The sequence below is a fragment of the Streptomyces sp. NPDC091387 genome (genome assembly GCF_044756945.1).
In the GTDB taxonomy this organism is placed as follows: domain Bacteria; phylum Actinomycetota; class Actinomycetes; order Streptomycetales; family Streptomycetaceae; genus Streptomyces.
On sequence record NZ_JBIVTZ010000008.1, the window covers coordinates 57319 to 172661 of the forward strand.

A 115343-nucleotide genomic window follows, 5' to 3' on the forward strand; every position below is an offset into this window, starting at 1 on the left:
CGGACACCGAGCCCGGCGAGACCGGGCAGGAGAGCGCCACCCCGGCCGGCGCGGACAGCCCCGATGCCGATGCCGATGCCGATGCCGGATCGGACGGGAAGCCGGAGCAGGCGGAGCCGGGATCCGGGCGGCCGCCGCGTCTCCGGGTCTCGCTGCCCGCCGTCCTGTGCGTGCTGACCGTGCTCCTCGGCTCCTTCGCCGCCTGGGCGTTCACCTCGGCGGGCAGTCTGCGCGACGACCCGAGCCGGCAGAACACCGCCCTCACCGACATCAGCCGCACCAGTGAGGTGAAGGGGCAGATCACCGAGGCGGTGGGCGCGGTGTTCTCGTACAACTACGCCTCGCCGGCCAAGGCCGACACCGCGGTGAAGACCTACCTGGTGGGCAAGGCCGTCCAGCAGCACGAGGACATGCTCGCCGACGTACGGGCGCAGGCGCCCAAGCAGAAACTCGTCCTCACCACGACCGTCACCGAGAGCGGTGTGCAGGTGCTCGAGGGCGACCGGGCCCGGCTGCTGATCTTCGCCGACCAGAGCAACACCCGTACCGGCAAGTCGGAGGAGACGACGTACGCCGCGGCGATGTTCGCCGTGGACGCGGTGCGCCGGGGCGGCACCTGGCGGATATCGGCCATCGACACGTTCTCCCGGTGACCCCGGGGGAGAGGAGAGCACGCATGAGGTTCAACGGCACCATGCGTCGCGGACTCGGTGGCACCGCAGCCGCCGTCGCCGCGATGGCAGCGCTCACCGCCTCCCAGGGGCCGGGGCTCGTGGCGCACGAGGAGACGCAGAAACAGCGCCAGGAGACCGACGAGGTCAGGTGGTCGGAGGCACCCAACGACGACTCGTACCACACCGAACTGCCGCCGCTGAAGAGCCCGGAGCCCCCGAAACCGGGCGTCAAGCAGAGCCGGGCCGTCACCGCCTCGTGGGCCGAGGCGGGTATTCCGGCCACGGTGCTCGCCGCCTACCGCAAGGCGGAGGGCTCGCTGCGACGCAGCGACCCGGGCTGCGGGCTGCCGTGGCAGCTGCTGGCGGCCATCGGCAAGGTCGAGTCCGGACACGCGGGCGGCGGCAGGGTCGACGCCCGGGGCACGACGCTCTCGCCGATCCTCGGACCGGTGCTCAACGGCGCGGGATTCGCCAACATCCCGGACACCGACGGCGGGGCGTACGACGGGGACAAGACCTTCGACCGGGCGGTCGGCCCGATGCAGTTCATCCCCTCGACCTGGGCGCACTGGGGGAGGGACGGCAACGGTGACGGGCGCAGCGATCCGAGCAACGTCTACGACGCGGCCCTGGCCGCCGGGGCCTACCTCTGCGCCGGGCCGCGCGATCTGAGGGTACGGGCGGACCTCGACCGGGCGATCCTGAGCTACAACCACTCGGACACGTATCTGCGTACGGTGCTGTCCTGGCTGGAGTTCTACCGCAAGGGCACCCATCCGGTCACCGACGGCCAGGGTCCGGTGCCCAGGAGCCCCGGCGCCGGGAGCCCGAACGAACCCAAGCGCCCCGTGGACGGATCGGGTGACGGCAACGGCGGCGGCATCGAGGTCGGCCCGCAGCCCAGCCACACCAGGACCCCGACGTCCCCGGCGCCCTCGCCCGGCGATTCGGGCACCCCGGACCCGGGCGGCTCCACCGACCCGGGCCCGTCGCCCCATCCGACCGACAGCGGATCCGCCACCCCCGATCCGGGCACCAGCCCCGACCCGTCCACCACTCCGGACCCCGGCCCGAGCACCACCAAGCCCGCTCCGGGCTGCGAGACGGACTCCCCGTCGCCGGACCCGGACGACACCACCGGGGCCACGGAGTCGCCGTCACCCGATCCGAGCACGACCCCCGAGCCCTGCACGACGCCCTCGGTGCCGCCGGCCGCCGACTGACACCGGCCCGTCCGGCCCGGCCGGTCACCCGGCTCAGCCGCCGGCCGACAGCACCGCGGCCAGGTCGTACCGCACCACCTCTTCCAGCTGCGCGTACGTGCAGCTGGCGGGGGTGCGGTCCGGCCGCCACCGGCGGAACTGGGCCGTGTGCCGGAACCGGTCACCCTCCATGTGGTCGTACGCCACCTCACAGACCCGCTCCGGGCGCACCGGCACCCACGACTGGTCCTTCTTGCCGGACCACCGGCTCGGGTTGCCGGGCAGCCGGGCGTGCTCGTGCGCCCCGGCGTCCTGCCAGGCCCCCCACGGGTGGTCGGAGAAGTCCGTGAGCAGCGGCTCCAGTTCGGTGACCAGCTCCGCGCGGCGCTTCATCGGGAAGGCCGCGCAGACCCCCACGTGCTGGAGGGCACCCGCCTCGTCGTACAGGCCGAGCAGCAGCGACCCGACGACCGGGCCGCTCTTGTGGTGGCGGTAGCCCGCCACCACGCAGTCGGCGGTCCGCTCGTGCTTGATCTTGTACATCACCCGGGTGTCCGGCCGGTAGGGCAGATCGAGCGGTTTGGCGACGACCCCGTCGAGCCCGGCACCCTCGTACTGTTCGAACCACTCCTGGGCGACGGCCCGGTCGGTGGTCGCCGGGGCGAGGTGGACGGGCGCCGAGGCGCCGGACAGCGCGGCCTCCAGCACCGTTCTCCGTTCCGACTGCCGCGCGCTCAGGAGCGAGTCGTCGCCCACCGCGAGGATGTCGAAGGCCACCAGGGCGGCCGGGGTCTGCTCGGCGAGCAGCCGTACCCGGGAGTCGGCGGGGTGGATGCGCTCGCTCAGCCGCTCGAAGTCGAGCCGTCCCTCGTGCGCGACCACGATCTCGCCGTCGATCACACAGCGGGCCGGCAGGTTGTCCCGGACCGCGGTCACCAGCTCCGGGAAGTAGCGGGTGAGCGGCTTTCCGGTGCGGCTGCCGATCACCACCTCGTCGCCGTCCCGGTGCACGATCGCCCGGAAGCCGTCCCACTTGGCCTCGTACTGCATGTCCGGCGGGATCCGGGACACGGACTTGGCGAGCATCGGCTTCACGGGCGGCATCACCGGCAGGTCCATGCCCCGATTGTGGACCGTCCGACGATCGGAGTCTCCCGATGTGCGGCATATGTGTGCCCGGCCTACCGTGGCCGACATGGCAGCAGCGGGCAAAGCGGTGGAGCTGGACGCGGGCGGTCGGCCCGTCCGGCTGTCCAGTCCGGACAAGGTCTACTTCCCGGACAAGGGCTACACCAAGAGGGACGTGGCCGAGTACTTCCTGGCCGTGGGTCCCGGCATCACCCGCGCCCTGCGCAACCGGCCGACCACCCTCCAGCGCTTCGTGGACGGGGTCGAGGGTGAGTTCTTCTACCAGAAGCGGGCCCCGAAGAACCTTCCCGAATGGATCCCCACCGCCCGTATCGCCTTCCCCAGCGGCCGTCCCGCCGACGAGATCTGCCCCACAGAGGTGGCCGCCGTCATCTGGGCCGCCAACCTGGGAACGCTCACCTTCCACCCGTGGCCGGTCCGGGGCGGTGACACCGACCATCCCGACGAACTGCGCATCGACCTCGACCCCCAGCCGGGCACCGACTACGCCGACGCGGTGCGGGCCGCCCACGAGCTGCGCTCCGTACTGGACGACCACGGACTGCGCGGCTGGCCCAAGACCTCCGGCGGCCGCGGTATCCACGTCTTCGTCCCCCTCGCGGCCCGCTGGACGTTCACCGAGGTCAGGCGGGCGACCATCGCGGCGGGCCGCGAACTGGAACGCCGGATGCCGGACCGGGTGACCACCGCCTGGTGGAAGGAGGAGCGCGGCGAGCGGATCTTCGTCGACTTCAACCAGACCGCCAGGGACCGCACGATCGCCTCCGCCTACTCCGTCCGCCCCCGCCCGCACGCCCCGGTCTCCGCGCCCCTGCGCTGGGAGGAGATCGACGACGCGGAACCGCGCGACTTCGACATCCGGACCATGCCGGTGCGGTACGCGGAAGCGGGCGATGTGCACGCGGACATGGACGAGCACGCCTTCCGGCTCGACCGGCTGCTGGAGCTCGCCGACCGCGACGAGCGGGAGCGCGGGCTGGGCGACCTGCCGTACCCGCCGGAGTACCCGAAGATGCCCGGCGAACCGAAACGGGTGCAGCCGAGCCGCGCCCGCCACGACGAGGACGGCGAAGGATGAGCGAGCCCGATCCGGCAACGCCGGGTCCCGACCCCGAACCCACCACTCCCGATCCGGCCACTTCCGACCCCGGCGCGACCGGGTCAGGATCTCGGCCCGCCCCGCCGCACGGAGCACACGGCCGGCCGCCGGGTGCCGCCCGGAGATGGGCGGCGTACAAGAAGTCGCCCTACCTCCCGGCGACGGTGATCATGCTCATCTGCGCGGCCGCCGCAGGGCTCTTCGCCGGCTCCTACACGTACGCGATGGCCAACCCGACCCCGCACCGGATCCCGGCCGCCGTGGTCAGTCAGCCGGACACGGCCCGCGGTGAGGAGTTCGTCGCCGCGATGGACAAGGCCCTGGACGCCTCGCTGGTCATCCATGCCTTCGCGACCCCCGCCGAGGCACGCGCGGCGCTGGAGGACCAGCAGGTCTTCGCGATCGTGCGGGCCGACAGCCGGGGGGCGTCACTCGACCTGGCCGGCGCCTCCGGGGCCGCCGTCGCCCAGGTGCTCGCGCAGTCCGCCGTGAAGGTGGGGCACACGCTCGGCATCCCCGTCTCCGTCACGGACGTCAAACCGCTCCAAAAGGGCGATCCGCGCGGACTCGCGCTCTTCTACATCTCGCTCGCCGCCGTCATCATCGGTTTCGTCGGCTCCATCCAGCTGAACGTGCACGCCAGTGGCCTGCGGCCGTTCGAACGGATCGCGTTCACGATCGCCTACGCGCTGCTCGGCGGGTTCTGCATCACCGCCGTGGTGGACTGGCTGCTGGACTCCGTCGATCTGCCGTTCTTCGAGTCCTTGCTGATCCTGGCGTTCACGATGTTCACCACGGGCATGGTCTTCCTCATGTTCAACACGCTGTTCGGGCGCTGGGCCATGATCCCGACCTGGGGCCTGCTGGTGCTCCTGGGCAACCCGTCCTCCGGCGGGGCCGTGTCCTGGCCGCTGCTGCCCTCGGCGCTCGGGCACATCGGACGCTGGCTGCCGCCCGGCGCGTCCGTCAATGCCCAGCACACCGCCGTCTACTACCAGGGGCATCAGCGGATCTTCCCGTTCCTGGTGCTCGCGGGCTGGGCCCTGGTCTCCGGCACGGTCTTCTGGGTGGGAGCCCACCGGAAACAGCAAGGCCGCGACCACATGCCTCAGCATGCGGCCGCGGCCACCTGAACCGCTCCCGGCCGTGGTGCCTAGAGCTCCTGGATCCGGATGTCCCGGTAGGAGATCACGTCCGAGGTGCTGTGGACCTGGAGCCCGATGTAACCGGAGGCGTACCGCCGGCCGTCGGTGCCCGGGTCGTCGTCCCGCGGCGGCTCGAAGGACTGACCGCCGTTGTTGTCGAACTCGTTGAGCAGGACACCGTTGCGGTAGATCGAGTAGTGCTGGTCCACCACCCGGATCTCGTAGTCGTTCCAGGTGCCCTTGGGGGTGACCCCGGCGCCGCCGAGACCGACCCGGTCGAATCCGTAGACGGAACCGGTCTTGTACATGTCGCCGTCCGGCCGGTCGTTGATCTGGATCTCATGGCCGTACTTGATGGCGACCCACTCCGGATTCGACTCCTCCGGGTTGTCGTGGACGTTCGGGAACCGCACGAAGACACCGCCGTTGGCGTTGCCCGTGCCGGGGGCGTCGTCCCGCCACTGGAGCTTCAGCGAGAAGTCCCCGTACTGCCGGCCCGGGAACCAGAGCATGCCCATGCCGTCCACCGTGGTGGAGCTGTTGAGCGAGCCGTCCTCCTCGTTCAGCGAGAACTGCCCGCCGCCGACCTGCTGCCACTTGGCGAAGGAGGCCGCCGTGCCGTCGAAGAGCTTGTGGTAGCCCTCGTCCTGGCCCGGCTTGCCGATCCCCGACTGCTTGGCCGCCTTGTAGATCTTCTTCTGCTCGCGGGCGTCGACCACTCCGGCGGTGAGCAGCTTGTCGAGAACCTTGTCGACGTGCTTGAGGAACAGCGCGTGCGACGACCAGTCCTTCTCGTCCTCGATCAGCTCATTGATCGTGCAGCGGTTGCCGGTGATGCGGTTGGGCACCCCGGTGTCGACGGTGCCCACGATGACGGTGAGCCGTTCGTCGAACTCCGGGCAGTTCGGCGCCGGTACGCCGCCGCTCTGCGCGACGGTGAACGACGTCTGCCTCGCCTCCGAGGTGTTGCCCGCCTTGTCCGTGGCCCGGTGGGCGACGGTGTGGTAGCCGACGCGGTCGACGATGACCGTGGCGGAGTAGGCGAGGTAGGGGCCGCCGTCGAGGGAGTACTCGACCTTGTCCACCCCGCTGTCGGCGTCGGTCGCGGTGACCGTCACCTTGGCGCTGGTGAGGTAGGCGCCGTCCGAGTTCTTGTCGCCCGTGACCTTCGCGGAGGTCTCCGGCGGTGTGGTGTCCTCGGTAGGCGGCTCGACGACGGTGAACTCCACCGTCTTCTCGGCGGCTGCGTTGCCCGCCTTGTCCGTGGCGCGGTAGCGGACCGTCTGCGCCCCCACCTCGTGCACCATCACGGGGCCGGTGTACGGCTGCCAGGCGCCGTCGGCGCCCACCGCGTACTCGATGGTGTTGACGCCGGACCCGGTGTCGGAGGCGGTCACGGTGACCGTCGCCATGCCCAGGTACCGCCCCTGGTCGTCCTTCTCACCGGAGACGGTCGCCGAGGTCTCCGGCGCCGTCGTGTCGTCGGTCGGCGGTGCGGCGACGGTGAACTCCGCCGTCTTCTCGGCGGCTGCGTTGCCCGCCTTGTCGGTGGCGCGGTAGCGGATGGTGTGCGCGCCGACCTCGTTCACGACGACGGGCGCGGTGTACGGCTGCCAGGCGCCGTCGGCCCCGACCGCGTACTCGACGGTGTCGACGCCCGAGCCCTCGTCGGTGGCGGCGACGGTGACCGTCGCCTGACCGATGTAGGCGCCGTCGGCGTTCTTGTCGCCGTCGACCTTCGCGGAGGTCTCGGGCGCGGTGGTGTCCTCACCGCCGCCCCCGTCGGTCACGGTCAGGATGCCCTGCATCGCCTCGTGCCCCGGCATCGTGCAGTGGTAGAAGTACCGGCCGGGCGTGAGCGTGACCTCCGCGGTCTGCTTGCCGCCCTGGTCGTCGCCCGGGTTGGCCAGCAGGTTCAGGGGGACGTCGTTGTTGAACTCGGGGTCCGACACGCTGAAGGTCAGCGTGTGCGGCATCCCGCTGGTGTTCCCGGTCCCCTCGCTGTTCTCGAAGACGATGGTCGCCTTGCCGGCGACCGCCGTCTTCGGCGCGGACAGATAGTGGTCGATGGGGTTGCCGGCCGTCCAGGTCAGCACCTGGTCGGCCGCCGCCGCGCCGGCCGGGGCGACGGTACGCCCGTAGGCCGCCGTCGAGGTCAGTCCCAGCACCATCAGGAAGGACCCCAGCAGGGCGAGCCACAGCCGGGCCGGCCGCGACCGCCTCCGGAAGAAGATCGAACGGTGTCTCACTGCGCTGCCGCCTTCCTGGCCAGATCCTTGACGGCCGGGGTCGGTGCGCCGCCCTTGTACGCCACGCGCCACAGCGCGGACTTGGAGTCGGAGGTGAAGAAGCCGCGCCCGTAGTCCAGGACGTACAGCGAACCGTCCGGGGCGAACTTCCAGTCCATCAGGTTGCGGATGCCGTCCGCGCCGACCGGGATGATCTCCTTGAGGGACTCGGCGTGCGTGGGCAGTCCGCCCTTGCCGACCGTCTTCGGGTCGGTGAGCACGGCGTGCCGCGGCTGGGTGTCGTCGTAGAAGTCGCCGACGAACCACTTGCCGTCCCAGTAGGAGGGCCACTTCTCGGCGCTGGTGCTCGCCGCGTCGTACCGGTAGACCGGGCCGTTCATCGTGGCCTGGCCGCCGCCCTTGAGCCAGGGCAGGAGTTCCTTCTGGTCCTCCACCTTGTAGCTCGGGATGCCGTTCGCGTCGCGCGGGTAGTCCACGCCGCCGCCCTGCGGCGAGTACCAGATGGTGTTGGACGTGATCGGCGGCAGGTTCACCAGACCGTTGTTGTTCGGCGACTCGTTCTTGGGGTGGTCGCAGTCGTACCAGCCGAGCGGCTTGCTCGGGTCGGGCAGATTGCGGTCCCGGTAGGGCTGCTTGTTGCCCATGCAGTACGGCCAGCCGTGGTTGCCCGCCTTGGTGATCGCGGCGAACGTGTCGTACTTGGCCGGACCCCAGGTGGTGCTCGGCTCGCCCGCGTCGGGGCCGACCCAGCCCGCGTACAGCGTGTCGGTCGACTTGTCGATCGAGATCCTCGCCGGGTTGCGCACACCCATCACGTAGATCTCGCCGCGGGTCTTGCCGCCGCCCTCGTCCGGCTCCTTGCCGGTGAAGAGATTGCCCTCGGGCAGGGTGTAGGTGCCGTCGTCCTCGGGGTGGATCCGCAGGATCTTGCCGTTGAGGTTGTTCGTGTTGCCCGCGGTGCGCCGGGCATCGGCGAACGAGACGCCCTTGTAGTTCGGCTCGGGGTTGTTGCCCGAGTAACCGTCGCTGAACTGCGAGGAGTTGTTGTCACCGGCCGCGATGTACAGGTTGCCCTTGGAGTCCCAGGCCAGGCCGCCGCCCGCGTGGCAGCAGCTGTGGATCTGGACCGGCCAGTGCAGCAGCACCTTCTCGGAGGAGAGGTCCAGCTTGTTCGTGGCCAGGTCCATGGTGAACCTGGAGACCTGGCGGACCGCCATCTGCTTGTCGCGGTCGATCTTGTCGTGGGGGGTGTAGTGCAGGTACACCCAGCCGTTCTTCTCGAAGTCCGGGTCGAGCTCGATCCCGAGCAGCCCCTCCTCGACCTTGACCAGTTCGTCGCCGCCGCCCTTGTTGCCGAAGACCGTCAGCTCGCCCGCGAGGGTGACCTTCTTGGTCTTCGGGTCGTAGACGTGGATCTGGCCCAGGCCCTTGCCGACGTTCGGGTCCTTCCAGTCGGTGACGACCGGCACGCTGCTGTCGGCGCCGCCGCGGCCGATGTACAGCACACGTCCGTCGGGGGCGGTCACCAGCCCGTGCGGTTCGCCGATCTGGTCGTTCTTGCCGGGCTGGTTGGGCTGGGTGACCCGCTCCGCCTTGTAGTTGGAGGTGATCGTCGCCTTGCAGTCGGCCTGCGAGATCCGGGTCGTCCAGTCGAGCGCGCCGCGCAGGTGGTCACGGAAGTCGGCCTCCGCGAAGCTGTCGACCGTACCGCCCATCGCGGTGTAGAAGGACCGGCCGCCGTCGTAGTCACGGCACCAGGAGACCGGGTGGTCCCAGCCGTTGGCGCTCGCCCCGGGCTTGTAGGTGATCTCCCGGACACGCGCCACGGTGTGCACGTCGCCGGACGGGTTCTCCTTCCAGTTCAGCCACTTGTCGGGACGCTTCCACTCCAGCGGGAGGTTCTTGGTGGCCGGGTGCTGCCGGTCGCCGATCTCCACCGTCGCACGCTGTACGGAGGTGGGGCTGCCGGCCGCCGGGCGGGCACCGACGAGTCCGGTGAACCAGTCCGAGTACGGCTCGGTGCGCGCCGCGTCATGGATGCCGAGGAAGCCGCCGCCGGCCTCCATGTACGCCTCCAGACCGGCCTCCTGCTCCGGGTCCAGGACGTCGCCGCCGCCCGTCAGGAAGACGACGGCGTTGAACGTGCCGAGCTTCTTGCCGTTGGTGAAGACGGCCGGGTCGTCACTGGCCACGGTCTTGAAGCGGCCCGCCTCCGGACCGGTGAGCCCGATCTTCTCGATCGCCGCGATACCGGCGTCGACCGTCGGGGTCTCCTCGGACGCGGAGGCATGGAAGACCAGTACCTTCACGTTCGCGCCGCCGGGCGGCGACGGAAGGGACAACGTTGTCGCCATGGACTCGTGCGGTCCGGGATACGGCCTGGCACTGGCGGCATTGCCGCCGAGCAGGGATGCGGTCAGTGCGCCGGCCGCTACGGCCGCCGCAAGTCCGCGTCGCGATCTGGACCTGTGATGTGGTGTGCGCTGCATGTGGTCACCCACCCCTCTTTGGTCACTGCAACAGCGCATGAAGCTAGACCTCTTTTCGCGACTCGCCAATAGCTATGGCAGCAATCGCACGAACTTTGTCCTTAGTGTGGATAAACGAAGATCCCCGGGCTACGGTATGGCCCGTCCCCGAGGTCACCCGTGCCCGACGGCGTCGACTGCCATGACCTGCGTACCTCTGCGCCGCGCACCGTAGTTGCCTTGGTTGTCTCCGCAACACCCGTCTGAAAGTGGGGAGTTCGACATGGATCGACGCAGCTTCAACCGGCGGATTCTGATGGGCGGCGGGGTGGCGGCAGCAACCGGCGTGACATCGTTGTCCCTTGGCGCGATCGAGGCGACCTCGGCCGAGAACCCGCCCCGCACGGCACCGGCGGGCGGAGTGGTCCGCCACCTCAAGATGTACGCGGAGAAGCTGCCGGACGGACAGATGGGGTACGGGTTCGAGAAGGGCAAGGCGTCGATCCCCGGCCCGCTCATCGAGATCAACGAGGGCGACACCCTGCACATCGAGTTCGAGAACACGATGGACGTGGCGGCCAGTCTCCACGCGCACGGCGTCGACTACGACATCGCGAGCGACGGCACGCGGATGAACAAGAGCATCGTCGAACCGGGCGAGACCCGCACCTACACCTGGCGCACCCATGCCCCGGGCCGGCGCAAGGACGGCACCTGGCAGGCGGGCAGCGCCGGTTACTGGCACTACCACGACCATGTCGTCGGCACCGACCACGGCACGGGCGGCATCCGCAAGGGGCTCTACGGGCCGGTGATCGTCCGGCGCAAGGGGGACATCCTGCCGGACAAGACGATCGCGATCGTCTTCAACGACATGCTGATCAACAACAAGCCCGCCGACAAGAGCCCCGACTTCGAGACGACGGTGGGGGACCGGCTCGAAGTCGTCATGATCACGCACGGCGAGTACTACCACACCTTCCATGTCCACGGTCACCGCTGGGCGGACAACCGCACGGGCCTGCTCACCGGCCCCGACGACCCGACCCGGGTCATCGACACGAAGATCGTCGGACCGGCGGACTCCTTCGGTTTCCAGGTCATCGCGGGTGAACACGTGGGCGCGGGCGCGTGGATGTACCACTGCCATGTGCAGAGCCACTCCGACATGGGCATGGCGGGGATGCTGCTGGTGGCCAAGCCCGACGGGACGGTACCGGGGCACGAGGCGCACTCCATGTCATCGCACGGCACGAAGACGCCGGACGCGAAGACCCCGGACACCAAGACCCCGGACGCGAAGACTTCCGGCTCCAGGGCATCGGAGGAAACCGCGTCGCACGACAGCCACTGACGGGTGAGGGGGCCGTGCCCCGCTGCTCCCGGCCGGGCCGCGGACCGCTCAGGACAGCGCGGTCGGCCTGCGTGGCGGCGGGACGGCCCCGAGCAGCTCCCACAGGGGACGCGAACCGGACGCCCACACCGCGAGGGTCTGCCGGTCGACGACGTGCAGCCGCTGCTGTTCGGCGAAGAGCACAGCCGGGGCGGTGACCCGGCCGTTCGTCACGATCACCGCGATGTCGGCGCCGTGCACCTGACGGGCGGTGCCGTTGAGGACCTGGAGGTCCGGTGTTCCCACCGCGGAGCCGGCCGGGCCGTTGCGCCGGTGCTTGCACTGGATCACCCAGCGGCGTCCGTAGGGGTCGGTGGCCTTCACGTCGGCGCCCAGGTCCCCGCCGCCACCGACACGGAGCGCGTCCCGGCAGCCGTCACGGCGCATCAGGTCCCGCACCGCGTCCTCGAACCGGGTGTGGTGCAGGGCGTCCAGCCGGGGCAGCTCGTACCGCAGGCCCTGCGCGCGGACCGCTTCCCACCGCGCGTTCCGCAGCTTCCGGTGGAGCAGGCCGCCGCCGGTCAGCGCCGCGATCACGCCGAGGACTGTCAGGACCCACCAGTGGGCCAGCAGCCAGTTGACCACGGCCACCACCAGGACGACGGCCATGACCGCGGCCACGACGAATCCGGTCAGCCGGTCGTCCGCGCGCCCGCGCCGCCTGCCGGGCCTGCGGGTACGGCGCCGCGCCGACGGACGCCCGGTCGTCGACCGGCCGCTGCGCGCCCGGGGACTCATCGGCCGCCCCGCGTGAGGCCGCTCGCGGGCCGGGCCCCTGTACACCGGTGGAGGACCGTGACCGCGAGCAGTACAGCCACCTCGATCGTCAACAACTGCCGGACCTCCCACCGAACACGGCCTGTTCCCCGGAGGGCGGCGGACGCCGGTCCGAGCCCCCTCTTGTTTAGCCGGGGCTCAGGAGCGCCGTGACCGGATTGCCGTTGAATGGCAGTAAAACGATCCCCTGGCCGAATCCCGCGCAGGGACGCCCCTGCCCGTCGGCGCCGCGGTCGTCAGGAACCGTCCCCCGGGACCGAGCTCCCGGCTTCCGCCTCCGCACCGGCCTCCACCTCCACCTTTGCGGCCGGCTTCGCCCTCGCCTCCGCGGCGAGGCGTTGCTGTTCCTCCTCGACGATGAGGCGGGCCAGCGACCCGTCCGACACGTCCACGGCGTCCGGCGTCGTCTCGGCGACATCGCTGCGCCGTGCGTACGCGTCGAACAGCCGCTCCTTGCGGGCCAGGATGTCCAGCATGCGCTGGTCGACGCTGTCCGCGGCGAGCAGCCGGTGCACCTGGACCGTGCGTATCTGGCCCATCCGATGGGCGCGGGCCACCGCCTGGTGCTCCATCGTCGGCTTGATCTGCGGCTCGCAGAGAATGACGACCGAGGCGGCCTGCATGTTGAGCCCGATCCCGCCGGCCTGGATCTGGCTCAGCAGGACCGCATGGCCGTCCGCCGCCGTGAAGCCGTCGATCAGCTCCTGGCGCCGGGCGGCCGGCAGGCTCCCCGACAGCGGGCCGAACACGCCCTCGCCCAGGGCCTGCCGGACCGTTTCCAGTACGTCACGGAAGTACGAGAACACCACGACCTTCAGGCCGTTGCCCGCGGCCTCCGCGACCAGCTCGCGCAGCCGGTTCAGCTTGGCGGAGGTGGCCGGACGGGCGTACGCGGCCCGGCGCATCCGCATGAACTGCCCGGCGCCCACCGCCTCGCGGTAGGCCACCAGATCGGCCGGGCTGAACTCCTCCCACTCGTCGACCTGCACCAGCGCCGGGAGTTCGGTGAGGACGTCCCTCTGGTTGCGGCGCAGATAGGCGGGGGCGACGGCCCGGCGGAACGCCTGGGATCCGGCGGCGCCGTGGCTGGTGCTGATCGACGGGGCCAGTTCGGGCTGGAGCTGGCGGACGAGGCTGCGGAACTCCTCCACCCGGTTCTCCATCGGCGTACCGGTCAGGAACAGCACGTGCTCGGTCCGCTGCGACCAGCCGGACACCGCCCGGGAGCGGCGGGTGGCGGGGTTCTTGACGTAGTGGGCCTCGTCCACCACGAGCATGCCGGGCCGTATGCCGCAGTCGCCCGCGAGGGGCAGCGTGTGCAGGGCGTCGAACGTGGTGAGGGCGACCCCGCCGGCCTCGCGCCACTCCGCGAACGCGCCCTGCCGCTCCGGACCGTGCACGGGCAGCGCGCGCAGCGTGGAACGGGCCCGGACCTCCCGCGTCCAGTTGATCAGCACGCTCGCCGGACAGACCACCAGGAAGTGCGTCTCGCCCCGTGCCGCGAGATGGGCCAGCGCGGCGATGGCCTGGACGGTCTTGCCGAGCCCCATCTCGTCGCCGAGGATCACCCGCTTCTGGGCGAGCGCGAAGCGGGCACCGAAGGACTGGTAACCGCGCAGCGACACCCGCAGCCGGGCGTCGTCCAGCCGCAGCCCGCGCACCCGGTCGGCGATCCCGGACGGCAGGAACCCCTCGGCCGCGTCCCGGTCGGGCCCGGTGCCGGACATCTCGGCGAGCAGGCTGTAGTACTCGGCGGAGCGCACCTCGAAGTCGACCCAGGCCGCGATCGCGGAGTCCGGATCGCGCAGCAGATCGACCGACACCTGCCCGAACAGCAGCGGCAGCCCGCGCTCCTCCGCATCGGCCGTCACCGCCTGGGCGGCGGCGAGCGCGGCCAGGGCCCGCGCCCGGTCCGGCCGCCGGGTGAAGAGCATCCGCAGCCGCCCCCTCGCGGGCGCCGCCGCGGCCAGCAGCGGATCCAGCCGCTCGGCCAGAGCACGGGCGCCGTCCACCGCCCGCCGCACATCCGGCCCGGCCTCGACCAGCCGGTACAACGCGGTGACCAGGGCGGTCGTGGCGTCGTCCGGGGAATCCACGGCAATCCGCACCGTGACCGTGTCCCGTACGGCGTGGGCGATCTGGGCCGCCGCGGCGAGTGCCTGGTCGGCGGTCTGCGCGCCGACCCCGGGGATCTGGCGGAGCTCGTAGCGGTTCGCCGCGTGCACCTGCCCGACCGTCGTGAAACCGGCCTGCTCCACCGCGCCGATGCGCAGCCGGCCCTCGGTGACGTCCTTGAGCCGGGACGCCGGGATGGCCGACAGCTCGGTGCGGACGAGCGCGTCGAGCAGCGGGTCCAGGGCGGCACGCACGGCATCGACGGCGCGGCCGTGATCGGCCAGCACTCCGCGTGCGGCGCCCAGCAGTCCCTCGGCCCGTGCGAGCAGCTCGCGGGCCGTCCGCCCGGTCGTCGCCCCGCCCTCCGCGGCTCCGCCCTCAGTCATGTACGTCCTCTGTCCCCGCGGTCTCACCACCGCTCCGCCCGGCACCCGCCCGGAGCGACTCGTATCGTCCCATGTGCCGCTGACAACCCGGACGGACGCGGCGGCTCAGGGGGCGGGCGGCCGCCGTTCCGCCGGTGACAGCAGCAGGACCTCCAGGGCACGGGCGCAGGAGCGTGCCCGCGTCAGGAACCAGTCGGTGCGCCCGTCGGTGATCACCGACGGGGTGGCCCGGACCGCCAGGGCGAAACGGGCGCGCCCGGCGCCGTCCAGCACCGGCACCGCCAGGGTGCGCACCCCGGGGGCCGACTCACCGTCGTTGACCGCGTAGGTGTCGGAGCGCACCCGGGCCAGCTCCGCCTCCAGGGCCTCGGGTTCGACGATCGTGCGGTCGGTGAACGCGGGCAGCGGGGGCAGCGAGGAAGGGCCGCCCTCGCCCGGCCTCGCCCGGGCCAGCAGCACCTTGCCCAGCGCGGTGGAGTGCAGCGGCCGGCGCAGCCCCACCTTGGGAGTCACCGAACCGCCCGCGACGATCACCGCGTGCGGCCCGCTGCGCAGCGCGAGGTAGGCGGCCCGGTGCAAGACTCGGACACATCAGGAAGAACCCTGATGTGTCCGAGAACGGGACCACCGAAGGAGCGCACGATGCTCACCACCCGTTTTGTCGACGGAGCCCCCAACTGGATGGATCTCGGTACCCCGGATCTCGACGGGGCCACGGCCTTCTACACCGCTCTCCTCGGCTGGGGGTACGAGGCCGGAGGCCCCGAGACCGGTGGCTACGGGATGTTCACGCTGGACGGGAAGTCGGTCGGGGGTGCGATGACCGTCACCGAGGAGCAGGCGAAACCGTCATGGTCGGTCTACTTCCGGACGACGGACGCCGACGCCACCGCGCAGCTCGTGGAGAAGTCCGGCGGGACCGTGCCGATCGCGCCGGTGGACGTGCTGGAGTTCGGCCGGATGGGCGGATTCACCGACCGGGGCGGGGCGTACTTCGGCGTCTGGCAGCCGAAGCAGCTCGCGGGACTCGGAGCCGTGGGGGAGACCGGCAGCCTGTGCTGGGCGGAGCTGTACACCCCCGATGTTCCTGCCGCCGCGGCGTTCTACGGTGCCGTCCTCGGCTGGGAGACCAGCCAGGTGCCCTATCCGGGCGGCGGAGGAGCGTACACAATGGTCCGGCCCGCGGGCGGCGGCGACGAGACCGCCTTCGGTGGGCTCGTCCCGCTCGACGCCGTGCCGGTACGGGCGGTCGTGGGCCCGCACTGGCTGCCGTACATCGAGGTCGACGACTGCGACGCCACGGCGGCGGAGGTCGAGCGGCTGGGCGGCAAGCTGACGCTGGAACCGCTGGAGATGGAGGGCGTCGGCAGGTTCGCCAACGTCACCGACCCCTACGGTGCGCCGTTCGCCGTGATCAAGAGCGCGCCGGCGCCCGCCGGCTGACCCGGTCCGGGGGTTGATGGATCGTTGATCAGTCGTTTATCGCGGCACGGCACTGTGTGCCTCATGCTGATCAACACCCCGACCGCCCCCGCTCTCGCCTGGCAGGAGACAGCGCTGTGCGCCCAAGCGGGGCCCGAGTTCTTCTTTCCCGCCCCCGGCAGCTCCACCCGGGAGGCCAAGCAGCTCTGCAACGCCTGCGAAGGGCGTCTGGCCTGCCTGGAGTACGCCCTCGACAACGACGAGCGCTTCGGCGTGTGGGGCGGCCTCTCCGAGAAGGAGCGGGACCGACTGCGCAGAGTCGGGCGCGACCAGGCCTGATCGCGCCCTTCCCGGGTGATCACGGCGCCGGGGCGGACACCCGCACCGGGCGCCGGGCTCAGGACGCGACGCGGAACGTGTCGCCGTACATCTTCCAGGTCAGCGGCGGCTCCAGCGCCAGATTGCCGTCGTAGAGGAACTCGCGCTGCGTCGTGTCGATGCGCGAGGTGTCGTGCTGGTTCTTCTTCGACTTCATCACGGCTCGCGCGGCGTCCAGGAAGGCGTCCAGGTAGACCTTCTCGTCCCCGCCCTCGTCGACCGTGTCGGCCTCGGCCAGCGCCGCCTTCCGGATCCCGTAGAAGGCGTCCGGATCCGTTCCGGGGCCCTGCAGCACCATGGCGTCGAAGTAGATGAACTGGCCCAGGGTGCCGAGCCCGTCCAGTTTGGCCAGGCGTACGGCCGGCTCGAAGAACTGCTTGTCCCTGACCCGGTCCTGCGCGGCGCGGAACACCGGGTCCGCGGCCGACTTCTTCCACGCGGCCGTGAAGCCGGGGTCCAGGCCCTTGTGCGATCCTGTGCCGTCCACCTTGCGCAGGGCCGGGACGTACGGCGCCAGCGGGCTGTCCGGGTGGTCCTTGGTGAACGCCTCGACGAACGTGAGCATGTCGTGCGTTCCGGAACAGAATCCGATGATCCCGGCCGTGTAGCCGGTGCCGTCGCCGTTGTCGTCGATCATGGCGTACTGGCTGCGCCAGTCCAGCGTCGAGCCCTCAGAGGTGGCCAGCACCTTCCAGGCGATCTCGCGCTTCGCCGGTGCGGCCAGTCCGGCCGGCATCGCGGCGACGCGCTCGTCCAGTTGCCGGCGTTCCTCGTCGTTCGCGGCGGCGTACGGGTCAGGACCCACGGAGGAGTCGGCCGGGTCCGCCGCCGCGGGGGAGTCGGCGGCCGGCTCGGAATCGTCGCCACCGCCACCGTTGACGAGGATGGAGGCGGCGATGGCTATCGGCGCGGCGAAGAGAACGATACGCGTCAGAGGTTTCACCGGCACAGAGTACGGTCCGCGGGCCCGCGTTGAGGGGTCACCCCAGCTGCACATCCGTGGGGGGCGGGCCCGCCGGGGCCCGCCCCCCACGGGGGGCACGCGGTGCGGGCCGTCAGGCCTGGGCGCGGGCCGCCATCCGCGCCTTGCGCATGGCCAGCTTCTCGTCGAACTTCGACGCCTCGCTGTCCAGCCCGTTCATGTACAGGCCGAGCTCCTCCTGCGCCTTCAGGCCCTCCGGGCCCAGCCCGTCGATGTCCAGCACCTTCAGGTACCGCAGCACCGGCTGGATGACGTCGTCGTGGTGGATGCGCATGTTGTAGATCTCGCCGATCGCCATCTGCGCGGCGGCCCGCTCGAAGCCGGGCATGCCGTGGCCGGGCATCCGGAAGTTCACGACGACATCACGCACGGACTGCATGGTCAGGTCCGGTGCGAGCTCGAAGGCCGCGCCCAGGAGATTGCGGTAGAACACCATGTGGAGGTTCTCGTCGGTCGCGATGCGCGCCAGCATCCGGTCGCAGACCGGGTCGCCCGACTGGTGGCCGGTGTTGCGGTGGGAGACCCGGGTCGCCAGCTCCTGGAAGGCGACATAGGCCACGGAGTGCAGCATCGAGTGACGGTTGTCGGACTCGAAGCCCTCCGCCATGTGCGCCATCCGGAACTGCTCCAGCTTGTCCGGGTCCACGGCGCGCGACGTGAGCAGGTAGTCGCGCATCACGATGCCGTGGCGGCCCTCCTCGGCCGTCCAGCGGTGCACCCAGGTGCCCCAGGCGCCGTCGCGGCCGAAGAGCGAGGCGATCTCGTGGTGGTAGCTGGGGAGGTTGTCCTCGGTCAGCAGGTTCACGACCAGTGCGATCTTGCCGATGTCGGTGACCTTGGACTGCTCGGACTCCCAGGCCTGGCCGTCCTCGAAGACGCCGGGGAAGTTCCGGCCGTCGGAGAACGGGACGTACTCGTGCGGCATCCAGTCCTTGGCGACCTTGAGATGGCGGTTGAGTTCCTTCTCCACCACCTCTTCCAGCGCGTACAGCAGTTGGGCGTCAGTCCACGCCTGTGAACTGCCGAGGTGGGGAGAGGTGATCGTCACGGGGGCTCCTGGGGACGGGAGAATTACCTACGGCTTCGTAGGTTACGAGACCGTAGGTTAAAGCGGCGGTAAGGCCGGAGCCAAGCCCGTCCGGGCGATATTTGGTCACGCAATGACATATGTGCAGGTCAAGCGTGTATACGGAGGGTCAGGTCGGCTGTGGAAAGGCCCTCGAACGAGGGAAAAAGCCGGGCCCGGCCCCCGGTGGCGTGGGCTCTGAACAGTCGGCGTACTCGGAGCGCAGGCGCACAGGGGGCTCGGTCGGTCGGGGGTCTCAGAGCAGATGGTCCGCCGCGCCGGACTTCACCGCGGAGATCAGTGCCCTCAGCGCCTCCACGGAGTCACTGACGTAGAGGGCGGTGTCGGTGGTGGAGCCGATGTAGGCGTGGCCCTGGTCATCCAGTCCGAAACGGAAGCAGTTCGCCCCCTCGCTGCGCCGTGCCGTGGGCGATCTGCTCATCCGGCACGACCTCGCGGAACTCCGCGACACCGCGGTGCTCGCCACGTCGGAACTGGTCGCCGCCGCCTACCGGTTCACTCCCGACCGGGAGATGCTGCTCCGGGTCCACTGGCAGTTCGACGCGCTGCGGATCGTCCTCTACGACCACCCGTGTCACGGAACACCGGAGAAGTCCGAGGCGTGCCGTGAGCAGCGCAGCGCCGGCATGTGGCTGCTGGCGGCCGCGGTCGACGCACACGGCGGGGACTGGGGGCTCGCCCCCGCGCTGACGGCGTCCGGCGACACCAAGGCCTGGGCGTTACTCCACCCCTAGCCCCCGCAGCCCCCACACCGTCCCCCACACTCATCTCCCCCTGGCTTCCCCGGCTCCGCACCTCACATCCCCGTGCGCACCTCCTCGGCCGTGGTGTTCCGCAGCTCGCCGTCGAGCAGCAGCCAGCGCGTGATGCCGAGTGACTCCAGGAACGGCACGTCGTGGCTCGCCACGATGAGTGCTCCCTCGTACGCGTCGAGTGCCGCCGTCAGCCGACGTACGCTCGCCAGGTCCAGGTTGTTCGTCGGTTCGTCCAGCATCAGCAGCTGAGGTGCCGGTTCGGCCAGCAGCAGAGCGGCCAGAGCCGCCCGGAACCGTTCCCCGCCCGACAGGGTTCCCGCGGGCCGGTCCGCCCTTGCCCCCTTGAACAGAAAGCGTGCCAGCCTCGCCCTGATCGCGTTGTCCGTGGCGTCCGGTGCGAACCGCGCCACGTTCTCCACCACGCTCAGCCCGTCGTCGAGCACGTCCAGCCGCTGCGGCAGAAACCGCGTCGGGAGCTGTACCTCCGCCTCGCCGGACACCGGTGCCAGCTCACCGACGAGCGTCCGCAGCAGCGTGGTCTTGCCCGCTCCGTTACGTCCCACCAGTGCGATGCGCTCCGGACCGCGCACCTCGAACGAGCCCTGGACCCCTGCCCCGTAAGCGAGTTCCAGATCGCGCAGCACCAGCACGCCGCGGCCCGGGTGGACCTTGGTGTGCGGCAGCTCGACGCGGATCTCGTCGTCGTCGCGGACCGCCTCGACTGCGTCGTCCAGGCGCTCCCTCGCCTCGGCCAGCCGCTCGGTGTGCATGATGCGGTGCTTGCCGGCCGACTCCTGCGCGGCGCGCTTGCGGGCACCCATGACGATCTTCGGCTCGCGCTTCTGGTCGTTCATCTTCTGTCCGTAGCGCCTGCGCCGGGCCAGCTTGACCTGGGCGTCGGCGAGCTCGCGCTTCTGCCGGTGCACATCGGCCTCCGCGACCCGCACCATGCGCTCGGCGGCCTCCTGCTCCACGGCGAGCGCCTCCTCGTACGCCGAGAGGTTTCCGCCGTACCAGGTGACCTCTGAGCCCCGCAGATCGGCGATCTGATCGACGCGTTCCAGGAGTTCCCGGTCGTGGCTGACGACCACCAGGACCCCGTTCCACGCGTCGACCGCCGCGTACAGCCGCTGCCGTGCGTGCAGATCCAGGTTGTTCGTCGGCTCGTCGAGCAGCAGCACGTCGGGCCGGGCCAGCAGCAGGGCGGCCAGCCGCAGCAGCACGCACTCCCCGCCGGACATCTCGCCGATGGTCCGGTCGAGCCCGATGTGTCCGAGACCGAGCTGGTCGAGCGTGGCGCGGGCCCGCTCCTCCACGTCCCAGTCGTCACCGACTGCCGTGAACCGCTCCTCGCCGACATCGCCCGCCTCGATGGCGTGCAGCGCCTCACGGGTCGCGGCGATGCCCAGGGCCGCGTCGACCCGCAGCGCGGTGTCCAGGACCAGGTTCTGCGGCAGGTAACCGACCTCGCCCGCGGCCCTGATGTGGCCCGCCGCCGGAACGAGGTCGCCGGCGATCAGCCGCAGCAGGGTCGACTTGCCGGCGCCGTTGATACCGATGAGACCCGTACGGCCGGGCCCCACGGTGAGATGGAAGTCGTCGAAGACCTCGCTGCCGTCGGGCCAGGCGAAGGAGAGCGACGAGCAGGTGAGATGGGCGAGCGGAGCTGACATAAGGGAATCTCCCGGTTGCGAGGAAGGTCAGGGGCAACGGGACGAGACACCGGTCACTGGCGTTCCACGGAAGGATTCCGCAAGGTGTGGAGGAAGGCCCTGGTCACGGAGGACGGCTCGAGAGAGCTGAGGTCACACTCGGGCACGCGGACATGTACAGACATGACACGGCGCGCGACACGGTGTCTCAAGACCTCAGACGAGCAACGTCCTACTCCGATCGACGACGACAAGGACAGCGCAGACGCTACGCCGGACCCGGGAGCGGGACAAACGAATTAACGCGGCACGGTCCCGGACCGCCGGGCCCGGGGGGACCGGTTCAGCGGGAGCCGCCGAGCAGATCCGTCAGGCTCCGGTCCAGGTCCAGGAACCGGTGCTCGCCGCCGACGGGCACCAGCTGCTGGGTCCGCCGCAGGAACCGGCGCAGGTCGGCAGTGCGGACGTGCACCATCGCGATGCCCTCGGCGGCGTGGAACTCCAGAACCGTGCGGTCGTACCCGAAGGGCCTGATCCGTACGTCACCGACGCCCGCCGGTCTGTCCATTCCCGCCGTGAGCAGTTCCCGGGAGAACTCCCAGGCCACCTCGGTGCCCTCCAGCGTCGCGGGCGCGGGGAAGGCCATGCGGATCGCGAAGGGGTCCGTGCGGTCGTACTGGAGGACGGCCGGAAGTGTCTCCATCTGCGGCGCGGACGCCACCATGCGGGCCTGTACGGACTGCTCGATAACGATGGACACGACCTGCTCCCTCTCGCGACCGGATAAACGGGTTCCCGGCACTGATACAGACGACGGAAGCCGCCGATCCGTGCACCCAGGGACCGAGTGAGCTGCGTCACCGCTCACCTGGGCCCCGGTATCTGATCATGTGCCCGCTCCCGGGCGGCGCACCCTGGACGCCGCGCGGTCCGTCGGTTAGCTTCCAGCGCCATGAGCGCCAAGGGAAAGACGCGACGACTGATGTCACTGGGACTGTGCGGGGCGGCGCTGGCCGCCGCGCTGGCCGCACCGGCGGCGCACGCGACACCAGGGGAACGGCACCGGCCTGGCGACCGGCCGGTCTGGACGCCCACCGTCACCGGAACCGACGCACGCTTCCGCGGCCTCGCCGCCGTGAACAGCCGCACCGCCTGGCTCGCCGGCACGAAGGGCACCGTGCTGCGCACCTCCGACGGCGGCCGCCACTGGCGCGACGTCTCACCGCCCGGCGCCGCGGACGAGGGCCTGGAGTTCCGCGACATCGAGGCCTTCGACGCCAGGCGGGCGGTGGCGCTGGCCATCGGAGAGGGCGAGGCGTCCCGGGTGCTGCGCACCGACGACGGGGGAGCGACGTGGACCGAGTCCTTCCGCAACACCGACGCCCGCGCCTTCTACGACTGCCTCACCTTCTTCGACAGCCGGCACGGGCTGGCCATGAGCGACCCGGTGGACGGGCGGTTCCGCATCCTGTCCACCGCGGACGGCGGCCGCAGCTGGAACGTACTGCCCAGTGCGGGCATGCCGCCGGCCCAGGAAGGTGAGGCGGGGTTCGCGGCCAGCGGGCAGTGCCTGGTCAGCTCGGGTCAGAAGGACGTCTGGCTGGCGACCGGCGGTGCGGCCACCGCCCGCGTCCTGCACTCGGGGGACCGCGGACTGACCTGGAGGGCGTCCGAGTCGACGCTCCCGGCCGGTGATCCGGCCCGCGGGGTCTTCGGGCTGGCCTTCCGCGACCGGACCCACGGCATCGCGGTCGGCGGCGACTACCGTCCCGACCAGGAATCGCCCCACGCCTCTGCCGTCACGGACAACGGCGGCCGCGGCTGGCACCGGTCGGCCACCGCACCCGCCGCCTACCGCTCGGGCGTCGCGTGGCTGCCGCACAGCCGCTCTGCCGCACTCGCGGTCGGCCCGGCCGGCACGGACCTGACCACGGACGGCGGCCGCACCTGGCGGACGGTCGGCACCGGCTCCTACGACACGGTCGACTGCACCGCGGACGGCGGCTGCTGGGCAGCGGGGGAGCAGGGGCGCGCGGCCCGGCTGAACACCTTCTGAGGGCTGTCGGCAGTCCCCGGCGTGCGCCCGCCGGGGGACTGCGGGGCAGCCCCAGGGGGCCTGTCGGCGGACTGCTGTCGCCGCCCGGCGGCAGACGGCAGTCCGACGGCAGGTCCTAGGCTGGTCGGCACCATGACAACTCTTCAGATGCCCTCCGACGAGGCCGGTGCCCGCGCCGTCCAGGACTCTCTGCGCGCCCGCGTGGTGCTCGACGAGCCGGGGCCGCCGCCCGGCACCGGCCGGGTGACAGGTGTCGACGTCGCCTACGACGACGAGCGCGACGTCGTCGTGGCGGCGGCCGTCGTGCTCGACGCGGTCACCCTGGACGTGGTGGCCGAGTCGACCGCCGTCGGCCGGGTCACCTTCCCCTACGTCCCCGGACTCCTGGCCTTCCGCGAGATCCCCACCGTGCTGGCCGCGCTGGAGTCCCTGCCGGCCGATCCGGGCCTCGTCGTCTGCGACGGATACGGGCAGGCGCACCCGCGCCGCTTCGGGCTCGCCAGCCATCTGGGAGTGCTCACCGGGCTGCCGGTCATCGGCGTCGCGAAGAACCCGTTCACCTTCTCGTACGAACAGCCCGGCCCGCGTCGCGGTGACTGCTCGCCGCTGCTCGACGGGGACGAGGAGGTGGGCCGGGCGCTGCGTACCCAGGACGGCACCAAACCGGTCTTCGTCTCCGTCGGCCACCGCACCGGCCTCGACAACGCCTGTGCACACACCCTGCTGCTCGCCCGGGACTTCCGTCAGCCCGAGACCACCCGCCGGGCGGACGCGCTCTGCCGGCGGGCGCTGCGCGAGGCGACCGCCTGAGGGCGGTACGGGCGGGGCGGAGGCGTCTGAGTATCCGTACGGATAGCGTTCGCCGATCATGATCGGCACTCTGGACACATGAACGTACCTCGCACACCCGCCCGAACCGCACCTCTTCACCCCGCCCAGCGCCGCGCCGCGGTGGGCATGCTGATCGGGGGTGCGGTGGCCTTCGTCTGGGCCGGGGCGATGCTCTACACGCTGGCCTCGTGGATCTTCTAGGGCGGGACACGCGGAACCCGCCCCGGACGCGCGTCAGCGGACCGCGGCCACCCGGAAGCCCAGCCCGGCCGCCCGCAGCCGTCGTCCCAAGGCATCGCCCATCGCGACGGCCGTGGTGACCTGCCCCGCGACCGTCGGCAGCTCGTCCAGCGCCAGGCACAGCGCGGACTCCGCGAGCATCTTGGCCGTCTCGCCGTAGCCCGGGTCGCCGCCCGACACCTCGGTGAACACCCGGCGGCCGCCGCCCTCACCGACGAACCTGACCGTGAACCAGCTGCGGCTCCTGCGCTCGGCGTCCGGGCCCGAGCCCGGCTCGTACCGGTCCATCAGCCACGCCCGCGCCGCCGGCAGCTGCGCCGCGCCCAGCAGGGCGCCCAGCGCCGCCGTGCCGCCCAGCGCCACCGGCAGGTGCTTGACCGACGCGTAGTGCCGGTAGCGGAAGTCGGGGCCGTAGCGGGGCAGCGCGCGGGCGGAGCGCTCCACGATCTGCGCGTCGAGGGTGGGCAGCGGAAGCGCCCAGGTGCCGGTCTCCGTACTGAAGCGCGGTGCGCCGAGCGGGGCGCGGGCGCGGCGGCCGACGAGGCGCGGCTCGTGCAGCCGGCGCTCCTTCGCGGCGCGCAGCATCTGCGGGCCGCGGCCCATCGCGGTGAGCGCGGAGGCGAACGTACCGCCGGAGAAGGCGGCGTTGCTGCGGACGAAGCCGTCGATGCGCAGGGGCACGTCCTCGGGCAGCTGCTGGACCGTGAAGTACACCCCGAGATCGTGCGGTACGGAGTCGAAGCCGCACGCGTGCACGATCCGGGCGCCGGTCTCGCGCGCCCGTGTGTCGTGCTCCAGATACATCCGGTCCGCGAACTCCGGCTCACCGGAGAGGTCCGCGTAGTCCGTCCCGGCCTCGGCGCAGGCGGCGACCAGCTGCTCCCCGTACCAGACGTACGGGCCGACCGTCGTGGCCACCACATGGGCGGACTCGGCCAGCTCGCGCAGCGAACCGGCGTCGTCCGCGTCGGCGTGCAGCAGGGGGATGTCCGCGCAGCCCGGATCGACGGAGGTGAGGTGGTTGCGCAGCTGTTCCAGTTTGGCGCGATTGCGGCCGGCCAGGGCCCAGCGGCAGCCGTCCGGCGCGTGCGCCGCCAGATACTCGGCGGTGAGGACTCCCACGAAGCCGGTGGCGCCGAAGAGGACTACGTCATAGGGGCGTTGTGCCCCGTTCTGCCTGTTCACGAGTGCCTCCGCAGGGGCCGCGCCGATGTAGCAGGCAGAGGTTAGCGGAGGCGGACGTGGCGGTGTGCGCCCGGGAGGACTTCGTGGGGGAGGATCGGCGGGAAAAGAACTAAGCGCTTGCTCGCCCAAGGGGTTGTGCGGAGCGCGGTACGTTCTTAGCATCGTCGGTGTTACATCGGTTGTGTCATACCGCTGGGGGCTCGATGGCAACAGCAGGGAACGGTGCGAACGGCTCGCGGGGCCCGCTCGCCGGGGTACGGGTGGTCGAACTGGCGGGCATCGGCCCCGGCCCGTTCGCCGCGATGCTCCTGGCCGATCTGGGCGCCGACGTGGTGCGGGTCGACCGGCCAGGCGGCGCCGGGCTCGGCATCGATCCGGCCCACGACCTCACCAACCGCAACAAACGTTCCGTCCTCGTCGACCTCAAGGCCGAGGACGGCCCGGCCACGGTCCTGGAGCTGGCGGAGCGCGCCGACATCCTGATCGAGGGGTACCGGCCGGGCGTCGCCGAACGCCTGGGGGTCGGCCCCGACGCCTGCCTGGAACGTAACCCGCTCCTCGTCTACGGGCGGATGACCGGCTGGGGGCAGGACGGGCCGCTCGCCGCACGGGCCGGGCACGACATCGCCTACATCGCCCTCACCGGCACCCTCTCCATGATCGGGAAGCCGGGCGAGCCGCCCACCGTCCCGGCCAACCTGCTCGGCGACTACGCGGGCGGCTCGCTCTACCTCGTCGTCGGTGTCCTCGCCGCCCTCCAGCACGCCCGTACGCCCGGCGGTTCCGGCCAGGTCGTGGACGCGGCGATCGTCGACGGCGCCGCCCATCTCGCCATGATGATCCACGGGATGCTGGCGGCCGGCGGCTGGCAGGACCGGCGCGGCTCCAACCTGCTGGACGGCGGCTGCCCGTTCTACGGCTCGTACGAGACCGCGGACGGCGAGTACATGGCGGTCGGCCCGCTGGAGCAGCGGTTCTACGCCGAGTTCACCGAGCTCCTCGGCATCGGCGAAACGGCCCCCGACCGGGGCGACATCTCCCGCTGGGACGAACTGCGCGCGGTCGTCGCCGCCCGGTTCCGCACCCGCACCCGCGCCGAGTGGACCGAGGTCTTCACCGGCTCGGACGCCTGTGTGGCACCCGTCCTCTCGCTCCGCGAGGCCCCGCACCACCCGCACCTTGCCGCCCGCGGCACCTTCGTCGAACACGGCGGACTCACCCAGCCCGCGCCCGCACCCCGGTTCTCGGCCACGCCCTCCTCGGTGCACAGCGGCCCGGCGCGGCCGGGCGCGGACACCGACGCCGTCGCCGCCGACTGGGACGTACCGGGCCTGCGGACCACCCGGAAGGACACCACCGACTGATGCAGCGGCCGATCTTCACCGAAGAGCACGACGCGTTCCGCGGGGCCGTCCGCACCTTCCTGTCCAAGGAGGTCCTCCCGCACTACGAGCAGTGGGAGAAGGACGGCATCGTCTCGCGCGAGGCCTGGCTCGCGGCCGGTCGGCAGGGGCTCCTCGGCCTCGCGGTGCCCGAGGAGTACGGGGGCGGCGGCAACGCCGACTTCCGCTACAGCGCCGTCCTCGCCGAGGAGTTCACCCGGGCGGGCGCCGCGGGGCTCGCGCTCGGCCTGCACAACGACATCATCGGCCCCTACCTCACCGGTCTCGGCACCGACGAGCAGAAGCGGCGCTGGCTGCCCGGCTTCTGCAGCGGCGAGATCATCACCGCCATCGCGATGACCGAACCCGGCGCCGGTTCCGACCTCCAGGGCATCCGCACCACGGCCGAGGACAAGGGCGACCACTGGCTGGTCAACGGCTCCAAGACGTTCATCTCCAACGGCATCCTCGCCGACCTGGTCGTCGTCGTGGCGAAGACCACCCCGGACGGCGGTGCGAAGGGACTCTCCCTCATCGTCGTCGAGCGGGGTGCGCAGGGCTTCGAACGCGGCCGCAACCTCGACAAGATCGGCCAGAAGTCCCAGGACACCGCCGAACTGTTCTTCAACGACGTCCGGGTGCCCAAGGAGAACCTCCTCGGTGAGCTCGACGGCGCCTTCATCCACCTGATGACCAACCTCGCCCAGGAACGCATGGGCATAGCCGTCGCCGGGATCGCCGCCGCCGAGCACCTGCTGGAGATCACCACCGCGTACGTCAAGGAGCGCGAGGCCTTCGGGCGGCCGCTCTCCAAGCTCCAGCACATCCGCTTCGAGATCGCGGAGATGGCCACCGAGTGCGCCGTCACCCGCGCCTTCCTCGACCGGTGCATCGTCGACCACTCGGAGGGGACGCTCGACGCCGTGCACGCCTCGATGGCCAAGTGGTGGGCCACCGAACTGCAGAAGCGCGTCGCCGACCGCTGCCTCCAACTGCACGGCGGTTATGGCTACATGACGGAATACCGGGTGGCCAAGGCGTTCACCGACGGCCGCATCCAGACCATCTACGGCGGTACGACCGAGATCATGAAGGAGATCATCGGCCGCTCCCTGCTCGCCTGACCCGAGCCCGGCCACCACCTCTTCCTGTGCCACGTCCCTCGCTCCGCCACACCCCCTGTTGCGCCACCACCCTCGAAAGGCAGCTGTCTTGAGTACCGAAGCGTTCGTCTACGACGCGATCCGCACCCCGCGCGGCCGCGGCAAGGCCAATGGGGCCCTGCACGGCACCAAGCCGATCGATCTCGTCGTCGGCCTGATCCACGAGATCCGCGGCCGGTTCCCGGACCTGGACCCGGCGGCCATCGACGACATCGTCCTCGGCGTGGTCAGCCCGCTCGGAGACCAGGGCTCCGACATCGCGCGCATCGCCGCCATCGCGGCCGGCCTCCCGGACACCGTCGCGGGTGTCCAGGAGAACCGCTTCTGTGCCTCGGGCCTGGAAGCCGTCAACCTGGCGGCCGCCAAGGTCCGTTCGGGGTGGGAGGACCTCATCCTCGCGGGCGGCGTCGAGTCGATGTCCCGGGTGCCGATGGGCTCGGACGGCGGCGCCTGGGCGATGGACCCGATGACCAACTACGAGACGGGCTTCGCCCCGCAGGGCATCGGCGCCGACCTCATCGCGACGATCGAGGGCTTCTCGCGCCGTGACGTCGACGAGTTCGCCGCGCTGTCGCAGGAGCGGGCCGCGGAGGCGTGGAAGGACAACCGCTTCGCGCGCTCCGTCGTCCCCGTGAAGGACCGCAACGGCCTCGTCGTCCTCGACCACGACGAGCACATGCGGCCCGGCACCACGGCCGACTCCCTCGCCGCGCTCAAGCCGTCGTTCGCGGCGATCGGCGAGATGGGCGGCTTCGACGCGGTGGCCCTGCAGAAGTACCACTGGGTGGAGAAGATCGACCATGTCCACCACGCCGGCAACTCCTCCGGCATCGTCGACGGCGCGGCCCTGGTCGCGATCGGCTCGAAGGAGATCGGGGAGCGGTACGGCCTCACGCCGCGCGCCCGGATCGTCTCCGCGGCCGTCTCCGGCTCCGAGCCCACCATCATGCTCACCGGCCCCGCGCCCGCCACCCGCAAGGCGCTCGCCAAGGCCGGGCTCACCATCGACGACATCGACCTCGTCGAGATCAACGAGGCCTTCGCCGGCGTCGTCCTGCGCTTCGCCAGGGACATGGCTCTGCCGCTGGACAAGATCAATGTCAACGGCGGCGCCATCGCGCTCGGCCACCCCCTCGGCGCCACCGGCGCGATGATCCTCGGCACGCTCATCGACGAACTGGAGCGCCGGGACAAGCGCTACGGCCTCGCCACCCTCTGCGTCGGCGGCGGCATGGGTGTCGCCACCGTCATCGAGCGTCTCTGACCGTCCCCCGGCCACCCCTGCCTACGGAGAAGAAGAGCAATGACCGAGAGCACGACCATCCGCTGGGAACAGGACGGGACCGGCGTCGTCACCCTCGTACTCGACGACCCCAACCAGTCCGCCAACACGATGAACCAGGCCTTCAAGGACTCCATCGAGGCCGTCGCGGAGCGCGCGGAGGCCGAGAAGGACTCCATCCGCGGCATCATCTACACCTCCGCCAAGAAGACCTTCTTCGCGGGCGGCGACCTCAAGGACATGATCAGGGTCGGCCCCGAGAACGCCCAGGCCGCCTTCGACACCGGCACCGCGATCAAACGCTCGCTGCGCCGCATCGAGACCCTCGGCAAGCCCGTCGTCGCCGCCATCAACGGAGCCGCCCTCGGCGGCGGTTACGAGATCGCCCTCGCCTCCCACCACCGCGTCGCCCTCGACGCTCCCGGATCCCGGATCGGCCTGCCCGAGGTCACCCTCGGCCTGCTGCCCGCGGGCGGCGGCGTCACCCGCACCGTACGCCTCATGGGCATCGCGGACGCGCTGCTGAAGGTGCTGCTCCAGGGCACCCAGTACACCCCGCGGCGCGCCCTGGAGAACGGTCTGGTCCACGAAGTCGCCGCCACCCGTGAGGAGATGCTCGACCGGGCACGCGCCTTCATCGACGCCAACCCCGAGTCGCGGCAGCCCTGGGACGTCAAGGGCTACCGGATCCCCGGCGGCACCCCGTCGAACCCCAAGTTCGCCGCCAACCTGCCCGCCTTCCCGGCCAACCTGAAGAAGCAGCTCGCCGGGGCCCCCATGCCCGCGCCGCGCAACATCCTGGCCGCCGCGGTCGAGGGCTCACAGGTCGACTTCGAGACCGCGCTCACCATCGAGGCCCGCTACTTCACCGAGCTGGTCACCGGCCAGGTCTCGAAGAACATGATCCAGGCGTTCTTCTTCGACCTCCAGGCCGTCAACTCCGGCGCCAGCCGTCCCAAGGGCATCGAGGAGCGCCAGGTCCGTAAGGTCGCCGTCCTCGGCGCCGGGATGATGGGCGCGGGCATCGCCTACTCCTGCGCCCGCGCCGGTATCGAGGTCGTCCTCAAGGACATCTCGACGGAGGCCGCCGCCAAGGGCAAGGCGTACAGCGAGAAGCTGCTCGACAAGGCGCTCTCCCGGGGACGTACGACCGAGGCGAAGCGCGACGAGCTCCTCGCCCTCATCACCCCGACCGGCGACCCGGCCGACCTCGCCGGCTGCGACGCCGTCATCGAGGCCGTCTTCGAGGACACCGCGCTCAAGCACAAGGTGTTCCAGGAGGTCCAGGACGTCATCGAGCCCGACGCCCTGCTCTGCTCCAACACCTCCACCCTGCCCATCACGGCCCTGGCCGAAGGGGTCTCGCGCCCGGCCGACTTCATCGGGCTGCACTTCTTCTCACCCGTCGACAAGATGCCGCTCGTCGAGATCATCAAGGGCGAGAAGACCGGTGACGAGGCCCTGGCCCGCGCCTTCGACCTGGTCCGCCGGATCAAGAAGACGCCGATCGTCGTCAACGACTCGCGTGGCTTCTTCACCTCACGCGTCATCGGCCAGTTCATCAACGAGGGCGTCGCGATGGTCGGCGAGGGCGTCGAGCCCGCCTCTGTCGAGCAGGCCGCCGCCCAGGCCGGATACCCGGCCAAGGTGCTCTCCCTGATGGACGAACTGACGCTCACCCTGCCCCGCAGGATCCGCGACGAGACCAGGCGGGCCGTCGAGGCGGCGGGCGGCACCTGGGCCGGCCACCCGTCGGACTCGGTCATCGACCGGATGGTCGACGAGTTCGGACGCCCGGGACGCAGCGGCGGCGCCGGCTTCTACGACTACGACGAGAACGGCAGGCGCACCCGCCTCTGGCCCGGTCTGCGCGAGCACTTCACCCAGCCGCGGACGGACATCTCCTTCACCGACATGCAGGAGCGGATGCTCTTCTCCGAGGCCCTGGACAGCGTCCGCTGCCTGGAGGAGAACGTACTGATCACCGTCGCCGACGCCAACATCGGCTCCATCATGGGCATCGGCTTCCCGCCGTGGACCGGCGGCGTGCTCCAGTACATCAACGGGTACGAGGGCGGCCTCCCCGGCTTCGTGGCCCGCGCCCGGGAACTCGCCGAGCGCTACGGCGACCGCTTCCTGCCGCCCGCGCTGCTCGTCGCGAAGGCGGAGCGGGGCGAGACCTTCCACGACTGACGCCGGGCGCTGCGGGCCGTACTCACTCAGCGGTGAACGCGGCCCGCAGCTCCTCCTTCAGCGACCGCTGGAAGGCGGTCACCAGCGCCTGGAGCACCATCGGCTGCATGTGCGCCGACAGCGACTTCATCGCCCTGACGTGCTCCGGATCCAACTCCCGCTCCCGGTACGGGCTCCACACCTCGTCCCGGAACAGCCGGGTCAGCTGCTGGGCGGCCGAGCGGGTGTGCTCCAGCAGGACCGTCCGGGCGGCCAGGATCGTCTGGTGCGCGATCGGCACGTCGAGCAGTTCCACACCGAGCCGCAGCAGCCCCGGATCCACCCGGTAGGGGGCCCCGCCCGGATCGGCCCGTTCCAGCACACCCATCGCGGCCAGCCGGTCGAGGTCCTGCTCGGTCAGCGCCCGCCCCGCGCGGCGTTCCAGCTCCGCCCGGGTCGCGTCCTCCGCCGAGTCCGGCGCCCAGGTCGCCACCAGCGCCCGGTGGATCGCCAGGTCCTGGGCGCTCAGATCGGGCGGCAATTGCTCCAGATAGCGTTCGATCGCGGCGAGCGTCATGCCCTGGTGCTGGAGCTCCTCGATGAGCGCGAGCCGGGAGAGGTGGTCGTGCCCGTAGTGCCCCACCCGGCGCGGCCCGATCACCGGCGGCGGCAGCAGCCCCCGCGTGCTGTAGAAACGCACCGTGCGCACGGTCACCCCGGCACGCGCCGCCAGTTCGTCGACGGTGAGCGTCGGCTCCTCGGTCCCGGTCGCCATATCTGCTCCTCGTGTCCGACCCCGCGGGTGAACTGCCGGGCGTGTGCGTCCATCAGGTTCAACAGTATTGCTGTCTCACCACTGTTGTGAAAGTGTCCGGCGGCAGCGAAGCGCACTCCACCCCCAGGCGGCGGTCCGCACGGTCCGGCCGACGTGACGGAAGTCGGCCGTGACCACGCCCCTGCGACTCCCCGCGGACGCCGATCAGCTCACCCTCCCCGCGCCGAGGCACCGGTTGTCAGTGTCCGCTCGTACGCTGGCGCCGTGACGGAGATCGTTTACGTAAAGGGGGACGCCACCGCCCCGCAGGGCAAGGGCGTGAAGCTGATCGCCCATGTCTGCAACGACCTGGGCGGCTGGGGCAAGGGCTTCGTCCTCGCCGTATCGCGCCGCTGGCCCGAGCCGGAGGCCCGGTACCGCGCCTGGCACCGCGAACGGGCCGCCGACGACTTCGGCCTCGGCGCCGTTCAGTTCGTCCGGGTGAGCCCGTACATCTGGGTGGCGAACATGGTGGGACAGCGGGGGATGCGCACCGGCAGCAAGGGGGGTGCCGGTGCGCTACGGGGCGATCGACACGGCCCTGGGCGCGGTGGCCGTCCGGGCGGCCGAGCTGGGGGCCTCTGTGCACATGCCGCGCATCGGCTGCGGACTGGCCGACGGCACCTGGTCACGGATCGAACCCCTGCTGGAACAGAGACTGTTGAGCCAGGGGATCGGCGTCACGGTGTACGACCACGACTGACCGCTGCCGCCGCCGCCCCGTGTCCTCGTCCCCGCGCGGATACAGAGAGACGAGCAGTGGCTCTCTGTTCCGGCGCCGCTATGGTGGACCGGAACCGGCGGAGAGCGGGGAGGGCCCATGGCCGCACGGAGTACGGACGAAACACGGCTGGTCCGGGCGCTCGGCGAGACACCGCCCTCCGACGCGCTGACCGAACAGATCCTCGACGCCGCTCGTGAGCAGTTCATGACCTTCGGGCTGCGCCGCTCCACCGTCGACGACGTCGCCAAGCGGGCCGGGGTCTCGCGCGTGACCGTGTACCGGCGGATCGGCAACAAGGACGGCCTGGTGTCGGCCTGCCTGCTGCGGGAGTACCGGCGCTTCGTCGTCGAGGTCGACGAGGCGGTCGCCGCGCTGCCCACCACCGAGGACCGGATCGTCGAAGGGTTCGTGGCCGTCCTCGGCCACATCCGCGAACACCCGCTGGTCGGCGGCCTGCTGAGGCTGGAGCCGGAGATCATGCTCCCGTTCCTCACGGTGGAGAGCGGGCCGGCCCTCGTCGCCATGCGCGGTTACGTCGCCGGCCGGCTGCGCGAGGCCCGGCGTGCGGAGGGGAGGCCCGAGGCCGACGCGACACCCGTCGCCGAGCTGATGGTGCGCATCACGGTCTCCTTCCTCCTCAACCCGGTGAGCTGCTTCGAGCTCGACGACGACGAGCAGCTGCGGGCGTTCGCCCGCAGCTACCTGGTACCGCTGATCGCCGTCGGCTAGGCGGGACGTTCGAAGACTTCCGGGGTGCGCCGATCCGCGCGCCCGTCGCGCGGCGTCCCCGAAGGCGCGGGGTGGCGCTCGTCGGGCAGCGGCTCCACGGGCCGGCTGCCCGCCCAGTGCGGCCCCAGATCGTCGAGCCGCCAGCCGAACGGATAGGAACGCGGCTGCGGGCGTGAGGGCAGCCACCGGGGCCGGGCTGGGAGCAGGCGTACACACCGCGCGCGGGCCCGCAGCGTTCCCGCGGCGGCCGACCTGGCCCAGCGGGGCTGCGCCCTGAACCCCAGCGCCCGCAGCAGCGGCTCGTCCAGCAGCGCGAGCGAGAACCGTGCGATCACCGGACGCAGCGGGCGCGGGTACCAGCTCGCCATAATCCGGAACGTGGCGTTGGCGACCCGCCGGTTCGCCGGGTCGTACGCGAACATCCGCTCCTCGTAGGAGTCCAGTAACCGCTCGAACCCCTCATAGGTGTCGGGCGCGCCCTCGATGTCCATCATCGCGGCCATCTTCCGGCCCACCTCGGTCAGCGCCTCGGTCTCCACCGGGCACAGGGGCCGCCAGCCGAACCGGTCGATCCAGCGCTTCGGCCCGACGACCGTGGTCGCCAGGACGTACAGGAAGTCCTCGTTGGGTATCCGGTACTTGCCGTGGATGCGGTTGAGATGGCGGGCCGCCGCGCGCCCGCGCTCCGAGTCGAAGCCGTCGGCGGCCATCTCGTACCCGATCAGCACCGTGTCGTCGTAGCGCTTCTGGCCGGACCGTTCGAACTCCTGCGTGCGGTCGAGGAGTACGGAGATGCGGGGCACCCCGTAGTCGCGGAGGAACGCGACGCTCACACCCTGTCGGTAGTCCCAGGGGAACTCGTACTGCGAGATCAGCCGGAGTATCTCGGCGCAGTCTCGGACGGGATCCATGCGGCGGATCTCGCGAAGGCGGCTGTAGCGGCCCATGGTGCGCCCTCCTGTCGGGCGGTGCGTGCGGTGCCTCCGGTCCAACTCCCTTGCACCGGAGGAGATCTGACGGATACTGCGATCAGAGAGTCAATGTTACAAATACTATCGACTTGTTTCATGGGTCGCGTCAACACCACCGGCACGGATCAGGGCGTCGCTCATGACGCCGTGGCGGTGTGCGGTGTGCGGTGTGCGGTGTGCGGGGTGGGAGGTGGCCGGCCGTGTGCCGGCGCGTGCGTCAGGCCGACGCGCGGCGGACGAGCTCCGTAGGCGTGATCACCGAATCCGGTTCGGTGGCACCGTCGTTCAGCCGCTCCATGAGGATCCGGACCATCAAACGGCCCATCCCCACGACGTCCTGACGGACCGTCGTCAGCGGTGGGTCGGTCGCCTCGGACACCGACTCCATGTCGTCGAAGCCGACCAGCGCCACGTCCTGCGGTACCCGGCGGCCGTGTTCGCGCAGCACCCGCAGGGCGCCCGAGGCCATCAGGTCGTTGGCGGCGAAGACCGCGTCCAGGTCCGGCCGCCTCTCCAGCAGCCCGGCCATGGCGCGGGCGCCGCCCTCCGCGGTGAAGTCGCCGTCCGCCACCAGCGTGGGATCGCCGTCGGGCAGCACGTCGAAGTAGCCGTCGAGGCGGTCGAGCGCCGAGGTCTGGTCGCGCGGGCCCGCGATGTGCGCGATGCGCCGGCGGCCGAGCGAGACCAGATGGCGTACGGCCTCGCGGGCACCGCCGCGGTTGTCGCAGTCGACGTAGGGGACCGCGAGCTCGGAGGCGGCGCCCGCCCGTCCGGGACGCCCGCCGTAGACCGTCGGTACCCGGAACCGGCGGATGACCGCGGACAGTTCGTCGTCCGTGTGCATCGAGAAGGCCAGTACACCGTCCACATGGCCACCGGCCAGATAGCGGGTGACCCGCTCGAAATCGCCGCTTCCCTCCACCAGGAGCAGCACCAACTGCGCGTCGTAGGTGATGAGTTCACGGCTTATGCCGCGGATGTGCTGGGAGAAGAAGGGGTCGGAGAAGATCCGGATCTCGGGCTCGTCGATGATCACGGCGACGGCTCCGTTGCGCCGGGTCACCAGCGTCCTGGCGGCGTGGTTCGGTATGTAGCCGAGCTCATCGACCGCCTTGCGCACCTGCTCCACGAGCGGCTGCCGTACCCCGGCGCCGCCGTTGACCACCCGGGAGGCCGTTGCCCGGGAGACCCCGGCGCGGGCTGCCACGGCTTCCAGTGTGGGGCGTGCGTCGTGAGGGGCATCGGGGGTCGGACGGGGCAAGGGACGCTCCTCGGAGGCGCGGGAGGGGGCCGGAGACGGCCGGGGCCCGGCCGAACAGCACGAACCTTGCCAGCCTAGGGCCTTTCGCCGAGCGGTGACCGGGGGACCTGTCGCGCGGGCGCCGGCCACGGTACCTTCCGCCCATGCCGACACGTGCGCGGGGCGCCCGCTCGACGTACAGACCGCCCGTCCCGGCCCCCGCAGGTCGTCCGCGCGGCACGGGAGCCGTCGGCCGATGACGCGCCGCGCACCGGACGGCCGGGAGCGGCGGGCGGCCCGCCGCCGGGTCCGCGACCTCGCGCAGGCGGCCCTCGCCGCGGTGCTGGCCGGCGTGCTGCTCACGGGATCCGCGCAGGCCGCGCGGACACCGCCGCGCACCGGGTTCGAAGCCACCGGCGGGGCGCGCTGGACCGGCCCGGCCGAGGAACGCTCCCTGCTCGCGGCCGTCGGCCGGCGCAGCGGCTCCGTGGAGCGGATCGGCACGACGAAGCAGGGGCGCCCGCTGCGGCTCGTCCGGATCGGCAGCCGGCGTCCGGACGCCCTCACCGTGCTCCTCGTGTGCAGTCAGCACGGCGACGAACCCGCCGCCCGCGAGGCCTGCCTCACGGTGATCCGTGACCTCGGGTACTCCCAGGACCGGGCGACCCGGGACTTCCTCTCCCGTACCGAGATCCTCGTCATTCCCACCGCCAACCCCGACGGCCGCGCCGCCGGGACGCGGGGCAACTCCGACGACGTGGACATCAACCGCGACCACATCGCGCTGCGGACCGCAGAGGGCCGTGCCGTCGCGGCAGTCCTCCGGGACGACCGGCCCGATGTGGTCTACGACCTGCACGAGTACGGCGCGACCCCGCCGTACTACGACAAGGACCTGGCCGTCCTGTGGCCCCGCAATCCCAACGTCCGAGGCCGGGTGCACGAGGAGTCGGAGCTCCTGGCCGAACAGCACGTCCGCCCGGCCGCCCGCGACGCCGGACACGACAGCGGGCTCTACGGCATCTGGACCGACCCGGTCACCGGCCGGCCGGTGAAGCAGACCGCGGGCGACGGACAGGAGCGCATCCTGCGCAACGCGGCGGGCGTCAAGAATGCCGTGGCCCTGCTCGTCGAGTCCCGCGTGGACGCGCTCACCGACGCCGAGCGGGCCGACCCCGCACTCAACAACCGCCGCCGGGTGCACTCCCAACGCGCCGCGCTCAACGGTCTGTTCTCCTACGTCGAGGAGCGGCGCGGCGAGATCGGCGCCGCCACCGCCCGCTCCCGGGCGGCCGGGTTCACGGAGCGGGGCCCGGTCCGGTTCGGCGGGGCCGACAACGTGGCGGCGGGACCCGGCGAGATCCTCGCGCACCCGCCGTGCGGTTACCGGCTCACGACGGCCCAGTTCGCCCGGGTCGGGGACGAACTCGCCCTGCACGGCGTCACCTCCCGGCCCGACGGTGACGGCGTGTACGTAGCGCTGGCCCAGCCCGCACGGAGACTGATTCCGCTCCTTCTGGACAGGCGTGCGACATATCACCTCGTAATCGGTCAATCCGATACCGCTTGTTGATCCCGGAAGATGTGCGCCGCGTGTGGTACTGCCTACGGAGAGCGAAACTCCAGCTTCTGTGAAAGGTGCCATTCGTGTCGCAGGACGATCAGAGAACGGGCGGCAGGGGGGATCTGCCGGTGACGGCGGATCTGCCCGGCGACCCGACCCAGAACCGGCGCCCCACGACCGACCGGGTGGTGTTCGGCGTCACCGCCGTTCTGACCCTCGCCTTCGTGGTCTGGGGGGCCACCGCCACCGACTCGTTGGAGAACGTCTCCAGCGACTCACTCAACTGGCTCATGCACAACGGTGGTTGGGCCTTCATGCTGGCCGCCTCCGGATTCGTGGTCTTCGCGCTCTGGCTCGCCGTCAGCCGTTACGGCAAGATCTGCCTCGGCCAGGAGGGCGAGGAGCCGGAGTTCCGGACCGTCTCCTGGGTCGCGATGATGTTCAGCGCCGGTATGGGTATCGGCCTGATGTTCTACGGAGTCAGCGAGCCCCTGGCGCACTTCGTCCATCCACCGCCCGGCACCAACCCCGCCGACGCCGCCGATGCGATGCAGACGGCGATGGCCACCACCCTCTTCCACTGGACGCTCCACCCCTGGGCCATCTACGCGGTGGTCGGTCTCGCCATCGCGTACAGCACCTTCCGGCGCCGCAGGCGACAGACGATCAGCGCCGTCTTCGAACCGCTCATCGGCGCCCGGCACGCCCACGGCGGCGTCGGCCGGCTGATCGACATCCTCGCCATCTTCGCCACGCTCTTCGGCTCGGCCGCCTCGCTGGGGCTGGGAGCCCTCCAGATCGGCAGCGGTTTCCACGAGCTGAACTGGATGGAGAAGACCAGCACCGGGTTGCTCGTCCTGATCATCGCCGTACTGACCGTGGCTTTCGTCGCCTCGGCGATCTCCGGCGTGGAGAAGGGCATCCAGTGGCTGTCCAACATCAATATGGTGCTCGCCCTGATCCTCGCCGTCTTCGTGTTCATCGCGGGCCCCACCATCATCGTGCTCGACCTGCTGCCCACCTCGATCGCCGCCTACATCGGTAATCTGGCCCAGCTCGCCGGCCGCACCGAGGCCACCGGCAAGGGAGAGGTCGCCGACTGGCTCAGCAGCTGGACCGTCTTCTACTGGGCCTGGTGGATCTCCTGGACGCCCTTCGTCGGCATGTTCATCGCCAGGATCAGCCGCGGCCGGACGATCCGTCAGTTCATCGGCGGGGTCATCCTGGTGCCCAGCACGGTCAGCCTGATCTGGTTCGCGATCTTCGGCGGTACCGCCATCAAGCTCCAGGAGGCCGGGAAGCTGAACGGCGCCGACACCCAGGAGGCCCAGCTCTTCGGCGTACTGCAGCAGTTTCCCATCCCCACGGTGATGAGCCTGCTGGTGATGATCCTGGTCGGCATCTTCTTCGTGTCGGGCGCGGACGCCGCCTCCATCGTGATGGGCACCCTGTCCCAGAAGGGCATCCTCGAACCGGCCAAGTGGGTCGTCGTCTTCTGGGGTGTCACCACCGGAGCGGTGGGGGCGATCATGCTGCTGATCGGGAACGGCAAGGGCGATGCGCTGGCCGGCCTGCAGAACCTGACCATTCTGGTGGCCGCGCCCTTCACGATCGTCATGATCGGCATGTGCGTGGCCCTGGTGCGGGACCTGCGCGAGGACCCGCTCATCGTGCGCCGCGAGTTCGGGGTGGAAGCGGTCGAGTCCGCGGTCATCGAGGGCCACGCGAAGTACGACGGTGACTTCGAGATCCGGATCGGTCCCGGCGACAGCCGGATCACCACCGAACGAGGGGACGAGCCCGGCGGTTCGAGCCCGGCCGACTGAGGGCCCACCGCATCCGGGCGGGGCCCGCGGGGGCTGACCGATGACCGCCGGCGCGTCCGAGGGGCGATGTGTCCGCTCGATGTACCCCGCCCTGCCCGGCCCGCGGCGGTTCAGCCCACCAGCCGGGCCGCCGCCTCCGCGCAGCCCAGGGCCACGGTCACCCCCGCGCCCCCGTGTCCGTAGTTGTGCACCAGGCGCCCGCCGCCGGGCAGCGGCTCGGCCTCGATGCGGACCCCCGCGTCCCGGGCCGGCCGCAGCCCCACCCGGTGCCCGATGATCCGCGCGCGGGCGATCTCCGGCCGGACCCGGGCACACCGCGCCACGATCTCCTCGGCCGCGCGGGGATCGGGCACGGTGCTCCAGTCGTCCGTCCCGGCGGTGCCGCCCAGCACCAGCCGGCCCGGCTGCGGGAAGAAGTACGTCGTCGCGCTCGACGCCGGATCCGCCTCGGTGAACCACTCGTCGATCCCCGGGTTCTCCACCATGACCAGCTGACCGCGGACCGGGCGCATCCCGGTGTCCGGGACCAGCTCGCGGGCACCGAGACCGGTGCAGTTGACCACCGTCGCCGCCTCGGCGGCCGCCTCGTCGAACGAGGTGACCGTACGCCGCTCGACCGAACCCCCGGCCGCCCTGACCTGTTCCTCCAGCCAGTCCAGATGGACCGGCATGTCGATCAGTGGCAGCCGGCACCGCAGTCCCTCCGCGCTCTCCACCACATCCTTCAGCTTCCCCGCCCACGCCCCGAGCGCCGCGAGCCGCTCGCCCCGGTGCAGGCCGCTGACCAGCCGTACCCCGGTCTCCTGCGGACGGGCGGCCAGTTCCTCGTACCAGCGCAGCGAAGCCAGCGACCAGTCGGCGACCCGGTCCTGCGGCTCGATCCGGTACGGCCACCACAGGGCGCCCGCCACCGCCGACGTCGTGGTCGCCGCGGGCTGCCGGGACCAGACCCGCACCCGGTGGCCGTGCCCGGCCAGCACCACCGCCGTGGTGAGGCCGCTGACCCCACCGCCCACCACGATCACTTCCGACACCGCCGCACCGCCGCTCGTCTCTGTTCGGACCCCGCTCACACCCGGACGCCAGGGCCTCGCGCCCGGCCCGGTCCACTCGATCCAGGGGAAGGACCCTAGCGGAGGTGCACGGAGAGGGCGATGCCCCGGGGCGACCCGGTACGCGTGACGGCGGGGGAGCGTGCCGGTCACGGCCGGGGCCCGCGCCGGGAGCCCCGGCCGCCGATTAGGATCGACACCCTGATGACTGCCACCCTCGTCGCCAAGGACCTCGCCGCCGGACACGGCGACCGCACTCTCTTCGCCGAACTCGACCTCGTGGTCGCTCCCGGTGACGTGATCGGTCTCGTCGGAGTGAACGGTGCCGGAAAATCGTCGCTCCTGCGGCTGCTCGCCGGACTCGACCAGCCGGAGGAGGGCGAGCTGCGGCTCTCCCCGCCCACCGCCACCGTCGGCCATCTGCCGCAGGAACCGGAGCGGCGCCCCGAGGAGACCGTACGGGAGTTCCTGGCCCGCCGGACGGGCGTCGCCGAGGCCCAGGCGACGATGGACACCGCCACCCAGGCCCTCGTCGACGGGACGCCCGGCTCCGACGACGCCTACTCCGAGTCCCTGGAGCGCTGGCTCGCCCTCGGCGGCGCCGACCTGGACGAGCGGGCCGAGGAGGTCGCCGCCGACCTCGGCCTGACCGTCGGTCTCGACCTGCCGATGACCACGCTCTCCGGAGGCCAGGCGGCCCGTGTCGGCCTCGCCTCGCTGCTGCTCTCCCGCTACGACGTCTTCCTGCTCGACGAACCCACCAACGACCTCGACCTCGACGGCCTGGAGCGGCTGGAGCGGTACGTCGCCGGGCTGCGCGCCGGCACCGTCGTCATCAGCCACGACCGCGAGTTCCTGATGCGCACGGTCACCAAGGTCCTCGAACTCGACCTCGCCCAGCAGCAGATCAACCTCTACGGCGGTGGCTACGCGGCGTACCTGGAGGAGCGCGAGCGGGCCCGCAGGCACGCCCGTGAGGAGTTCGAGGAGTTCGCCGACAAGCGCTCCGCGCTCGAAGGCCGCGCCCTGATGCAGCGCTCCTGGATGGACAAGGGCGTCAGGAACGCGCGCCGCAAGGCCGGCGACTCCGACAAGATGGCCCGCAAGTTCCGGAGCGAGTCCAGCGAGAAGCAGGCCGCGAAGGCCCGCCAGACCCAGCGCATGATCGAGCGCCTCGATGTCGTGGACGAGCCGCGCAAGGAGTGGGAGCTGCGGATGGAGATCGCCTCCGCCCCCCGTTCCGGCTCCGTCGTGGCAACTCTGCGCGAGGCACAGGTCGTGCTCGGGGACTTCGTGTTCGGCCCGGTCTCGCTCCAGATCGACTGGGCGGACCGGATCGCCATCACCGGTGCCAACGGCGCGGGGAAGTCGACCCTGCTCGCCGCTCTGCTCGGCCGCCTTCCGCTGGACTCGGGGCACGCGAGCCTTGGCTCGGGTGTGGTGGTGGGTGAGGTGGACCAGGCGCGGAAGCTGTTCCACGGCACGGAATCCCTGCTGGAGGCGTTCTGCGCGGCCGTTCCCGACACGGAGCCGGCCGAGGTCCGCACCCTCCTCGCCAAATTCGGCCTGCGCGCCGACCATGTGATGCGCCCCGCGACCACGCTCTCCCCGGGCGAACGGACCCGGTCGGCGCTCGCCCTGCTCCAGGGCCGCGGCGTCAACCTCCTCGTCCTGGACGAGCCCACGAACCATCTGGACCTGCCGGCGATCGAGCAGCTGGAATCGGCGCTCGACTCGTACACGGGGACACTGCTGCTGGTCACGCACGACCGCCGGATGCTGGAAGCGGTCCGTACGACGCGCCGCGTCGAGGTGGCGGCCGGAGGGCTCACGGAGATCTGACCGACGGCCTCGCGCACGTCCCCGCTCCTCCGGCGTTCGAGGAGCGGGGCTCCGGGGCGGTGTTCCTGACACGGGAAGGGGCGGGGCGGGGAGAAGGCCCGCCGCGGGCGGACCCCTCACCACCCCGCCCCGAAGCGGGCTTCCGCTACCGCTTCCTGCCGCCCTGCTTCGGATCCAGCAGGCCCGCCCGCCGAAGCGCGTCCGCCATCGCCCCGTTGGCCGGAGTCGCGGCCGGCGCCTGACGCGCGCCACCGCCGCCGTTGCCGGCGCCGCCACCGCGCCGGTCCCGCCCCTGGCCGCTTTGGCCGCTCTGGCTGTTCTGGCCGCCCTGGCCGCCACGCGGCCCCGCACCGCCCTGCCCCTGTCGCTGCCGGGGCGGACGCCCGCCCCGCTCGCCGCCCGCTCCGCCGGACCCGGACCCCGCTCCGGCCGCCGGGCCCGCGTTCGCCCCCGCCTCGTCGTCCAGCCGCAGGGTCAACGAGATCCGCTTCCGCGGGATGTCGATCTCCATGACCTTGACCTTGACGATGTCACCCGGCTTCACGACATCACGGGGGTCCTTCACGAACGTCCTCGACATCGCCGACACATGGACCAGACCGTCCTGGTGCACCCCGATGTCCACGAACGCGCCGAACGCCGCGACATTCGTCACGACCCCCTCCAGCACCATCCCGGACTCCAGATCGCCGAGCTTCTCGACGCCCTCCTTGAAGGTGGCCGTCTTGAACGCCGGGCGCGGGTCGCGCCCCGGCTTCTCCAGCTCCTTGATGATGTCGGTGACGGTCGGCAGCCCGAACTTCTCGTCCACGAAGTCGTCCGCCCGCAGGGTCCGCAGCACTCCGGTGTTGCCGACCAGGGAGGCGACGTCACCGCCCGTCCGCTTCACCATCGCCCGGACCACGGGGTACGCCTCCGGGTGCACGCTGGACGCGTCCAGCGGGTCGTCACCCCGGATCCGCAGGAAGCCCGCGCACTGTTCGTACGCCTTCGGGCCGAGCCTGGCCACGTCCTTGAGCCCCTTGCGGGAGCGGAACGGGCCATGGGTGTCGCGGTGCGCGACGATGTTCTCCGCGAGCCCGGAGCCGATGCCGGAGACCCGTGAAAGCAGCGGCGCCGACGCGGTGTTGACGTCGACCCCGACGCCGTTCACACAGTCCTCGACGACCGCGTCCAGCGAACGCGACAGTTTCACCTCGGACAGGTCGTGCTGGTACTGCCCGACGCCGATCGACTTCGGGTCGATCTTCACCAGCTCCGCGAGGGGGTCCTGGAGACGGCGCGCGATCGAGACGGCGCCGCGCAACGAGACGTCCATGTCCGGGAGTTCCTGCGAGGCGAAGGCGGACGCCGAGTACACGGAGGCGCCGGCCTCCGAGACCATCACCTTGGTGAGCTTCAACTCCGGGTGCTTGTCGCACAGTTCACCGGCGAGCTTGTCCGTCTCGCGCGACGCCGTGCCGTTGCCGATCGCGATCAGATCGACATCGTGCGCCTTCGCCAGCTGCTCCAGTTTCGCCAGCGACTGGTCCCACTTGTTGGCCGGGACGTGCGGGTGGATGACATCGGTCGCGACGACCTTGCCGGTCGCGTCGACGACGGCGACCTTCACTCCGGTACGGAACCCCGGGTCGAGCCCCAGCGTGGCCCGCGTCCCGGCCGGTGCGGCGAGCAGCAGATCGCGCAGGTTCGACGCGAAGACGCGTACCGCCTCGTCCTCCGCCGCCGTGCGCAGCCGCAGCCGCAGGTCGATGCCGAGGTGGACCAGGAGCCTGGTGCGCCAGGCCCAGCGCACGGTGTCGGCCAGCCACTTGTCCCCGGGACGCCCGCGGTCGTTCACCCCGAAGCGCCGGGCGACCATGTTCTCGTACGAGGAGGGGCCGGGCTCCCCGGACGGCTCCTCCGGTTCCAGGACGAGGTCGAGGACGTCCTCCTTCTCGCCCCGGAGCATCGCGAGCACCCGGTGCGAGGGCAGCGCGGTGAACGGCTCGGTGAAGGCGAAGTAGTCCGCGAACTTGGCGCCCGCCTCCTCCTTGCCCTCCCGCACCTTCGCCACCAGCCGGCCCCGCGTCCACATGCGCTCACGCAGCTCGCCGGTCAGGTCGGCGTCCTCCGAGAACCGCTCGGTGAGGATGGCGCGGGCCCCCTCCAGGGCCGCCGCCGGGTCCGCGACGCCCTTGTCCGCGTCGACGAAGGCCGACGCCGCGACGAGCGGATCGACCGACGGGTCGTCCAGCAGGCCGGAGGCGAGCGGTTCGAGCCCGGCCTCCCGGGCGATCTGCGCCTTGGTCCGCCGCTTCGGCTTGAACGGCAGATAGATGTCCTCAAGGCGCGCCTTCGTGTCGGCGGCCCGGATCCGCGCCTCCAGCGCGCTGTCGAGCTTGCCCTGCTCCCGCACGGATTCGAGGATCGCCGCACGGCGGTCCTCCAGCTCCCGCAGATACCGCAACCGCTCCTCGAGCGTGCGCAGCTGCGCATCGTCGAGCATCTCGGTCGCTTCCTTGCGGTAGCGCGCGATGAACGGCACGGTCGATCCGCCGTCGAGCAGCTCGACGGCCGCCTTCACCTGTCGCTCGCGTACGCCGAGCTCCTCGGCGATCCTGCCTTCGATGGACGTCGTCACGGTTTTACCGACTCGCCTTCTCGTACTGGCTGTGCTGGTCGGGCCCCGGGGTCCGTGGTTCGGACGGCCCTGGGCCACTCGCCTGCATTCTGCCGGGTGGCCGGGCGCCGTGTCGCCCGACCGCCCCATGTACCGGCTGTCGTCCGCCCGGCGGGTCAGCCGTTCAGATCCGCCGGAAACGCGCCGGCCGCCAGCGCCGTGCCGAGGAACCCGCGTCCCAGCTCGGTCAGACGTGCCACGCCCGGACCGCCGAGGTGCTCGTACGGCGCCAGGTCCATCCGGTCCGTGGCCTCCTCCAGGCCCGCCCGCAGCGCGACGCCTTCCTCCGTCAACTCGCCCTCGGCGGTGAGCAGTCCGCGGTCGCGCAGCCGCGCGGAGGCGTCGTCCCAGTCGCCGCCCCGCCACCCGCGGGTGGCCAGGACCCAGCGCGGCGGCATGCCCTTGCCGGTGGCGGTGTGGCTGACCAGGGCCTCGACCGGGTCGAGACCGGCCGCGAGGAGGGCGGCGAGATGGGCGTCACCGCGGTGCTCGCGCAGCAGTGTCGCGGCGTGCCAGTACGCCAGGTGCGGCTGCTCCGGAACCGGGAGATCGGCGTGCGCCGCGTACAGCGGCCGGGCGTGTCGCGTGCAGCCCGCGACGGCGCGCAGCGCCAGCCGCGCGGCCTCGGCCAGCTCGGGAGAGGCGATGGTCTCCTCGCCGAGGAGCCGGCGCAGCGTCGAGTCGACGGCCCGCAGCCGCGCCGCCAGTACGGCCTCGGGCGAGGCGATGTCCCAGACGGCGGGCACGTGCGCGGCCACGAGGTCGTGGTTGAAGTTGTAGAAGGTGGCGGTGACCGTACCGGGGCCGACGGCCCCGAGAGCGGCCGCGCGCGAGGCGAAGTACGCGGCGGACGCATCCTTGATCCCGATCCCGCCGAGCTCCTTCCCGAGGTCCGGGGAGAAGTAGAGCGCGGAGTGCAGAGGGTTGAGGGCGTTGTGGCAGCGGCGTCCGGCACGGGGCGGCAGAGTACTCATGCCTGCACGTTACCGACTGGTCGGTACGGACCGGAACCCCGGGGAGCCGGTGACGTGTGTCGCGGCCCGCCATGGCAGGAAAGGTGGGGAACCCGTCATTGCGGCCATCCGGGAGGCCGCACAGGATGGCAGGCATGAAGCAGCGCACCGTACTCGTCGTCCTCTTCGACGGCGTCCAGAGCCTCGATGTGAGCGGGCCGATGGAGGTCTTCGCCGGGGCCGCCCGGTTCCCGGGGGTCTCGTACGGACTGCGCACCGCCTCGCCGGACGGCGCACCGGTCCGGTCGTCGAGCGGGCTCACGCTCGTCCCCGACAGCAGCCTCGCGGACGCCGGGCCCGCCCACACCCTCCTCGTACCCGGCGGACAGGGCACCCGGGTCCCCGACCCCGCCCTCGTCGACTGGCTGCGCGGGCACGCCCCGCACGCCGAACGGCTCGTCTCCGTCTGCACCGGTGCCCTGCTGCTCGCCGAGGCCGGACAGCTGGACGGGCACCGGGTGACCACGCACTGGACGCTCTGCGACCACCTCGCCCGCACCTATCCGGCCGTCGAGGTCGACCCGGAACCGATCTTCGTACGGGACGGCAGGCTGGCCACCTCCGCCGGAGTCACCGCGGGCATCGATCTCGCGCTCGCCCTCGTCGAGGAGGACCACGGCCGGGACGTGGCGCTCACGGTCGCCCGGCATCTGGTGGTCTTTCTGCGCAGGCCGGGCAACCAGGCCCAGTTCAGCGCGCAGCTCACCGCGCAGACGGCCCGGCGCGAACCGCTGCGCGAGGTCCAGCACTGGATCACCGAACACCCCGGCGAGAACCTCTCCGTCGAGGCCCTCGCCGCCCGCGCCCGGCTCTCGCCGCGCCACTTCGCCCGTGCGTTCCGGGCCGAGACAGGTATGACACCCGGCCGGTACGTCGACCTCGTCCGTCTCGAACAGGCCCGCAGGCTCCTGGAGGACACCTCCGACGGTGTGTCCGGTATCGCGCGGGCGTGCGGCTACGGAACGCCGGAGGCGATGCGCCGCGCGTTCGTCAGGGCGCTGGGCACCGCGCCCGCCGAGTACCGCAGACGGTTCAGCCACCGGCCGGCCGGCGCCCCCGCCGACCGGCCCCGCCCCACCGGGCCCGTCACCCTCCCTCACTGACCGAAGGGCAGCCACCCATGCAGATCGCCATCGTCCTCTTCGACCGCTTCACCGCGCTCGACGCCGTCGGACCCTACGAGATCCTGTCCCGGGCACCCGGCGCTGAGACCGTCTTCGTCGCCGAGCGGACCGGCCCGGTGCGCAACGACAGCGGCAGCCTGTCGCTGGTCGCCGAGCGGACGCTCGACGACGTCCCGGCGCCCGACCTGGTGATCGTCCCCGGCGGTCCGGGGCAGAGCGCCCAGATGGAGAACGAGACCCTGCTCGGCTGGCTGCGCACCGCCGATGCCGCCAGTACCTGGACGACCTCGGTCTGCACGGGTTCGCTGCTGCTCGCGGCCGCCGGACTCCTGAAGGGGCGGCGAGGGACCTCGCACTGGCTCGCCCTCGGCGCACTGAAGGAGTACGGCGTCGAGCCGACCGGCGAACGCGTCGTCATCGACGGCAAGTACGTCACGGCCGCGGGCGTCTCCTCCGGCATCGACATGGGCCTCACCCTGCTCGGCCGGATCGCGGGCGAGCGGCACGCCCAGTCCGTGCAACTGCTGACCGAGTACGACCCGCAGCCGCCGTATGACGCCGGGTCCCCCGACAAGGCGCCGCCCGAACTGGTCGAGGAGTGGCGCGCCAAGAGCCGCTTCGTCCTCCGGTAGCGGGGAGCGGGCGGGCCGGGGGCGGCCGGGCGGGACAGGGAGCGCTCAGGCCCGGGACGGCCAGGTGAAGCGGGGTGTGCGCCGCTCCAGGAACGCGGCGACGCCCTCCGCGGTGTCGCCGCTGCGGCGTGCCTGGTCTGCCCAGTGGGCGTCCCGGTCCTCGCGCCCCGCGGCGAACTCCTTCGCGGCCGACTGGGTCAGCCGGGAACGGGACACCAGGACCCGGACGTACGCCTCGACCCGCTCGTCCAGCTCGCCGACGGGCAGCACCTCGTCGACCAGACCGGTGCGCAGCGCCCGGTCCGTACCGATCAGCTCGCCGGAGAAGAGCAGGTGCTTCGCCGTCGACGGGCCGGTCAGCGCGACGAGCCGGCGGGTCGACGACGCGGCGTAGACGATCCCGAGCTTGGCGGGGGTGACCCCGAACAGCGCCCCCTCCTCGGCGAACCGCAGATCGCAGGCGGCCGCCAGCTGGCTCCCCCCGCCCACGCAGTAGCCGCGCACCGCGGCGACGACCGGCAGCGGGAAGGCGGCGAGCGCCTCCTCGGCCGCCACCGCGAGCTCCTGCGGGGCACCCGAGGGGTCGCGGAGGGAGGAGATGTCCGCCCCGGCGCAGAAGGTGTCCCCGGCGCCCGTCAGCACCAGCGCGCGTACCGAGGAGTCGGCGGCCAGCTCTTCCAGCAGCTCGGGCAGCGACTGCCACATCGCGGCCGTCATCGCGTTGCGCTTGGCGGGATTGCTGATCACGAGGGTGGCGACGCCGTCCGCGACGGTGAGCTCCAGCCGGGGTTCCGTGCGGTCCATGCGCCGGATGCTATCCGTACCGTTCGAACCTATGATCAAGAAGGGGCCGCGAAGCAGGCACGCACCCCGAGGAGTTCCCGGTGGCCGATCCCGCACACGAGGGCAGGAAGCTCAGCCGCGGTTTCAGCGGCCTCGCCCTGCTCGGCGCTCTTCTCGTCGTCGCCGGTCTGGTCGGTCTCGTCTACACCGGCGTCGCGACGCTCACCTCGATGATCCTCTTCGGCTGGCTGCTGCTGATCGGCGGCCTGGTCGGGCTGCTCCACGCGATCCAGTCGCGCGGCACCAGCTACTTCTGGCTGGGCGTGGTCGTCGCCGCACTGAACATCGCGGCCGGGGTCGTGGTCATCCGTCACCCGCACGGCACGGCCGAGGCGCTGACGATGTTCGCCGCACTGCTCTTCCTGACCGGTGGGGTGTTCCGCCTCGTCGGCAGTGTCGTGGTGCGCGGCCCGCAGTTCGGCTGGACACTCCTGCAGGGCGCCTTCGGTCTGCTGCTGGGTCTGCTGGTCCTCTTCGACTGGCCGCACAGCAGCCTCTACGTGCTCGGCTGCTTCTTCTCGCTCGCCCTGCTCTTCGACGGACTCGGGCTCATCGCGATCGGGGTGGGAGGCCGCCGGATCGTCTCGATGGTCTCGGACCGGATGACGCCCGGGGGAGGGGCTCCGGGCGGGCAGGACCAGCCTTCAGGAGACGGTCAAAAACGGTCTGATAGTTGACGCACCCGCAGCTCTCCGGTCAAGTTCTGTCGATAGAGGTCGACTTCTGCTCAGTGGTGCGGACCCGACCGACTACGCCCCGCACCCTGTACTCGACGTGCAGTCACCATCGAGTGGAAGCGGGTACCGGTCAATGGAGAGCCGCGGGAGTGTCCCCGCCAGGCCCGTGCCGTACGAAGGGGTCTGGCGGTTCACCGCCCCGGCCACGGACGTCTCCGTACCCCAGGCCCGGCACGCCGTACGCGATCTGCTGTACCGCCAGGGCGTACCGCTGGACGACGACATCGCCCAGGGGCTGCTGCTCATCGTTTCCGAGCTGGTCACCAACGCCGTGAAGCACGCGGCGCTGCTCTCCCCGGAACTCGCCGTGGAGGTGGCCGTGGGCACCGACTGGGTCAGGGTGTCCGTCGAGGACAACCACCCGTACCGCCCGACCGCGCTGGAGACCGATCACGCGCAGACGGGCGGGCGCGGACTGCTGCTGGTCCGGGAGATCACCCGGGAGGCGGGCGGGGCCTGCGACGTGGAGCACACCGCGGGCGGCGGAAAGGTCATCTGGGCGGCCCTGCCGCTCGGTCCGCGCCCCTGACCCCGCCGCACCGGCGGCCCCGTCTACCAGCCGGCAGCCGGACCGGTCAGTTCCCGGATCGCGGGCCTGGCGGCATCCAGCACCGTCATGAACCAGGCAGAGAACGGCGCCCGGTCATGCCGTTCCGCCAACTCCTCGGCCGATACGAACGCCGTCTCGCCCACCTCCTCCGGATCCGGCCGCAGCTGCTCCTGCGCCATGCCCACGAAGAGGTGGTTGAACTCCTGCTCCACCAGGCCCGAGGCGGGGTCCGGGTGGTTGTAGCGGACGGTGCCCGCCTCCGCCAGCAGCGAGGGGGAGATGCCCAGCTCCTCGTACGTCCGCCGGGCGGCGGCGGCGAAGGGCGCCTCGCCCGGGTACGGGTGACCGCAGCAGGTGTTGGACCAGACACCGGGGGAGTGGTACTTCCCCGGTGCGCGCCGCTGCAGCAGCATCCGGCCCTGCTCGTCGAAGAGGAACACCGAGAACGCGCGGTGCAGTTGGCCGGGTGCCTGGTGGGCGGCGAGCTTCTCCGCCGTGCCGATGGTGGTGCCGTTCTCGTCGACCAGTTCGAGCATGATCGCTTCTGCTGCGCCGTTCGACGAGGTGTTCGCCGCGGTGGCTGGTGTGGTCGGCATACCCATCCTTCGCTGTGGTCCCGGCCCCGTGCGCCGGTCCCGTCGAGTCTGCTCAAGTCTGCCGTACAAAAGCGGCTTGTCCGCACTTCGGGTCCTGGCATGTCCGGCGCCGGGGCGTCACGGTCACGGACACACCCGTCAGACGCCGAACGCCGCCGGGTACTGAATCGTGCCCTGGGGAACCGGCCCGGAATCATCGAGGACCAGCGCCGTCACCGCCTTGTTCGGCGAGTGTCGTGATCATTGTCGGTCAACGTGAGAACCCTTGATCGAGAGGGGGTTCCACCGTACATCGGGGATTGCGGCGGGCCTTCTCGCACCCCTCGGCCTTCACGTGCTCAGTGGCAGAGCTTCGCCTCGTGCTCCGCGTGCCCGCTCGGCTCCAGCTGGAAGGTGCAGTGCTCGACGTCGAAGTGGTCGCCGAGACAGCCCTGCAGCTCGTGCAGGAGCTTCTCGTGCCCGATGGAGTCGAGCAGTTCCTGATGCACCACCACATGGGCGGAGAGCACCGGCATACCGGAGGTGATCGTCCAGGCGTGGAGGTCATGGACGTCCAGCACCCCGGGCAGTGCCGTGATGTGGTCGCGCACCTCACCCATGTCGACCCCCTTGGGCGCCGACTCCAGCAGGACGTTCAGCGTCTCCCTGAGCAGCTTCACCGTACGCGGAACGATCATGAGGCCGATGAGCAGCGAGGCGATCGGGTCCGCGGCCTGCCAGCCGGTGGCCAGGATGACGCCCGCCGAGATCAGCACGGTCACCGAACCGAGGGTGTCCGCGAGTACCTCCAGATAGGCGCCCCGCACATTGAGGCTGTCCTTCTGCCCGCGCACCAGCAGCGACAGCGACACCATGTTCGCCACCAGGCCGACCAGGGCGAAGGCGATCGTCAGCCCGCCCCTGGTCTCGGCCGGACTGACGAAGCGCTCCACCGCCTCGAAGAGGAGGTAGCCGCCGACCCCGAGCAGCAGCAGACAGTTGGCCAGCGCGGCGAGGATCTCGGCGCGGGCGTAGCCGAAGGTGCGGTTCGGTCCGGCCGGCTTGTTGGCGAAGTGGATCGCCAGCAGGGCCATGCCGAGGCCCAGCGCGTCGGTTGCCATATGGGCCGCGTCCGCGATCAGCGCCAGGGAGCCGGACAGCAGCCCGCCGACGATCTCCATGACGGTCACGGTGAGCGTGATGCCCAGCGCGATCCGCAGTCGTCCCTTGTACGCGGCGGCCGCCGTGCCGGTGGGCGGTGGGCCGCCGTGCGCATGTCCGTGATCGTGCCCAGCCCCCATGGGGACGCCTCCCGGTCGTCGCGCGGACCCGGACGCGATTGGCCCGGGCAATGCCAGTGAACTACGGGCGGGGGGTATCGGGCAACACGGCAGTGAACACCGTTGTCACTTGCTCTGACCTGCGGAAATGGTCGCAGGTCAGAGCTGTTGACGGGTGGTGGTCAGAGCGGCGGACAGCTCACCGGGCGGACGTCACGGGGTGATGCAGCAGCCAACCCTGCCAGGCCGACGCGACCATCTCGCGCACCCCGCGCCGGGCCGACCAGCCCAGCTCGCCGGAGATCCGGTCGCAGGACGCGACCGCCTTCGACGCGTCCCCCGGTCGGCGGGGCTCGGACTCGGGCTTCCGGTCGAGCCCGGTGACCTCCGCCACCAGATCGGCCAGCTCGCGCACCGAGACGCCCTCGCCGCGGCCGATGTTGACGGTCAGGTCCCCGGGCTCCTCCTGCGCGGCCAGCCGCCCGGCGACAGCCAGGTGCGCCTCCGCGAGGTCGGCCACGTGGATGTAGTCACGGATGCAGGTGCCGTCGGGGGTGGCGTAGTCGTCACCGAAGATCCGCGGGGCCTCGCCGCGGGTCAGCCGTTCGAAGAACATCGGGATCACGTTGAAGACGCCGGTGTCCGAGAGTTCCGGCTCGGCCGCGCCCGCCACGTTGAAGTAGCGCAGACAGCCGGTGGACAGCCCGTGAGCCCGCCCGGCCGCCCGCACCAGCCACTCACCGGCGAGCTTGGTCTCCCCGTACGGATTGATCGGTTCGCAGGGAGCCTCCTCGGTGATCAGCTCCGCGTCCGGTACGCCGTACACCGCGGCCGACGAGGAGAACAGGAAGCTCCGCACGCCGGCGGCCGCGACGGCCTCCAGGAGGACGGTCAGCCCGCCGATGTTCTCCCGGTAGTACAGGAGCGGCTTCTCGACGGATTCTCCGACCTGCTTCTTCGCCGCGAGATGGATGACACCGGTCACCGCGTGCTCCGCCAGCGCCCGGTCCACCAGTGCGCGGTCGGCCGTCGAGCCCCGGACCAGCGGGACCTCGGCCGGCAGCCGGTCCGGGTTGCCGGTCGAGAGGTCGTCGAGAACGACCACCCGCTCACCGGCCCCCTTCATGGCTCGCACCACATGTGCCCCGATGTATCCCGCTCCGCCTGTGATCAGCCATGTCATGCGGGTCAGACTAGGGCCTGCCGGGCCCGGCGAGTCCGGCAAGATCCACAGGGGAGGCCCGGATCCTCGCACCGCGTTTTGTCAGGCGAGGCGGCCATCGACGATGATGATCGCGGACGGCCCCGCATGATCCAGGTCCGCCCGGAACGGAGCATAAACGGGCAGTGAACTCCCGCTTCCGTTCATCCGATAGCCTCTGCCGACATGCCGCCGGCCCGCATCGGGGCCGTGCCGTCGCGCGCCGACCCATGTCAGCACCAAGGAGTGAGTTCGTCTGTCGACCGCCATTCTCACAGGTGCTCCGGTACCCGGATCGACCATCGAGGCCGATCTGCGGTCACTGGGCTTCGACGTCCAGGCCGCCGCCGATGTCGGCGAGGCCGCGCGGCTGCTGTCCGCCGTCCCCGCCGACCGGCGCGTCGCGCTCGTCGACCCCCGTTTCGTCGGCCATGTCCACGCCCTGCGGCTCGGACTGACCGACCCCCGATTCCCCGCCGCCACCGTGCCCGGCGCGCTCACCGTGCAGCCGGAGGCGCGTCCCGCGCTGGCCCGCGCCCTGGACAGCACCAGCACGGCGGCCGGCGCGGGCGTGCCCACCGGCCCGCCCGGCAGCACCGCCACGGTCGTCGACCGCACCGTGCCCGGCCGGCTCGCCGCCACGATGGACGCCGAGGGCACCGGGGTGCAGCGCCCGGAGCTCGGCTCACTCGTCGCGGCCGTACCGGCGGACGAGGCGGCCCGCGCCACCGCGCTCTCCGGCGTCGCCGCCGTGGACGACGAGGCGGTCCGGCTGCGCAGCGCCGTCAAGGCCCGCGACGGCTTCTTCACCACGTACTGCATCAGCCCGTACTCGCGCTACATCGCCCGCTGGTGCGCGCGCCGCGGGTTCACCCCCAACCAGGTCACCACCGCGTCGCTGCTGACCGCCCTGGTCGCGGCCGGCTGCGCGGCCACCGGCACCCGCGGCGGGTACGTCGCCGCCGGACTGCTGCTGCTCTTCTCCTTCGTCCTGGACTGCACCGACGGGCAGCTCGCCCGCTACTCGCTCCAGTACTCGACGATGGGCGCCTGGCTCGACGCCACGTTCGACCGCGCCAAGGAGTACGCCTACTACGCGGGCCTCGCGCTCGGCGCCGCCCGGGGCGGCGACGACGTCTGGGCCCTGGCGCTCGGCGCGATGGTGCTCCAGTCCTGCCGCCACGTCATCGACTTCTCGTTCAACGAGGCGAACCACGACGCGGTGGCGAACTCCAGCCCCACGGCCGCGCTCTCCGACAAGCTCGACAGCGTCGGCTGGACGGTCTGGCTGCGCCGGATGATCGTGCTCCCGATCGGTGAGCGCTGGGCGATGATCGCCGTCCTGACCGCGTTCACCACCCCCCGGATCGTCTTCTACGCACTGCTCGTCGGCTGCTCCTTCGCGGCCTGCTACACCACGGCGGGCCGGCTGCTGCGCTCCCTGACCCGCAAGGCCCGCCGCACCGACCGGGCCGCCCAGGCCCTCGCGGACCTCGCGGACTCCGGCCCCCTCGCCCAGCTCGTGGCGGCCCGCGGCCCCCGGATCCCGGGCGCCTGGACCGCCCCGGTGGTCGCGGTCGTCGGCGCCGGGGCACTGATCGCCGCCGCGCTCCAGCAGCCCTTCGGCAGCCGGCAGATGATCGTCGCCGCGGTGTTCTACGCGGTCTGCTCCGGCATAGCCGTGGCTCGCCCCCTCAAGGGCGCACTCGACTGGCTCGTACCCCCGGTCTTCCGGGCGGCCGAGTACTGCACGATCCTCGCGCTGGCCGCCCGCAGCGACATCGACGGGGCGCTTCCCGCGGCCTTCGGACTCGTATCGGCCGTCGCCTACCATCACTACGACACGGTCTACCGCATTCGAGGCGGCACCGGTGCGCCGCCCCAGTGGCTGGTGCGAACGATCGGCGGGCACGAGGGCCGCACCCTGGTGGTGGCCGTACTCGCCGCCGTACTCACCGGAGCCTCGGGCTTCACCGTGGCACTCACCGTGCTCGCGGTGGTGGTGGCACTGGTCGTGCTGGTGGAGTCCATCCGGTTCTGGGTGTCCTCCGGGGCACCCGCCGTTCACGACGAAGGAGAACCCGCATGATCGGCCTCGTACTGGCAGCCGGCGCAGGACGGCGCCTGCGCCCCTACACCGACACGCTTCCCAAGGCTCTCGTGCCGGTGGACGGCGAGAAGACCGTCCTCGATCTCACGCTGGCCAACTTCGCCGAGATCGGCCTCACCGAGGTCGCGATCGTCGTCGGCTACCGCAAGGAAGCCGTCTACGACCGTAAGGAGGAGCTGGAGGCGAAGTACGGTCTCAAGATCGTCCTCGTCGACAACGACAAGGCCGAGGAGTGGAACAACGCCTACTCCCTGTGGTGTGCCCGCGAGGTCCTCAAGCGCGGTGTGATCCTCGCCAACGGCGACACCGTGCACCCGGTCTCCGTCGAGCGGACCCTGCTGGACGCGCGCGGCAAGGGCCAGAAGATCATCCTCGCCCTCGACACGGTGAAGAACCTCGCCGACGAGGAGATGAAGGTCATCACCGAGGAGGGCAAGGGCGTTCAGCGGATCACCAAGCTGATGGACCCGGCCACCGCCACCGGCGAGTACATCGGCGTCACCCTCATCGAGGCAGAGGCCGCGGAGGCGCTCGCGGACGCCCTGAAGGCGACGTTCGAGCGCGACCCCGACCTCTACTACGAGGACGGCTACCAGGAGCTCGTCAACCGCGGCTTCACCGTCGACGTGGCCCCCATCGGCGACGTCACCTGGGTCGAGATCGACAACCACGACGACCTCGAGAAGGGCAGGGAGATCGCGTGCCAGTACTGACCCGGCTCATCCCGTCCCCGGTCTTCGTCGACATCAGCCGGGGCGCCATGGACGATCTGGCCGGTCTCCTCGCGGACCAGCGGATCTCCGCCTCCGGCAAGCTCGCGATCGCGATCAGCGGCGGCTCCGGACAGGCCCTGCGCGAGAAGCTCGCACCGGCCCTGCCGGGCGCCGACTGGTACTGCGTCGCGGGCGGCAACATCGACGCCGCCGTGCAGCTGGCCGACGACATCAAGGGCAAGCGGTACGACGCCGTGGTCGGTCTCGGCGGCGGCAAGATCATCGACGTGGCGAAGTACGCCGCGGCCCGGGTCGGCCTGCCGCTGGTCTCGGTCGCCACGAACCTCGCCCACGACGGCCTCTGCTCACCCGTCGCGACCCTGGACAACGACAACGGACGCGGCTCCTACGGCGTCCCGATGCCGATCGCCATGGTCATCGACCTCTCGGTGATCCGGGAGGCCCCGGACCGCTTCGTGCGCTCCGGCATCGGCGACGCGATCTCCAACATCTCCGCCATCGCGGACTGGGAGCTCTCGCACCAGGTCAACAACGAGCAGATCGACGGACTGGCCGCCGCCATGGCCCGTACCGCCGGCGAAGCCGTGCTGCGCCACCCCGGCACCGTCGCCGACGACGAGTTCCTCACCGTCCTCGCCGAGTCGCTGGTGCTCTCCGGCATCGCCATCTCGATCAGCGGCGACACCCGCCCCTCGTCCGGCGCCTGCCACGAGATCAGCCACGCCTTCGACCTGCTCTTCCCCAAGCGGGCCGCGAGCCACGGCGAGCAGGTCGGCCTCGGAGCCGCCTTCGCCATGCACCTGCGCGGAGCCCACGAGGCGTCGGGGCTCTTCGCCGAGGTCCTTCGCCGGCACGGCCTTCCGGTCCTGCCCACGGAGATCGGCTTCACCGCCGACGAGTTCGTCCAGGCCGTTGACTACGCCCCGCAGACCCGTCCGGGACGCTTCACGGTCCTGGAACACCTCAGCCTGTCCACCGACCAGATCAGGGACGCGTACGCCGACTATGCCAAGACCATCAGTAGCTGAACTTCGCCCGGTCGTTCACCCCCCGGGCGTCAAGGACCGGCGCAGCGGTGAACACTGGGCGGGCCGGATCTACATGCGCGAGGTCTCGCTGCGTGTGGACCGGTACCTGGTCAACACCAAGGTCACGCCCAACCAGCTGACCTACCTGATGACCGTCGCGGGTGTGCTCGCCGCTCCGGCCCTGCTCGTTCCGGGGATCACCGGTGCGCTGCTCGGCGTGCTCATGGTCCAGCTCTACCTGCTGCTCGACTGCGTCGACGGCGAGCTGGCCCGCTGGAAGAAGCAGTTCTCGCTGGGCGGGGTCTATCTGGACCGGGTCGGCGCCTACCTCTGCGACGCGGCCGTGCTCGTCGGCTTCGGCCTGCGCGCCGCCGATCTGTGGGGCAACGGACGCATCGACTGGCTGTGGGCCTTCCTGGGCACCCTCGCGGCCCTGGGCGCCATCCTGATCAAGGCCGAGACCGACCTCGTCGGTGTCGCACGCCACCAGGGCGGGCTGCCGCCGGTCAAGGAGGCGGCGTCCGAGCCGCGCTCGTCCGGCATGGCGTTCGCGCGCCGGGCCGCCGGTGCGCTCAAGTTCCACCGGCTGATCCTGTGCGTCGAGGCATCCCTGGTGATCCTGGTCGCGGCCGTCCTCGACTCGGTCAGGGACGACCTCTTCTTCAGCCGCCTCGCGGTCGCGGTGCTGGCCGGCATCGCCCTGCTGCAGACCCTCCTCCACCTCGTGTCGGTCCTGGCATCGAGCAGGCTGAAGTGAGCACCCCCATGAAACTCGGCGCGGTCATCATCACGATGGGCAACCGCCCGGCCGAGCTGCGCGCCCTGCTCGATTCGGTCGCCAAGCAGGACGGCGACCGGATCGAGGTGGTCGTCGTCGGCAACGGCTCGCCCGTACCGGACGTCCCCGCGGGCGTGCGCACCGTCGAGCTGCCCGAGAACCTGGGCATCCCCGGCGGCCGCAACGTCGGCATCGAGGCCTTCGGGCCGTCCGGCGCCGACGTGGACGCCCTGCTGTTCCTGGACGACGACGGGCTGCTGCCGCTCACCGACACCGCGGAGCTGTGCCGGCAGGCGTTCGACGCCGATCCCAAGCTCGGCATCATCAGCTTCCGGATCGCCGACCCGGACACCGGGGAGACCCAGCGCCGCCACGTGCCGCGGCTGCGCGCCGCCGACCCGCTGCGCTCTTCGCGGGTGACGACGTTCCTCGGCGGCGCCAACGCCGTACGTACCCGGGTCATCGCCGAGGTCGGCCCGCTGCCCGGCGACTTCTTCTACGCGCACGAGGAGACCGATCTGGCCTGGCGGGCGCTGGACGCCGGCTGGCTGATCGACTACCGCGCCGACATGGTGCTCAACCACCCCACCACCGCCCCGTCCAGGCACGCCGTCTACCACCGCATGGTGGCCCGCAACCGGGTCTGGCTGGCCCGCCGCAACCTGCCCGCGCCGCTGGTCCCCGTGTACCTCGGTGTGTGGCTGCTGCTGACGCTGCTCCGCAGGCCGTCCGGCCCGGCGCTGAAGGCATGGTTCGGCGGCTTCCGGGAAGGCTGGTCGAAACCCTGCGGACCGCGACGCCCCATGAAGTGGCGTACGGTGTGGCGGCTGACCAGACTAGGCCGCCCTCCGGTCATCTGAGAGGCTCGCCTCTGGGAGCATGAGGCGTATTTTTCTTATCGGGACCTGTCCGCCCTGAGCCGCGCCCGCGACTGGCTGCGCATTTTGAATACGAGAGTTTCATCTGGTGAGTGACACAACCCATGATGGTGCGGTTGCGCTGAGCACCCCGCCATCGGCAGACGACGGCCTGAGCTCGGCCGAGCTGGCCGCGAAGTACGGTCTGACGGTGAGTGGAGCCCGCCCGGGGCTCTTCGAGTACGTGCGCCAGCTCCGCGGGCGACGCCACTTCATCATGGCGTTCTCCCGGGCGAAGCTGACCGCTCAGTACAGCCAGGCGAAGCTGGGCCAGTTGTGGCAGGTGGCCACCCCGCTCCTGAACGCCGCGGTGTACTTCATCATCTTCGGCCTGATCCTCGGCACGAAGAAGGGGATTCCGCAGGACGTCTTCATCCCGTTCCTGGTGACCGGGGTCTTCGTCTTCACCTTCACCCAGAGCTCCGTGATGGCGGGTGTCCGGGCCATCTCCGGGAACCTCGGCCTGGTCCGCGCACTGCACTTCCCGCGCGCCTCGCTGCCCATCTCCTTCTCGCTCCAGCAGCTCCAGCAGCTGCTGTACTCGATGATCGTGCTGGTCGCGGTGACGGTCGGGTTCGGCAGCTACCCGCGGCTCTCGTGGCTGCTGGTGGTTCCCGCCCTGGTGATGCAGTTCTTCTTCAACACCGGCCTGGCGCTGATCATGGCGAGGCTCGGCTCCAAGACCCCCGACCTGGCCCAGCTGATGCCGTTCATCATGCGGACGTGGATGTACGCGTCGGGCGTCATGTTCTCCATCCCGGTGATGCTCGCGGACAAGCCGTCCTGGATCGCCGACGTGCTGCAGTACAACCCGGCGGCCATCTACATGGACCTGGTCCGGTTCGCGATGATCGACGGTTACGGCTCCGAGAACCTGCCGGCGCACGTCTGGGTGGTCGGGCTCGCCTGGGCGCTCCTGGTGGGCGTCGCGGGCTTTGTGTACTTCTGGAAGGCAGAGGAACGGTACGGCCGTGGCTGAGGACAACACCGCGGGGCGCGTCCCCACCGTGATCGCCGACGACGTGCACATCGTGTACCGCGTCAACGGCGGTGGCGGTGGCAAGGGCGGCGCCACCGCGGCACTGAGCCGGATACTGCGCCGCGGCAAGGGCGAGGAGCGCGGGGTCCGCAAGGTGCACGCCGTGCGCGGCGTGTCCTTCACCTCCTACCGGGGCGAGGCGATCGGTCTCATCGGGACCAACGGTTCCGGCAAGTCGACCCTGCTGCGGGCCATCGCCGGTCTGCTCCCGACCGAGCACGGCAAGGTCTACACCGACGGCCAGCCCTCGCTGCTCGGGGTGAACGCGGCGCTGATGAGCGATCTGACCGGCGAGCGCAACGTCGTGCTGGGCGGACTCGCCATGGGCATGAGCCGCGAGGAGATCCGGGAGCGCTACCAGGACATCGTCGACTTCTCCGGCATCAACGAGAAGGGCGACTTCATCACCCTGCCGATGCGGACGTACTCCTCCGGCATGGCAGCCCGGCTGCGGTTCTCGATCGCGGCCGCCAAGAACCACGACGTCCTCATGATCGACGAGGCTCTCGCGACCGGTGACCGGAAGTTCCAGATCCGTTCCGAGGCGCGCATCAGGGAGCTCCGCAAGGAGGCCGGCACCGTCTTCCTGGTCAGCCACAGCAACAAGTCGATCAGGGACACCTGCGACCGGGTGCTGTGGCTGGAGAAGGGCGAGCTGCTGATGGACGGCCCGACCGACGAGGTCCTCAAGGCGTACGAGCGGGAGACCGGCAAGTAACGCCTTCCGCAGCGCAGCGGCCTCCGCCGGACGACTCCGGCGGAGGCCGCTGCGCGTGGTCCGGACCATGGGCCGGGCCCCGGCGTCCACGGCTCGTCGTATGCCTCCCGGCAAGATCTCCTCCCGCCGGATGACGTCAATTTGCGTGCGCACGGGGAAAGTTGGCACGGCACGGCGCGGACTCGGTCTGCGTGCCGTACCCCGCCGTATCGATGAGCGTTGTACAACGTAAGCTGTACCGGTGCTGATTCGTTGCAAGTGGGGCGATACCGCCTGAGTGGAAGGCCCCATGGTCCTCCGCACTGGGGAGGGCGGGCGGCGTGTCCGGAATGGGTTGTTTTGGGTCAGCAGTGTAGAACGGGAGATGTGACGGCTATGACGGATGATCTCCAGCTCCGAGGTGCTCACGCCGTCCCCGTGCAGGGCGGTCCGCAGTGACGCGTGCCCGCCGGACGCGGCTCGATTCCGACGTACCCGGAACCCTTGACAAGGCCGCCGACGAGAATTTCCCGGTGGCCCCCTTCTTCCTGCCGCGCGCCTGGCGCGACGACCTGATGGCCGTCTACGGCTACGCCCGGCTCGTCGACGACATCGGCGACGGCGATCTCGCCCCCGGCGGTGCCGACGCCCGCCACCTCGGTCTCGACCCGGCGCAGGGGGAGGACCGGCTCGCGATGCTCGACGCGCTGGAGACCGACCTGCGCCGCATCTTCTCCACCACGGGTGAGACCCCGCACCACCCCCTCATGCAGGCACTTCGCCCCACCGTGCGGCGCTGCTCGCTCACCCCCGAACCCTTCCTCGGCCTCATCGAGGCCAACCGGCAGGACCAGAAGATCCGCCGCTACGGGACGTACGAGGAGCTCCTCGCCTACTGCGAGCTCTCCGCGAACCCCGTCGGCCGCCTGGTCCTCCAGCTCACCGGGACCGCGAGCCCCGAACGGATCCGCCGCTCCGACGCCGTCTGCACCGCGCTGCAGATCGTCGAGCACCTCCAGGACGTCACCGAGGACCTCGGGCGGGACCGGATCTACCTGCCGGCCGACGACATGGCAAGGTTCCATGTGGCCGAATCTGATCTGGCCGCACGGTCCGGGGGTGCATCGGTGCGGGCGCTGGTCGCGTACGAGGCGGAACGCGCCGGGGAACTGCTGAATGAAGGCACCCCTCTGGTGGGTAGCGTCCACGGCAGGCTCAAGCTGCTTCTCGCCGGATTCGTGGGTGGGGGGCGTGCCGCCCTCACCGCGATCGCGGCCGCCGGGTTCGATGTACTGCCCGGACCGCCCAAGCCCACCAAGCCCAGCCTGCTGCGCGAGGTGGGAGTTGTCTTGCGAAGAGCGCGTAGAGAGGGGTGAGCCGGACCGTGGAGGGACAGACGACGTACATGTCGGCACCGGTACAGGCCGCATACAGTTACTGCGAGGCGGTCACCGGACAGCAGGCGCGGAACTTCGCGTACGGCATCAGGCTGCTGCCGGCCGAGAAGCGACAGGCCATGTCGGCGCTGTACGCCTTCTCCCGTCGTGTCGACGACATCGGTGACGGCGAGCTGGAGCCGGAGACCAAGCGCGTCCGCCTGGAGAGCACCCGCACACTGCTGGACCGGGTACGCGACGGCGCGGTCGACGACGACGACACCGATCCGGTGGCCGTCGCACTCGCCGACGCCGCCCGCAGGTTCCCGCTGCCGCTGGAGGGGCTCGACGAGCTCATCGACGGTGTGCTGATGGACGTGCGCGGCGCGACCTACGAGACCTGGGACGACCTCAAGACCTACTGCCGGTGCGTCGCGGGCGCCATCGGCCGTCTCAGTCTGGGCGTCTTCGGTACGGAACCGGGCGCGCCCGGCGCCGAACGTGCCGCGGAGTACGCCGACACGCTCGGCCTCGCGCTCCAGCTGACCAACATCCTGCGCGACGTCCGAGAGGACGCGGGCAACGGGCGCACCTACCTGCCCGCCGACGACCTCGCCAAGTTCGGCTGTTCCGATGGCTTCCACCGGGCCACCCCGCCGCCCGGCTCGGACTTCGCGGGCCTGATCCACTTCGAGGTCCGGCGCGCCCGCGCCCTGTTCGCCGAGGGCTACCGGCTGCTGCCGATGCTGGACCGGCGCAGCGGTGCGTGTGTGGCGGCGATGGCCGGCATCTACCGCAGGCTCCTCGACCGGATCGAGCGCGACCCCGAGGCGGTGCTGCGCGGCCGGGTCTCGCTGCCGGGCCACGAGAAGGCCTACGTGGCGGTGCGCGGCCTCTCGGGTCTCGACGCCCGATACATCTCGCGCCGTACGGCCAGAGGGCGTGTCTGAATGCGCCTCGCGGACATCTCGCGCACCATGAGCACCATGGATGATCAGTCGGGACGGCGGGCAACCCCTGGCCGTACCCCTGCGTCCCTGACTGGAAAGACCTGGCGAGAGGGGGATTCATGACGGATGACAGCCTGCGTTCCTCCCGGGCGGTGGTGATCGGCGGCGGGCTCGCCGGCATCACGTCGGCCCTGCGCCTGGCCGACGCCGGGCTTGACGTGACCCTGCTCGAAGGACGGCCCCGGCTCGGCGGCCTCGCCTTCTCCTTCCGGCGTGGCGAACTGACGGTCGACAACGGCCAGCATGTCTATCTGCGCTGCTGCACCGCCTACCGCTGGTTCCTCGACCGCGTCGACGGCGCCCGTCTGGCGCCCCTGCAAAACCGTTTGGACGTGCCCGTTCTCGACGTCGGGCGGCCTGCGGGTCCCCGGCTCGGGCGGCTGCGCCGCAATGGGCTGCCGGTCCCGTTCCACCTCGCCGCCGGACTCGCCGGGTACCCGCACCTCTCGCTCGCCGAGCGGGCGAGCGTGGGGCGCGCCGCGCTGGCCCTCGGCCGGCTCGACCCGGACGATCCGGCGCTGGACGACATCGACTTCGGCAGCTGGCTCGCCCGGCACGGCCAGTCGCCGCGCACCGTCGAGGCCCTCTGGGACCTGGTCGGCGTCGCCACGCTCAACGCGACCGCGCCGAACTCCTCGCTCGCGCTCGCCGCGAAGGTCTTCAAGACCGGCCTCCTCTCCGATCCCGGCGCCGCCGACATCGGATGGGCGAGTGTGCCGCTCGGAGACATCCACGACACCCTGAGCCGCAAGGCCCTGGACTCCGCCGGTGTCCGCACCGAACTGCGGACGAAGGCCGGATCGCTCACCCGTACCGACGACGGGCGCTGGTTGGTCGACACCGGAGCCGAGCGGATCGAGGCGGACACCGTCGTGCTGGCCGTCCCGCAGCAGGAGACCCACGCCCTGCTGCCCGAGGGCGCGCTCGACGCCCCGGAGCGGCTGCTGGAGATCGGCAGCTCGCCGATCCTCAACGTGCACGTGGTCTACGACCGCAAGGTGCTGCGGCGGCCGTTCTTCACCGCGCTCGGCTCACCGGTCCAGTGGGTCTTCGACCGCACGGAGGCCTCGGGCCTCACCGGACCCGGGCAGTACCTCGCGGTCTCCCAGTCCGCGGCCGACGAGGAGATCGACCTCCCCGTCGCCGAGCTGCGCGCCCGCTACCTGCCCGAGCTGGAGCGGCTGCTGCCGGCCGCTCGCGGCGCGGGGATCAGGGACTTCTTCGTCACCCGGGAGCGGACGGCGACCTTCGCACCCGCCCCCGGAGTCGGCCGGCTGCGGCCCGGGACCCGGACCAGGGCACCCGGCCTCTTCCTGGCCGGCGCATGGACCGCCACCGGCTGGCCGGCCACGATGGAGGGCGCCGTCCGCAGCGGTGCCGGCGCCGCGGACGCCGCACTCCTGGCACTCGGCCACCCCCACGAACATCCGCTGCAGGAGGCGGCATGAGCAGTACCACCGGAACAAGAGGAGAGTCAGTGACCCCGGCGAATCCGGCTTCCGACACCGTGGCGGACACCACGGACGTCACCGCGCTTCTGGAGCGCGGACGGGCCCTTTCCACGCCGGTGCTCCGGGCCGCCGTTGACCGGCTCGCACCGCCCATGGACACCGTGGCCGCCTACCACTTCGGCTGGATCGACGCCCAGGGCAGAGCCTCCGACGGCGACGGCGGCAAGGCCGTGCGCCCGGCGCTGGCCCTGCTGTCCGCAGAGGCGGCGGGCGCCGCCGCGGAGGCCGGCATCCCCGGAGCCGTGGCCGTCGAACTCGTGCACAACTTCTCGCTGCTGCACGACGACCTGATGGACGGCGACGAGCAGCGGCGCCACCGCGACACGGTGTGGAAGGTGCACGGCCCCGCCCAGGCGATCCTGGTCGGCGACGCGCTCTTCGCGCTGGCCAACGAGGTCCTGCTGGAGCTCGGGACGGTCGAGGCGGGCCGCGCGGCCCGGCGGCTGACCTCGGCCACCCGCAAGCTCATCGACGGGCAGGCCCAGGACATCTCCTACGAGCACCGCGAGCGGGTCACCGTCGAGGAGTGCCTGGAGATGGAGGGCAACAAGACGGGTGCCCTGCTCGCCTGCGCCTGCTCCATCGGCGCGGTGCTCGGCGGCGCCGACGACCGCACCGCCGACGTCCTGGAGGCGTACGGCTACCACCTCGGCCTCGCCTTCCAGGCGGTCGACGACCTGCTGGGGATCTGGGGCGACCCGGAGAGCACCGGCAAGCAGACCTGGAGCGATCTGCGCCAGCGCAAGAAGTCCCTGCCGGTCGTCGCCGCGCTCGCCGCGGGCGGACCGGCCTCCGAGCGCCTGGGCGAACTGCTCGCCGCCGACGCGAAGAGCAGCGACTTCGACAGCTTCTCCGAAGAGGAGTTCGCCGCCCGTGCGGCACTCATCGAGGAGGCGGGCGGCCGTGAATGGACCGCTCAGGAGGCGCGTCGTCAGCATGCGGTCGCCATCGAGGCGCTGCACGGTGTCGACATGCCCGAAACCGTGCGGGCGCAGCTCACGGCGCTCGCGGACTTCGTCGTCGTACGAAAGAGATGATCGCCATCTGGTCCATATGACTCGCAGTCGCCGGCCGGCGTTCGTCACGGGCGCCGGCCGACGGAGACCCCAGCACAGCAGAGGACCAACTGCACGAAGGGGAAGCCATGACAGCGACGACCGACGGAAGCACCGGGGCCGTGGATCCCCGGGCAGCCTCGGCCAGTAGACCGACAACCGAATCAACCATCGCCGCGGACGAGTTACTGGCCGCCGCGCGGCGGGCCGCGGAACGCTCGGTGGAGCACCTCCTCGGCAAGCAGGACGAGCAGGGCTGGTGGAAGGGCGACCTCGCCACCAACGTCACCATGGACGCCGAGGACCTCCTGCTGCGCCAGTTCCTCGGAATCCAGGATTCCGCCACGGTCCAGGCGGCCGGCCGCTTCATCCGCGGCGAGCAGCTCGGTGACGGTACCTGGGCCACGTTCCACGGCGGCCCCGGGGACCTCTCCGCCACCATCGAGGCGTACGTGGCACTGCGGCTGGCCGGCGACCGGCCGGAGGACCCGCACATGGCCCGCGCCGCGGGGTGGGTCAGGGAACAGGGCGGGATCGCGGCGAGCCGGGTGTTCACCCGGATCTGGCTGGCCCTGTTCGGCTGGTGGAAGTGGGACGACCTGCCTGAGCTCCCGCCCGAACTGATGTTCTTCCCGAAGTGGGTCCCGCTCAATATCTACGACTTCGGCTGCTGGGCCCGCCAGACCATCGTGCCGCTCACGGTCGTCTCCGCGAAGCGGCCGGTCCGGCCCGCCCCCTTCGCACTGGACGAGCTGCACACCGACCCCGGCAACCCGAACCCGGCCAGGCGCCCTGCTCCGGCGGCCAGTTGGGACGGTGTCTTCCAGCGCCTCGACAGGGCGCTGCACCTCTATCACCGGATCGCCCCGCGCAGGGTGCGGCGTCTCGCCATGAACGCGGCCGCCCGCTGGATCATCGAACGCCAGGAGAACGACGGCTGCTGGGGCGGGATCCAGCCGCCCGCCGTCTACTCCGTCATCGCGCTGCATCTGCTGGGCTACGACCTCGACCACCCGGTGATGCGGGCCGGACTCGCCTCGCTCGACCGGTTCGCGGTCTGGCGCGAGGACGGCGCCCGCATGATCGAGGCCTGCCAGTCCCCGGTCTGGGACACCTGTCTCGCCACCATCGCCCTCGCCGACGCCGGGCTCAGCCCCGACCACCCGGCGCTCGTGAAGGCGGCCGACTGGATGCTCGACGAGGAGATCGCCCGGCCGGGCGACTGGTCGGTACGCCGACCCCAACTCCCTCCGGGCGGATGGGCGTTCGAGTTCCACAACGACAACTACCCCGATATCGACGACACCGCGGAAGTGGTCCTCGCGCTGCGCCGGGTCCGCCACCCGGACCCGGCACGGATCGAGGCCGCCATCGAGCGGGGGGTGCGCTGGAACGTCGGCATGCAGTCCCGCAACGGAGCCTGGGGAGCGTTCGACGCCGACAACACCAGCCCGTTCCCCAACCGGCTGCCGTTCTGCGACTTCGGCGAGGTCATCGACCCGCCGTCCGCGGACGTCACGGGGCACGTGGTGGAGATGCTCGCCATCGAGGGCCATTCCGCGAACCCCGTCACCCGGCGGGGCATCGAGTGGCTGCTCGCCGAACAGGACGTGGCAGGCGGCTGGTTCGGCCGATGGGGCGTCAACTACGTATACGGAACAGGGTCGGTGGTGCCCGCGCTGGTCGCTGCCGGGCTGCCCGCAGCGCATCCCTCGATCCGGCGCGCGGTCGGCTGGCTGGAGTCCGTCCAGAACGACGACGGCGGCTGGGGCGAGGACCTGCGCTCGTACAACGAGGACAAGTGGATCGGCCACGGTGCCTCGACCGCGTCCCAGACGGCCTGGGCACTGCTCGCACTCCTCGCCGCGGGCCGGCGGGACACCGCGGCCGTGGCCCGCGGGGTCGCCTGGCTCACCGAGACCCAGCAGGCCGACGGCTCCTGGGACGAGCCGTACTTCACCGGGACCGGCTTCCCCTGGGACTTCTCCATCAACTACCACCTCTACCGGCAGGTCTTCCCGCTGACCGCACTCGGGCGGTACGTGCACGGCGACCCCTTCGCCGGCCGCGCGGAGCTCCGGAAGGGGGCCTGATGGGGGAACCCGCGGTGCCGCCCGGCCCCGCCGCCCCGCTGCTGATCGCCTGCGCGCTCGGCATCGAACAGCTCGCCCTGCGCACCGGCAGGAGCAGGGCGGACAAGGCCCCGGGCCCGGTGACCGTACTCCGTACGGGCATGGGGCCCCAGGCGGCCGAAACCGCCGTGGCGCGGGCGCTCGGCGAAGGCCGGGCGCTCGGCGCCGCCGTCATCGCCTCGGGGTTCTGTGCCGGGCTGACGCCCGGCATGCACCCCGGGGATCTGGTCGTGGCCGACGAGACCCGGTTCGCCGGGGGGTCGACCGCCTGCACCGGCACCGAACTGCTTGCCGACGCACTGGCCAGAGCACTACCGGGACGCGCCGTCCACACCGGCCCGCTGACCGGCTCCGACCATGTCGTACGCGGGCATGAGCGGGCCGAGCTGCGGACCACGGGAGCGATCGCGGTGGACATGGAGTCCGCCGCCACTCTGCGCACCGCCCTGCGCTCCGGGCCCCGCCCGGTTGCGGCCGTACGGGTGGTCGTGGACGCTCCACAGCATGAGCTCGTCCGCATCGGCACGGTCCGCGGTGGAATATCGGCATTCCGCGTTCTCCGTGCCGTCCTACCGGCTTTCTATGAATGGCACCGATCTTTGCTGCTCCCCAGGAGGTGAGCTAGATGGCCATGCCACTCCGTCAGACCATCAAGATTGCGACGTACCTTGCTGAACAGAAGCTCCGCAAGCGGGAGAAGTTCCCGCTGATTGTCGAGCTGGAGCCTCTGTTCGCCTGCAATCTTGCCTGCGAAGGCTGCGGGAAGATTCAGCATCCGGCCGGAGTCCTCAAGCAGCGCATGCCGGTGGCCCAGGCCGTCGGCGCGGTGCTCGAATCGGGCGCCCCGATGGTCTCCATCGCGGGCGGCGAGCCGCTGATGCATCCGCAGATCGACGAAATCGTCCGTCAGCTGGTGGCGAAGAAGAAGTACGTCTTCCTCTGCACCAACGCGATGCTGCTGCGGAAGAAGATCGAGAAATTCACGCCGTCGCGCTACTTCGCGTTCGCCGTGCACATCGACGGGCTGCGCGAGCGGCACGACGAGTCGGTTGCCAAGGAAGGAGTGTTCGACGAGGCGGTGGCCGCGATCAAGGAGGCCAAGCGCCGAGGCTTCCGGGTCACCACCAATTCCACCTTCTTCAACACCGACACCCCGCAGACCATCATCGAGGTCCTCAACTACCTCAATGACGATCTGAAGGTCGACGAGATGATGATCTCGCCCGCCTACGCGTACGAGAAGGCACCCGACCAGGAGCACTTCCTCGGAGTCGAGCAGACCCGCGAGCTGTTCAAGAAGTCCTTCGCGGGCGGCAACCGGGCCAAGTGGCGGCTGAACCACTCGCCGCTCTTCCTGGACTTCCTGGAGGGCAAGGCCGACTTCCCGTGCACGGCGTGGGCCATTCCCAACTACTCGCTCTTCGGCTGGCAGCGGCCCTGCTATCTGATGAGCGACGGCTACGTGCCGACGTACCGGGAACTCATCGAGGAGACCGACTGGGACAAGTACGGCCGCGGCAAGGACCCGCGCTGCGCCAACTGCATGGCGCACTGCGGCTACGAGCCCACCGCCGTACTCGCGACCATGGGGTCGCTGAAGGAATCCCTGCGTGCCGCGCGGGAGACCATCGGCGGGAACCGGTGATGTGATGACCGCCGGAGAACCAGTCGTACTGGGTCTCCCCGAGCTGCCGGCCCGGCCGCTCGCGATGCGCCGCCACTCGCGGCGCATCCAGGCCGGGTCGGCGGCGGTCGGCGGGGCGCGCCGGTTTCGGTGCGGTCGGTGACGACGACGCGTACGTCGGACATCGATGCGACTCGACTCCGCGGCAGATCGCGGAGCTGACGGCGTCGGGGTGCCGGACCGTGCGGGTGGCGTGCCCGCCGACGCGGGCCGTGCGGCGGTGCGGGTGCATCCGGGGAACATCACGAAGGGCGAGATCATCAAGACCGTGCCCGAGTCGAGGATCGTCGAGTCCCTCATCGAGGAAGCCCTGAGGACCGCTGAGGGCATGGACGACGCCGGGACACCATCGGGGGTCCCCGCCGTCACCGTGAGCTGAGACAGGATTAGAGAGGGGGCCCGGCATGACGCTTCTGCAGAGCATCCGGGGACCGCACGATCTCAAGACGCTCAACGCACCACAACTCGGCGAACTCGCCGAGGACATAAGGAAGTTCCTGGTGCAGGCCGTGGCCAGGACCGGTGGTCACCTGGGGCCGAACCTCGGCGTGGTGGAGCTCTCCATCGCCCTGCACCGGGTCTTCGACTCGCCCGTGGACCGCATTCTGTGGGACACCGGACACCAGAGCTACGTGCACAAACTCCTCACCGGGCGGCAGGACTTCTCCAAGCTGCGCGGCAAGGGCGGCCTCTCCGGCTACCCCTCGCGTGCCGAGTCCGAGCACGACGTCATCGAGAACTCGCACGCCTCCACGGTGCTCGGCTGGGCCGACGGCCTCGCCAAGGCCAACGAGGTGCTGGGCCGCCCCGACCACGTCGTCGCGGTCATCGGTGACGGAGCACTCACCGGCGGCATGGCCTGGGAGGCGCTGAACAACATCGCCGCCGCCAGGAACCGGCCACTGGTCATCGTCGTCAACGACAACGAGCGCTCCTACGCGCCGACGATCGGCGGCCTCGCCAACCACCTCGCCACGCTCCGCACCACCGACGGCTACGAACGCTTCCTCTCCTGGGGCAAGGGCGTCCTCCAGCAGACGCCCGTCATCGGGCAGCCGCTCTATGAATCGCTGCACGGCGCCAAGAAGGGGTTCAAGGACGCCTTCGCCCCGCAGGGCATGTTCGAGGACCTCGGCCTGAAGTACGTCGGGCCCGTCGACGGGCACGACACCGCCGCCGTCGAGTCCGCGCTGCGGCGGGCGAAGCGCTTCCACGGCCCGGTGCTCGTGCACTGCATCACCGAGAAGGGCCGCGGCTATCAGCCCGCCCTCCAGGACGAGGCCGACCGGTTCCACACCGTCGGTGCGATGGACCCGCTGACCTGCGCCCCGCTCGCCCCGGCGGCCGGTCCGTCCTGGACCTCGGTGTTCGGGGACGAGATCGCCGCGATCGGGGCCGAACGGCCCGACGTCGTCGCCCTCACGGCCGCGATGCTCCACCCGGTGGGGCTGACGAAGTTCGCCGAGGCGTTCCCCGACCGGGTCTGGGACGTCGGGATCGCCGAGCAGCACGCGGCCGTCTCCGCGGCGGGACTGGCGACCGGTGGGCTGCACCCCGTCGTCGCCGTCTACGCCACCTTCCTCAACCGGGCCTTCGACCAGTTGCTGATGGACGTCGCGCTGCACCGCTGCGGAGTGACCTTCGTCCTGGACCGGGCCGGGGTCACCGGGCCGGACGGGGCATCCCACAACGGCATGTGGGACATGTCCCTGCTCCAGGTCGTGCCGGGGCTGCGGATCGCCGCACCGCGCGACGCCGGCCAGCTGCGGGCCCAGCTGCGCGAGGCCGTCGACGTCGACGACGCCCCGACCGTGATCAGGTTCCCCAAGGAGTCGGTGGGGGAGCCGGTGCCCGCCCTCGGCCGGATCGGCGGCATGGACGTACTGCACCGCGACGAGGACGCCGACGTCCTGCTGGTCGCGGTCGGCGTCATGGCCCCCGTCTGCCTGCGGGCCGCCGATCTGCTCGCGGGCGCCGGCATCCGCTGCACCGTGGTCGACCCCCGCTGGGTCAAACCGGTCGACGAGCAGCTGGCCCCGCTCGCCGCGCGGCACCGGCTGGTCGCCGTCGTCGAGGACAACAGCCGGGCGGGAGGCGTCGGCTCGGCGGTCGGGCAGGCCCTGCGGGACGCCGGGACCGACGTACCGCTGCGCACCTTCGGCATTCCCGAGGAGTTCCTCGCCCACGGGAAACGCGCCGAGGTGCTGGCCGACATCGGACTGACACCGGTCGAGATCGCCGGCCGGATCAGCGCCACGCTGAACGCCGGGGAGCCGGTCGCGGCCGACGGAAACGGACTCCCCGCCGACGACGGGTACGACGGGCGCAACGCCCTGGGCAACGGGCACAAGGAGAGCGGGGCATGAACGACGACGGGCCCAAGGGCTTCGACCTGGCGCAGCTCCTCGCGGAGCGCGGCGCCGAGCGCTACGAGCTGCACACGAAGTACCTCAACCACCAGCTCCCGCGGATGCTTCACACCATCGGCTTCGACAAGGTCTACGAACGGGCCGAGGGCGCGCACTTCTGGGACGCGGAGGGCAACGACTACCTGGACATGCTGGCCGGCTTCGGGGTGATGGGGCTCGGCCGGCACCACCCCGTCGTACGCAAGGCGCTGCACGACGTCCTGGACGCCTCGCTCGCCGACCTCACCCGCTTCGACTGCCAGCCGCTGCCGGGGCTGCTGGCAGAGAAGCTGCTCGCGCACAGCCCGCACCTGGACCGGGTCTTCTTCGGCAACAGCGGTACGGAGGCCGTGGAGACGGCGCTCAAGTTCGCCCGGTACGCGACCGGGAAGCCGAGGATTCTGTACTGCACGCACGCCTTCCACGGACTGACCACCGGTTCGCTCTCGGTCAACGGCGAGGCCGGGTTCCGGGACGGCTTCGCCCCCCTCCTGCCCGACACCGCCATCGAGCTCGGTGACCTCGACGCACTGCGGCGCGAGCTGAAGCGGGGCGATGTGGCCGGTCTGGTCGTCGAGCCGATCCAGGGCAAGGGCGTGCACGCCTCGCCGCCCGGCTTCCTGCGCGCCGCCCAGGAGCTGCTGCGCAAGCACAAGGCCCTGCTCATCGCCGACGAGGTGCAGACCGGGCTGGGCAGGACCGGTGACTTCTACGCCTACCAGCACGAGGAAGGGGTCGAACCGGATCTGGTCTGCGTCGCCAAGGCGCTCTCCGGCGGCTATGTGCCGGTCGGGGCGACCCTCGGCAAGGACTGGATCTTCAAACGCGTCTACTCGTCGATGGACCGGGTGCTGGTCCACTCGGCCAGCTTCGGCTCCAACGCCCAGGCGATGGCGGCCGGGCTCGCGGTCCTCGCCGTGATGGAGGACGAGGAGACCGTGGCGAACGCACGCCGCACCGGTGATCTGCTGCGCGAACGGCTGGCCGCCCTGGTCGGCACCTACGAGCTGCTGCACGAGGTGCGGGGGCGCGGGCTGATGATCGGCATCGAGTTCGGCCGGCCGTCCTCGCTGAAGCTGCGCAGCCGCTGGACCATGCTCCAGGCGGCCCGCAAGGGACTCTTCGCGCAGATGGTGGTCGTACCGCTGCTCCAGAAGCACCGGATCCTCACCCAGGTCTCCGGCGACCACCTCGAAGTGATCAAGCTGATTCCGCCGCTCGTCATCGACGAGGCGGATGTGGACCGGTTTGTGACCGCGTTCACGGCGGTGATGGACGACGCGCACGACGGCGGGCTGATGTGGGACTTCGGCCGGACCCTGGTGAAGCAGGCGGTCGCCAACCGCTGATCAGCGGGGGGTTTGCCTCGGAGGCAAGAAATTTGCCTCCGAGGAAAGTTCCTGGCCCAATGGAGACATGAATCCTCCAGAAGGAGGGGTGGCCGACGAGCTGCCCGGTGTCGCGCCACGCCTGCGCGATCTGCGCCGCGGCCGCGGGCTCACCCTGGAGACCGCCGCCCAGCGCGCCGGGCTCTCGCCCGCCCACCTGTCCCGGCTCGAAACGGGCCGACGGCAGCCCTCGCTGCCGATGCTGCTCGGACTTGCCAGGATCTACGGTACGACGGTCTCCGAACTGCTGGGCGAGATCCCCCCGGAACGTGACGCGATCGTCCGGGGCCGGAAGTTCGAGGGGGCCGAGGCCGACGGCTGGATGTACCAGCAGGCCGGTGGCCCTGGCCGGGCGATGCAGGCGCTGCGCGTCCGGGTCCCGTACGGCGCGCAGGGCGACCTGGTGCGCGTCCACCCGGGCGAGGAGTGGCTGTACGTCCTGGCCGGGCACCTCAGGGTGACCCTCGGGGACACCGTGCACGAGCTCGGCCCCGGCGACAGCGCGCACTTCGACTCGCTCACCCCGCACCGGATCGCGGCGCCGGAGCGCGAGGGCGCCGAGCTGCTCTTCGTCCACACCCTGCTGCAGAGCCCCGCCGCCGAGCTGTGCCTCGGCAGCGGCATCCACCGTCGCTGAGACGCCGTCCCCGCCGCCGGCATGTCCGGTCGCCAGAGAGGACTGTCATGTCCGATTCCGAGAACTACGACCCGCTCACCCCGGCCAAGCACAAGGAGTCCGACTCGCAGGAGAGCAGGATGCCGCGGGGGCTCGTCATCAGGCTGTTCGCCTATCTGGTGGCCGGGCACGTCATCGCGGGCTTCCTCTACCTGCTGTTCGCGGTGGGGATGCACAACCAGTAGCGGGGAGCCCGGTGGCCCGGCCGGCCGGTCACGCGTCGTCGAGGAGGCGCTCGCGCAGCCGCTCCCGGGTCTCGGGGGTGACTTTCAGCCCCTCGGAGAGGTAGCGGTCGGTGCCGCCCCAGGTCTCGTCGATCGCGGCGAAGGCCGCGGCGAGGTATTCGCTGTGGGCGCCGAAGAGCGGGCTGAGAAGCTCCATCACCTCGGGTGACGTCCCGGCCGCAGAGGTGTCGCTGCGGCGCACCCGGTAGCGGCGGTGGGCGTCGTTGGACTTGAGGTAGTCGGCCTCGACGGCCTCGCGCCCGACGCCGACCGCGAGCAGGGACACCGCGATCGAGAGCCCCGCCCGGTCCTTGCCGGCCGCGCAGTGCATCAGGGCCGGGACGCTGTCCTCGGCCAGGGCGTGCAGCACGCGGCTGTGTTCCGCGGTGCGCTCCAGGATGATCGTCCGGTAGGAGGCGACCATGCGGTCTGTCCCCTTGCCGCCATCGAGGAGGCCGCGCAGCTCGTCCATGTTGCCGTCGCGGACCATTCGCCAGAACTCGGTGCCGTCCGCCGGGTCGGTGAGGGGGATGTTCACATTGCGCACGCCGGGCAGCTCGACGTCCGGTCCGTCCAGCTTGAGGTCGGCTGCATTGCGGAAGTCGAAGACGGTGTGGAGGCCGAGACCGCCGAGGAACGCTGCGTCCTCGGCGGTGGCGCCCGCCAGGTGACCGCTGCGGAAGAGCCGCCCGTACCGCACCCGGCGGCCGTCCGATGTGGGCAGCCCGCCCACGTCACGGAAATTACGGACCCCTGCCAGCTCGGGTTCCGTCGACGGGGTCTGCGGCAGCTGCTGCGTCACGGTCACTCCTGGAGGCTCTGCCGCCGACGCGTGTCGCCGACGGGTCCACTCACGTGACGATACGACATCGGATACTCGGGTAATCGTCTCGGTGACGGCCCCGCGCGGACCTCCCGCGGACTCCTGTGCCGACCCCTGTGCGGGTCCCGGTCCGCGGCTCCGACGCGGACGACGGGCACAACATGTCCGTATTAGGGCTTTTAGTCGAACATGCCCCGCTTGAACGGGAGATGGTCGCCCTCTCGTGAGCGGGATCATATCCGTGACGGTGTGTGGCGGCACTCGGGATGGGTAATCCGTGCGCCGCGCGGAAAGCCAAGATCCGTAATCCACGGAGTGTGACCGGAATTCCGCACCGATTTTCCGGAATGGAATCCGGTGTGGAACCTGTGGCTTGTTTCCGCCGTCCCCACTCGCTTACGTTCGCTCTCAATCCGGATGGAACGCCTAATCCTGCCGCCGTCCGGAATTCGCACCCACTCACCGTGTGGCAGGAGCGGGGGAACCAGGTAAGCCGCCGACCGGAGTGATCCGGCCGGCTCGGGGTGAAGTCGCGCCAGGCGCGACCGGGCATCTCCAGCCCGAACCCGACAGCTCACCTCGTAGGCGCCGGAGAGGAAATTCTTCATGCCCATACCGGGTAAGCACCGCCGTCCGAAGTCCAGCACCATTGCCCGTGGCGTCGTCGTCGCGAGCGCCGGCGGAGCCGTCATCGCGCTTCCGCTGCTCGGCGCCACCGGTGCCAACGCCGCGGAGCAGGCCGCTCCCGCCACCGCGAACTCGTCCGCCGCCACGCACACCGCCCCGGCCAAGCCGGTCGCGGAGAAGCAGGCCGGCACCAAGACGTACTCCGTGGTCTCCGGCGACTACCTGTCGAAGATCGCTGCCGAGCACAAGCTCAAGGGCGGCTGGGAGAAGCTGTACCAGGACAACCGCAAGGTCGTCGGCGACGACCCGAGCCTGATCTTCCCGGGCATGAAGCTGACGCTCGGTGGCAAGGCGTGGGGCCACGCCTCCACCACCGGCTCGCACACCTCCGCGGGTACCACCACCCCGTCGAAGGTCCCCTCCGAGGCTCCGGCCAAGACCGAGTCGAAGGCCACCACGGCCTCCAACTCCTCGTCCTCCTCCTCCGACGTCCAGGCGTCCACCGAGACCTCGGCCCCGGCCGAGCAGAGCACCGGCTCCGGTTACGTCCACCCGGTTCCCGGCAACCACACGACCGCCTACCGCGCCTCCGGCGCCAGCTGGTCCAGCGGCAGCCACACCGGCATCGACTTCCCCGTGTCCACCGGCACCAGCGTGAAGGCGATCACCTCGGGCACCGTCGTCACCGCCGGCTGGGGCGGCGCGTACGGCAACGAGGTCGTCATCAAGCACGCCGACGGCCACTACTCGCAGTACGGCCACATGTCCTCGCTCTCCGTCTCCGCGGGCCAGACCGTGACCGCGGGCCAGCAGGTCGGCCTCTCGGGCTCCACCGGCAACGCGACCGGCCCGCACCTGCACTTCGAGATCCGCACGGGTCCGGCGTACGGCTCGGACGTCGACCCGATCGCCTACCTGGCGTCGCACGGGATCAACGTCTGATCCAGGCAGCACCGGTCCGGTGAGCCGGGCCCGAGCAATACAGAGAGGGACGGTGCGCGGCGGCGCACCGTCCCTCTGCTTATTCCCTCTTTACCAAAACCTGACCAGGTGGTCTATCTCACCACCCGTCAACCCCATATTACGGTCGCGTAGGTCACATTCGACGGTGCAGGATATGCCCTTGTGGCAAACGATTCGAGAAACATCCGACAGAGCGTCATCAATCGGCAGGGCGCCATCGAGTCGTACGCGGCGATTGGCGACAGCTTCACCGAGGGAGTCGGCGATCTCGGCCCCGACGGGACTTTCGTCGGCTGGGCGGACAGATTCGCGGTCATCCTCGCGGACCAGCTCCCGGATCCCGGAACGGCACTGCGTGACGCAGGCGCCGCGCACAGGAACTTCAGGTACGCCAATCTCGCCGTACGAGGACGCCTCCTCGACCAGATAGTCGAGGAGCAGGTGCCCCGCGCCAGGGCACTCGCCCCCGACCTGGTGAGCTTCTGTGCGGGCGGCAACGACATCATCCGGCCGGGCACCGACCCCGACGACGTCGCCGAGCGCTTCGAGCGCGCGGTCGCGGAGCTGACCGAATCGGTCGGCACCGTCATGGTCACCACCGGATTCGACACCCGCGGCGTTCCCGTGCTGCGCCATCTGCGCGGCAAGATCGCCACCTACACCGCCCATGTGCGGTCCATCGCGGACCGCTACGACTGCCCGGTACTCGACCTCTGGTCGCTGCGCTCCGTGCAGGACCGGCGTGCATGGGACGGCGACCGGCTGCACCTGTCGCCCGAGGGACACACCCGGGTCGCGCTGCGCGCCGCCCAGGTCCTCGGCCTCGACGTGCCGGCCGACCCCGACCAGGAGTGGCCGCCGCAGGCGCAGCGGCGAACGCTGGAGGTCCGGCGCGACAACATCCACTGGGCCCGCGAGTACCTGGTGCCGTGGATCGGGCGCCGGCTGCGCGGCGAGTCCTCGGGGGACCACGTGGAGGCCAAGCGGCCGGACCTGCTGCCGCTCTGAGCGGTGCGACGCGATTCAGGGACTCACCCGCTCGACGGGATGCGGCGTCCGGGCCGGTATGCGTTCCAGCACGCCCCCGGCGAACACGTCGTACAGCGGCAGCGTCTCCAGATGGACGTAGCCGATGTGGCAGTCGCACACGGCCCGCGGGCAGGCCCGCGGGCCCAAGGCCGCCAGATAGCTGCCGTCGTAGAGATTGCCGAGCTCGGCCCGGACGAAGTGACAGCGGCGCACCGTCCCGTCCCCGTCCACCGAGATGACCGACTCACCGGTCCGGCAGGGCAGCCCGGCCGAACGGTGCGGATGACGGCTGTACGGGAACAGCGGGTCGATCTCCGTCCACCGGCCGGCCTCCTCGTCCGTATAGCTGTGCCCCTCCGCGGCGTTGACCCAGAGGTAGACCTCTTCGGGGAGCGCCGCCCGCAGCCGCCGGGCCTCTTCGAGATGGCCGTCAAGACCGACCACACCGACGCTGTGGCGGATCCCCAGCGACGCCAGCTCCCCGCACCGGGCCAGGAAGCGCTCGTACGGTGTCTGGCCCGGGTGGTACGTGCACCAGAGCGCGATCTTGTCCCGGCCCGCGGTGCCCGCAGCGGCCAGCCACTGCGTACGGCCGCTCAGGTTCGTCTGGATCGCCACCCGGCGGATGTGCGGCAGCCGGGACAGCTCGACCAGGGCCCTGCGGTACCAGGAGCGGACCAGCCCCTCGCCCCACGGGGTGAACAGCACCGAGATCCGGTCGTCGGTCCGTGCCGCCGCCCACGCCGTGAACCGCTCCAGCGCGGCCCGGTCGGCACGCAACTGCTCCCGGCTGTCGCGCCGCTTGGCGAACGGACAGTACGGGCAGTCGTAATCGCAGGACGCGAGCGGACCGCGGTAGAGGATCGTCAGGTCCACGAGGGGCTCATTTCAGCTCGTACGAGGCCATCGCGGCCCGCACGGCGGGGGAGAAGAGGTCGGGGCCCAGGGCGTCGGAGTGCGCCAGCCCCTCCGGCGACAGGCGCAGCAGCCCGGCGGCCGCCCCGTCCGGATCGAGCCAGCCCCGCTCCTCGAACAGGGCCAGCTCCTCGCGGAAGTCCTCGTCGGGGGAGGTGCCGAACCGCTCCCGGTACTCCGGCAGCCGCAGCCCCTCGGCCTGGAGGACCGACTGGAGGAGGTGACGGCGGCGCGCCTCGCCGCCGTCGGCGTAGCGGCCCACCTCGGCGTGCGAGAAGTCCTCGGTCGTCGTGTACTCGTCGATGATCTCCCGCACCTTCCCCATCGCCACGGCGTAGTCGAAGGAGTAGTGCAGCCGAGAGGTGTACGAGCGGGCGCCGCAGCCCAGGCCGATCATTCCGTCCGTCTGGCAGGCGTAGTCGTCGGGGCCATCGGCCCGCGGGGCGTCGGTGCGGCGGAACATCCGCATCGACACCTGCTCGTAGCCGTGGGCGAGGAGGTGATCGCGGCCCGCGCGGTACAGCCGCAGCCGCTGCTCGTCCCAGGCGGACTCCGCGTCCGCGGCCGAGGCGGCGATCCTGCCGAGGCCGGTCAGCGGACGTACGTACAGCGGGTAGAGGTACAGCTCCTCCGGCCGCCACTGCAGGGCCGCGTCCAGCGAGGTGCGCCAGCTCGCCTCTGTCTGTCCGTCGATGCCGTAGATCAGGTCGATGTTGAGGACCGGGATCCGGGCGTCCCGGATCAGCCCGAGGGCCGACTCCACATCGGCACGGCGCTGCGGTCGGACCGCCGCACGTGCCTCGGCCTCGACGAAGCTCTGCACACCGATGCTGATCCTGGTCGCCCCCCGGTCGGCGAGGACGGCCAGCCGGTCGGCCGTCGCGGTCGACGGTGATGTCTCGACCGACAGGGGCACCGACCGGAGATCGGCGCCCATCCTCTTCTCCGCGATGTCGCACAGGCGCTCCAGCTCGCCGGCCGTGAGGAAGGTCGGGGTTCCGCCGCCGAAGGCCGCCGCGGCGAACCGCACCGGTTCCGTGTCGCCCAGCGCGTCCCGTACAGCCGTCGCCTGGCGGTCCAGTGCGTCGAGGTAGCGGGTGGTGAGCTCGTCGGGGGCGCCGATGCGGGTGAAGAGGTTGCAGAAGCCGCAGCGGACCTCGCAGAACGGTATGTGCAGATAGAGCGAGAGGGCGTCCTTGCGTTCCCCGGCCCACAGCTCACTCAGCGCGGGCCGCCCGTCCGGGTGCTCGGACAGGCGGCCGTACGCCGTCTTGTGCGGATAGGCGTAGACGTAGCTCTGGTACGGACGGGGGGTGCGGCGGGGGGAGTGCGGACTGTTCATCGGGCGGTGGCCCCCGTTTCCAGGAAGAAATGGGCGTACGGAACGGTCCAGACGGACTCGTGCCCGAGCCGGTGACCGGTGTAGCCGTCGTCGCCGTACGCCGTGCCGTGGTCGGAGCAGACGACGGCGAACGCGCGGCGGCGGCTGCTCGCGGCGGCGAAGAGGCGGCCGACATGGGCGTCGACGTACTCCAGCGCGGCGGCGTGGGTGGCGCGGCTGTCGCCCGCGTCGCGGGTCGCCCCCGGCAGGTGGAACCAGTTCGGCTGGTGCAGCGCGGAGACGTTGACGAAGAGGAACAGCCGTTGTCCGGCGGGAAGCCGCTCGACGACACGTTCGGCACGGGTCACCTGCGCCTCGAAGGACGTGTCGGAGGCGACGCCGAACTCGGGCTCCCAGTGCGCCTCCTGGAACATCCCGGGCAGTACCGAGCCGAGCGGTGCCCGCCGGTTGAAGAACCCGACGCCGCCGATGCACACCGTGCGGTAGCCGGCCGCGGCCAGGCCCGACACCAGGTCGGGGGTGTCGAAGACGAAGGTGCGCCCGTCGGTGGTCTCGCTGCCCGCGAACCGGGCGGCGAACAGCCGCGGATGCGGCCCCGGGGCGTCCGGCGTGGGCAGGAACCCCGCGAAGATCGCCTGGTGCGACGCGTACGTGAAACTCCCCGGGGCGTGCCGCCGCTCCCACACGCCACCCGGCAGGTGACGGGCCAGGTTCGGGATGCGGCCGGCGGCCGCGAGCTCCGCCGCGACGTCGTACCGCAGGGTGTCCAGGGTGACGAGCAGCAGATCGTGGCTGCCGACGACCTCGCTCATATCGGGGTTCAGGGCGTCCACGACGCCGGAGGGGGGTTCAGGTTGCTGCGTCGGCACGGTGGTTCCTTGCTCTGTTCAGTACGGCGGCGACCTGCGCCGCATAGGTGTCCAGGCCCTCGGCGCCGCTGCCCGGCAGACCGGTCAGCCGCGGCAGCAGATCACCGAAGGCGTTGACCTCACCGACGGCGAAGCGCCGCCAGCCGGTTGACGGCAGCAGGTCGACGCCCACGCACAACGTGTCCGGGAAGGCGGCGCCCGCCCGCTCGCACACGGCCAGGGCCTCGCTCCAGCTGCCGCCCGCCGCCTCGACGGCGGCCCGCGCCTCGTCCAGATCGCCGCGCGCACCGCCGAGGTGCAGATTGGTCATGGGGGAGCGGCTGGTGCGGACGACGGCATGGGTGGCTCGGCCGTCCACCACCACGACCCGCAGATCCGCGGCCCGGCCGCGCTGCGACGCCTTCGGCAGCCAGCGCTCGATGTGCAGACCGTCCGGCGCGAGGGCGTCCACGATCGCCGCCACCTCCCGCTCCGTGGTGAGGTGACGCACCCGCAGCGAGTTGTGGAGCTGTCCCTCCGGGGTCCGCTCGACGGAAGTGGACGCCCGGATCCGGCCGGGCCCGGCCGTCTCGACCGCCAGTACCCCGGAGGCGGAGGACCCGTGCGCGGGCTTCACGAACACCCTCGGCATCCGGCGGTCCGCCATCAGCCCGCGCACATCCGCCCACCCGCGCACGGGCGCCGCGGTGCGGCCCGACGTCGGCGAGGGAGGCACCGGCACCCCTGCCGAGTCCAGCACGCCGTGACAGACGCGCTTGTCGAACAGCACCGCGATGTCGTCGGGATCGTCCAGCAGCACCGCACCCGCCTCTGCCGCCACCCGCGCCACCTCCCGTACGGCGGAGGTGAACCGTGCGTACCAGAGGGACGAACCCTCCACCCTGGTCGGGTCGTCGACGCCGCGCAGCAGCCGCTCGACCTCGGCGTCCTCACCGGGCGAGTCGACGCGTACGGTCTCCCCGGGCAGGAAGACCGCCGCGCCCGTGAGCACGTCGAGCCAGGACACGGTGCGGGCCGGTGGCAGTCCGGCGGCGCGCACGGCGTCCCGGAAGAGGCCGGTCCGGCGGTTGCCGGGAATGCCGACGACCGCGAAGCGCGGCGGCGCGCTATTCGCTGACCGCGACATAGCGGGGCTCGTCGTCCTCTGGATCCCAGGAGTCCGCCTCGTCGAGATCGAGGTGGGTGCCCGACCGGCCGAACAGCTCCCGGAAGCGCTCCATCAGCGGATCGCCGAGGTAGTGGTGATGCAGATCCAGCGACGTCAGATGGGTGAGCGGCTGACCACCGAGGAGCGCCTCGGCTCCGGTGTCGCCGAGGGTGCCCATGGACAGCGCGAGCGACTCCAGCTGGGCGACGACCGGGGCGGAGGCCACTGCCGCGGCTATCTCGTCCTGGATCTCGCTGTTCTGCAGGCCGAGATGGCGGAGCCGGGGAAAGCCGCCGCCCGCCAGCACCGGCCGCAGGTCCTCGACCGTGGCGTCACCGCCGTACCAGGCAGAACCGAGCCAGAACTCCAGCCGCTCCAGGGCGGGCAGTTCGCAGGCCCCGACCGCCCGTACGACATGACCGGGCAGGCCGCCGGACTCGAACCTCAGCGACCTCAGCGCCTCGTGCCGCACCGGACGCAGCCGCAGCTTCTCCTCCGAGGGGACGCTGTCCCCGCCGCCGCGCACGACCAGCTCCTCCAGAAGCGGGAACGCATCGAGCACCGGCGTGATGTCGCACATGTCGAGCCACGACACCTCGCACTCCTCGCCGACCACATCGGCGAGAAACAGCGCGCGCAGATCCGTGAAACGGCCCGCCGCCGAGGCGAACTGTTCGACGACGGGGGCGAGACCGCAGTACTCGTCCTGCCACCAGGGGCCGATCAGCAGGGCCCGGACCCCGGCCGTGTCGACCGTGTCGAGGAAGTGCTGCCAGAGCTCCGGGAACGTCACCTGCTCCTGGCCGCAGTCCAGCCGCCAGGCCACCGACTCCGCCGCGGGCAGCGCCCGGACCTCGGCGCCGTCCAGGAACGGCAGGGTCAGCACGGGAAGGCCGTGGAAGACCTCTGGGTGTTCGATGCCGTTCATCGCCGCATCACTCCGACACCGTGGTGTAGCGCCCCTCGGCCCCGCGGTCGCCCCACGGCTTGCAGCGATCCGAGAGATCGACCCGCACGCCGTACGGCTCCAGGGCCTCGGCGATCCGGCGCTCGACCGGCTCGGAGAGGAAGTGGTGGTGCAGATCGAGCACGTCGAGATGGGTCAGCGGCTGACCCTCCAGCAGCGCGGCCGCGCCCTCGTCCCCGAGGGTGCCGCACGACAGGTCGAGCGTGCACAGCCGGGCCACGAGCGGGGCCGACGCGACGGCCGCCGCGATCTCGTTCTCCACCTCGCTGTTGCGCAGACCGAGATGGCGCAGGGCCGGGAACCGGGTGCCGGACAGCAGCGGTGCGAGATCGGCCACGTCGGTGTCGCCGCCGTAGGCGGAGACACCCAGCCAGAGATCGAGCCGCTCCAGCGAGGGCAACTCGCTGTCCAGCACCCCGCGCACCACCGCGACCGGCAGCCCGCCCGTCTCGATCGTGAGCGAACGCAGGCGCTCGTGCCGGGTGGGCGGGAAGACGAGATCCGTTCCACCACGCACCCCGAGCTCCACCAGCGCGGGGTAGGCGGAGAGCAGAGCGGTGACATCGCTCTGCTGGATCCAGGAGATCTCCGACTCCTCCATCGTCAGATCGCCGACGAACACCGCCTCCAGCGACGTCAGCCGGTCGGCGGCGGCTGTCACGAGCCCGATCGGGAAGGACGAGTCCTCCTCGTACGACTCGCCCCACTGCCCGATGACCAGCGCCCGCACGCCGGCCGGATCGACGGTCTCCAGGAACGAGGCGAACTCCTGATCCCAGGTGCGCTCCTCGTCCTCGTACGGGTCGACCTGGATGCGCCAGGCAGCCGCGCCGGCGGCCGGCCGGGGGCCGTCGTCCGTCCCGGACTGGAAATCGACGGCCGGAAGGCCGAGCAACTCGTGCAGGTGGTCCACATCGGACATGGCCCTGAGCTCCTGATGACGGCGACGGATTGATGTCCGCAAGGTGTATCAAGACCCACTGACAACGGGGCGACCGGGCCCGGCGTCCGGCGCTCCGCGGCTCGTTGTCAGACCCCCGTCGTAGCGTTTTCCACGTGGCCGGCACAGCGGGTGCCGACCGGGATGGGAGACGTCTGTGTACCGGCAGGGCGATGTGCTGATCATGGCGCTGGAGGAGTCCGAGGTGCCCCCGAACCTCCTGGACGCGCCGGGCGAACTGCGCGACGGGCGGGGCCGGCTGGTGCTCGCGCTCGGTGAGGTCACCGGACACGCGCACGCGGTGCCGGGGCCGGGACGGCTGATCCGGGAGGGCGGGGTGTTCGGCCCGATGCTGCTCCACCTGCCCGACGGCGGACGTGTGGTGCACGAGGAACACGCGGTGATCCCGCTCCCCCAGGGCTGGTTCCGCGTGGTGCGCCAGCGGGAGTACGCGCCGGGGGCGGTCCGCATCGTCGCGGACTGACCGGCCCGGCCGGCCGGGCTTCCGGTGCCGGGCGGCGAAGAGAGCGATCCGTGGAACGCGGTCAACAGGGAACAGGGGACGGGGAGACGATGCAGTACGTGGACTCATGGCGGGCCGTGGCGGCGGAGACCGGCGCGGCGGACCGGGCGGCGGCCGAGGACGGGGTGCGGCTCGCCTACCGCAGCGCGGGGCTGGCCGAGCCGGAGGAGTTCGTCTGGGCCGATTCGCCCAAGGAGGCCGTCGGGCTCGTGAAGCAGCTGGCCGACGCCGGCCGCTCGGTCCGGGAGGAGGTGAGGACCCGGCCCTGGGCGGAGGAACGGCGCCGGATGTACGACGAGTTGGGCCCGGCCGGCTGGTCCGCGCTCTGGTCCGCCACCGGCGCCCAGCTGTGGGAGAGCACGGCGGCACTCGCCGACCGGATACGGGCGGGGGTCGTCGCCGGACTCGCCGAGCGGCCCGAGGACGAGCCGGATGTGCGGCTGCTCCTCCTCGACGCGGTCCTGGGGCAGCACGACGCGGCGTGGCTCGCCGCGTTCGACGGCCGGGGCGACCGCCTCGAAGGGCTGTCGGCCGTGGCCAGGAACGCGGGCTGGTGGTGGCCCTACGAGCGTGCCGTGGTGATCAGCGAGCGCCCCGAGGTGCTGCACCGCGACGAGGCGGGCAGGCTCGACCGCGGCGACGGGCCCGCGCTCTCCTACCGGGACGGGTTCGGGCTGTACGCCTGGCGCGGCATGCCGGTGCCCGCCGACTTCCTGGCCGAGCTGACGCAGCTCACCCCCGAACGGATCCGGGCCGAGGAGAACGCCGAACTGCGGCGCGTGATGCTGGAGTTCTACGGATACGACCGCTACCTCAGCGAGTCCGGCGCCGAACCGGTCCACCGGGACGAGACGGGCATCCTCTGGCGGATCGCGCTCGACGGCGACGAGGACGTGGTCATGGTCGAGGTGGTCAACTCCACCCCGGAGCCGGACGGGACGCATCGCACGTACTGGCTGCGGGTGCCGCCCGCGACCCGGACCGCGAAGGAGGGCGTCGCCTGGACGTTCGGACTGCAGGGTGAGTCCTACCGGCCCCTGCGCCAGACCTGACGGGCGCCCCGGAGGGCGGTGCGCGGCCCGGTGATCAGGCCGTCAGCGTCGCGTGGTCGATGCCGAGTTCGCGGGCGAGTGCCTGTTCGGTCCACTCCAGCATCGTGGCCCGGGAGAGCGGACCCGCGTACGAGGTCATCTGCACCGCCAGGCCGTCCAGCAGAGCGGTCAGCCGCCAGGCCACGGACATCGGGTCGTCGCAGTGGAACTCGCCCGCGGCCGCGCCCTCCTCGATGACCTCGGCCAGCTCCGCCTTCCACTGCTGGTCGAGATCGCCCGCCACATTGCGCAGCGCCGGGTCGCGGAGCGAGGCGGCCCAGCCCTCGATCCACAGCCGCCAGCCCTTGGCCTGGCCCGTCGGCGCGTACCAGCGGACGGCTGCGCGCAGCCTGCGCACCGCCGTGGTCCGGCGGGTCAACAGCTTGCGCAGGTGGGTGAGATCGGCCTCGGCCGCGTGCGCGAAGGCGGCGGCGACCAGCTTCTCCTTGGTCGAGAAGTGGTAGAGCACGAGTGCGTTGCTCACACCGAGGACGGAGGCGACATCGGCGATCCGTACCGCCGCGACACCTCGCACCTCGATCTGCTCGACGGCAGCGCGCAGCAGCTCCTCGCGTCGCTCCGTCACACTCAACCGCACTCTTGCCACGGCGTCACCCTAACCAATGCCCGCCCTGGGCAGACCGGGGCGTCGGGGTCCGGTCAGCGGTACCAGCCGAAGCGTTCCGTCATCACCGGCAGCCGGTCGGCGACCACGGCGTGGGCCGCCGCCCGTGGGGTGCAGCCGTCCGCCGCGGCCCGGGTCAGCACGAGTTCGACGAGTGAGCGCATCGCACTCCGGGTGTGCGCGAAGGCCTCTTCGGCGCCGGCTCCGATGTCGCCGAACAGCGTCCACCACCACCAGGCGTTGGTACCGGAGTTGACGACGACGTCGGGCAGCACCGTGATCCCGCGTTCCGCGAGCAGCGCCTCGGCCTCGGGCAGCACCGGCATATTGGCCGCCTCGACCACCCAACGGGCCTTGATGCGGGCCTGGTTCGCCGCATCGATGGCGTAGGAGACGGCCGCGGGAACGAGCACCTCCACGTCCTGGTCCAGCCAGGACCCGGCGGGCAGCTCGCGGTCCGTCGCGCGCAGCGCGCCGCGGTCCACCGTCCCGTGGGCGTCCCGGGCGGACAGCAGGGCCTCGACGTCGAGACCGGCCGGGTTGGCGATCGTGCCCTTGACATCGGCGACGGCGACCACCCGCAGCCCGGCCCGCGACAGGAACCGGGCCGTCGCGCCGCCCATGGTGCCCAGACCCTGCACGGCGACCCGCGCCCCGTCGTACGCGACTCCGTCCCGGTCCAGTGCGGCGAGGGCCGACTCGGCGACCCCGCAGCCGCCGACCAGCTCGTCCAGACCGATGCCGTCCACCTCGACGGCGAAGGCGTCGGCCAGCCGCTGCCGGGCCGCGGTCTCGTCGTCGAGCAGGGGATAGACGGCCTCGATGGAGGAGACGAGCCCGGCCTCCGCCGCCGCCCGGTCGACCAGGTCCTGGCTGAGTCCCAGGTCCTCGCCGGTCGTCCAGATGTTCTCGACGTACGGACGCACGGCCCGCAGGTAGCGCACCAGGACGCCGTAGGCGGCCGGATCGCGGGGATCGCAGTCGATGCCGCCCTTGGCGCCGCCGAGCGGCACGTAGCGGGCCCCGGCGCGGTCCGCGTCGAAGTGGAGGGCTTCCTTCATCGTCATGCCGCGGGCCAGCCCGGTCACCTCGTCGAGCGTGCAGCCCGCCCGCATCCGCAATCCGCCGCTGGACACCCCGCGCACCAGCCGGTCGACGACCAGGTGCCCCTGGCGGCCGGTGACGTGGTCCGTCCAGGTCAGGGAGATCAGCGGGGCGGGCGGGGACACCGGAGGCGTCGTCATCGGGAGTTCTCCTCGGTCACTGCGAGCGGGGCGGGCCCGGGGATGATGCCGCGGAACCGGGGCTCCGCGGCCCGGCGCCCCGTGCGGCCGCGACCGCTTACTGAATCGCGAGTCAGTATCGGGAGATGGGGCGCCGCTGTCAATGCGGCCTGCGCCGAATCACCGCCCGGTGGCCGGACGCGTCCGTGCGGAAGCGCTGCAGCGGATACCCGGTGCCGGATGCGGAATCCTCCGCACGGTCCGGACGTTGGATCCGGCATGACGGGATTCGATGCACAGCAGGATGCGCTCCTTCGGCTGTTCTCCGAAGGGAACAGCGGCGTACTGGTCACGCTCAAGCGGGACGGCAGGCCCCAGCTGTCCAATGTCAACCACTTCTACTACCCCGACGAGCGCATCGTCCGGGTCTCGGTCACCGAGGACCGCGCGAAGACCCGGAACCTGCGCCGGGACCCGCGGGCGAGCTACCACGTCACCAGCGAGGACCGCTGGGCCTGGACCGTCGCGGACGGCACCGCGGACCTCACTCCGGTGGCCGCCGACCCCGAGGACGCCACCGTGGCGGAGCTGGTCACGCTCTACCGCGACGTCCAGGGGGAGCACCCGGACTGGGACGACTACCGCAGGGCCATGGTCAGGGACCGCCGGGTCGTGCTGCGTCTCCACGTCGAGCACGTGTACGGGCAGCCGCGTGGCTGAGGCGGACGGTGCGGGCCGCCATCCCGTTGGGTGTTCTGCTCTCGCACTGTCGTACCCCCCGACCATAATGAGATGACACCGACTCCCTCAGGAGATCTTGTGACCGGCGCTGACTCCAAGCTTCCGCTCCGCACCAGGCTGCGCGCGCTGCGGCCCGCCGACTTCGGGGCCGACCCGGGCGGCACCCGTATGGAGCGCATTCGCCGTTCCCCCAACTTCGTCGACGGGGTGTTCCAGAACCCGGTGGGGGCACGGACCAAGCCGTCGGGGTCCGCTCTGGAGTTCGCGAAGACCTACTTCCGCAAGGAGGAGCGGGCGCTCAGATCGCCGACCGGAGATGTGCCGGTCCACGCCACCACCCTGGCCGATCTCGCCACGCCCCCCGTCTCCGGGCTACGGCTCACCTGGATGGGGCATTCCAGTGTGCTCGCCGAGATCGACGGCCGCCGGGTGCTGTTCGACCCGGTCTGGGGCGAGCGCTGTTCGCCCTTCGCGTTCGCCGGGCCCAAGCGCCTGCATCCCGCTCCGCTGCCGCTCGGTGTGCTCGGCCCGGTCGATGTCGTGGTGATCTCCCACGACCACTACGACCACCTCGACCTTCCGACGATCAGGGCGCTGGCCCGTACGGACACGGCCTTCGCGGTGCCGCTCGGGGTCGGGGCGCACCTGGAGCGCTGGGGCGTGCCCCTGGAGCGGATCCGGGAGCTCGACTGGAACGAGACCACGGAGGTCGCCGGGATCAGCCTCACCGCCACCCCGGCCAGGCACTTCTGCGGCCGCGGCCTTCGCAACCAGCAGCACACCCTCTGGGCCTCGTGGGTCGTCTCAGGACCCGAGCACCGGATCTACCACAGCGGCGACACCGGATATTTCCCCGGCTTCAAGGAGATCGGCGCCGAGCACGGGCCGTTCGACGCCACCATGATCCAGATCGGTGCGTACAGCCAGTACTGGCCCAAGGACCACTCGAACGGCAAGCCGGAGCCCGGTGCGTGGCCGGACATCCACATGAGCCCCGACGAAGGGGTCCAGGCCCATCTGGACCTTCAGGGCGACGACCCGGCGGCCGGCGTCATGCTGCCGATCCACTGGGGGACGTTCAACCTCGCACTGCACCCGTGGGCCGAGCCCGCCGAGTGGTCGATGCGCGCCGCCCAGTTCGTGGGGGCGACCATGGTGGCTCCGCATCCGGGCAGTCCGTTCGAGCCCGCCGATCCTCCGGCGGTCGAACCGTGGTGGCGTGCCGTGGCGGCGGAGCCCGCGGCGGGATGGGGCAACTGGCCCCCGGTCCACGTACAGCTTCCCGGCGGAGCCGTGGCACCCGCCTCCGCTCCCGGCCGTGACCGTGATCGGGCCGCCCAGGCCTGACGGGCGGGATGCCCCTCGGTACGCCTTCGCGGTGCCTCAGGGGCGGAAGGCGCGGCGCACGGCCACCGCGAGGCTGGTGCGGCGGCGGTCGTGGTCGGCGTCCGGGTCGGCCGTCGTCGCGGTGCAGGTGAGGCTGCCGGGCGACCAGGTCATGGCCATGGAGATCACCATGCAGTGCACATCGGCGGCGCGCCTCCGGCGGAGCCCAGGACGTGGATCTGGCGGTGGCGGCCGCCCGGCGGGCCTTCGAGGCACCGTCGTGGGCGGACATCACGCCCTATGAGCGGAGCAAGGTGCTGCTGCAGATCGCCGACGTGATCGAAGAGCACGCCGAGGAGCTGGCCGTACTGGACTCACTCGACATGGGCGGCCCGCTCTGGATGACCCGCTGGCTGGTGGAGCACTCGGTGGAGGTCTTCCGCCACTACGCGAGCTGGCCGACGAAGATCTACGGACAGACCGCGCCCTCCGCCCCGGGCGTCTTCAGCTACACGCTGCGCCCGCCGCTGGGAGTGGTGGGGGCGATCACCGCCTGGAACGGGCCCGTCCTGCAACTGGCGTGGAAGCTGGGCCCCGCGCTGGCGACGGGCAACACCGTGGTCGCCAAGCCGGTGGCCTGGTCGCCGCTGTCCGCGCGGCGGATCGGTGAACTGCTGCTGACCACCGACCTGCCGCACGGTGTGGTCAACATCGTCACCGGCGACGGCGTCACGACGGGCGAGGCCCTGACCGGTCACCGGGATGTCGACAAGATCTCCTTCACCGGATCGCTCGCCGTGGGAAAGCGCATCCTGGAGGTCTCCAGCAAGGACCTCAAGCGGGTGACGCTGGAGCTGGGCGGCAAGTCGCCCACGATCGTCTTCGACGACGCCGACCTGGAGGCCGCGGCCAAGGGCGCCGTCGCCGGATTCGCCCAGGGCAGCGGCGAGGGCTGCGTCGCCGGCAGCCGGATCTTCGTCCAGGGGTCCGTCCGTGAACGGTTCCGGGAACTCCTGCTCCAGGAGATGAAGGCGTACACCCTCGGTGACCCCTTCCACCCGGACACCCGGATGGGGCCGCCGGCCTCGCCCGAGCACTTCGAGCGGGTGTCGTCCTACCTGGACGTGGCGCGTGAGGAGGGCGGGAGCCTGGAGACGTCCGGCGAGCTCGGCCACGGTCTGTACATGCCGCCCACCCTCATCGAGAACGTCGGCGCCGACGCCCGTGTCGTGCGGGAGGAGATCTTCGGCCCCCGGGGGATACCGGCGCCCGCACGGCCGGGCACGGGCCGAACGGCGGTACGCTGCCCGCGGGAAGCGGGTGCGGTGCGGCGGCTTCCCGGTGCACCCCCTTCCAGCGGCTCGCGGATCCGCCGGGTACGGTCGTGGCCGGCATCGGTGCACCTTCAGCTTCGAGGGAGCGACCACAGGGGGCGGCCATGCTGCGGGTGTACTTCACCTCAGAGGACCTGGCGCGGGTCCGGGTGGCCCCGGGGCCGGACTTCCTCTGGGAGATCAGCAACAGCGTGCAGACCCTGCAACGGCGCGACGGTGAAAGGGTGTTCGGCGCATGGCGCCGCTGGGTACGGCCCCGGTTTTCCGCGAGCCCCCGGCTGCTGTCCGCCCTGCTGCCCCCGCGTGGGTACTCGCCGGACTTCCTCACCCCCACCACCGGCGACCGGGCCACCCTGCAGGCGGCCGTCGACACCCTGATGAGCACCCCGCGCCCACGGCTGCGGACCGATCTGACGCAACTGGCCGCCACGCTCCAACTGCCCGGCTGGGTAGGCTCATTGGCCGGTGGAGACACCGACACCCTCCGGCTACTCGGCGAGGCCCTGCGCACCTATCAGCTGGAGGCGCTCGCACCGTACTGGCAGCGCGTCCACGCCCACATAGACGCCGACCGTGCCCTGCGTCTGCGCAGTCTCCTCGACGGCGGCACCGAGGGGCTGCTGGCCGGGCTCGGGCCGCAGTTCCGCTGGCGCCCGCCCGTACTGGAGGTGACGTACCCCGTCGACCAGCAACTCAGGCTGAGAGGAAGGGGACTTGTGCTGCAACCTTCGTTCTTCTGCTGGCCCACCCCGATCACCCTGGCCGACGGGGATCTGCCGCCCGTTCTCGTCTACCCCATCCACCACACCACGGACTGGGCCGGACCCGCCCCCGCCCGGCCCGCGGAGGGAACCGGACCGCTGGGCCCGCTGCTCGGCCACACCCGGGCGGGCGTCCTGCGCGCGACCCGTACCGGATGCACCACGGTCGAGGCCGCCCGGCTCCTGGACGTGACCCACCCCGCCGTCAGCCAGCACCTGAACGTGCTCCGTGCGGCGGGCCTGGTCGCCACCGTGCGCAAGGCCGGACGGTCCTTCCACGTCGCGACGGCCGAAGGGCGGGCCCTGCTGGCGGCCGAGGAGCGGACACGGCGATAGCCGGAGTACGCGGGTCCGCTCGACTCCGCCGGTAAGCCTGAACTTTCATTCCTTGCGCCCTTCACGGGCCAGGAACCACGCTGACTCCAGCCGTCGCACCCGGCCGTGCCGCGCAGAGCCGTGGCGCTCACCGGCCGGGCGCTTCCGCCGAACGCGTTTCTGCCCGCAAGGCCCGTCCCCCCACCCTCAGGAGCCTTTATGCGCAGGAGACTTGTGTCCTCCGCGATCGCCGTCGCCGCCGTCGGAATTCTCCTCCACCCCGGCACGGCCCAGGCGTCGCCCGCACCGCACACTCCGGCCGTGTCCGTCCTCGCCCACGGTACGAAGGCCGGTACGGCCGTCGTCAGTGGGCACAACCAGCCCGGCACCCGGCTGGAGGTCGACTCCGGCCGCACCCTCAGCGGGCACTGGCTGGCGATCGACTACCAGGTTCAGGAGACCGGGTACTGGTGCGGTCCGGCCGCCACCCGCATCGCGCTCTCGGCCCGGATCGCCCCGCCCAGCCAGGGCGCTCTGGCCGGGCAGCTCGGCACGACCCAGGCCGGCACCGACCACATCGGCCAGGTCACCGGCGTACTCAACGCCAACCTCGGCGGAGGCTGGTACGAGACCAAGGAGATGCCGAACGACCCGCCCACCCAGGGCCAGCGGGACCTGCTGTGGAACGACATCGTCTTCGACATCGACCGCAACTACCCGCTGGTGGCCAACATCGTCGCCCCGCCCGGCAACCAGCCGCCCGGCTACCCGTCGGACCAGACGATCTACCACTACTTCACCGTCTTCGGCTACGACGAGGTGGACCGCACCGTCCTCATCGCCGACCCCGCCTCGTTCAGCGGCAACCAGATCTACTGGATCTCCTTCGATCAGCTCGCCACGCTGATCCCGCCGAAGGGCTACTCGGCGTGACGTGTTCCTTTCCCACCAGGAGGCCGTGTTGAGCAGCTACCGTCCCACCCGCAGAAACGTCATCAAGGCCGCCGGCGGGATCACCGCCGCGATGGCTCTGGGCACCGGCGGCATCCTCGCGGCCGCGTCCCCGGCCAGCGCGGCGGGCGACGGCTTCGGGCTGCGCATCGTGGAGCGCAACGAGGCCGATCCGCGCATGCGGTACTACCGGTTCGCCACCGACGCGATCGGCTGGAACCCGGGCGTCAACGTCCTGCTCCCCGACGACTACCACACCGCTGGACGCACCTACCCGGTCCTCTACCTCTTCCACGGGGGCGGCACCGACCAGGACTTCGTCACCTTCGACCGCGCGGGCATCCGGGACTGGACGGCCGGAAAGCCGGTCATCGTCGTGATGCCCGACGGCGGACACGCGGGCTGGTACTCCAACCCGGTCAGCTCCCACACCGGTCCCCGCAACTGGGAGACCTTCCACATCGGCCAGCTCCTGCCCTGGGTCGACGCGAACTTCCGTACCTACGCCGAGTACGAGGGCCGTGCCGTCGCCGGGTTCTCGATGGGCGGCTTCGGCGCCCTGAAGTACGCGGCCAAGTACTACGGCCACTTCGCCTCGGTGAGCGCCCACTCGGGCCCGGCCAGTCTGCGCCGGGACGCCGGACTGGTCGCCCACTGGGCCAACGCCTCCGCGGCCGCCCTGGACCTGGGCGGCGGCACGATCTACGGCGTACCGCTGTGGGACGAGGCCAGGGTCAGCGCCGACAACCCGGTCGAGCGGATCGAGAGCTACCGGAACAAGCGGATCTTCCTGGTGGCCGGCACCAGCCCCGACCCGGTCAACTGGTTCGACACGGCCAACGAGACCCAGGTGCTGGCCGGCCAGCGGGAGTTCCGGGCCCGACTCGGCGACGCCGGCATCCCGCACGAGTGGTACGAGGAGCCGGGCGGACACATGATCCGCGACTACATGGTCCGCCGCGACCTCGACGGCATCGTCGCCCGGCTCCGCAAGGCGTAAGGCCCGCACGGACACCCGGGCTCACCGTCGCCCCCCGTACGGCCTGGCCCGGCGGACAGGCCGTACGGGGGAGCGGGACAGTGCTCCCCCGTACGCCAGGACAAGCCCCCTCGATACCCATCGAGGGGGCTTGTCGCGTGCGGCGTCGGCCGCCGGTCACCGGTCGGTCTTAATCGGTCGCTCGTGCGAGAGGTCATACCAGAGCGGGACGGATGGCGGGCAAGTTCCACAACTGCCCGTCGCACCATCGCCACGGGCGACTACCGTGTGTGTCCGGTGATCAACGGTGGGCTCATATTCCCCGGGCCCGCCCGGCCGATGACCCGAGAATGACCGACCACCGTAGGTGCCACCACATGGATACCGATTCCTGGGGCCCCACGTACCGAGGACGCTGATGTCTCAACTTCGCGCACCCGACGCGCGACCGGAACGCCGAGAGGGCGGGCGGCACGGCCGACCGGGTGCCCGTTCCCACTCGGCCGCGGCCAGGCCGCGCGCTGCCCAGCCGTCCCCCGAGGCGCGTATACGCCCCCAACTCCTGCGCACCGCGGTGCTGCCGGCCGTGGCCGTCATGCTGACCGGCGCCGCGGCCGTCATCCTCACGGTCCGCTCCACCGGCACCGCGCCGTCCACGGAGCTCTGGACCGCGCTCGGCGCCGCCGCGGCGCTGGCGGTCGCCGCAGTGGCGGCGGCCTTCCTCGCCGCCAACCGAGTCGCCACCACCGTGCTGGGCCGCTGCTTCGCCCTGCGCCGGGCCAGCGCGCAGGGCCAGGCCGAACTGCAACAGGTGGTGGAACAGCTCCGCAACGGCGAACCCGTACCCACGCGTCGGCCCCCGCAGCCCACCGCCCCCGGAAGCGACGCCTTCGAACTGCTGGCGCAGGAGCTCGGCCGGCAGCAGGAAGGGGCCGTCGCCGCCGTCGTACAGGCGTCCCGGCTCTCCGAGCACAGCGGCGAGGACCAGAAGGTCGAGGTCTTCGTCAACCTCGCACGCCGGCTTCAGTCGCTCGTGCACCGCGAGATCCAGCTGCTCGACGAGCTGGAGCACGAGGTCGAGGACCCCGATCTCCTCAAGGGCCTCTTCCAGGTCGACCACCTGGCCACCCGGATCCGCCGTCACGCGGAGAACCTCGCGGTCCTCGGCGGCGCCGTCTCCCGGCGGCAGTGGAGCAACCCGGTCACCATGACCGAGGTGCTGCGCTCGGCGATCGCCGAGGTCGAACAGTATCCGCGGGTCAAGCTCGTGCCCCCGATCGACGGCACCCTCCGCGGGCACGCCGTGGCCGACGTGATCCACCTCCTGGCCGAACTGGTCGAGAACGCCACGGTGTTCTCCGCCCCGCAGACCCAAGTGCTGCTGCGCGCCCAGCGCGTCACCGCGGGTCTCGCCCTGGAGGTCGAGGACCGGGGCCTCGGCATGCCGGGCAACGAGCAGAAGCGGATGAACGCCCTGCTCGCCGACCCCGACCAGGTCAATGTCGCCCGGCTGCTCCAGGACGGCCGGATCGGCCTGTTCGTGGTGGCCTCGCTGGCCCGCAGACACGGCATCGCCGTACGTCTGCAGAGCAATATCTACGGGGGCACGCAAGCCGTGCTCGTGCTTCCGCAGACCCTGCTCGGGGCCGAGGACGACGCCTCCGCCGGAGCCGCACCGGCACCGCCCCCCGGCCCCGTGCACCGTCCACCGCCACTGGACGAGGGCGCCGCACACCGGGACCTCGGACCGGGCCCGGCGCCCGCTCCCGAGCCGGAGCGCCGGCCGTACGTGCCGAGCCAGCAGCCGCGGATGCACCAGCCGCCGCAGCAGACCCGGCGTCACGGTGAGGGCCCGCCGCTCCCGCTGCGTGCCGAACGCCTCGACCGGCCCGCCCCCGCAGAGGCCGGCCCCGGCATCCGGCCGACGGACGAGGCGGCACCGGCGCTCCCCGCCGAACCCGGAGTCGTACGCGGCACGACGGGGCGGCCGCAGCTTCCCAGGCGTGCCAACCAGGAACATCTGGTCCCTCAGCTGAGGGACGCTCCCGCCCCGCGCACCGAGGACGAACCCACCCTGCACGACCCGGGCCTGGTGGCAGCCTTCCGGCGCGGCATCGACCTCGCGGAGGCCCGTGCCGAATCGGAGCCCGGACCGGGCTCCGGAGCGGAGGCCGGGTTCGGGACGGCTCCGGGCGCGGTGGCAGCGGCCGCGACACCACTCGATCCGCTTCCGGTCCGCGGTGCCACGCCGCCCGGGGAACTCCTCCGGGCCGGCTCCCACCACAGCGATCAAGACCCACTCGAAAGCAACACCTCCAAGGAGTAGATGCACCATGGCGACCGATATGTCGTCCGGTCAGGTCTCGGACCTCGACTGGCTGCTGAGCGGGCTGGTACAGCGCGTGCCCTACACCCGCAGCGCGGTCCTGCTCTCCGCCGACGGGCTGGTGAAATCCCTCCACGGCATGGACGCCGACAGCGCCGACCACATGGCGGCGCTGGCCGCCGGCCTGTACTCCCTCGGCCGCAGCGCCGGGGCGCGGTTCGGGGACAACGGGGAGGTCCGCCAGGTGGTGGTGGAGCTCGACTCGACGCTCCTCTTCGTCGCCACCGCCGGTTCCGGCACCTGTCTGGCCGTGCTCGCCGGGCGCAGCGCCGATGCCGCCGTGCTGGGCTACGAGATGGCCATGCTGGTCAAGAGCGTCCGGCCCTATCTGATGACCCCGACCAGACAAGCGGCCGGGATGCCGGGCGCCACGGGGCTGTGAGCGTGTCGGCCACCCAGGACGCGCCGTTGCTCGACGATGCGGCAGGCCGCCTCATCCGCCCGTACACGGTGAGCGGCGGCCGCACCCGCCCCACCACCGTGCTCGACCTGCTCTCCCTGGTCATGGCCACCGGGACCGTTCCGCAGGTCCACCTCGGCCCCGAGCACTCCGTGGCGCTGGGACTGTGCGGCGGCCCCACCTCTGTGGCCGAGATCGCCGCGCACCTGCGGCTGCCCGCGGTCGTCACCAAGGTGCTCCTCTCGGACCTGGTCGACTGCGGAGCGGTCACCGCGCACCCGCCCGCCTTCCATGACATGCCCACTGACCGATCCCTGCTGGAGGCAGTGCTCGATGGCTTACGACGACAGCTCTGACGGTTTCGACAGCTCCGCCCCGTACCCGGGGACCGGGGGCCCCGGAAACGTCGGCTACGCGGAGGGCCCCGGGAGCGCTGGTCACGCCGAGGCCCCCGGGCACGCGGGGTACGCGGACGCTCCCGGATCCATCGGCTACGCGGAGGCGCCCAGCAGTCCCGAGGGCTTTCCCGTCGCGCTCAAGGTGCTGGTGGCGGGCGGATTCGGGGTCGGCAAGACCACCTTCGTCGGCGCGGTCAGCGAGATCGCGCCGCTGAGCACGGAGGAGCTGCTGACCCAGGTCAGCGCGGCGACCGACAGCCTCGAAGGCATCGAGTCCAAGACCTCCACCACGGTCGCCATGGACTTCGGCCGCATCACACTGGACGAGCAGCACGTGCTCTACCTGTTCGGCACACCCGGCCAGGAACGCTTCTGGTTCATGTGGGACGAACTCTCCCAGGGCGCACTGGGAGCGGTGGTCATCGCGGACACCCGCAGACTGGAGGAGTGCTTCGCGGCCGTCGACTTCTTCGAGCGGCGCGGCATCGGATTCATCGTCGCCGTGAACGAGTTCGACGGTGCCTTCCGCTACGGCCCCGAGGAGGTGCGGGCCGCGCTCGACCTGGCACCCGCGGTACCGGTCGTCCTCTGCGACGCCCGGATCGCCAGCTCGGGAACCGGCGCGCTGGTCACCCTCGTCCAGCACCTCATCAACGCCACCACCGAGCCGGCTCCGCTCTCCGGCCACGGCAGTTTCGGAGTCCGTACGTGATCCCGCACGCCATCGGGCGGATGCTGCTGACCCCCGTCGACAGCGACGCCCCCGTCCGGACCCAGCGGCTGCGCAGTCTCGGCCTGGGGGAGCGGTCCGACGCCTCGTTCGACAACTTCGACGCCTTCGCCGACCGGGTGGCCGAAGTGACCGACGTGCCCTTCTCGATGGTCAACTTCATCGACGGCAACCGGCAGTTCTACGCCGGGCTGCACACCCCGGCGGGTACCCGCAAGGGCGCCGACCTGGGAGCCACGGCGGCGGGCAGCGGCCGCAGCGGCCGCTATGTGGCCCTCGACCACGGCTACTGCCCGCACGTCGTGGTGCGGCGGAGGGCGCTGGTCCTGGAGGACGTCTGCGACTATCCGCGGTTCGCCGGGAATCCGGTCGTCGACGACATAGGCATCCGCTCCTACCTGGGGGCGCCGCTCATCGACCGTACGGGGATCGCCGTGGGCGCCGTCTGCGCCGTGGACACCGTGCCCCGCCCGTGGGGGCGGGCCGGGCTCGACACGATCAAGTCCCTGGCGCAGGAGCTGATCGTGCACATCAACCGCCGGGAGGAGAACAGCATCGGGATCTGACTCCGGTCCGCCGGCCGAGGCCCGCCGCCGGCCGGTGCCGGTCAGACCTCGACCCGGCTCCCGTCCAGGAAGGTCAGGACCACCGCGTCGCCGTCCACCCGTACGCGCACCGCCGTACGGAGCGCCTCCGGATGGACGCTGTCGCGGGAGAGCACGACGAGCGACACATGAACGCTCCGGCCGCCCGGACGGGGCGCGCTGCGCAGATACGGGACCGCCGAGTGCGGTCCGTACGCGTTGGACTCGACATCGCGCGCCACCGCGGCCCCGTCGGCGCCGCCGTCCCACCCGTACAGGGCGACCACCGCGCTGGTCAGCCCCTCGGCCGTGCGGGCGAGCGCCCAGTCGGGCCCCGAAGAGGCGAACGGGCTCGTCCGGTCGGCGACCGCGTGACCGCCTTCCCGGACCACCGCGCCCTCGGGCGACTCGATGCGGTGTACCCGGATCTCCCACGGGCCGTGCAGCACGCTCGTCGTCTCGATCCGGTACGCGTGCTCGTCACCCGGCAGCCGCGCCGCCGACCAGGAGGCGGCGACGCGGCCCTCGCAGCGCAGCGGATGGATCCGGCGGCGCCGGGACGGGGTGCCGTCCGGGGCGACCAGGGCCAGGTGACCGTCGACATCGCGGGCCAGGGCGTGCGGTGCGGATTCCGGCGCGGTCGCCGTCGAGTACGCGAGCTTCGCGTAGTGCGGGTCGTCCTCGCCCGCACCCCGGTCCGGATCGGCGTCCGGACCGGCTTCAGGGGCAGGAGGGTTGTGGTCGCTGCCGTGGTTGACCAGCCGGACGATCCCGTCGTGCCGGGTGCCGTGCAGCAGCCAGCCCGGCGCGGGCAGCGCGGTGTACGTGTCGGACTCCTCGACGGGCAGCGGGAGTTCACGCGCCGTCCACACCGCGTGGTCCGCCGGGAGCAGCAGCCCGAGGAACCCCTTGCTCGCCCAGTACGGAGAGGCCGGACCCGAGTACGGCTGGGTGGACGGCAGGAAGGTGTCGTACCAGCCGAGCGGCAGCAGCCCCCGCTCGTCCGGCACCCCGCGCTCCGCGAAGTGCCGCAGCGTGCCCGAGGCGAGCCGGCGGGTCAGTCCGGGCGCCAGCGGCGTGCAGTCGGCGAGCGCGCCCATCCACACCGGGGCGAGCGCGGCGAAACGGTAGGTGAGGGAACGGCCTTGGTGGACCGGGGCGCCGTCGGACCCGAAGAAGTGCTGGTAGTCCTCCAGGAATCGGCTGAGCCGCTCCCGGTACACCGCGGCCCGTCCGCCGTCGCCGTCCGGCCCGGCGATCCGCGCCCACAGCAGCGGATACAGGTGCATGGCCCAGCCGACGTAGTAGTCGAAATTGCGGCCGTCCCCGTCGGTGTACCAGCCGTCACCGACGTACCAGTCCTCGATCCTGTCCAGCCCGCCCTCGATGTCGGACCGGTTGTACGGGGCGCCGACGGAGGCGAGGAACTGCTCGGACACCACCTGGAAGAGCCGCCAGTTGTTGTCCCAGGTACGGCCGCCGACGAACCCGGAGAACCAGTCGACGACGCGCTCCTGGACCCCTGCGTCCAGCCGGTCCCAGATCCACGGCCGGGTCTCGTGCAGGGCGACCGCGATCGACGCCGCCTCCACCATCTGCTGCGAACAGTCCGTCAGACGCGGCCACGCCTCCCCGCTCCCGGGGTCGGTGCCGGCCGCCAGACCGGCCGCGTAGCGCTCGGTCAGCGAGGGGTCGACCGCCCCGCCCGCGCCCGCGATCCGGCAGGCGGCGAGCAGGAACGACCGGGCGAAGCCCTCGAGGCCGTCCGAGACGACCCCCGACCAGCTGCCGCGGCCGGGCAGCCGGTACTGCGCGAAGCCGGGTGTGGCGTAGGGCGTCAGCGCGTCCAGCATCCGGTCGGCGGTCGCCTCCCAGTGCGCCCGGGTCCAGCCGGTACGTGACGACAGGACCCGCTCGGTCGGCGGCAGTTGCAGATGCGGGGCGACGGACATGGTGGCGCTGCTCCTCGGGACGGACGTTCAGGGGGTGGGTTACTGGACGAGTTCGGCGTGGTGGGTGTGGCCGCGGGAGCCGCCGGTTTCGACGGTGAGGACGGTCCTGCGGCCGGGAGCGACGCTCACGGTGGCATCGGCCTGCGCCACCGATCGCACACGGAAGGGGAGTTCGAGCGTGAGGGAGGTCTGCGTCCGGCCCGGGTCGGCGACCGCGACGGACACCCGCGCTCCCCTCCGCCGCACGAGCACCGACGCCGGGCCGGACGAGACGAACCCGGCCGCGGACCCGGCGTCCCAGAAGTGCACGGCGGTCAGTCCGGCCCGGCGGTCCTCCACCGCTTGGGCCGCGGCGTCGTTGGCGACGATCCGGACCGGCCGGGAGCGCGCCCAGACCGCCGTGGCGGCGGCCGAGACACCGGGCAGCAGCACATAGGCGTAGCCGTCGTCGGTGGGCGAGATCCCGTGGTCCAGCCGGAGCGTGACGTAGCGGCGGGTGACGGGATCGGCGCTGCCACCCGTGTCCGCTCCCGTGTCGATGTCCCGCCAGGTGCCGGTGCGCTCCTCGCGCAGGGCGTGCAGCGCGGCCCCCTCGGGGAAGACGTAGCCGCCGACACCGTCGAGATGTGCCCACCGGGCCCGGCCGAACTCGGCGGACCGGCCCTGCTCCACGGGCTGCGGGACACCGTCGACCAGCAGCCGGTTGCGGCCCCGCGCGCCGAGGTTGCGGTTCTCGACGATCGTCTCGATCGCCCGGCCGTCGCTCGCGGTGATGCCCGCGCCGAGCGCGACCACCGCGTTGTCCAGCAGGAACCATGCCTTCCGGGTCCGAAGCGTGCTGCCCGGGGCGCCGGTCACCTCCATCGCGGCCACCGTGTACCGGCTGTCCAGGACGGCCCCGCCCGCGACGCTGTTCGCCGGCCGGTAGGTGGACGTACCGGCGCCGGTGCCGAGATCCTCGCGGCGGCGGTTGTCGACCGTGGTGCCGGGGAGCCGGTACGGATCGACGGTCGGCCAGAAGCCGTCGTTGTACTGCCCGAGGTCGTCGCCGTCGTACAGATACGTCATGCCGTCGCCGGTGTACCAGCCGTGCAGGTTCTCGCCGTTGCCCGCCTCGTACGCGGAGATCCGCTTCGACGACAGCGACAGTGCGCAGGCCCACCCGGGGCGCCGGTGCACCACGCGGTCCATGTCGGCCAGGACGAAGCTGCCCGTCGTGCGCGCCCCGGCGTGGACGTCCCGGTCGTCGAGCACGGCCTTGGCCAGGGCCAGTTGGGGCAGTGTGGCGAGATCGGCGAAGGGGGTGGTGCGGTTGCGGGTCAGCCAGCCCTTGGCCAGGGCCCGCCAGCGGTCCGCGTGGGAGGCGGGTGCTCCGGACGCGAGCAGCAGGATCGCCGCGACGGCCGCGGCACCGTCCCGGTGGTCACCCGCGCGTTCCCGTGAGACGGCCCGCCCGCGCACCGCGTCCATCATCAGCCCGTCGAAGACCACCGGTGCGAAGCTCCGCTCCACGGCCTCGTACATCACCGCCACCTTCGGGTCGGCGACCGACCACGGCGAATCCGCCAGGAGCGCGATCAGCCAGGCCGCGCCGCCGAGCAGCACGGTGCCGTACGAGCCGGTGTAAGCGACCACGTCGTGCTGGACGAACGAGCCGTCCTCGTAGAACCCGTCGCCCGAACTCGTGTACCGGAAAAGGCTGTTGCGGCCCGAGTCACGCACGTCGGAGAGTGCGTCACGGGCGGACGCCACCTTGTCCGCGTTCCTGCCGAGCAGTCCGCGCAGCGCCACGATCACGGCCTTGTCGGTGCGGTTGGCACCCGTCTCGGACAGTGTGGGGGAGTTGGTCCGGCGGTCCGCGTCGGGGCAGAAGCGGTCGACGACGCCCAGATAGTCCGTGAGATCACCGGTGGACAGCAGTCCGCGCAGCAGGACGCAGCAGTCCATCAGCGCACGGGGAGCGCCGATCTCCCAGAACCACCAGTTGCCGCTTTCGCCCGCCTGCGGGTGGTAGGCGGTGTCGAAGGTGAAGCGCAGCGCGCCGAGCAGGGCGTCCGCGGTCTCGCCGGCACCCGCCGGAGCGGCGCCGGGCGTGGCCCAAGCTGTGGCGAGGGTGCGCAGCCGGGTGTAGGTCTGCCCGAAGTTCCCCGGATCGGTGACGGGGGAGAGGTCGGCCCACAGTGCGGTGCGTCCGGCGCTGCGGTCGAGCGTGTCCCACAGCTCCTTCGCCTCGTGGTTCAGGGCCGCGAGGGCGGCGGCGAAGTCGGGGTCGGACGGGTCGAACCGGCCTCCGGTGATCAGGGTCTCCGCCCGCAGGAGGAGTTCGTCGAAGTCCTGGTCCGCCTCCGGTGCGCTGTCCGGCGCCGTGCCTGCCACCGGCTCCGCGGCCGCGGCCTGTGCGGCGCCCGCCGTGGGGGCGAGCGCTGCTCCGACGGCCGTGGCGCCACTCGTGGCGAGAAGGGTCCTTCTGCTCAGTCGCACGATGACTCCTTGTCCTCTGCGTGCTCCGCGGTCAGCGTTTCCGCCGCGTTCAGTCGGAGAGCGTGCTCGGGTCGACGGGCGGCTGGGGCAGGTGCAGGGCGGCGAGTTCCGCCCGCCCTGCGGCGTCGATCGGGAAGGCCCAGGTGTTGACGAAGAAGTCCGTGAGGTCGTGGCCCGCGACGCGGCTCGAGCAGGTGGCCAGTGCCCGGTAGCGCTTGTCGTTCTCCGAGGAGTCGGACTGCGGGTTCTCCTCGCGCACCAGCTTGTGCAGGCGGGGCCAGAAGTCGTCCCCGAAGGCCAGCTCCAGCTGACGCAGGGGCACGAGCTTCTCGTACGCGCCGAAGGACTTCTCGTACGTCAGCCCGGCCGTGCCGAACTTGGCCCGTGAGGTCTGGAAGGCGGTGAGGCCGGTCGCCGGGTCGACCGTGAGCAGGTTGGACGGCTGCTTCAGGGTGCGCTGCGCGGCCAGCGAGTAGATGTTGACCGTGACCTCGGTCAGACCGCCCGGCTTGTACGCCATCTGCTGATGCAGGTGGCCGAGTTCGTGGTAGAGGCCCCAGCCGCGGGTCCGCAGCCCCTCGACGGTCGTGGCCCGGTCGAGATAGGCGCGGGGGAAGCCGTTGTAGCCGTGCGTCGCGTACGCGCCGACACCGGTCGGCACCTTGCTGACCTCGGTGAAGTGGTACGGACCCGCCTTGCGCCGGTGCACCGGCGCGGAGCCGTCCAGCCCGCTGATCCGGGCGTGCGAGTCGATGATCGTCCCGACCAGCCGGAGGAGCGCGGCGTGGTCCTCGCCCCGGTACTGAAGCGCGCCGTCACGGGTCAGCGTCATGATCGTGTCCGGGCCGTGGAGTTCGGCCCAGGGCGATGCGGTCAGCGTGTCGAGCCGGCGCTGGAACTCGGCCTCTGTGGTGCGGCCCAGCGTGAAGACGGGCATGGGGAGGGCCCCGGAGCGGATGAGTACGTCCGCCCGCTCGCCGTGCCCGGTGAGCGTCAGATAGACCGGGCCGCCGTGCGGGTCGGTCACCGTGTTGGCGCCGGCGGTCAGCGGGTAGGCGCGCGGTTCGGTGATCTCGCCGTAGTAGTCCCAGGCACCGATCCAGAGTGTGGGCAGCAGGCCGTCGTGGGGCCGGACGGTCAGCGAGAGCGGGGTGCCCGCGGGAACGTGGAGGCCGGTCGGCTGGAACTCCGAGCCGCGCAGGGCCTGTGCGAGCCGCAGCCGCTCGGCCTCGGCGGCGGGGCGGGCGGTGACGGTCAGGGCGACCGGGCGGGCGAGCGGCCGGCCGGGCGCGGCCTGTGCCGAGGGGACGGCGGCGGCGAGCGCGGCCACCGCCCCGGCGCCGGCCGCGGCGGCGAGGACGGAGCGACGGCCGACCGGGGTGGAGGACATGGCGGAGGGGGTGTGCTGACGCATGCGGAACTCTCCCTGCAGAAACGAATGAGGGGCGGAAGCGTGCGGAACGGGGTGAGGCGTGCCGTCAGCATGTAAGCGGTTGCTGTCGAGCCGCAAGAGGAGTCGGGAAGTTACTGTGATTTTCTATGGCCAACTACGGACAGGTGGGAAGTAACCGGTCACTTGCGGGAGGGTCGACCGGCCCGGGGTCCGACGGAATCGCGTACCACGATGTGGGTGCCGAGCCGCAGCGCACCCGTGGTCGGCTCCCGCCAGTCGTCCTCGTCGCCGCCGGAGACGGCCAGCCGCACCGCCTGGCGCCCCATCTCCTCCAGCGGCACATGGACCGTGGTCAGCCGGGGACGCAGCTCCTGGGCGACCGGGATGTCGTCGTACCCCACCAGCGAGACGTCCTTCGGCACCCGCAGCCCGGCCTCCTCCAACGCCTGTGCGGCGCCGGCGGCGACCATGTCGTTGGCCGCGAAGACGGCCGTGAACTCCAGTCCGTCCCGGATCAGTTCGCTCATCCGCCGGTAGCCGAAGTTGCGGCTGAAGGCGCCCGGCTGGACCAGTTCGGGATCGGCGGGCAGCCCGCGCAGCTCCAGGGCCCGCCGGTGGCCGGCCAGCCGGTCGCGGGTGGTGGAGAGCTTGGGCGGGCCGCCGAGGTACAGGATGCGCTCGTGCCCCTGCATCAGCAGGTGGTCGGTGATGGCGAACGCGCCGCCCTCGTTGTCGTACTCGACCGCCGCGGTCGGGGCCGCCTCGCCCAGCGGCGGCCTGCCGCACAGCACCAGCTTGGAGCCGCCCGCGTCCAGCTCCCGTGCCCGGCGGGCCAGTTCGGAGGTGTAGCCGCGGTCGGCGATGGAGCCGCCGACCACCACCACCGCGTCGGCCCTGCGCTCGTGCATCAGGTCGATGAAGGCCAGCTCGCGCTGCGGGTCGCCCTGGGTGCAGCACACCAGGCAGAGCCGTCCGCCGAGCGCGGCCTCGCGCTCCACGCCCCGCGCGATATAGGCGTAGAACGGGTCGATGACCTCGTTGACGATGATGCCGACGGTGCGGTTGGAGACCCCGGCCAGTGCGCGGGCGTGCGCGTTGACCACGTAGCCCAGCTCGCGCATGGCCGACTCGACGCGTTCCCGAGTCGCTTCCGCGACGGGGTAGTTGCGGTTCAGTACGCGGGAGACGGTTGCCGTCGAGACGCTTGCGCGCCGCGCGACATCGGTGACCGTCGCCCGTCGCTGTCCGTCCGCGGCCGTGCTCTGCCGGCGCATCCGGCTCACCCCCTGGTGGCTGTTGTGTGACGCCGAGCCTAGAGCCTGTGGCGGGACGTGGTTCATGCGATTCTCCCCAGGTCGGCCCGGTGTACCGGGTGGCCGAACGGCTCGCCCCTCGCGTACCGGGCCAGTTCGTCGACGGCGAGCGCGCCCAGCCGTCCCACCTCGTTGCCCTGGGCGCCCGCGAGATGCGGGGTCAGGAAGACGTTGGGCAGGTCCCACAGCGGGTGGCCGGCCGGCAGCGGCTCGGGCGAGGTCACGTCCAGGACCGCGTCGAGCCGGCCGCTGACCAGGTGGGCGGTCAGCGCCTCGGTGTCCACCAGCGGGCCGCGGGCCGTGTTGACGACCAGGGTGCCGGGGCGCATCAGGCCGATCCGGCGGGCGTCGATGATCCCCCGGGTCTCCGGCGTGTCCGGGGCGTGCACGGTCACCACGTCGCTGGTCGCCACGAGCGTGTCCAGATCGGCCGGGGTGACGCCCAGGAGCTCCGCCTCGGCCGCGCCCACGTACGGGTCGTACAGCAGCACCTCGACGTCCAGGACCCGCAGCAGCTCGATGACCCGGCGGCCGATCCGGGAGGCGCCGACGACGCCGACGGTCAGCCCGTGCGTGCCGAGCCAGTGCTGCCGGTCGAGGTCGGCGCCGGTGCGGTGGGTGCGACGGGTGCGGTAGAGCCCCGCCAGCGGGAACACCCGCTTCGCGCCCATGATGATCGCGGCCAGGGTGAACTCCGCCACCGGTACGGCGTTGGCGGAGGCGGCCGAGGAGACGGCGATCCCGCGGTCGAAGGCGTCCGGGGACAGAAACGTCTTCACCGTGCCGGCCGCATGGATCACGGCTCGCAGCCCGGGTGCCCGGTCCAGCAGTGCCGCGTCCACGGGCGGGCAGCCCCAGCCGGTGAGCAGTACCTCGGCGTCGGACAGTGCCGCGGTGGCGGCGGGGGAGTCGAACTCGCTGATCACGGACGGGTCGAGGAGGTCCGCCGTCTCCTCCAGCCGGGCCCGGACGGGAGGCGGGAAGACCTCGTCCAGCAGTCCGGGGCTCATGACCAGAACCGTGCGCGGCCGCCTTCCGGGCGGGGCCGCGGCATCGGTACCGGATTGAGCCGGTGCCTCTTCGGTGGTTCGCACCCTGCCTCCGGACAGTAATCGCGTTCTATGGAATGACCGGCACGCTAGGGAGCGTGATGGCCGACCGTCAAGCTCTCTCCTCATGCAACTATCCAATTCTGTCCGTGTATCGGGCGATTTTCTGGCCTGGATTTCCTTCGAAGAACACTGCGAAACAAAGACGTTCGCTCGGATCCCTTGACGCTTGGGTTAACCGCTTACTAACTTGCGGCCGCAGAAGACTCATACGCGCCACCCGGCCGAACAGGACGCACCATGGCTGACACAGCACCCCCGCTGCCGCGGGAAAAGCGGCGGCAGCGGGCCGATGAACCCGCCCCGCCCGATGCCCGTGCCGCTGCCGCGCCACACCGGCTGACGCTCGGGCAGCGGATCAAGCGCGACCGGGTGATGCTGCTGCTCACCCTGCCCGGCCTGCTCTACTTCGTCGTCTTCCACTACGTGCCGCTGCTCGGGTACGTGGTGGCGTTCCAGGACTACCAGCCGTACCTCGGATACATGCACAGCGTCTGGGTCGGCTTCGCCAACTTCTCCGCGGCGTTCGGCGAACCGGCCTTCTGGAGCGCGACGTTCAACACCCTGGAGATCGCCCTCGTCCAGCTGGTGTTCTTCTTCCCGATCCCGGTCGCCCTGGCCCTGCTGCTCAACAGCATCGCGAGCGACCGCATCAGGCGCTTCGTCCAGAGCGTCGTCTACCTGCCGCACTTCATCGGCTGGGTCATCATCGTCTCGATCTTCCAGCAGATCCTGGGCGGCGCCGGGCTGCTGCCCGATGTCCTGGGAGGCCTGGGGCTGCCGCGCTACGACATGATGAGCGACCCCGACGCCTTCCCCTGGCTGCTGACCCTCCAGGTGGCCTGGAAGGACGCCGGCTGGGGCACGATCATCATCCTGGCCGCGCTGCTGAACATCGACCGGCAGCAGTACGAGGCCGCCGCGATCGACGGCGCGGGACCCAGGCGCCGGCTCTGGCACGTGACCCTGCCGGGCATCGCCCCCGTACTCATCCTGCTGCTGATCCTCAACCTCGGGCAGATCCTCTCCGTCGGCTTCGAACAGATCCTGCTCCAGCGTGACGCGGTCGGACCGGACGCCGGTGAGGTCCTCGACACCTACGTCTACTACCACGGAATCAAGGACAACGACTGGGGCGTCGCCGCCGCCGTCGGACTCGTCAAGGCCGTCATCGGCACCGTGCTCGTGCTGGGCGCGAACAAGCTCGCCCACCGGCTCGGCCACGAAGGGGTGTACCGCGGTGCTGACCGCTGAGAAGACTCGCGCCACGTCCGCGACCACCGCGCCCGAGCCCAGGCCCGCCCACAGGAGCAGGACCGACGGCAGACCGCCGTGGATGGAACGCCCGACCCGCATGGGACAGACCGCCAAGGCGGTGGCCGTCGTCGTGGTCGTCCTCGCGGTGGCCTACCCGCTGGTCGGCGTCATCGGCACGAGCTTCGCCTCGCAGACCGACATCATCAAGGCCTCCGGTCTCGTCCTGTGGCCCGACCACCCCAATCTGGACGCCTACCGCACCATCTTCACCGGCGGGGTCGTCACCCGGGCACTGATCGTCTCCGTCGGCATCACCGTCCTCGGCACCCTCGCCAGCCTGCTCGTCACCGTCGGCATGGCGTACGGGCTCTCCCGCCGCGACGTCACCGGCTCCCGCGCCATCCTGATGATCGCCCTGTTCACCATGCTGTTCAACGCGGGCATCATCCCGAACTTCCTGCTGGTCAAGGGACTCGGCCTGTACGACACCTACGCGGCGCTCGTCATGCCCACCCTGGTCAGCGCTTTCAACCTGGTCGTCCTGCGGTCCTTCTTCATGAACCTGCCGGACGAGCTCTACGACGCGGCGAAGGTCGACGGCGCCGGCGACTTCCGCATCCTGCTGCGCATCGTCCTGCCGCTGTCCAAGGCCGTCCTCGCCGTGATCAGCCTCTTCTACGCGGTGACGTACTGGAACGCCTTCTTCAACTCGCTCCTGTACCTCAACGACTCCGACAAATGGCCGCTGCCCATGGTGCTGCGTACCTACGTCCTCCAGGGCCAGAGCCTGAACTCCGCCTCGGCCGGCGAGGTGCTCGCCCCGCAGCAGGCCGTCCAGATGGCGGTCCTGGTGATCGCCGTCGTACCGATCCTCTGCGTCTACCCGTTCCTCCAGCGCTACTTCACCAAGGGCGTGCTCACCGGCGCCGTCAAGGGCTGAGCGCAACCACCGCCCCCCACTCCTTCCCTCCCCCTCTCCCAAGGAGACTCAGGTGCCGAGCTCAACCCCCGTCAACCGCAGAGCGCTCTTCCGCATGGGTGCGGGCATCGGTCTGGGACTGGCCGCCGCCCCGCTGCTCGCCGCCTGCGGCGACGGCGGCACGACCGCCAAGGCCGAGGCCAAGAGCGCCTCGCTGCTCCCCGACACCGCGATCCGCAACATCGGCCTCAAGCCCGATCTCGCCGGCACCGCGGCCGGCGTCCCGCAGGGCTTCTTCAGCTACCCGGCCAAGCCGCTGAGAGCCACCAAGGGCACACCGCTCAAGGGCGCAGAGCCGATCCGCGCGACGATGGAGACCTTCTCGCCGCCGCCGCCCTCGCGCGGCAGGAACGCCGCCTGGCAGGCGATCGAGAAGCTGCTCGGCGGCCGGGTCGACATCACCGCCGTCCCGGCGGACGACTACGGCACCAAGTTCTCCACCATGATCGCCAGCGACAGCCTGCCGGACCTCTTCATGTACCCCGAAGTCGGCGGCGTCGACAACAAGGCGGCCTTCCTGCGGGCCAAGTGCGCCGACCTGACCCCGTACCTGGCCGGTGACAAGGTCAAGGACTACCCCAACCTGGCCGCGATACCGCAGGGCGCCTGGCAGTCCGCCATCTTCGGCGGAAAGCTCTACGGCATCCCGATCGCGCGCACCGGCACCGGCGGCGCGGGCTTCTACCGGCACGACCTGTTCGAGGAGATCGGCATCACGAGCCTCGACCAGATCACCGGCCTCGACCGGTTCGTCGAGGCGTGCAAGGAGCTGACCCGCCCCAAGAAGGACCAGTACGCGATCATCGCGGGCGCCACCAACGTCCTCGCCATGTCGGCCGGCGCACCGTACGCCTGGCGGATGGATTCCAAGACCGGCACGTTCACCACCGACCTGGAGACGCCGGAGTTCCGCCAGGCGGTGGAGACCGCACGGTCGCTGTACAAGGCGGGCTGCTACTACCCGGGCACCCTTCAGATGTCCGGGGCACAGAAGGCCCAGTACACGGACATGTTCAAGAACGGCAAGGGCGCGTACGTCTACGACGGCATACCCACCTATCTGGCCCCCGGGGTCGGCTACATCGCCGCGATGAAGGCGATCGACAAGAAGTACGACCCCAGGCCCTTCGTGCCGTTCGGCTCAGCGCCCGTCGCCTGGATGGACAACGTCAAGCTGGAGAACACCTACCTGAAGAACGGGTCCGAGGAGCGGGTGCGGCAGATCCTGGCGCTGGCCGACTTCGCCGCGTCTCCGTTCGGCAGCGAGGAATACACGCTCATCAACTACGGCGTCGAGGGCAAGGACTTCACCCGCGACGCGAAGGGCAACCCGGCGCTCACCAAGCAGGGCACCCAGGACGTCACCGTGCCCTGGAAGTTCATCTCCTCCGCCGTCCCGGCCGTCTTCAGCGCCGACTCGGAGCAGGGCGTCCGCCATGTGCACGAGGCGTTCACCAAGATGATCCCGATCATGGAGCAGGACCCGACGCTCCAGTACTCCTCGCCCACCTGGGACTCCAAGGGCTACGGCAGCCTCTACACGTTCAAGCTGGACGCGCTCAAGGACATCATCTCCGGCCGCAAGCCCATGTCCGCCTACGACCGGCTGGTCAAGGACTACCTGGCCAAGGGCGCCGAGCAGGCCCGCGGCGAATTCGAGGAAGCGGCCCAGAAGGGGAAGAAGTGACGACACGACGCACGGCCCTCAGACTCGGCGGGGCGGCGGCCGCCGCGGCCGTCGCCGTACCGGCCCTCGGCCGGACCGCCGCCGCGCAGCCGCACCGCTTCGACCCGAGGCCCGGTTCGAACGGCGTCGGCGACCCGCTCTTCCCGACGCTCGGCAACGGCGGCTACCAGGTCCTCCACTACGACCTGACCTTCGACTTCACCCCGGTGACGTACGACTTCACCGCGACCGTGAAGATCAACGCCAGGGCCACCCAGGACCTCTCCGCGTTCAACCTCGACACCGACGGCCACACCATCGACGCGGTCACCGTCTCCGGCCGCCGCGCCGCCTGGGAGCTCAACCCCGGCCAGAGCGGCCAGGAGTTCACGATCACCCCGGCCCGGCCGCTCCACGACGGGCAGGCGTTCACCGTCGAGGTCCGCTACCGCGGCAACGGCAAGGCGCCCCGACTCGGCCTCACCGGATGGAAGTTCGGCACCGACGGCGGGTTCGCCTCGGCCGCCCAGTCCTCGCGCGCCGACACCTTCCTGCCGTGCAACGACACCCCGTCCGACAAGGCGACCTGGACCTTCCACATCAGCGCCCCCAAGGGCTTCGTCGCCACCGCCAACGGCGAACTCACCCACAAGTCCCGGCGCTCCGACGGCTCCACGGTCTGGCACTTCGCGCTGCGCGAGCGGATGGCGACCGAACTCATCGGCATCGCCGTCGTCAAGGGCACCTATCTGTACGGCACCAGCCACCGCGGCCTGCCCCTGCGCCACATCGTCCCCCAGGGCCAAGAGGAGAAGTACGGCCCGGTCGTGGCCCGCACCCCGGACCATCTGGACTGGCTGGAGGCGAAGTTCGGCCGCTACCCGTTCTCCGTCTACGGCGTCCACATCTACGACGGCTACACCGACGCCCTGGAGAACCAGACCCTGTCGCTGTTCTCCACCAACTGGTTCAAGCCCGACGCCAACGGCCGGCCCGGCTACGAGACCACCATGGTGCACGAGCTCGTCCACCAGTGGTTCGGCGACTCCGTCACCCCGCACGACTGGCAGCAGGCCTGGCTGAACGAGGGCCCCGCCGTGTACTACGCCGGTCTGTACGGCGAGGAGCGCGGCTGGTCCGTCCTCGAGGACAAGATGCGGGCGACGTACGAGAAGCTCGACGCCGTCCGCGCGGCAGACGGCCCGCCCGGACTTCCGAAGGCGCTCGGCGGCACGAACATCTACGACGGCGGCGCACTCGTGCTCTACGCCCTGAGCCTGCGGGCCGGGCAGCGGGAGTTCGACAAGGTCATGCGCGAGTGGGTCCGGCGTTTCAAGGACTTCACGTACACCAGCGAGCAGTTCATCCGGCACACCGTCGACGTCACCGGTGACCGGTCCCTCGGCCCGTTCCTGCGCGACTGGCTCTTCGGGGCCGTCAACCCGCCCATGCCCGGCCACCCCGACTGGAAGGCCACCGCGTGAACCGCCCCCTGAACGCCGTACGGGCAACCGCCGCTGCCGCCACTGCCGCGTTCCTGGCCGCACTCCTCGCCGCCCCCGGCGCCCAGGCGGCACCCGGAGCCCGCTCGTTGTACGCGTCCCCCGACGGCCGGGGCTCCTCCTGCACCGCCACCCGGCCCTGCACCCCGGAAGCCGCCCGGGACCTGGCCCGCACCGAGACCGGGCGCGACGTCCGCGTACTCCTCAAGGACGGTACGTACAAGCGGGACGAGCCACTGAGGCTGGGCGCCGCCGACTCGGGGAAGAACGGCCACACCGTCACCTGGACCGCCGCCCCGGGCGCCCGCCCCGTCCTCTCCGGCGGACAGGACATCACCGGCTGGCACCGCAACAACGACGGCACCTGGACCGCCGGCGTCCCCACCGGCGTCACCCCGCGCCAGCTCTTCGTCGACGGCACCCGCGCCACCCGCGCCCGCGGCGAGGCCTGCGCGGCGAGCACCTGCGACGCCACCGCAGCCGGCATGACCGGCGCCACCGCGACCGGAATCGACCGGTGGCAGCGCCCCACCGACGCCGAAGCCGTCATCCGGGTCCGCTGGCGCGACTACCACTGCCGGATCGCGGGGGTCAGCGGCGACACCATGACGTTCGTCCAGCCCTGCTGGACCAACTCCGCGAGCGGCACCGACCGCACCGGACCCGCATGGGACTCCACCGCCGTCGACTCCACCCGCTACAGCGGCGTCGCCTTCTTCGAGAACGCCACCGAACTCCTCGACCAGCCGGGCGAGTTCGTCTGGGACTCGGAGAGCCGCACCGTCACCTACCAGCCGCGCAAGGGCGAGAACATGCGCCGCGCGCAGACCGTCACCCCGCACACCGAACAGCTCCTCGTCGTCGACGGCGCCCACGACGTCACCGTCAGCGGAATCGGCTTCGCCTACGCGGCGTACCGGCAGCCCGGCACCGATGAGGGCTACGCGGGCATGCAGGCGGGTCTCACCCTGACCGGAGCCACCGGCCCCGTCGACCACGCGGGCCGCTACTACACGAAGCCTGCCGCCGCGGTCACCGTCCGCGGCGGCAGGCGGGTCTCCATCGAGAGCGGCCGGTTCAGCCACCTCGGCGGGGCCGGCGCGATCCTGGAGGCCGGCACCAAGGACAGCTCCCTGACCCGGTCGTCCTTCACCGACCTGTCCTCGGGCGCCGTGTACGTCGGCGACACCGAACCGATGCCGGACGCGTCGCTCGCAGGGGAGCGGAACACCGTCGCGTACAACACCATCAGCCGTTCCGGCGTCGAGTACACCGACTCGGTGGGCATCTGGGCCGGATACGAGGCCGGGCTGACCGTCGGCCACAACAGCCTGGACCACCTCCCGTACTCCGCGATCTCGGTCGGCTGGGGCTGGAACCAGACCGAGGCCCAGAAGTCCGTGCTGCGCGACAACAGGGTGACGGACAACCGCATCACCGACGTCATGGAGGTCGCACAGCAGCAGCACGACGGCGGCGCGATCTACACCCAGGGCGCACAGCCCGGCACGGTCCTCAGCGGCAACTACATCAACCGCTCGGCGTACGGCAACACCGAACGCGACGGCAACGGCATCTACCTCGACGAGCAGTCCTCGCACATCACCGTCGAGCGGAACGTCATCACCCGCATCGGCTACAAATGGGTCTCGAACTGGGCGGACTACGGAATCCGGAACACCGCACGCGGCAACTGGACCGACACCGCGGCCCCCGCCCTCGGCGGCACCGGCTCCGTCATGACGGACAACCTCACCGGCCTGGACCGGCTGCCCGCCGAGGCCCTCGCCGTCGCCGCACGGGCGGGCGCCCGCGGCGGCCCGGTCGAGCAGCTGCGCACCGATCTGGCGCGCACCGGCACGGCCACCCAGTCCTCGACCGAGGGAACGGCGACGGCGGCACTCGCCCTGGACGCCGACACCAACACGGACACCCGCACGCTCTCCGAGGCGGGCGCCTGGTGGCAGGTGGACCTCGGCGCCGTCCGGCACGTCCGGCAGGTCGAGGTCTGGAACGACGCCTCCTCCACCACGGCCGACTTCGACGTCGTCACGGACGACGGGAGGGTGCACGTCAGCGGGAAGGCGCTGCGTCCCACACTGGTGAACCTGGACAGCCGGACCCGCACGGTGAAGATCGTGACCTCCGGAACGGGCCGGGTGGCACTCTCCCAGGTCCTCGTCCACCCCTGACCCGCGCACACCCCGCACCCCGCTCACGACACACGGAACGCCGGACCGGCCCCTGGGCCCGTCCGGCGTTCCGCGTTGCCCGCAGAACCGGCGCGGGCTTCCGCCGGCGGCCACGGGGAGGGCGCTCACTCCAGCCCGAAGGCGTCCGCCAGCATGCCGATCTGCGCATCCAGCAGGGTGTCCACGCTGTGCCCCATCCCGGCGAACTGCCCGGCCGTCTCCAGGCCCACCGATCCGTGCAACTGCGCCCACGCGAGCAGGGCGCCGGCCAGTGCCCGTGCGCAGGCCGCGGTGTCGGCGGTGGCATCCGCCGCGTACGCGGCAACCCAGCCGCCCACGGCCGGGTCCGAGCCGAGCCAGGCCGCCATCTGCTCCACCACCGGGGCCACCCCCGCTCCGGGCGTCCCGTTCGCGAACACCGGAAGGAACGGCCCGAGCACCGCACGCGCCCGGTCCAGCGTGTCGGCGGGCGCGACATATCCGGGTACCGGAGAGCCCTGGATCAGGAGATACCGGTGCGGTTCCGCGACCGCCCAGTCCCGGTACGCGGCCGCGAGTGAGCGCAGCCGCTCGCGCGGGCTCGCCGGAACCGCCGCCGACCGGGCCGCCGCGGCCCCGATGGCCGTCGCGGCATCGTCGTACGCGTCCCTGATCAGCGCGTTCAGCAGGTCGTCGCGGCTGGCGAAGTAGCGGTAGAGCGCCGGTCCGGACAGCCCCATGTCCTTGGCGATCCGGGTGAGGGCGAGCGCTGCCACACCCCCGTCGGCCAGCTGTCGCAGGGCTGATTCCTTGATCTCCGCCCGGGTCTGCTCCCGGTACCGGGCCCGTGGCCCCAGCTGCGCCTCGGCCATTCCCGGCCCCTTTCGTTAGGCAAGCTCACGTCAGTTACGGAGTCTAACAGTCAGGCTTGCGACGACTCATCGCAAGAGTTACTGTCTCTAACGGAAGCGACGAGCTGTAGCGCCGGGCGGTGGGAGCCAAGCCCTGACGCCAGGCCGTAGCGATCACTCCGAGCCACTCCGCATGACTCGAATCACTCCGAATCACAGGGAGCACCCATGTCCGCAGCACGTGATCTTCAGGTTGTTCTGGGCGCCGGTCCCGCCGGTACGGCACTCGCTGTCGCGCTGGCCCGCCGCGGCCACCCGGTCCGGCTCGTCGACCGGGCGGGCGGCGGGCCGGCGCTCGACGGCGTCGACCGGTTCGCCGCCGACGTCGCCACCGCGGAGGGTGCCCGAGCGGCGGTCGACGGCGCGGCCGTCGTGTACCACTGCGTGAACGTGGCCTACCACCTCCAGGTCGAGGTCATGCCGCGGATCCAGCAGGCCGTACTGGCGGCGTCCGAGGCGGAGGGGGCCCGCCTCGTCGTGCTCGACACGCTCTATCCGTACGGTGAGACACACGGTGCGGTCATGACCGAGGACACCCCGTGGAACGCGACCACCCGCAAGGGCCTGATGCGCGCCGAGCTCGACGCCCGCTACCTCGCCGCCCATGCCGAGGGTCGGATCCGGGTCGTGCTGGGCCGGTCGGCCGACTTCGTGGGGCCCGGCGTCCTCAACTCCACGCTCGGCGGGGCGGTGTTCCCGCCCGCGCTGGCCGGGGGAGAGGTCCCTGCCTTCGGCGACATCGACCTGCCGCACAGCTACACGTACATCGGTGATGTCGCGGCGGGCCTCGCGACGCTGGGTGAGAACCCGGACGGCGACGGCCGGGTCTGGCACCTGCCCACGGCCCCGGCGCTCACCACCCGCCAGATCCTGGCCATGGTCGAGGAGCGCGTCGGCCGTCCGCTGACCCTCACCGTCGTCGCGGAACCGCGGCCGTTCGGGCCGTTCGACGAGGTGTTCATGGCGGAGTACGCCGAGATGTTCTACCAGCACACGGAGGCGCAGATCGTTGACTCCTCCGCCATCGAGAAGGCGTTCGGCCTCGCACCGAACCCGCTCTCCGCCACCGTCGACGCCACGCTGGCGTGGTACGGGGAACTGCTGGCGGCACGCTGAGCGCGCGCCCTCAGGTCACGGGCGCCCGGCCCGGCGGGCCGGGGGTGTCATCCGGCCCCCCGCAGGCCGCCTCCGGTCCCCGGGCGGTTGAAACGGAGCCAGTCCAGCGCGAAC

The 115343-nt window shown here is 71.3% G+C and carries 99 protein-coding genes, 4 pseudogenes and 1 riboswitch (2 of these 104 only partly in view); of the genes and pseudogenes, 64 read left to right on the plus strand and 39 right to left on the minus strand.

The annotated features are described in order from the left end of the window. Nucleotides 1-653, plus strand: the 3' portion of a protein-coding gene (locus ACIQM0_RS17690) for a hypothetical protein (RefSeq protein ID WP_401287353.1). It extends 103 nt beyond the left edge of the window; the window shows 653 of its 756 coding nt (coding positions 104-756); its start codon lies off the left edge, out of view; its stop codon occupies nt 651-653. Nucleotides 654-676: 23 nt separating this feature from the next. Next, the gene (locus ACIQM0_RS17695; RefSeq protein ID WP_401287355.1) at nt 677-1897 is read left to right on the plus strand and encodes a lytic murein transglycosylase; all 1221 of its coding nucleotides are present in this window, start codon (nt 677-679) and stop codon (nt 1895-1897) included. 33 nt (nt 1898-1930) lie between these two features. On the opposite strand, the gene ACIQM0_RS17700 is transcribed toward ACIQM0_RS17695, so the two are convergent. Further along, complete coding sequence (locus ACIQM0_RS17700) at nt 1931-2995, minus strand: ATP-dependent DNA ligase (RefSeq protein WP_401287358.1); 1065 nt, start codon at nt 2993-2995, stop codon at nt 1931-1933. 97 nt (nt 2996-3092) lie between these two features. On the opposite strand from ACIQM0_RS17700, the gene ligD reads away from it, so the two are divergent. Together ligD and ACIQM0_RS17710 are read left to right on the plus strand one after the other, a co-directional pair. Further along, nucleotides 3093-4103 (plus strand): non-homologous end-joining DNA ligase, encoded by a 1011-nt coding sequence (gene ligD, locus ACIQM0_RS17705; RefSeq protein WP_401288008.1) that lies wholly within the window; start codon nt 3093-3095, stop codon nt 4101-4103. Next, on the plus strand, nt 4100-5257 hold the full coding sequence (locus ACIQM0_RS17710) for an ABC transporter permease (protein ID WP_401287360.1): 1158 nt from the start codon (nt 4100-4102) through the stop codon (nt 5255-5257). Before ligD ends, ACIQM0_RS17710 begins: the two co-directional genes overlap by 4 nt. Nucleotides 5258-5277: 20 nt before the next feature. Here ACIQM0_RS17710 and ACIQM0_RS17715 read toward each other — a convergent pair whose 3' ends face one another. Continuing rightward, nucleotides 5278-7518, minus strand: a complete 2241-nt coding sequence (locus tag ACIQM0_RS17715) for an OmpL47-type beta-barrel domain-containing protein (protein WP_401287362.1) — start codon at nt 7516-7518, stop codon at nt 5278-5280. After that, complete coding sequence (locus ACIQM0_RS17720; RefSeq protein WP_401287365.1) at nt 7515-10007, minus strand: ThuA domain-containing protein; 2493 nt, start codon at nt 10005-10007, stop codon at nt 7515-7517. The genes ACIQM0_RS17715 and ACIQM0_RS17720 overlap by 4 nt, the downstream gene beginning before the upstream one ends. A gap of 262 nt (nt 10008-10269) precedes the next feature. Between ACIQM0_RS17720 and ACIQM0_RS17725 the strand changes: the two genes are divergently transcribed. Beyond that, the gene (locus tag ACIQM0_RS17725) at nt 10270-11340 is read left to right on the plus strand and encodes a multicopper oxidase domain-containing protein (protein ID WP_401287368.1); all 1071 of its coding nucleotides are present in this window, start codon (nt 10270-10272) and stop codon (nt 11338-11340) included. Nucleotides 11341-11388: 48 nt separating this feature from the next. Here ACIQM0_RS17725 and ACIQM0_RS17730 read toward each other — a convergent pair whose 3' ends face one another. The 3 genes and pseudogenes from ACIQM0_RS17730 to ACIQM0_RS17740 form a co-directional block, all read right to left on the minus strand. After that, entirely contained in the window at nt 11389-12117 is a 729-nt protein-coding gene (locus ACIQM0_RS17730) for a restriction endonuclease (RefSeq protein ID WP_401287371.1), read from the minus strand. Nucleotides 12118-12392: 275 nt separating this feature from the next. After that, nucleotides 12393-14657, minus strand: coding sequence for a DEAD/DEAH box helicase (locus ACIQM0_RS17735; protein WP_401287374.1), 2265 nt, complete (start codon nt 14655-14657; stop codon nt 12393-12395). A 105-nt stretch (nt 14658-14762) separates the two neighbouring features. Continuing rightward, nucleotides 14763-15224, minus strand: a pseudogene (locus ACIQM0_RS17740) (IclR family transcriptional regulator C-terminal domain-containing protein); the annotation flags it as partial. A 75-nt stretch (nt 15225-15299) separates the two neighbouring features. On the opposite strand from ACIQM0_RS17740, the gene ACIQM0_RS17745 reads away from it, so the two are divergent. Together ACIQM0_RS17745 and ACIQM0_RS17750 are read left to right on the plus strand one after the other, a co-directional pair. Further along, entirely contained in the window at nt 15300-16100 is an 801-nt protein-coding gene (locus tag ACIQM0_RS17745; RefSeq protein ID WP_401287376.1) for a VOC family protein, read from the plus strand. A 63-nt stretch (nt 16101-16163) separates the two neighbouring features. Beyond that, nucleotides 16164-16418 (plus strand): WhiB family transcriptional regulator, encoded by a 255-nt coding sequence (locus ACIQM0_RS17750; RefSeq protein ID WP_401287378.1) that lies wholly within the window; start codon nt 16164-16166, stop codon nt 16416-16418. Nucleotides 16419-16476: 58 nt separating this feature from the next. Here ACIQM0_RS17750 and ACIQM0_RS17755 read toward each other — a convergent pair whose 3' ends face one another. The 3 genes from ACIQM0_RS17755 to ACIQM0_RS17765 form a co-directional block, all read right to left on the minus strand. Next, the gene (locus ACIQM0_RS17755) at nt 16477-17391 is read right to left on the minus strand and encodes a chitosanase (RefSeq protein ID WP_401288009.1); all 915 of its coding nucleotides are present in this window, start codon (nt 17389-17391) and stop codon (nt 16477-16479) included. Between the two features lie 121 nt (nt 17392-17512). Then, nucleotides 17513-18487 (minus strand): acyl-ACP desaturase, encoded by a 975-nt coding sequence (locus tag ACIQM0_RS17760; protein WP_401287381.1) that lies wholly within the window; start codon nt 18485-18487, stop codon nt 17513-17515. A 274-nt stretch (nt 18488-18761) separates the two neighbouring features. After that, nucleotides 18762-18947, minus strand: coding sequence for a hypothetical protein (locus ACIQM0_RS17765; protein WP_401287383.1), 186 nt, complete (start codon nt 18945-18947; stop codon nt 18762-18764). On the opposite strand from ACIQM0_RS17765, the gene ACIQM0_RS17770 reads away from it, so the two are divergent. Beyond that, nucleotides 18931-19260, plus strand: coding sequence for a hypothetical protein (locus tag ACIQM0_RS17770; protein ID WP_401287386.1), 330 nt, complete (start codon nt 18931-18933; stop codon nt 19258-19260). The genes ACIQM0_RS17765 and ACIQM0_RS17770 overlap by 17 nt on opposite strands. A gap of 62 nt (nt 19261-19322) precedes the next feature. Here the strand turns inward: ACIQM0_RS17770 and ACIQM0_RS17775 are convergent, their stop codons facing one another. After that, nucleotides 19323-20954 carry an ABC-F family ATP-binding cassette domain-containing protein gene (locus ACIQM0_RS17775; protein WP_401287388.1) on the minus strand — a complete coding sequence of 544 codons (1632 nt, stop codon included), beginning with the start codon at nt 20952-20954 and terminating at the stop codon, nt 19323-19325. Between the two features lie 322 nt (nt 20955-21276). Continuing rightward, nucleotides 21277-21693, minus strand: coding sequence for an SsgA family sporulation/cell division regulator (locus tag ACIQM0_RS17780; protein WP_363028928.1), 417 nt, complete (start codon nt 21691-21693; stop codon nt 21277-21279). A gap of 192 nt (nt 21694-21885) precedes the next feature. On the opposite strand from ACIQM0_RS17780, the gene ACIQM0_RS17785 reads away from it, so the two are divergent. The 3 genes from ACIQM0_RS17785 (at nt 21886) to mmpA (ending at nt 24021) form a co-directional block, all read left to right on the plus strand. Continuing rightward, entirely contained in the window at nt 21886-22989 is a 1104-nt protein-coding gene (locus tag ACIQM0_RS17785; RefSeq protein WP_401287391.1) for an oxidoreductase, read from the plus strand. Nucleotides 22990-23121: 132 nt separating this feature from the next. After that, a complete protein-coding gene (locus ACIQM0_RS17790) occupies nt 23122-23799 on the plus strand; it encodes an endonuclease V (RefSeq protein ID WP_362952599.1) in 678 nt (225 codons plus the stop codon). A 78-nt stretch (nt 23800-23877) separates the two neighbouring features. Beyond that, nucleotides 23878-24021, plus strand: a complete 144-nt coding sequence (gene mmpA, locus ACIQM0_RS17795) for a morphogenic membrane protein MmpA (protein WP_363077391.1) — start codon at nt 23878-23880, stop codon at nt 24019-24021. A 33-nt stretch (nt 24022-24054) separates the two neighbouring features. Here the strand turns inward: mmpA and ACIQM0_RS17800 are convergent, their stop codons facing one another. Continuing rightward, nucleotides 24055-25245, minus strand: coding sequence for a saccharopine dehydrogenase family protein (locus tag ACIQM0_RS17800; RefSeq protein ID WP_401287394.1), 1191 nt, complete (start codon nt 25243-25245; stop codon nt 24055-24057). 203 nt (nt 25246-25448) lie between these two features. Here ACIQM0_RS17800 and ACIQM0_RS17805 point away from each other — a divergent pair, with 203 nt between their 5' ends. The 4 genes from ACIQM0_RS17805 (at nt 25449) to ACIQM0_RS17820 (ending at nt 31265) form a co-directional block, all read left to right on the plus strand. Then, entirely contained in the window at nt 25449-26609 is a 1161-nt protein-coding gene (locus ACIQM0_RS17805; RefSeq protein WP_401287397.1) for a CaiB/BaiF CoA transferase family protein, read from the plus strand. Continuing rightward, nucleotides 26609-27751, plus strand: a complete 1143-nt coding sequence (locus ACIQM0_RS17810) for an acyl-CoA dehydrogenase family protein (RefSeq protein ID WP_401287400.1) — start codon at nt 26609-26611, stop codon at nt 27749-27751. Before ACIQM0_RS17805 ends, ACIQM0_RS17810 begins: the two co-directional genes overlap by 1 nt. 88 nt (nt 27752-27839) lie before the next feature. Then, entirely contained in the window at nt 27840-29054 is a 1215-nt protein-coding gene (locus ACIQM0_RS17815) for an acetyl-CoA C-acetyltransferase (protein WP_363028916.1), read from the plus strand. A gap of 39 nt (nt 29055-29093) precedes the next feature. Then, the gene (locus ACIQM0_RS17820) at nt 29094-31265 is read left to right on the plus strand and encodes a 3-hydroxyacyl-CoA dehydrogenase NAD-binding domain-containing protein (protein ID WP_401287403.1); all 2172 of its coding nucleotides are present in this window, start codon (nt 29094-29096) and stop codon (nt 31263-31265) included. A 22-nt stretch (nt 31266-31287) separates the two neighbouring features. On the opposite strand, the gene ACIQM0_RS17825 is transcribed toward ACIQM0_RS17820, so the two are convergent. Beyond that, nucleotides 31288-32019 (minus strand): MerR family transcriptional regulator, encoded by a 732-nt coding sequence (locus ACIQM0_RS17825; RefSeq protein ID WP_401287406.1) that lies wholly within the window; start codon nt 32017-32019, stop codon nt 31288-31290. Nucleotides 32020-32283: 264 nt separating this feature from the next. Between ACIQM0_RS17825 and ACIQM0_RS17830 the strand changes: the two are divergent. Beyond that, nucleotides 32284-32761: pseudogene (locus ACIQM0_RS17830) on the plus strand (macro domain-containing protein). A 117-nt stretch (nt 32762-32878) separates the two neighbouring features. Beyond that, nucleotides 32879-33511 (plus strand): TetR/AcrR family transcriptional regulator, encoded by a 633-nt coding sequence (locus tag ACIQM0_RS17835; protein WP_401287409.1) that lies wholly within the window; start codon nt 32879-32881, stop codon nt 33509-33511. On the opposite strand, the gene ACIQM0_RS17840 is transcribed toward ACIQM0_RS17835, so the two are convergent. Together ACIQM0_RS17840 and ACIQM0_RS17845 are read right to left on the minus strand one after the other, a co-directional pair. Further along, the gene (locus ACIQM0_RS17840) at nt 33508-34458 is read right to left on the minus strand and encodes an oxygenase MpaB family protein (protein WP_363028906.1); all 951 of its coding nucleotides are present in this window, start codon (nt 34456-34458) and stop codon (nt 33508-33510) included. The two genes, ACIQM0_RS17835 and ACIQM0_RS17840, sit on opposite strands and share 4 nt — an antisense overlap. A gap of 241 nt (nt 34459-34699) precedes the next feature. Further along, nucleotides 34700-35743 carry a LacI family DNA-binding transcriptional regulator gene (locus ACIQM0_RS17845; protein WP_401287412.1) on the minus strand — a complete coding sequence of 348 codons (1044 nt, stop codon included), beginning with the start codon at nt 35741-35743 and terminating at the stop codon, nt 34700-34702. A 235-nt stretch (nt 35744-35978) separates the two neighbouring features. Between ACIQM0_RS17845 and ACIQM0_RS17850 the strand changes: the two genes are divergently transcribed. Together ACIQM0_RS17850 and ACIQM0_RS17855 are read left to right on the plus strand one after the other, a co-directional pair. Further along, a complete protein-coding gene (locus ACIQM0_RS17850) occupies nt 35979-37295 on the plus strand; it encodes a M14 family metallocarboxypeptidase (protein ID WP_401287415.1) in 1317 nt (438 codons plus the stop codon). Nucleotides 37296-37369: 74 nt separating this feature from the next. Further along, complete coding sequence (locus ACIQM0_RS17855; RefSeq protein WP_401287418.1) at nt 37370-39112, plus strand: BCCT family transporter; 1743 nt, start codon at nt 37370-37372, stop codon at nt 39110-39112. 110 nt (nt 39113-39222) lie between these two features. Here ACIQM0_RS17855 and ACIQM0_RS17860 read toward each other — a convergent pair whose 3' ends face one another. Next, nucleotides 39223-40146, minus strand: a complete 924-nt coding sequence (locus tag ACIQM0_RS17860; protein ID WP_401287421.1) for an FAD-dependent oxidoreductase — start codon at nt 40144-40146, stop codon at nt 39223-39225. 222 nt (nt 40147-40368) lie between these two features. Here ACIQM0_RS17860 and ACIQM0_RS17865 point away from each other — a divergent pair, with 222 nt between their 5' ends. Then, nucleotides 40369-42006 (plus strand): ABC-F family ATP-binding cassette domain-containing protein, encoded by a 1638-nt coding sequence (locus ACIQM0_RS17865; RefSeq protein WP_401287424.1) that lies wholly within the window; start codon nt 40369-40371, stop codon nt 42004-42006. 145 nt (nt 42007-42151) lie between these two features. Here the strand turns inward: ACIQM0_RS17865 and ACIQM0_RS17870 are convergent, their stop codons facing one another. Together ACIQM0_RS17870 and ACIQM0_RS17875 are read right to left on the minus strand one after the other, a co-directional pair. Next, nucleotides 42152-44629, minus strand: a complete 2478-nt coding sequence (locus tag ACIQM0_RS17870; RefSeq protein WP_401287427.1) for a Tex family protein — start codon at nt 44627-44629, stop codon at nt 42152-42154. A gap of 155 nt (nt 44630-44784) precedes the next feature. After that, the gene (locus ACIQM0_RS17875) at nt 44785-45642 is read right to left on the minus strand and encodes a hypothetical protein (RefSeq protein ID WP_401287430.1); all 858 of its coding nucleotides are present in this window, start codon (nt 45640-45642) and stop codon (nt 44785-44787) included. 134 nt (nt 45643-45776) lie between these two features. Between ACIQM0_RS17875 and ACIQM0_RS17880 the strand changes: the two genes are divergently transcribed. Further along, nucleotides 45777-46784 carry a GlxA family transcriptional regulator gene (locus ACIQM0_RS17880; RefSeq protein WP_401287432.1) on the plus strand — a complete coding sequence of 336 codons (1008 nt, stop codon included), beginning with the start codon at nt 45777-45779 and terminating at the stop codon, nt 46782-46784. A 17-nt stretch (nt 46785-46801) separates the two neighbouring features. After that, on the plus strand, nt 46802-47437 hold the full coding sequence (locus ACIQM0_RS17885; protein ID WP_401287435.1) for a DJ-1/PfpI family protein: 636 nt from the start codon (nt 46802-46804) through the stop codon (nt 47435-47437). Between the two features lie 45 nt (nt 47438-47482). On the opposite strand, the gene ACIQM0_RS17890 is transcribed toward ACIQM0_RS17885, so the two are convergent. Continuing rightward, nucleotides 47483-48241, minus strand: a complete 759-nt coding sequence (locus ACIQM0_RS17890) for an enoyl-CoA hydratase/isomerase family protein (protein ID WP_401287438.1) — start codon at nt 48239-48241, stop codon at nt 47483-47485. Nucleotides 48242-48321: 80 nt separating this feature from the next. Here ACIQM0_RS17890 and ACIQM0_RS17895 point away from each other — a divergent pair, with 80 nt between their 5' ends. Continuing rightward, complete coding sequence (locus ACIQM0_RS17895) at nt 48322-48957, plus strand: HdeD family acid-resistance protein (RefSeq protein WP_401287441.1); 636 nt, start codon at nt 48322-48324, stop codon at nt 48955-48957. A gap of 133 nt (nt 48958-49090) precedes the next feature. After that, the gene (locus ACIQM0_RS17900; RefSeq protein ID WP_401287444.1) at nt 49091-49546 is read left to right on the plus strand and encodes an ATP-binding protein; all 456 of its coding nucleotides are present in this window, start codon (nt 49091-49093) and stop codon (nt 49544-49546) included. 23 nt (nt 49547-49569) lie between these two features. Here the strand turns inward: ACIQM0_RS17900 and idi are convergent, their stop codons facing one another. The 3 genes from idi to galE form a co-directional block, all read right to left on the minus strand. After that, the gene (gene idi, locus ACIQM0_RS17905; RefSeq protein ID WP_401287447.1) at nt 49570-50163 is read right to left on the minus strand and encodes an isopentenyl-diphosphate Delta-isomerase; all 594 of its coding nucleotides are present in this window, start codon (nt 50161-50163) and stop codon (nt 49570-49572) included. Between the two features lie 338 nt (nt 50164-50501). Then, nucleotides 50502-51443 (minus strand): cation diffusion facilitator family transporter, encoded by a 942-nt coding sequence (locus ACIQM0_RS17910; protein WP_401287449.1) that lies wholly within the window; start codon nt 51441-51443, stop codon nt 50502-50504. A gap of 178 nt (nt 51444-51621) precedes the next feature. Continuing rightward, nucleotides 51622-52605: a UDP-glucose 4-epimerase GalE gene (gene galE / locus ACIQM0_RS17915; protein ID WP_401287452.1), complete on the minus strand. Its 984-nt coding sequence runs from the start codon at nt 52603-52605 to the stop codon at nt 51622-51624. 502 nt (nt 52606-53107) lie between these two features. Here galE and ACIQM0_RS17920 point away from each other — a divergent pair. The 19 genes and pseudogenes from ACIQM0_RS17920 (at nt 53108) to ACIQM0_RS18010 (ending at nt 73351) form a co-directional block, all read left to right on the plus strand. Then, nucleotides 53108-54712 (plus strand): DUF5941 domain-containing protein, encoded by a 1605-nt coding sequence (locus ACIQM0_RS17920; protein ID WP_401287455.1) that lies wholly within the window; start codon nt 53108-53110, stop codon nt 54710-54712. After that, on the plus strand, nt 54709-55446 hold the full coding sequence (locus ACIQM0_RS17925) for a sugar phosphate nucleotidyltransferase (protein WP_401287457.1): 738 nt from the start codon (nt 54709-54711) through the stop codon (nt 55444-55446). Before ACIQM0_RS17920 ends, ACIQM0_RS17925 begins: the two co-directional genes overlap by 4 nt. Then, nucleotides 55434-56495 carry an iron-containing alcohol dehydrogenase family protein gene (locus ACIQM0_RS17930; RefSeq protein ID WP_362952652.1) on the plus strand — a complete coding sequence of 354 codons (1062 nt, stop codon included), beginning with the start codon at nt 55434-55436 and terminating at the stop codon, nt 56493-56495. Before ACIQM0_RS17925 ends, ACIQM0_RS17930 begins: the two co-directional genes overlap by 13 nt. Beyond that, a complete protein-coding gene (locus ACIQM0_RS17935) occupies nt 56473-57252 on the plus strand; it encodes a CDP-alcohol phosphatidyltransferase family protein (protein WP_363028869.1) in 780 nt (259 codons plus the stop codon). Before ACIQM0_RS17930 ends, ACIQM0_RS17935 begins: the two co-directional genes overlap by 23 nt. 8 nt (nt 57253-57260) lie before the next feature. Then, nucleotides 57261-58133, plus strand: a complete 873-nt coding sequence (locus ACIQM0_RS17940; protein WP_385026763.1) for a glycosyltransferase family 2 protein — start codon at nt 57261-57263, stop codon at nt 58131-58133. Nucleotides 58134-58239: 106 nt separating this feature from the next. Continuing rightward, the gene (locus tag ACIQM0_RS17945) at nt 58240-59169 is read left to right on the plus strand and encodes an ABC transporter permease (protein WP_401287461.1); all 930 of its coding nucleotides are present in this window, start codon (nt 58240-58242) and stop codon (nt 59167-59169) included. Further along, nucleotides 59162-59947, plus strand: a complete 786-nt coding sequence (locus ACIQM0_RS17950; protein ID WP_401287464.1) for an ABC transporter ATP-binding protein — start codon at nt 59162-59164, stop codon at nt 59945-59947. Before ACIQM0_RS17945 ends, ACIQM0_RS17950 begins: the two co-directional genes overlap by 8 nt. Nucleotides 59948-60381: 434 nt before the next feature. Beyond that, nucleotides 60382-61302, plus strand: a complete 921-nt coding sequence (gene hpnC, locus ACIQM0_RS17955) for a squalene synthase HpnC (RefSeq protein WP_401287467.1) — start codon at nt 60382-60384, stop codon at nt 61300-61302. A 29-nt stretch (nt 61303-61331) separates the two neighbouring features. Further along, on the plus strand, nt 61332-62252 hold the full coding sequence (gene hpnD / locus ACIQM0_RS17960; protein ID WP_401287470.1) for a presqualene diphosphate synthase HpnD: 921 nt from the start codon (nt 61332-61334) through the stop codon (nt 62250-62252). A 119-nt stretch (nt 62253-62371) separates the two neighbouring features. After that, nucleotides 62372-63760 carry a hydroxysqualene dehydroxylase HpnE gene (hpnE, locus tag ACIQM0_RS17965; RefSeq protein ID WP_401287472.1) on the plus strand — a complete coding sequence of 463 codons (1389 nt, stop codon included), beginning with the start codon at nt 62372-62374 and terminating at the stop codon, nt 63758-63760. Next, entirely contained in the window at nt 63757-64860 is a 1104-nt protein-coding gene (locus ACIQM0_RS17970; protein ID WP_401287475.1) for a polyprenyl synthetase family protein, read from the plus strand. Before hpnE ends, ACIQM0_RS17970 begins: the two co-directional genes overlap by 4 nt. A gap of 107 nt (nt 64861-64967) precedes the next feature. Further along, nucleotides 64968-66971 (plus strand): squalene--hopene cyclase, encoded by a 2004-nt coding sequence (gene shc, locus ACIQM0_RS17975; protein WP_401287478.1) that lies wholly within the window; start codon nt 64968-64970, stop codon nt 66969-66971. Continuing rightward, nucleotides 66971-67630, plus strand: coding sequence for a 1-hydroxy-2-methyl-2-butenyl 4-diphosphate reductase (locus ACIQM0_RS17980; protein ID WP_401287480.1), 660 nt, complete (start codon nt 66971-66973; stop codon nt 67628-67630). The genes shc and ACIQM0_RS17980 overlap by 1 nt, the downstream gene beginning before the upstream one ends. A 5-nt stretch (nt 67631-67635) precedes the next feature. Further along, nucleotides 67636-68655 (plus strand): adenosyl-hopene transferase HpnH, encoded by a 1020-nt coding sequence (hpnH, locus tag ACIQM0_RS17985; protein ID WP_385037116.1) that lies wholly within the window; start codon nt 67636-67638, stop codon nt 68653-68655. 4 nt (nt 68656-68659) lie between these two features. Beyond that, nucleotides 68660-68894, plus strand: a pseudogene (locus ACIQM0_RS17990) (flavodoxin-dependent (E)-4-hydroxy-3-methylbut-2-enyl-diphosphate synthase); the annotation flags it as partial. Nucleotides 68895-69098: 204 nt separating this feature from the next. Further along, on the plus strand, nt 69099-71060 hold the full coding sequence (dxs, locus tag ACIQM0_RS17995) for a 1-deoxy-D-xylulose-5-phosphate synthase (protein ID WP_401287482.1): 1962 nt from the start codon (nt 69099-69101) through the stop codon (nt 71058-71060). Further along, the gene (locus tag ACIQM0_RS18000; RefSeq protein ID WP_401287485.1) at nt 71057-72451 is read left to right on the plus strand and encodes an aspartate aminotransferase family protein; all 1395 of its coding nucleotides are present in this window, start codon (nt 71057-71059) and stop codon (nt 72449-72451) included. The genes dxs and ACIQM0_RS18000 overlap by 4 nt, the downstream gene beginning before the upstream one ends. A 67-nt stretch (nt 72452-72518) precedes the next feature. Next, nucleotides 72519-73127 (plus strand): XRE family transcriptional regulator, encoded by a 609-nt coding sequence (locus ACIQM0_RS18005; protein ID WP_363028848.1) that lies wholly within the window; start codon nt 72519-72521, stop codon nt 73125-73127. Between the two features lie 47 nt (nt 73128-73174). Next, the gene (locus tag ACIQM0_RS18010) at nt 73175-73351 is read left to right on the plus strand and encodes a DUF6126 family protein (RefSeq protein ID WP_363028846.1); all 177 of its coding nucleotides are present in this window, start codon (nt 73175-73177) and stop codon (nt 73349-73351) included. Between the two features lie 28 nt (nt 73352-73379). Here ACIQM0_RS18010 and ACIQM0_RS18015 read toward each other — a convergent pair whose 3' ends face one another. Then, on the minus strand, nt 73380-74192 hold the full coding sequence (locus tag ACIQM0_RS18015) for a tyrosine-protein phosphatase (protein WP_401287489.1): 813 nt from the start codon (nt 74190-74192) through the stop codon (nt 73380-73382). Between the two features lie 434 nt (nt 74193-74626). After that, nucleotides 74627-74816, plus strand: a riboswitch (cyclic di-AMP (ydaO/yuaA leader). Nucleotides 74817-74819: 3 nt separating this feature from the next. Here ACIQM0_RS18015 and ACIQM0_RS18020 point away from each other — a divergent pair. Next, nucleotides 74820-75782, plus strand: coding sequence for a peptidoglycan DD-metalloendopeptidase family protein (locus ACIQM0_RS18020; protein WP_401287492.1), 963 nt, complete (start codon nt 74820-74822; stop codon nt 75780-75782). 183 nt (nt 75783-75965) lie between these two features. Beyond that, a complete protein-coding gene (locus tag ACIQM0_RS18025; protein WP_401287495.1) occupies nt 75966-76811 on the plus strand; it encodes an SGNH/GDSL hydrolase family protein in 846 nt (281 codons plus the stop codon). Between the two features lie 15 nt (nt 76812-76826). On the opposite strand, the gene ACIQM0_RS18030 is transcribed toward ACIQM0_RS18025, so the two are convergent. The 6 genes from ACIQM0_RS18030 to ACIQM0_RS18055 are packed head-to-tail and all read right to left on the minus strand — an operon-like array spanning nt 76827 to nt 82994. Then, nucleotides 76827-77708: an STM4011 family radical SAM protein gene (locus tag ACIQM0_RS18030; protein WP_401287498.1), complete on the minus strand. Its 882-nt coding sequence runs from the start codon at nt 77706-77708 to the stop codon at nt 76827-76829. 7 nt (nt 77709-77715) lie between these two features. Next, a complete protein-coding gene (locus ACIQM0_RS18035; protein ID WP_401287501.1) occupies nt 77716-79089 on the minus strand; it encodes an STM4012 family radical SAM protein in 1374 nt (457 codons plus the stop codon). Continuing rightward, nucleotides 79086-79901: an STM4013/SEN3800 family hydrolase gene (locus ACIQM0_RS18040; protein WP_401288012.1), complete on the minus strand. Its 816-nt coding sequence runs from the start codon at nt 79899-79901 to the stop codon at nt 79086-79088. Before ACIQM0_RS18040 ends, ACIQM0_RS18035 begins: the two co-directional genes overlap by 4 nt. Nucleotides 79902-79938: 37 nt before the next feature. Beyond that, nucleotides 79939-81084 carry an STM4014 family protein gene (locus ACIQM0_RS18045; protein WP_401287504.1) on the minus strand — a complete coding sequence of 382 codons (1146 nt, stop codon included), beginning with the start codon at nt 81082-81084 and terminating at the stop codon, nt 79939-79941. After that, nucleotides 81065-82033, minus strand: a complete 969-nt coding sequence (locus tag ACIQM0_RS18050) for an STM4015 family protein (protein WP_401287506.1) — start codon at nt 82031-82033, stop codon at nt 81065-81067. Before ACIQM0_RS18050 ends, ACIQM0_RS18045 begins: the two co-directional genes overlap by 20 nt. A 7-nt stretch (nt 82034-82040) precedes the next feature. Next, nucleotides 82041-82994 carry an STM4015 family protein gene (locus ACIQM0_RS18055; RefSeq protein ID WP_401287509.1) on the minus strand — a complete coding sequence of 318 codons (954 nt, stop codon included), beginning with the start codon at nt 82992-82994 and terminating at the stop codon, nt 82041-82043. Between the two features lie 175 nt (nt 82995-83169). Here ACIQM0_RS18055 and ACIQM0_RS18060 point away from each other — a divergent pair, with 175 nt between their 5' ends. Then, entirely contained in the window at nt 83170-83496 is a 327-nt protein-coding gene (locus ACIQM0_RS18060) for a hypothetical protein (RefSeq protein WP_362952698.1), read from the plus strand. A gap of 89 nt (nt 83497-83585) precedes the next feature. Further along, entirely contained in the window at nt 83586-84587 is a 1002-nt protein-coding gene (locus ACIQM0_RS18065; protein WP_401287511.1) for a DUF6745 domain-containing protein, read from the plus strand. 34 nt (nt 84588-84621) lie between these two features. On the opposite strand, the gene ACIQM0_RS18070 is transcribed toward ACIQM0_RS18065, so the two are convergent. Then, on the minus strand, nt 84622-85212 hold the full coding sequence (locus tag ACIQM0_RS18070) for a TetR/AcrR family transcriptional regulator (protein WP_401287514.1): 591 nt from the start codon (nt 85210-85212) through the stop codon (nt 84622-84624). A gap of 74 nt (nt 85213-85286) precedes the next feature. Further along, on the minus strand, nt 85287-86495 hold the full coding sequence (locus tag ACIQM0_RS18075; protein ID WP_401287516.1) for a Glu/Leu/Phe/Val dehydrogenase dimerization domain-containing protein: 1209 nt from the start codon (nt 86493-86495) through the stop codon (nt 85287-85289). A gap of 258 nt (nt 86496-86753) precedes the next feature. Here ACIQM0_RS18075 and ACIQM0_RS18080 point away from each other — a divergent pair, with 258 nt between their 5' ends. Beyond that, the gene (locus tag ACIQM0_RS18080) at nt 86754-87194 is read left to right on the plus strand and encodes a PPOX class F420-dependent oxidoreductase (RefSeq protein ID WP_363028826.1); all 441 of its coding nucleotides are present in this window, start codon (nt 86754-86756) and stop codon (nt 87192-87194) included. A gap of 99 nt (nt 87195-87293) precedes the next feature. Further along, complete coding sequence (locus ACIQM0_RS18085; protein WP_401287519.1) at nt 87294-88562, plus strand: MBL fold metallo-hydrolase; 1269 nt, start codon at nt 87294-87296, stop codon at nt 88560-88562. 36 nt (nt 88563-88598) lie between these two features. Here ACIQM0_RS18085 and ACIQM0_RS18090 read toward each other — a convergent pair whose 3' ends face one another. Next, entirely contained in the window at nt 88599-88733 is a 135-nt protein-coding gene (locus tag ACIQM0_RS18090) for a hypothetical protein (protein ID WP_401287521.1), read from the minus strand. A gap of 32 nt (nt 88734-88765) precedes the next feature. On the opposite strand from ACIQM0_RS18090, the pseudogene ACIQM0_RS18095 reads away from it, so the two are divergent. The 9 genes and pseudogenes from ACIQM0_RS18095 to ACIQM0_RS18135 form a co-directional block, all read left to right on the plus strand. Then, nucleotides 88766-89782, plus strand: a pseudogene (locus tag ACIQM0_RS18095) (aldehyde dehydrogenase family protein); the annotation flags it as partial. 197 nt (nt 89783-89979) lie between these two features. After that, the gene (locus tag ACIQM0_RS18100) at nt 89980-90972 is read left to right on the plus strand and encodes an ArsR/SmtB family transcription factor (protein ID WP_401287524.1); all 993 of its coding nucleotides are present in this window, start codon (nt 89980-89982) and stop codon (nt 90970-90972) included. A gap of 198 nt (nt 90973-91170) precedes the next feature. Next, nucleotides 91171-91884, plus strand: coding sequence for a C39 family peptidase (locus ACIQM0_RS18105; protein ID WP_363028816.1), 714 nt, complete (start codon nt 91171-91173; stop codon nt 91882-91884). 28 nt (nt 91885-91912) lie between these two features. After that, on the plus strand, nt 91913-92902 hold the full coding sequence (locus ACIQM0_RS18110; protein ID WP_401287528.1) for an alpha/beta hydrolase: 990 nt from the start codon (nt 91913-91915) through the stop codon (nt 92900-92902). A gap of 397 nt (nt 92903-93299) precedes the next feature. After that, entirely contained in the window at nt 93300-95207 is a 1908-nt protein-coding gene (locus ACIQM0_RS18115) for a sensor histidine kinase (protein WP_401287531.1), read from the plus strand. A gap of 7 nt (nt 95208-95214) precedes the next feature. Then, a complete protein-coding gene (locus ACIQM0_RS18120) occupies nt 95215-95649 on the plus strand; it encodes a roadblock/LC7 domain-containing protein (protein WP_363028811.1) in 435 nt (144 codons plus the stop codon). A gap of 2 nt (nt 95650-95651) precedes the next feature. Continuing rightward, nucleotides 95652-96023 (plus strand): DUF742 domain-containing protein, encoded by a 372-nt coding sequence (locus ACIQM0_RS18125; protein ID WP_185092623.1) that lies wholly within the window; start codon nt 95652-95654, stop codon nt 96021-96023. After that, nucleotides 96001-96777 carry a GTP-binding protein gene (locus ACIQM0_RS18130; RefSeq protein WP_401287534.1) on the plus strand — a complete coding sequence of 259 codons (777 nt, stop codon included), beginning with the start codon at nt 96001-96003 and terminating at the stop codon, nt 96775-96777. The genes ACIQM0_RS18125 and ACIQM0_RS18130 overlap by 23 nt, the downstream gene beginning before the upstream one ends. Next, nucleotides 96774-97361 carry a GAF domain-containing protein gene (locus ACIQM0_RS18135; RefSeq protein ID WP_401287536.1) on the plus strand — a complete coding sequence of 196 codons (588 nt, stop codon included), beginning with the start codon at nt 96774-96776 and terminating at the stop codon, nt 97359-97361. Before ACIQM0_RS18130 ends, ACIQM0_RS18135 begins: the two co-directional genes overlap by 4 nt. 41 nt (nt 97362-97402) lie before the next feature. Here ACIQM0_RS18135 and ACIQM0_RS18140 read toward each other — a convergent pair whose 3' ends face one another. From ACIQM0_RS18140 to ACIQM0_RS18160, 5 genes are all read right to left on the minus strand, one after another. Beyond that, nucleotides 97403-99331, minus strand: coding sequence for a DUF2264 domain-containing protein (locus ACIQM0_RS18140; RefSeq protein WP_401287539.1), 1929 nt, complete (start codon nt 99329-99331; stop codon nt 97403-97405). A 39-nt stretch (nt 99332-99370) separates the two neighbouring features. After that, a complete protein-coding gene (locus tag ACIQM0_RS18145; RefSeq protein ID WP_401287542.1) occupies nt 99371-101812 on the minus strand; it encodes a polysaccharide lyase 8 family protein in 2442 nt (813 codons plus the stop codon). 49 nt (nt 101813-101861) lie between these two features. Next, on the minus strand, nt 101862-103226 hold the full coding sequence (locus ACIQM0_RS18150) for a M60 family metallopeptidase (RefSeq protein ID WP_401287545.1): 1365 nt from the start codon (nt 103224-103226) through the stop codon (nt 101862-101864). A gap of 158 nt (nt 103227-103384) precedes the next feature. Further along, nucleotides 103385-104479, minus strand: coding sequence for a LacI family DNA-binding transcriptional regulator (locus ACIQM0_RS18155; protein ID WP_363028798.1), 1095 nt, complete (start codon nt 104477-104479; stop codon nt 103385-103387). Between the two features lie 62 nt (nt 104480-104541). Next, nucleotides 104542-105528 carry a hydroxyacid dehydrogenase gene (locus ACIQM0_RS18160; protein WP_401287548.1) on the minus strand — a complete coding sequence of 329 codons (987 nt, stop codon included), beginning with the start codon at nt 105526-105528 and terminating at the stop codon, nt 104542-104544. A 339-nt stretch (nt 105529-105867) separates the two neighbouring features. Here ACIQM0_RS18160 and ACIQM0_RS18165 point away from each other — a divergent pair, with 339 nt between their 5' ends. The 5 genes from ACIQM0_RS18165 to ACIQM0_RS18185 all read left to right on the plus strand — a co-directional run bounded on the left by ACIQM0_RS18165 (nt 105868) and on the right by ACIQM0_RS18185 (nt 113223). Further along, on the plus strand, nt 105868-106881 hold the full coding sequence (locus ACIQM0_RS18165; protein ID WP_362952738.1) for an ABC transporter permease subunit: 1014 nt from the start codon (nt 105868-105870) through the stop codon (nt 106879-106881). Nucleotides 106882-106963: 82 nt separating this feature from the next. Beyond that, entirely contained in the window at nt 106964-107824 is an 861-nt protein-coding gene (locus ACIQM0_RS18170) for a carbohydrate ABC transporter permease (RefSeq protein WP_385034080.1), read from the plus strand. A 52-nt stretch (nt 107825-107876) separates the two neighbouring features. Then, nucleotides 107877-109550 (plus strand): extracellular solute-binding protein, encoded by a 1674-nt coding sequence (locus tag ACIQM0_RS18175; protein ID WP_401287552.1) that lies wholly within the window; start codon nt 107877-107879, stop codon nt 109548-109550. Next, the gene (locus tag ACIQM0_RS18180) at nt 109547-111013 is read left to right on the plus strand and encodes a M1 family metallopeptidase (RefSeq protein WP_401287555.1); all 1467 of its coding nucleotides are present in this window, start codon (nt 109547-109549) and stop codon (nt 111011-111013) included. The genes ACIQM0_RS18175 and ACIQM0_RS18180 overlap by 4 nt, the downstream gene beginning before the upstream one ends. Next, nucleotides 111010-113223, plus strand: coding sequence for a right-handed parallel beta-helix repeat-containing protein (locus tag ACIQM0_RS18185; RefSeq protein ID WP_401287557.1), 2214 nt, complete (start codon nt 111010-111012; stop codon nt 113221-113223). The genes ACIQM0_RS18180 and ACIQM0_RS18185 overlap by 4 nt, the downstream gene beginning before the upstream one ends. 125 nt (nt 113224-113348) lie before the next feature. Here the strand turns inward: ACIQM0_RS18185 and ACIQM0_RS18190 are convergent, their stop codons facing one another. Then, on the minus strand, nt 113349-114074 hold the full coding sequence (locus ACIQM0_RS18190) for a TetR/AcrR family transcriptional regulator (protein ID WP_401287560.1): 726 nt from the start codon (nt 114072-114074) through the stop codon (nt 113349-113351). A 207-nt stretch (nt 114075-114281) separates the two neighbouring features. Between ACIQM0_RS18190 and ACIQM0_RS18195 the strand changes: the two genes are divergently transcribed. Next, the gene (locus ACIQM0_RS18195; RefSeq protein ID WP_401287563.1) at nt 114282-115229 is read left to right on the plus strand and encodes an NAD-dependent epimerase/dehydratase family protein; all 948 of its coding nucleotides are present in this window, start codon (nt 114282-114284) and stop codon (nt 115227-115229) included. A gap of 47 nt (nt 115230-115276) precedes the next feature. On the opposite strand, the gene ACIQM0_RS18200 is transcribed toward ACIQM0_RS18195, so the two are convergent. Further along, nucleotides 115277-115343, minus strand: the 3' portion of a protein-coding gene (locus tag ACIQM0_RS18200) for a carbohydrate-binding protein (protein ID WP_401287566.1). The gene runs 1406 nt beyond the window's last position; 67 of the gene's 1473 nt are visible here — the last part of the coding sequence; its start codon lies off the right edge, out of view; its stop codon occupies nt 115277-115279.

Excerpts from the sequence above, each read along its gene's own strand:
- ACIQM0_RS17695 (WP_401287355.1), top strand. The coding sequence starts at position 677 with ATGAGGTTCAACGGCACCATGCGTCGCGGACTCGGTGGCACCGCAGCC.
- ACIQM0_RS17700 (WP_401287358.1), bottom strand. The coding sequence starts at position 2,995 with ATGGACCTGCCGGTGATGCCGCCCGTGAAGCCGATGCTCGCCAAGTCC.
- ACIQM0_RS17710 (WP_401287360.1), top strand. The coding sequence starts at position 4,100 with ATGAGCGAGCCCGATCCGGCAACGCCGGGTCCCGACCCCGAACCCACC.
- ACIQM0_RS17720 (WP_401287365.1), bottom strand. The coding sequence starts at position 10,007 with ATGCAGCGCACACCACATCACAGGTCCAGATCGCGACGCGGACTTGCG.
- ACIQM0_RS17725 (WP_401287368.1), top strand. The coding sequence starts at position 10,270 with ATGGATCGACGCAGCTTCAACCGGCGGATTCTGATGGGCGGCGGGGTG.
- ACIQM0_RS17730 (WP_401287371.1), bottom strand. The coding sequence starts at position 12,117 with ATGAGTCCCCGGGCGCGCAGCGGCCGGTCGACGACCGGGCGTCCGTCG.
- ACIQM0_RS17735 (WP_401287374.1), bottom strand. The coding sequence starts at position 14,657 with ATGACTGAGGGCGGAGCCGCGGAGGGCGGGGCGACGACCGGGCGGACG.
- ACIQM0_RS17745 (WP_401287376.1), top strand. The coding sequence starts at position 15,300 with ATGCTCACCACCCGTTTTGTCGACGGAGCCCCCAACTGGATGGATCTC.
- ACIQM0_RS17750 (WP_401287378.1), top strand. The coding sequence starts at position 16,164 with ATGCTGATCAACACCCCGACCGCCCCCGCTCTCGCCTGGCAGGAGACA.
- ACIQM0_RS17765 (WP_401287383.1), bottom strand. The coding sequence starts at position 18,947 with ATGAGCAGATCGCCCACGGCACGGCGCAGCGAGGGGGCGAACTGCTTC.
- ACIQM0_RS17775 (WP_401287388.1), bottom strand. The coding sequence starts at position 20,954 with ATGTCAGCTCCGCTCGCCCATCTCACCTGCTCGTCGCTCTCCTTCGCC.
- ACIQM0_RS17785 (WP_401287391.1), top strand. The coding sequence starts at position 21,886 with ATGAGCGCCAAGGGAAAGACGCGACGACTGATGTCACTGGGACTGTGC.
- ACIQM0_RS17790 (WP_362952599.1), top strand. The coding sequence starts at position 23,122 with ATGACAACTCTTCAGATGCCCTCCGACGAGGCCGGTGCCCGCGCCGTC.
- mmpA (WP_363077391.1), top strand. The coding sequence starts at position 23,878 with ATGAACGTACCTCGCACACCCGCCCGAACCGCACCTCTTCACCCCGCC.
- ACIQM0_RS17805 (WP_401287397.1), top strand. The coding sequence starts at position 25,449 with ATGGCAACAGCAGGGAACGGTGCGAACGGCTCGCGGGGCCCGCTCGCC.
- ACIQM0_RS17810 (WP_401287400.1), top strand. The coding sequence starts at position 26,609 with ATGCAGCGGCCGATCTTCACCGAAGAGCACGACGCGTTCCGCGGGGCC.
- ACIQM0_RS17820 (WP_401287403.1), top strand. The coding sequence starts at position 29,094 with ATGACCGAGAGCACGACCATCCGCTGGGAACAGGACGGGACCGGCGTC.
- ACIQM0_RS17825 (WP_401287406.1), bottom strand. The coding sequence starts at position 32,019 with ATGGCGACCGGGACCGAGGAGCCGACGCTCACCGTCGACGAACTGGCG.
- ACIQM0_RS17835 (WP_401287409.1), top strand. The coding sequence starts at position 32,879 with ATGGCCGCACGGAGTACGGACGAAACACGGCTGGTCCGGGCGCTCGGC.
- ACIQM0_RS17840 (WP_363028906.1), bottom strand. The coding sequence starts at position 34,458 with ATGGGCCGCTACAGCCGCCTTCGCGAGATCCGCCGCATGGATCCCGTC.
- ACIQM0_RS17850 (WP_401287415.1), top strand. The coding sequence starts at position 35,979 with ATGACGCGCCGCGCACCGGACGGCCGGGAGCGGCGGGCGGCCCGCCGC.
- ACIQM0_RS17865 (WP_401287424.1), top strand. The coding sequence starts at position 40,369 with ATGACTGCCACCCTCGTCGCCAAGGACCTCGCCGCCGGACACGGCGAC.
- ACIQM0_RS17875 (WP_401287430.1), bottom strand. The coding sequence starts at position 45,642 with ATGAGTACTCTGCCGCCCCGTGCCGGACGCCGCTGCCACAACGCCCTC.
- ACIQM0_RS17880 (WP_401287432.1), top strand. The coding sequence starts at position 45,777 with ATGAAGCAGCGCACCGTACTCGTCGTCCTCTTCGACGGCGTCCAGAGC.
- ACIQM0_RS17885 (WP_401287435.1), top strand. The coding sequence starts at position 46,802 with ATGCAGATCGCCATCGTCCTCTTCGACCGCTTCACCGCGCTCGACGCC.
- ACIQM0_RS17890 (WP_401287438.1), bottom strand. The coding sequence starts at position 48,241 with ATGGACCGCACGGAACCCCGGCTGGAGCTCACCGTCGCGGACGGCGTC.
- ACIQM0_RS17900 (WP_401287444.1), top strand. The coding sequence starts at position 49,091 with ATGGAGAGCCGCGGGAGTGTCCCCGCCAGGCCCGTGCCGTACGAAGGG.
- idi (WP_401287447.1), bottom strand. The coding sequence starts at position 50,163 with ATGCCGACCACACCAGCCACCGCGGCGAACACCTCGTCGAACGGCGCA.
- ACIQM0_RS17910 (WP_401287449.1), bottom strand. The coding sequence starts at position 51,443 with ATGGGGGCTGGGCACGATCACGGACATGCGCACGGCGGCCCACCGCCC.
- galE (WP_401287452.1), bottom strand. The coding sequence starts at position 52,605 with ATGACATGGCTGATCACAGGCGGAGCGGGATACATCGGGGCACATGTG.
- ACIQM0_RS17925 (WP_401287457.1), top strand. The coding sequence starts at position 54,709 with ATGATCGGCCTCGTACTGGCAGCCGGCGCAGGACGGCGCCTGCGCCCC.
- ACIQM0_RS17935 (WP_363028869.1), top strand. The coding sequence starts at position 56,473 with ATGCCAAGACCATCAGTAGCTGAACTTCGCCCGGTCGTTCACCCCCCG.
- ACIQM0_RS17940 (WP_385026763.1), top strand. The coding sequence starts at position 57,261 with ATGAAACTCGGCGCGGTCATCATCACGATGGGCAACCGCCCGGCCGAG.
- hpnD (WP_401287470.1), top strand. The coding sequence starts at position 61,332 with ATGTCGGCACCGGTACAGGCCGCATACAGTTACTGCGAGGCGGTCACC.
- hpnE (WP_401287472.1), top strand. The coding sequence starts at position 62,372 with ATGACGGATGACAGCCTGCGTTCCTCCCGGGCGGTGGTGATCGGCGGC.
- ACIQM0_RS17970 (WP_401287475.1), top strand. The coding sequence starts at position 63,757 with ATGAGCAGTACCACCGGAACAAGAGGAGAGTCAGTGACCCCGGCGAAT.
- shc (WP_401287478.1), top strand. The coding sequence starts at position 64,968 with ATGACAGCGACGACCGACGGAAGCACCGGGGCCGTGGATCCCCGGGCA.
- ACIQM0_RS17980 (WP_401287480.1), top strand. The coding sequence starts at position 66,971 with ATGGGGGAACCCGCGGTGCCGCCCGGCCCCGCCGCCCCGCTGCTGATC.
- hpnH (WP_385037116.1), top strand. The coding sequence starts at position 67,636 with ATGGCCATGCCACTCCGTCAGACCATCAAGATTGCGACGTACCTTGCT.
- dxs (WP_401287482.1), top strand. The coding sequence starts at position 69,099 with ATGACGCTTCTGCAGAGCATCCGGGGACCGCACGATCTCAAGACGCTC.
- ACIQM0_RS18000 (WP_401287485.1), top strand. The coding sequence starts at position 71,057 with ATGAACGACGACGGGCCCAAGGGCTTCGACCTGGCGCAGCTCCTCGCG.
- ACIQM0_RS18005 (WP_363028848.1), top strand. The coding sequence starts at position 72,519 with ATGAATCCTCCAGAAGGAGGGGTGGCCGACGAGCTGCCCGGTGTCGCG.
- ACIQM0_RS18010 (WP_363028846.1), top strand. The coding sequence starts at position 73,175 with ATGTCCGATTCCGAGAACTACGACCCGCTCACCCCGGCCAAGCACAAG.
- ACIQM0_RS18020 (WP_401287492.1), top strand. The coding sequence starts at position 74,820 with ATGCCCATACCGGGTAAGCACCGCCGTCCGAAGTCCAGCACCATTGCC.
- ACIQM0_RS18035 (WP_401287501.1), bottom strand. The coding sequence starts at position 79,089 with ATGAACAGTCCGCACTCCCCCCGCCGCACCCCCCGTCCGTACCAGAGC.
- ACIQM0_RS18040 (WP_401288012.1), bottom strand. The coding sequence starts at position 79,901 with ATGAGCGAGGTCGTCGGCAGCCACGATCTGCTGCTCGTCACCCTGGAC.
- ACIQM0_RS18045 (WP_401287504.1), bottom strand. The coding sequence starts at position 81,084 with ATGTCGCGGTCAGCGAATAGCGCGCCGCCGCGCTTCGCGGTCGTCGGC.
- ACIQM0_RS18050 (WP_401287506.1), bottom strand. The coding sequence starts at position 82,033 with ATGAACGGCATCGAACACCCAGAGGTCTTCCACGGCCTTCCCGTGCTG.
- ACIQM0_RS18055 (WP_401287509.1), bottom strand. The coding sequence starts at position 82,994 with ATGTCCGATGTGGACCACCTGCACGAGTTGCTCGGCCTTCCGGCCGTC.
- ACIQM0_RS18065 (WP_401287511.1), top strand. The coding sequence starts at position 83,586 with ATGCAGTACGTGGACTCATGGCGGGCCGTGGCGGCGGAGACCGGCGCG.
- ACIQM0_RS18075 (WP_401287516.1), bottom strand. The coding sequence starts at position 86,495 with ATGACGACGCCTCCGGTGTCCCCGCCCGCCCCGCTGATCTCCCTGACC.
- ACIQM0_RS18080 (WP_363028826.1), top strand. The coding sequence starts at position 86,754 with ATGACGGGATTCGATGCACAGCAGGATGCGCTCCTTCGGCTGTTCTCC.
- ACIQM0_RS18090 (WP_401287521.1), bottom strand. The coding sequence starts at position 88,733 with ATGGTGATCTCCATGGCCATGACCTGGTCGCCCGGCAGCCTCACCTGC.
- ACIQM0_RS18100 (WP_401287524.1), top strand. The coding sequence starts at position 89,980 with ATGCTGCGGGTGTACTTCACCTCAGAGGACCTGGCGCGGGTCCGGGTG.
- ACIQM0_RS18105 (WP_363028816.1), top strand. The coding sequence starts at position 91,171 with ATGCGCAGGAGACTTGTGTCCTCCGCGATCGCCGTCGCCGCCGTCGGA.
- ACIQM0_RS18115 (WP_401287531.1), top strand. The coding sequence starts at position 93,300 with ATGTCTCAACTTCGCGCACCCGACGCGCGACCGGAACGCCGAGAGGGC.
- ACIQM0_RS18120 (WP_363028811.1), top strand. The coding sequence starts at position 95,215 with ATGGCGACCGATATGTCGTCCGGTCAGGTCTCGGACCTCGACTGGCTG.
- ACIQM0_RS18130 (WP_401287534.1), top strand. The coding sequence starts at position 96,001 with ATGGCTTACGACGACAGCTCTGACGGTTTCGACAGCTCCGCCCCGTAC.
- ACIQM0_RS18140 (WP_401287539.1), bottom strand. The coding sequence starts at position 99,331 with ATGTCCGTCGCCCCGCATCTGCAACTGCCGCCGACCGAGCGGGTCCTG.
- ACIQM0_RS18150 (WP_401287545.1), bottom strand. The coding sequence starts at position 103,226 with ATGCGTCAGCACACCCCCTCCGCCATGTCCTCCACCCCGGTCGGCCGT.
- ACIQM0_RS18155 (WP_363028798.1), bottom strand. The coding sequence starts at position 104,479 with ATGCGCCGGCAGAGCACGGCCGCGGACGGACAGCGACGGGCGACGGTC.
- ACIQM0_RS18160 (WP_401287548.1), bottom strand. The coding sequence starts at position 105,528 with ATGAGCCCCGGACTGCTGGACGAGGTCTTCCCGCCTCCCGTCCGGGCC.
- ACIQM0_RS18165 (WP_362952738.1), top strand. The coding sequence starts at position 105,868 with ATGGCTGACACAGCACCCCCGCTGCCGCGGGAAAAGCGGCGGCAGCGG.
- ACIQM0_RS18170 (WP_385034080.1), top strand. The coding sequence starts at position 106,964 with ATGGAACGCCCGACCCGCATGGGACAGACCGCCAAGGCGGTGGCCGTC.
- ACIQM0_RS18190 (WP_401287560.1), bottom strand. The coding sequence starts at position 114,074 with ATGGCCGAGGCGCAGCTGGGGCCACGGGCCCGGTACCGGGAGCAGACC.
- ACIQM0_RS18195 (WP_401287563.1), top strand. The coding sequence starts at position 114,282 with ATGTCCGCAGCACGTGATCTTCAGGTTGTTCTGGGCGCCGGTCCCGCC.